Source organism: Pseudomonas sp. UMAB-08 (assembly GCF_900095225.1).
Taxonomy (GTDB): Bacteria; Pseudomonadota; Gammaproteobacteria; order Pseudomonadales; family Pseudomonadaceae; genus Aquipseudomonas.
On sequence record NZ_LT607418.1, the window covers coordinates 254,570 to 369,912 of the forward strand.

At 56.5% G+C, this 115,343-nt stretch carries 88 protein-coding genes and 13 pseudogenes (1 of these 101 cut by a window edge); 44 read left to right on the forward strand and 57 right to left on the reverse strand.

The features are described 5' to 3' along the window. The 4 genes from K0F75_RS11035 to K0F75_RS11050 form a co-directional block, all read left to right on the forward strand. Window positions 1-702: acyl-CoA thioesterase II (locus K0F75_RS11035; RefSeq protein ID WP_257604318.1), on the forward strand; the 702-nt coding region annotated here is incomplete at its 5' end. A 134-nt stretch (window positions 703-836) separates the two neighbouring features. Next, window positions 837-2,141 (forward strand): MFS transporter, encoded by a 1,305-nt coding sequence (locus K0F75_RS11040; protein WP_219061892.1) that lies wholly within the window; start codon window positions 837-839, stop codon window positions 2,139-2,141. Window positions 2,142-2,155: 14 nt separating this feature from the next. Further along, a complete protein-coding gene (gene catC, locus K0F75_RS11045) occupies window positions 2,156-2,434 on the forward strand; it encodes a muconolactone Delta-isomerase (protein WP_219061893.1) in 279 nt (92 codons plus the stop codon). A 100-nt stretch (window positions 2,435-2,534) separates the two neighbouring features. Continuing rightward, window positions 2,535-3,827, forward strand: a complete 1,293-nt coding sequence (locus K0F75_RS11050) for an acetyl-CoA hydrolase/transferase family protein (protein ID WP_219061894.1) — start codon at window positions 2,535-2,537, stop codon at window positions 3,825-3,827. 430 nt (window positions 3,828-4,257) lie between these two features. Here K0F75_RS11050 and K0F75_RS11055 read toward each other — a convergent pair whose 3' ends face one another. The 13 genes from K0F75_RS11055 to K0F75_RS11115 all read right to left on the reverse strand — a co-directional run bounded on the left by K0F75_RS11055 (window position 4,258) and on the right by K0F75_RS11115 (window position 18,776). Next, the gene (locus K0F75_RS11055) at window positions 4,258-5,103 is read right to left on the reverse strand and encodes an alpha/beta fold hydrolase (protein ID WP_219061895.1); all 846 of its coding nucleotides are present in this window, start codon (window positions 5,101-5,103) and stop codon (window positions 4,258-4,260) included. 28 nt (window positions 5,104-5,131) lie between these two features. After that, entirely contained in the window at window positions 5,132-6,160 is a 1,029-nt protein-coding gene (gene dmpG / locus K0F75_RS11060; protein ID WP_219061896.1) for a 4-hydroxy-2-oxovalerate aldolase, read from the reverse strand. Window positions 6,161-6,171: 11 nt separating this feature from the next. After that, window positions 6,172-7,107, reverse strand: a complete 936-nt coding sequence (locus K0F75_RS11065; protein WP_219061897.1) for an acetaldehyde dehydrogenase (acetylating) — start codon at window positions 7,105-7,107, stop codon at window positions 6,172-6,174. Window positions 7,108-7,123: 16 nt separating this feature from the next. Then, window positions 7,124-7,912 carry a 2-oxopent-4-enoate hydratase gene (gene dmpE, locus K0F75_RS11070; RefSeq protein ID WP_257604320.1) on the reverse strand — a complete coding sequence of 263 codons (789 nt, stop codon included), beginning with the start codon at window positions 7,910-7,912 and terminating at the stop codon, window positions 7,124-7,126. A 35-nt stretch (window positions 7,913-7,947) separates the two neighbouring features. Further along, the gene (locus K0F75_RS11075) at window positions 7,948-8,403 is read right to left on the reverse strand and encodes a heme-binding protein (protein WP_219061899.1); all 456 of its coding nucleotides are present in this window, start codon (window positions 8,401-8,403) and stop codon (window positions 7,948-7,950) included. Beyond that, a complete protein-coding gene (locus K0F75_RS11080; RefSeq protein ID WP_219061900.1) occupies window positions 8,400-10,823 on the reverse strand; it encodes an RND family transporter in 2,424 nt (807 codons plus the stop codon). The genes K0F75_RS11075 and K0F75_RS11080 overlap by 4 nt, the downstream gene beginning before the upstream one ends. Before the next feature lie 20 nt (window positions 10,824-10,843). Beyond that, window positions 10,844-11,938: a YCF48-related protein gene (locus K0F75_RS11085; protein WP_257604322.1), complete on the reverse strand. Its 1,095-nt coding sequence runs from the start codon at window positions 11,936-11,938 to the stop codon at window positions 10,844-10,846. Between the two features lie 80 nt (window positions 11,939-12,018). Beyond that, window positions 12,019-13,392 carry a DUF1329 domain-containing protein gene (locus tag K0F75_RS11090; RefSeq protein WP_219061901.1) on the reverse strand — a complete coding sequence of 458 codons (1,374 nt, stop codon included), beginning with the start codon at window positions 13,390-13,392 and terminating at the stop codon, window positions 12,019-12,021. A gap of 10 nt (window positions 13,393-13,402) precedes the next feature. Further along, window positions 13,403-15,073, reverse strand: coding sequence for a DUF1302 domain-containing protein (locus K0F75_RS11095; protein ID WP_219061902.1), 1,671 nt, complete (start codon window positions 15,071-15,073; stop codon window positions 13,403-13,405). 120 nt (window positions 15,074-15,193) lie between these two features. Further along, window positions 15,194-16,402, reverse strand: coding sequence for an acyl-CoA dehydrogenase family protein (locus tag K0F75_RS11100; RefSeq protein ID WP_219061903.1), 1,209 nt, complete (start codon window positions 16,400-16,402; stop codon window positions 15,194-15,196). 37 nt (window positions 16,403-16,439) lie between these two features. Continuing rightward, the gene (locus K0F75_RS11105; protein WP_219061904.1) at window positions 16,440-16,976 is read right to left on the reverse strand and encodes a flavin reductase family protein; all 537 of its coding nucleotides are present in this window, start codon (window positions 16,974-16,976) and stop codon (window positions 16,440-16,442) included. Next, the gene (locus K0F75_RS11110; RefSeq protein WP_219061905.1) at window positions 16,973-17,860 is read right to left on the reverse strand and encodes an alpha/beta fold hydrolase; all 888 of its coding nucleotides are present in this window, start codon (window positions 17,858-17,860) and stop codon (window positions 16,973-16,975) included. The genes K0F75_RS11105 and K0F75_RS11110 overlap by 4 nt, the downstream gene beginning before the upstream one ends. A 25-nt stretch (window positions 17,861-17,885) precedes the next feature. Further along, window positions 17,886-18,776 carry a VOC family protein gene (locus K0F75_RS11115; protein ID WP_219061906.1) on the reverse strand — a complete coding sequence of 297 codons (891 nt, stop codon included), beginning with the start codon at window positions 18,774-18,776 and terminating at the stop codon, window positions 17,886-17,888. Window positions 18,777-19,270: 494 nt separating this feature from the next. Here K0F75_RS11115 and K0F75_RS11120 point away from each other — a divergent pair, with 494 nt between their 5' ends. Then, window positions 19,271-21,112 (forward strand): sigma-54-dependent Fis family transcriptional regulator, encoded by a 1,842-nt coding sequence (locus tag K0F75_RS11120; protein WP_219061907.1) that lies wholly within the window; start codon window positions 19,271-19,273, stop codon window positions 21,110-21,112. Between the two features lie 35 nt (window positions 21,113-21,147). Here the strand turns inward: K0F75_RS11120 and K0F75_RS26240 are convergent. From K0F75_RS26240 to K0F75_RS11140, 5 genes and pseudogenes are all read right to left on the reverse strand, one after another. Then, window positions 21,148-21,666, reverse strand: a pseudogene (locus K0F75_RS26240) (methyl-accepting chemotaxis protein); the annotation flags it as partial. A 339-nt stretch (window positions 21,667-22,005) separates the two neighbouring features. Continuing rightward, window positions 22,006-23,160: pseudogene (locus K0F75_RS26245) on the reverse strand (HAMP domain-containing protein); the annotation flags it as partial. 302 nt (window positions 23,161-23,462) lie between these two features. Continuing rightward, window positions 23,463-24,056, reverse strand: a complete 594-nt coding sequence (locus tag K0F75_RS11130) for a cysteine hydrolase family protein (RefSeq protein ID WP_219061909.1) — start codon at window positions 24,054-24,056, stop codon at window positions 23,463-23,465. A 22-nt stretch (window positions 24,057-24,078) separates the two neighbouring features. After that, window positions 24,079-24,810, reverse strand: coding sequence for an SDR family NAD(P)-dependent oxidoreductase (locus K0F75_RS11135; RefSeq protein ID WP_219061910.1), 732 nt, complete (start codon window positions 24,808-24,810; stop codon window positions 24,079-24,081). Window positions 24,811-24,828: 18 nt separating this feature from the next. Continuing rightward, window positions 24,829-26,112, reverse strand: a complete 1,284-nt coding sequence (locus tag K0F75_RS11140) for an FAD-binding protein (protein WP_219061911.1) — start codon at window positions 26,110-26,112, stop codon at window positions 24,829-24,831. Window positions 26,113-26,132: 20 nt separating this feature from the next. On the opposite strand from K0F75_RS11140, the pseudogene K0F75_RS11145 reads away from it, so the two are divergent. Both K0F75_RS11145 and K0F75_RS11150 read left to right on the forward strand, forming a co-directional pair. Beyond that, window positions 26,133-26,423, forward strand: a pseudogene (locus K0F75_RS11145) (MFS transporter); the annotation flags it as partial. Window positions 26,424-26,978: 555 nt separating this feature from the next. Next, window positions 26,979-27,749, forward strand: coding sequence for a nuclease-related domain-containing protein (locus K0F75_RS11150; protein ID WP_219061912.1), 771 nt, complete (start codon window positions 26,979-26,981; stop codon window positions 27,747-27,749). A gap of 657 nt (window positions 27,750-28,406) precedes the next feature. On the opposite strand, the gene K0F75_RS11155 is transcribed toward K0F75_RS11150, so the two are convergent. Genes K0F75_RS11155 through K0F75_RS11170 form a run of 4 tightly spaced genes read right to left on the reverse strand, consistent with a single transcriptional unit; the run spans window position 28,407 to window position 37,563 of the window. Beyond that, window positions 28,407-29,516: a hypothetical protein gene (locus tag K0F75_RS11155; protein WP_219061913.1), complete on the reverse strand. Its 1,110-nt coding sequence runs from the start codon at window positions 29,514-29,516 to the stop codon at window positions 28,407-28,409. Then, window positions 29,513-35,284, reverse strand: coding sequence for a hypothetical protein (locus tag K0F75_RS11160; RefSeq protein WP_219061914.1), 5,772 nt, complete (start codon window positions 35,282-35,284; stop codon window positions 29,513-29,515). The genes K0F75_RS11155 and K0F75_RS11160 overlap by 4 nt, the downstream gene beginning before the upstream one ends. Next, window positions 35,262-36,110: a hypothetical protein gene (locus K0F75_RS11165; protein WP_219061915.1), complete on the reverse strand. Its 849-nt coding sequence runs from the start codon at window positions 36,108-36,110 to the stop codon at window positions 35,262-35,264. Before K0F75_RS11165 ends, K0F75_RS11160 begins: the two co-directional genes overlap by 23 nt. Beyond that, a complete protein-coding gene (locus tag K0F75_RS11170; RefSeq protein WP_219061916.1) occupies window positions 36,097-37,563 on the reverse strand; it encodes a hypothetical protein in 1,467 nt (488 codons plus the stop codon). The genes K0F75_RS11165 and K0F75_RS11170 overlap by 14 nt, the downstream gene beginning before the upstream one ends. Window positions 37,564-37,876: 313 nt before the next feature. Between K0F75_RS11170 and istA (K0F75_RS11175) the strand changes: the two are divergent. The 3 genes and pseudogenes from istA (K0F75_RS11175) to istA (K0F75_RS11185) all read left to right on the forward strand — a co-directional run. Continuing rightward, window positions 37,877-39,421: pseudogene (gene istA, locus K0F75_RS11175) on the forward strand (IS21 family transposase); the annotation flags it as partial. A 19-nt stretch (window positions 39,422-39,440) separates the two neighbouring features. Continuing rightward, window positions 39,441-40,190, forward strand: a complete 750-nt coding sequence (istB, locus tag K0F75_RS11180; RefSeq protein ID WP_219061918.1) for an IS21-like element helper ATPase IstB — start codon at window positions 39,441-39,443, stop codon at window positions 40,188-40,190. A gap of 234 nt (window positions 40,191-40,424) precedes the next feature. Then, window positions 40,425-41,111, forward strand: a pseudogene (gene istA, locus K0F75_RS11185) (IS21 family transposase); the annotation flags it as partial. A gap of 94 nt (window positions 41,112-41,205) precedes the next feature. Here the strand turns inward: istA (K0F75_RS11185) and K0F75_RS11190 are convergent. From K0F75_RS11190 to K0F75_RS11200, 3 genes are all read right to left on the reverse strand, one after another. Then, on the reverse strand, window positions 41,206-42,957 hold the full coding sequence (locus K0F75_RS11190) for a UvrD-helicase domain-containing protein (protein ID WP_219062043.1): 1,752 nt from the start codon (window positions 42,955-42,957) through the stop codon (window positions 41,206-41,208). Then, a complete protein-coding gene (locus tag K0F75_RS11195; protein WP_219061919.1) occupies window positions 42,957-44,861 on the reverse strand; it encodes an ATP-dependent endonuclease in 1,905 nt (634 codons plus the stop codon). The genes K0F75_RS11190 and K0F75_RS11195 overlap by 1 nt, the downstream gene beginning before the upstream one ends. Window positions 44,862-45,030: 169 nt before the next feature. Next, window positions 45,031-46,014, reverse strand: a complete 984-nt coding sequence (locus K0F75_RS11200; protein ID WP_219062044.1) for a 5'-nucleotidase — start codon at window positions 46,012-46,014, stop codon at window positions 45,031-45,033. Window positions 46,015-46,317: 303 nt separating this feature from the next. Between K0F75_RS11200 and K0F75_RS11205 the strand changes: the two genes are divergently transcribed. Together K0F75_RS11205 and K0F75_RS11210 are read left to right on the forward strand one after the other, a co-directional pair. Further along, window positions 46,318-46,608, forward strand: coding sequence for a type II toxin-antitoxin system ParD family antitoxin (locus tag K0F75_RS11205; protein WP_219061920.1), 291 nt, complete (start codon window positions 46,318-46,320; stop codon window positions 46,606-46,608). Window positions 46,609-46,610: 2 nt separating this feature from the next. Next, window positions 46,611-46,967 (forward strand): type II toxin-antitoxin system RelE/ParE family toxin, encoded by a 357-nt coding sequence (locus K0F75_RS11210; RefSeq protein WP_053191618.1) that lies wholly within the window; start codon window positions 46,611-46,613, stop codon window positions 46,965-46,967. Window positions 46,968-47,207: 240 nt separating this feature from the next. Here K0F75_RS11210 and K0F75_RS11215 read toward each other — a convergent pair. The 13 genes and pseudogenes from K0F75_RS11215 to K0F75_RS11270 form a co-directional block, all read right to left on the reverse strand. Next, window positions 47,208-47,480, reverse strand: a pseudogene (locus K0F75_RS11215) (Arm DNA-binding domain-containing protein); the annotation flags it as partial. 491 nt (window positions 47,481-47,971) lie between these two features. Beyond that, entirely contained in the window at window positions 47,972-48,571 is a 600-nt protein-coding gene (locus K0F75_RS11220) for a histidine phosphatase family protein (protein ID WP_219061922.1), read from the reverse strand. 10 nt (window positions 48,572-48,581) lie between these two features. After that, window positions 48,582-49,043: pseudogene (locus K0F75_RS11225) on the reverse strand (ATP-binding cassette domain-containing protein); the annotation flags it as partial. A gap of 28 nt (window positions 49,044-49,071) precedes the next feature. Beyond that, a pseudogene (locus K0F75_RS11230) lies at window positions 49,072-50,006 on the reverse strand (homocysteine S-methyltransferase family protein). 115 nt (window positions 50,007-50,121) lie between these two features. Continuing rightward, window positions 50,122-50,505 (reverse strand): sulfite exporter TauE/SafE family protein, encoded by a 384-nt coding sequence (locus K0F75_RS11235; RefSeq protein WP_219061923.1) that lies wholly within the window; start codon window positions 50,503-50,505, stop codon window positions 50,122-50,124. 82 nt (window positions 50,506-50,587) lie between these two features. Then, window positions 50,588-51,856, reverse strand: a complete 1,269-nt coding sequence (locus K0F75_RS11240) for an OmpP1/FadL family transporter (protein ID WP_219061924.1) — start codon at window positions 51,854-51,856, stop codon at window positions 50,588-50,590. Between the two features lie 187 nt (window positions 51,857-52,043). After that, a complete protein-coding gene (locus K0F75_RS11245; RefSeq protein WP_219061925.1) occupies window positions 52,044-52,343 on the reverse strand; it encodes a metalloregulator ArsR/SmtB family transcription factor in 300 nt (99 codons plus the stop codon). A 228-nt stretch (window positions 52,344-52,571) separates the two neighbouring features. Then, window positions 52,572-52,682 (reverse strand): annotated as a pseudogene (locus K0F75_RS25740) (IS1595 family transposase); the annotation flags it as partial. A 92-nt stretch (window positions 52,683-52,774) separates the two neighbouring features. Continuing rightward, entirely contained in the window at window positions 52,775-53,518 is a 744-nt protein-coding gene (locus tag K0F75_RS11250) for an ABC transporter permease (protein WP_219062045.1), read from the reverse strand. Between the two features lie 26 nt (window positions 53,519-53,544). Further along, window positions 53,545-54,744, reverse strand: a complete 1,200-nt coding sequence (locus K0F75_RS11255) for an ABC transporter substrate-binding protein (RefSeq protein WP_219061926.1) — start codon at window positions 54,742-54,744, stop codon at window positions 53,545-53,547. Further along, on the reverse strand, window positions 54,731-55,558 hold the full coding sequence (locus tag K0F75_RS11260) for an ABC transporter ATP-binding protein (protein WP_219061927.1): 828 nt from the start codon (window positions 55,556-55,558) through the stop codon (window positions 54,731-54,733). The genes K0F75_RS11255 and K0F75_RS11260 overlap by 14 nt, the downstream gene beginning before the upstream one ends. Next, window positions 55,555-56,631, reverse strand: a complete 1,077-nt coding sequence (locus tag K0F75_RS11265; protein WP_219061928.1) for an acyl-CoA dehydrogenase family protein — start codon at window positions 56,629-56,631, stop codon at window positions 55,555-55,557. Before K0F75_RS11265 ends, K0F75_RS11260 begins: the two co-directional genes overlap by 4 nt. Window positions 56,632-56,710: 79 nt before the next feature. Then, window positions 56,711-57,271: a carboxymuconolactone decarboxylase family protein gene (locus K0F75_RS11270; protein ID WP_219061929.1), complete on the reverse strand. Its 561-nt coding sequence runs from the start codon at window positions 57,269-57,271 to the stop codon at window positions 56,711-56,713. 114 nt (window positions 57,272-57,385) lie between these two features. Between K0F75_RS11270 and K0F75_RS11275 the strand changes: the two genes are divergently transcribed. Continuing rightward, on the forward strand, window positions 57,386-58,297 hold the full coding sequence (locus tag K0F75_RS11275) for an AraC family transcriptional regulator (RefSeq protein ID WP_219061930.1): 912 nt from the start codon (window positions 57,386-57,388) through the stop codon (window positions 58,295-58,297). A gap of 180 nt (window positions 58,298-58,477) precedes the next feature. Then, window positions 58,478-59,422, forward strand: coding sequence for an ABC transporter substrate-binding protein (locus K0F75_RS11280; RefSeq protein ID WP_219061931.1), 945 nt, complete (start codon window positions 58,478-58,480; stop codon window positions 59,420-59,422). A gap of 2 nt (window positions 59,423-59,424) precedes the next feature. Here K0F75_RS11280 and K0F75_RS11285 read toward each other — a convergent pair whose 3' ends face one another. From K0F75_RS11285 to K0F75_RS11325, 9 genes are all read right to left on the reverse strand, one after another. Further along, a complete protein-coding gene (locus K0F75_RS11285; RefSeq protein ID WP_219061932.1) occupies window positions 59,425-59,712 on the reverse strand; it encodes a gamma-butyrobetaine hydroxylase-like domain-containing protein in 288 nt (95 codons plus the stop codon). Next, complete coding sequence (locus K0F75_RS11290) at window positions 59,709-60,680, reverse strand: HEAT repeat domain-containing protein (RefSeq protein WP_374028628.1); 972 nt, start codon at window positions 60,678-60,680, stop codon at window positions 59,709-59,711. The genes K0F75_RS11285 and K0F75_RS11290 overlap by 4 nt, the downstream gene beginning before the upstream one ends. Further along, window positions 60,677-61,525, reverse strand: a complete 849-nt coding sequence (locus K0F75_RS11295; protein ID WP_219061933.1) for an ABC transporter ATP-binding protein — start codon at window positions 61,523-61,525, stop codon at window positions 60,677-60,679. The genes K0F75_RS11290 and K0F75_RS11295 overlap by 4 nt, the downstream gene beginning before the upstream one ends. Continuing rightward, window positions 61,525-62,307 (reverse strand): ABC transporter permease, encoded by a 783-nt coding sequence (locus K0F75_RS11300; RefSeq protein WP_219061934.1) that lies wholly within the window; start codon window positions 62,305-62,307, stop codon window positions 61,525-61,527. Before K0F75_RS11300 ends, K0F75_RS11295 begins: the two co-directional genes overlap by 1 nt. Window positions 62,308-62,409: 102 nt before the next feature. After that, entirely contained in the window at window positions 62,410-63,816 is a 1,407-nt protein-coding gene (locus tag K0F75_RS11305; RefSeq protein ID WP_219061935.1) for an ABC transporter substrate-binding protein, read from the reverse strand. A 131-nt stretch (window positions 63,817-63,947) separates the two neighbouring features. Next, complete coding sequence (locus tag K0F75_RS11310; RefSeq protein WP_003180418.1) at window positions 63,948-64,193, reverse strand: ferredoxin family protein; 246 nt, start codon at window positions 64,191-64,193, stop codon at window positions 63,948-63,950. Between the two features lie 56 nt (window positions 64,194-64,249). Beyond that, the gene (locus K0F75_RS11315) at window positions 64,250-65,980 is read right to left on the reverse strand and encodes a fumarate reductase/succinate dehydrogenase flavoprotein subunit (protein ID WP_219061936.1); all 1,731 of its coding nucleotides are present in this window, start codon (window positions 65,978-65,980) and stop codon (window positions 64,250-64,252) included. After that, window positions 65,977-66,738 carry a GntR family transcriptional regulator gene (locus K0F75_RS11320; protein WP_219061937.1) on the reverse strand — a complete coding sequence of 254 codons (762 nt, stop codon included), beginning with the start codon at window positions 66,736-66,738 and terminating at the stop codon, window positions 65,977-65,979. The genes K0F75_RS11315 and K0F75_RS11320 overlap by 4 nt, the downstream gene beginning before the upstream one ends. Before the next feature lie 253 nt (window positions 66,739-66,991). Beyond that, window positions 66,992-68,038, reverse strand: coding sequence for a LacI family DNA-binding transcriptional regulator (locus K0F75_RS11325; RefSeq protein ID WP_219061938.1), 1,047 nt, complete (start codon window positions 68,036-68,038; stop codon window positions 66,992-66,994). 222 nt (window positions 68,039-68,260) lie between these two features. Here K0F75_RS11325 and K0F75_RS11330 point away from each other — a divergent pair, with 222 nt between their 5' ends. The 4 genes from K0F75_RS11330 to K0F75_RS11345 are packed head-to-tail and all read left to right on the forward strand — an operon-like array spanning window position 68,261 to window position 73,861. Beyond that, window positions 68,261-70,483, forward strand: a complete 2,223-nt coding sequence (locus K0F75_RS11330; protein WP_219061939.1) for a TonB-dependent receptor — start codon at window positions 68,261-68,263, stop codon at window positions 70,481-70,483. Window positions 70,484-70,485: 2 nt separating this feature from the next. Next, a complete protein-coding gene (locus K0F75_RS11335; protein WP_219061940.1) occupies window positions 70,486-71,829 on the forward strand; it encodes an LLM class flavin-dependent oxidoreductase in 1,344 nt (447 codons plus the stop codon). Then, on the forward strand, window positions 71,829-72,866 hold the full coding sequence (gene mgrA / locus K0F75_RS11340) for an L-glyceraldehyde 3-phosphate reductase (RefSeq protein ID WP_219061941.1): 1,038 nt from the start codon (window positions 71,829-71,831) through the stop codon (window positions 72,864-72,866). The genes K0F75_RS11335 and mgrA overlap by 1 nt, the downstream gene beginning before the upstream one ends. A gap of 56 nt (window positions 72,867-72,922) precedes the next feature. Then, entirely contained in the window at window positions 72,923-73,861 is a 939-nt protein-coding gene (locus K0F75_RS11345; protein WP_219061942.1) for a sulfonate ABC transporter substrate-binding protein, read from the forward strand. Between the two features lie 42 nt (window positions 73,862-73,903). On the opposite strand, the gene K0F75_RS11350 is transcribed toward K0F75_RS11345, so the two are convergent. Then, complete coding sequence (locus tag K0F75_RS11350) at window positions 73,904-74,182, reverse strand: alpha/beta fold hydrolase (RefSeq protein ID WP_219061943.1); 279 nt, start codon at window positions 74,180-74,182, stop codon at window positions 73,904-73,906. 15 nt (window positions 74,183-74,197) lie between these two features. Here K0F75_RS11350 and K0F75_RS11355 point away from each other — a divergent pair, with 15 nt between their 5' ends. From K0F75_RS11355 to K0F75_RS11400, 10 genes are all read left to right on the forward strand, one after another. Beyond that, the gene (locus K0F75_RS11355; RefSeq protein ID WP_219061944.1) at window positions 74,198-75,313 is read left to right on the forward strand and encodes an ABC transporter substrate-binding protein; all 1,116 of its coding nucleotides are present in this window, start codon (window positions 74,198-74,200) and stop codon (window positions 75,311-75,313) included. Between the two features lie 365 nt (window positions 75,314-75,678). Further along, complete coding sequence (locus K0F75_RS11360; protein WP_219061945.1) at window positions 75,679-76,488, forward strand: energy transducer TonB; 810 nt, start codon at window positions 75,679-75,681, stop codon at window positions 76,486-76,488. A 113-nt stretch (window positions 76,489-76,601) separates the two neighbouring features. Continuing rightward, window positions 76,602-77,327: a MotA/TolQ/ExbB proton channel family protein gene (locus tag K0F75_RS11365; RefSeq protein WP_219061946.1), complete on the forward strand. Its 726-nt coding sequence runs from the start codon at window positions 76,602-76,604 to the stop codon at window positions 77,325-77,327. A 1-nt stretch (window position 77,328) separates the two neighbouring features. Continuing rightward, window positions 77,329-77,730, forward strand: coding sequence for a biopolymer transporter ExbD (locus K0F75_RS11370; protein ID WP_219061947.1), 402 nt, complete (start codon window positions 77,329-77,331; stop codon window positions 77,728-77,730). 580 nt (window positions 77,731-78,310) lie between these two features. Continuing rightward, window positions 78,311-80,533: a TonB-dependent receptor gene (locus tag K0F75_RS11375; RefSeq protein WP_219061948.1), complete on the forward strand. Its 2,223-nt coding sequence runs from the start codon at window positions 78,311-78,313 to the stop codon at window positions 80,531-80,533. Between the two features lie 54 nt (window positions 80,534-80,587). Next, window positions 80,588-81,670, forward strand: a complete 1,083-nt coding sequence (locus tag K0F75_RS11380) for an ABC transporter substrate-binding protein (RefSeq protein ID WP_219061949.1) — start codon at window positions 80,588-80,590, stop codon at window positions 81,668-81,670. 39 nt (window positions 81,671-81,709) lie between these two features. Beyond that, window positions 81,710-82,378, forward strand: coding sequence for a class II aldolase/adducin family protein (locus K0F75_RS11385; RefSeq protein ID WP_219061950.1), 669 nt, complete (start codon window positions 81,710-81,712; stop codon window positions 82,376-82,378). 48 nt (window positions 82,379-82,426) lie between these two features. Further along, window positions 82,427-82,987 (forward strand): LLM class flavin-dependent oxidoreductase, encoded by a 561-nt coding sequence (locus K0F75_RS11390; protein WP_219061951.1) that lies wholly within the window; start codon window positions 82,427-82,429, stop codon window positions 82,985-82,987. Then, on the forward strand, window positions 82,984-83,457 hold the full coding sequence (locus K0F75_RS11395; protein WP_219061952.1) for an LLM class flavin-dependent oxidoreductase: 474 nt from the start codon (window positions 82,984-82,986) through the stop codon (window positions 83,455-83,457). Before K0F75_RS11390 ends, K0F75_RS11395 begins: the two co-directional genes overlap by 4 nt. Before the next feature lie 61 nt (window positions 83,458-83,518). Then, a complete protein-coding gene (locus K0F75_RS11400; RefSeq protein WP_219061953.1) occupies window positions 83,519-84,649 on the forward strand; it encodes an LLM class flavin-dependent oxidoreductase in 1,131 nt (376 codons plus the stop codon). Between the two features lie 107 nt (window positions 84,650-84,756). Here the strand turns inward: K0F75_RS11400 and K0F75_RS11405 are convergent, their stop codons facing one another. Continuing rightward, entirely contained in the window at window positions 84,757-85,491 is a 735-nt protein-coding gene (locus K0F75_RS11405; protein WP_219061954.1) for a class II aldolase/adducin family protein, read from the reverse strand. A gap of 387 nt (window positions 85,492-85,878) precedes the next feature. Between K0F75_RS11405 and K0F75_RS11410 the strand changes: the two genes are divergently transcribed. The 9 genes from K0F75_RS11410 to K0F75_RS11450 all read left to right on the forward strand — a co-directional run bounded on the left by K0F75_RS11410 (window position 85,879) and on the right by K0F75_RS11450 (window position 96,873). Then, window positions 85,879-87,045, forward strand: a complete 1,167-nt coding sequence (locus K0F75_RS11410; protein WP_219061955.1) for an LLM class flavin-dependent oxidoreductase — start codon at window positions 85,879-85,881, stop codon at window positions 87,043-87,045. Window positions 87,046-87,129: 84 nt separating this feature from the next. Beyond that, window positions 87,130-88,911, forward strand: coding sequence for an ABC transporter ATP-binding protein (locus tag K0F75_RS11415; RefSeq protein ID WP_219061956.1), 1,782 nt, complete (start codon window positions 87,130-87,132; stop codon window positions 88,909-88,911). Then, complete coding sequence (locus K0F75_RS11420; RefSeq protein ID WP_219061957.1) at window positions 88,904-90,757, forward strand: ABC transporter ATP-binding protein; 1,854 nt, start codon at window positions 88,904-88,906, stop codon at window positions 90,755-90,757. The genes K0F75_RS11415 and K0F75_RS11420 overlap by 8 nt, the downstream gene beginning before the upstream one ends. 223 nt (window positions 90,758-90,980) lie before the next feature. Next, window positions 90,981-92,036: an ABC transporter substrate-binding protein gene (locus K0F75_RS11425; RefSeq protein ID WP_219061958.1), complete on the forward strand. Its 1,056-nt coding sequence runs from the start codon at window positions 90,981-90,983 to the stop codon at window positions 92,034-92,036. Between the two features lie 79 nt (window positions 92,037-92,115). Further along, on the forward strand, window positions 92,116-93,171 hold the full coding sequence (locus K0F75_RS11430; protein ID WP_219061959.1) for an ABC transporter substrate-binding protein: 1,056 nt from the start codon (window positions 92,116-92,118) through the stop codon (window positions 93,169-93,171). An 18-nt stretch (window positions 93,172-93,189) separates the two neighbouring features. Beyond that, window positions 93,190-93,960, forward strand: coding sequence for an ABC transporter permease (locus K0F75_RS11435; RefSeq protein WP_219061960.1), 771 nt, complete (start codon window positions 93,190-93,192; stop codon window positions 93,958-93,960). 9 nt (window positions 93,961-93,969) lie between these two features. Then, window positions 93,970-94,740 (forward strand): ABC transporter permease, encoded by a 771-nt coding sequence (locus K0F75_RS11440; protein ID WP_219061961.1) that lies wholly within the window; start codon window positions 93,970-93,972, stop codon window positions 94,738-94,740. A gap of 14 nt (window positions 94,741-94,754) precedes the next feature. Continuing rightward, window positions 94,755-95,552: an ABC transporter ATP-binding protein gene (locus K0F75_RS11445; RefSeq protein ID WP_219061962.1), complete on the forward strand. Its 798-nt coding sequence runs from the start codon at window positions 94,755-94,757 to the stop codon at window positions 95,550-95,552. A gap of 223 nt (window positions 95,553-95,775) precedes the next feature. Continuing rightward, window positions 95,776-96,873 (forward strand): sigma-54-dependent Fis family transcriptional regulator, encoded by a 1,098-nt coding sequence (locus K0F75_RS11450; RefSeq protein WP_219061963.1) that lies wholly within the window; start codon window positions 95,776-95,778, stop codon window positions 96,871-96,873. 289 nt (window positions 96,874-97,162) lie between these two features. Here the strand turns inward: K0F75_RS11450 and K0F75_RS11460 are convergent. Next, a pseudogene (locus tag K0F75_RS11460) lies at window positions 97,163-97,432 on the reverse strand (transposase); the annotation flags it as partial. Between K0F75_RS11460 and K0F75_RS11465 the strand changes: the two are divergent. The 3 genes and pseudogenes from K0F75_RS11465 (at window position 97,349) to K0F75_RS11475 (ending at window position 98,427) form a co-directional block, all read left to right on the forward strand. Next, window positions 97,349-97,558: a hypothetical protein gene (locus tag K0F75_RS11465; protein ID WP_219062049.1), complete on the forward strand. Its 210-nt coding sequence runs from the start codon at window positions 97,349-97,351 to the stop codon at window positions 97,556-97,558. The pseudogene K0F75_RS11460 and the gene K0F75_RS11465 overlap by 84 nt on opposite strands. A 244-nt stretch (window positions 97,559-97,802) precedes the next feature. Continuing rightward, window positions 97,803-98,066 (forward strand): annotated as a pseudogene (locus tag K0F75_RS11470) (type II toxin-antitoxin system ParD family antitoxin); the annotation flags it as partial. Window positions 98,067-98,081: 15 nt separating this feature from the next. Beyond that, a pseudogene (locus K0F75_RS11475) lies at window positions 98,082-98,427 on the forward strand (type II toxin-antitoxin system RelE/ParE family toxin). A 244-nt stretch (window positions 98,428-98,671) separates the two neighbouring features. Here the strand turns inward: K0F75_RS11475 and K0F75_RS11480 are convergent. Together K0F75_RS11480 and K0F75_RS11485 are read right to left on the reverse strand one after the other, a co-directional pair. Then, a complete protein-coding gene (locus tag K0F75_RS11480) occupies window positions 98,672-98,935 on the reverse strand; it encodes an Arm DNA-binding domain-containing protein (protein ID WP_219061964.1) in 264 nt (87 codons plus the stop codon). 531 nt (window positions 98,936-99,466) lie between these two features. Next, complete coding sequence (locus K0F75_RS11485) at window positions 99,467-100,435, reverse strand: hypothetical protein (RefSeq protein WP_219061965.1); 969 nt, start codon at window positions 100,433-100,435, stop codon at window positions 99,467-99,469. Window positions 100,436-100,975: 540 nt separating this feature from the next. Here K0F75_RS11485 and K0F75_RS11490 point away from each other — a divergent pair. Next, on the forward strand, window positions 100,976-103,705 hold the full coding sequence (locus K0F75_RS11490) for an ankyrin repeat domain-containing protein (protein ID WP_219061966.1): 2,730 nt from the start codon (window positions 100,976-100,978) through the stop codon (window positions 103,703-103,705). 753 nt (window positions 103,706-104,458) lie between these two features. On the opposite strand, the gene K0F75_RS11495 is transcribed toward K0F75_RS11490, so the two are convergent. Continuing rightward, window positions 104,459-104,851 carry a helix-turn-helix domain-containing protein gene (locus tag K0F75_RS11495; RefSeq protein ID WP_219061967.1) on the reverse strand — a complete coding sequence of 131 codons (393 nt, stop codon included), beginning with the start codon at window positions 104,849-104,851 and terminating at the stop codon, window positions 104,459-104,461. A 440-nt stretch (window positions 104,852-105,291) separates the two neighbouring features. Between K0F75_RS11495 and K0F75_RS11500 the strand changes: the two are divergent. From K0F75_RS11500 to K0F75_RS11510, 3 genes and pseudogenes are all read left to right on the forward strand, one after another. Next, window positions 105,292-106,033, forward strand: a pseudogene (locus tag K0F75_RS11500) (Mut7-C RNAse domain-containing protein). Window positions 106,034-106,174: 141 nt separating this feature from the next. Next, entirely contained in the window at window positions 106,175-107,548 is a 1,374-nt protein-coding gene (locus K0F75_RS11505) for a transposase (RefSeq protein ID WP_219061968.1), read from the forward strand. A gap of 492 nt (window positions 107,549-108,040) precedes the next feature. Beyond that, a complete protein-coding gene (locus tag K0F75_RS11510; RefSeq protein WP_219061969.1) occupies window positions 108,041-108,745 on the forward strand; it encodes a hypothetical protein in 705 nt (234 codons plus the stop codon). Between the two features lie 388 nt (window positions 108,746-109,133). On the opposite strand, the gene K0F75_RS11515 is transcribed toward K0F75_RS11510, so the two are convergent. From K0F75_RS11515 to K0F75_RS11530, 4 genes are all read right to left on the reverse strand, one after another. Next, window positions 109,134-112,400 carry a metallophosphoesterase gene (locus K0F75_RS11515; protein ID WP_219061970.1) on the reverse strand — a complete coding sequence of 1,089 codons (3,267 nt, stop codon included), beginning with the start codon at window positions 112,398-112,400 and terminating at the stop codon, window positions 109,134-109,136. Window positions 112,401-112,936: 536 nt separating this feature from the next. Continuing rightward, the gene (locus K0F75_RS11520) at window positions 112,937-114,100 is read right to left on the reverse strand and encodes a PD-(D/E)XK nuclease family protein (protein ID WP_219061971.1); all 1,164 of its coding nucleotides are present in this window, start codon (window positions 114,098-114,100) and stop codon (window positions 112,937-112,939) included. Window positions 114,101-114,169: 69 nt separating this feature from the next. Beyond that, window positions 114,170-114,352, reverse strand: a complete 183-nt coding sequence (locus K0F75_RS11525) for a hypothetical protein (RefSeq protein WP_219062050.1) — start codon at window positions 114,350-114,352, stop codon at window positions 114,170-114,172. Between the two features lie 165 nt (window positions 114,353-114,517). Beyond that, window positions 114,518-115,343: the 3' portion of a hypothetical protein gene (locus K0F75_RS11530; protein WP_219061972.1), read on the reverse strand. The gene runs 536 nt beyond the window's last position; the window shows 826 of its 1,362 coding nt (coding positions 537-1,362); the start codon falls outside the window, past its right edge; the stop codon is at window positions 114,518-114,520.

A 115,343-nucleotide genomic window follows, 5' to 3' on the forward strand; every position in this document is an offset into this window, starting at 1 on the left:
AGCCCCAGCATGCTGCAAATGACGTTTTTGCAAGGCGCGCGCCCACAAGACACTATCGAATTCAGCGTTGAGGCGCTCCAGGACGGGCGGCGCCTTTCCTCCCGCCACGTCTACGGTGTCCAGGGTACCGGCCTGGTGCTCAGCGCCAACGCCAGCTTTCAAGTGGCACAGTCCGAACCCGGTGACCCGCACCGACTGCCGCAACAAATGCCTGCACCGGAAGATCTGCCGACCCTCGCTGAATTAGCAGCGCGTTACCCGCTGGACAGCGAGGCCGTGCAACTGCGTTTCAGTGCCCGGCCGGTACTCGATATCCGGCCGATTCACCCACACGATCATTTTGAACGCCCCGCCGACCGACGAGACATCGCTTATTGGGTGCGCTTGAACCAGCCTCTTGCGGCCGAAGGCTGCCTGCACCACGCGGCGCTGGCGTACCTGTCTGACTGTTGGCTGAACGCCAGCCTGGCACCCGGGCAAGGGATGCTTGACCTCTGGCAAAACCATTACGTCAGCAATCTCAACCACACGCTGTGGTTTCACAGTCTGGAGATCGACGTCAATGAGTGGTTGTTGTTCGTCAACGATGCGGTGCGCAGTCTGTCCGGTCGAGGGCTGACCATGACTCACATCTACCAGCGAGACGGCCGACTGGTCGCCAGCATGGCCCAGGATTTATTGATTTCACCGCGCGATGCCTGAGCTTTAGTCTGGTTGGAAGGCTGGGTTTTGCAAAGGCAAATGGGCACCACGCGTTAACTGCTGCACTCTGGATCACGGCCTCATAAGCCCAAGGTCCCTCCAATAAAAAGTCCAATAACAAGAAGGACGGCGATATGTTCGAATGGTACAAAACCGGCTCATCACAAGAACGCAAAACGTTCTGGGCATGCTTTTCAGGCTGGGCGCTGGATACCTACGACGCCCAGATGTTCAGCTTTCTGTTGCCGACCCTCATGGCGGTCTGGCAGATATCCAAGGGCGAGGCCGGGATCCTCGGCACCGCCGCGCTGCTCTCTGCCGCACTGGGCGGTTGGGCCGCGGGTATCCTCAGCGACCGCTACGGTCGGGTGCGCATTCTGATTTTCACCATTTGCTGGTTCACCGTCTTCGGGGTACTGGCAGGTTTTACTCAATCCTTCGAACAAATGCTGGTCGTGCGTACCTTGCAAGGCCTGGGCTTCGGTGGTGAGTGGGCAGTGGGTGCCGCACTGATGGCCGAAGTCATTCGTCCCGAACATCGCGGCAAGGCTTTAGGCTTCGTACAGAGCGGGTTCTCGGTGGGCTGGGCACTGTCTGCGGTGGTGATGACCGCTCTACTCGCTTACTTGCCGCCGGAGATGGCGTGGCGTGTCGCATTTTGGGTGGGGATCATTCCAGCCACGTTCGTGCTGTTCATTCGCCGCAACGTCAAGGACGCCGACATTTTCAAGGAAGCCAAGGCCGCGAGTAATGAGAAGGCCTCGATCCTCTCCGCTTTCCGCCCTTCCGTGATCCGACTGACCCTGTTAGGCGCGCTGTTAGTGACGGGGCTGCAGGCCGCTGCCTACACCATCATGGCGTGGCTGCCAACGCTGATGGTGCAGGTCCGAGGGCTGAAGTCAGGTCCAGTCGTCATCACGATGCTGATCATGTGCGCAGGTGCGTTCGCCGGTTTCGTACTCACCGCGTACCTCTCCGATCGCTTCGGTCGTCGGCCTGCGCTGCTGGTCTTCTGCCTGGGCGCATGGATATTCACCGTGGTTTATATGCTTGTGCCGATGAGCCCCACCGTATTGATGCTGATGAGTTTTCCTGTCGGCGCCTTCGCCACGGGCATCTTCGCCGTCGTCGGTCCCTTCCTCAGCGAGCTGTTCCCTACCCACATACGCACCACTTGCATGGGCTTCTCCTACAACCTGGGTAAATCCCTGGGTGCGCTGTCCATCGCAGGCGTCGGGGTTCTGTCTGAGCGTTTTGGCCTGGCTGAAGCGATAGGCGGCTTTTGCCTGGTCGCCTACGCCTTGGCAATTATCGCCGTGTTGCTGCTACCAGAGACCCGCGGTGTGCGTCTGGAAGATATCGACGCCAATCTGGGTCACAACCTAGACGATCACGATGCCAGGGTTGCCGACCATACCTTGATCAACAACAAAATCTAATTGGAGTAGAACCCATGCTTTATCACGTAAAAATGGACGTAAACATTCCTCGCGATATCCCTGCCGACACAGTGGAGGCGATCAAAATTGCCGAGAAGAAACGCGCCACCGAGCTTCAAGAAGCAGGGAAATGGCCGCATCTGTGGCGAATAGTCGGGCAATATTCGAACATCAGCATCCTCGACGTGGCCAGCAACGACGAACTGCATGAGCTGCTGTCCAGCCTGCCACTGTTCCCGTACATGACCCTCCAGGTCACGCCCTTGGCCAAGCACCCCTCCTCAATCGTCTGAAGACCACGGCGGCCTTCGCGCCGCCGCTTCTCCCTACCTTTTATTGGCGCTTTGGCTACCCAACCAGTAGCTGCGGCTGACTGTTGCCGAGAATTCCCAGATGCCACAGCTCTTGCACCTCGAATCGCTGGACCTGGCCGCACTGATTCAACCTGGTGACACGGTGATGTGGGGCCAGGCCAACGCCGAGCCCCTGCCATTGACCCAGGCATTGATGGCCCAGCGGAAAAAAATTGGCAGGTTCCGGGTGATGTTAGGGATCTCCAACAGCCCGACCTGTACGCCCGAGCACACCGATCACGTGGATTTCATCGCTTATTGCGGCGCGGGAGCCAACCGCGAGCTGGCTAACGCCGGTTTGCTGGAGGTGATGCCCAGCCACTATTCCGACCTACCGTACCTGATCAGCAGCGGCGCTTTGCGTATCGATGTGTTGATGCTGCAACTGGCGCCCGCCAATGCCGAGGGCCGCTACAGCCTGAGCCTGGCCAACGAGTATTTGCTGCCGGCGCTCGACAGCGCTCGCCTGGTGATTGCAGAAATCAATGCTCGGGCCCCCTGGACTTACGGCGACCGGACCTTGGGCGACGATGACTTGGACGCCATCCTGTTCACCGATCGGGCGCCCATGGAAAATCCGGTCAGCCCTGTCCGGGAAGTCGATCAGCGCATCGCCAGGCATATCGCCGGCCTGATCGAGGATGGCGCCACCCTGCAAATGGGCATCGGTGCCATACCCGACGCTGTCTTGAGTGCATTAGGCGAACATATCCATTTGGGCGTGCATTCAGGCAGCCTTGGCGATGGTGTGGCACGCCTGATGCTAAGCGGTGTTATCACCAACCAGCGCAAGACGATCGACCGAGGCATCAGCGTAGGTGGCATTCTCATGGGAAGCCGCCTGCTTCATGACTATGCTCACCACAACCCGGCCATTCAATTACGCTCGACACGCTATACCCACGATGCGCACATCCTTGAGAGCATCGACAAACTGGTTGCGATCAACTCAGCCGTCGAAGTCGACCTGACCGGTCAGGTTAATTCGGAGTTGGCCGCAGGCAACTACGTCGGCGCCATCGGCGGAGCGGTCGACTTTATCCGTGGCGCACGGCGCTCAAAAGGCGGATTGCCCATTATCGCGCTGCCGTCAACCGCGGGCAGCCATAGCAGAATCGTGGCGAGGTTAAACGGACCGGTAACCATTGCACGTAGCGACGCGGTCATTGTCGTCACCGAGTACGGCGTAGCCGATCTGCGCGGCATGACTCTCAATCAGCGAATCACAAAATTGCTGGACATCGCCCATCCTGAACACAGGGCTGCACTTCAGGCGCAACTTGATAATTTCACTGGCGTGGCTCAAAGGGGTCAGTCTTCAGCGAAAACGTGACGGCTCAACGCCACTAAACACTTGGGTATTTGTCGCAAGCCTTGAGCCGTTCTTTCTATTGCGGCCATCCTTTAAACGTAACAGGCAAGCTGCAGGGGACGTTAAGGCCTTGGCATATATATGCCTGCCCTGCGAGCTTTTGCTTAGGTTCGAGACTTCCCAGCCAGAATGGCAACGCCAACAATGCCAACACAAGTAACGTCAGAATTATTTTTTTTATGTTCATCCCTTACCTCGAGCCCCTTGCGTGCGAGCGGAAAGTGCCGCGCAAAGCCCGGCGTTGCCACTGCCCAGCACTATTAGGTCGTAATGGTGCATATCCGTTCCTGGTCTATCTGCTTGTGCTGCAGGAAGGTACGTCATCCTTGCTCGACGCCCCTCTGCACGGAAGCGCACAGGGAGGCTTGAGCGGCACTGTTCAGGCGCGTGCTTAGTGCTTGAGGAAGTCGATGACCAGACGGTTGAACGCAGGGGCATGTTCCCACTGTGCCCAGTGTCCGCATTTACTGAAGACGTGCAGACGCGAATCGGGAATTCCGTTGAGCAGCTTCAGACTCCAGTCGATAGGTACAAAACGGTCGTCGCGGCCCCAGGTGATCAGGGTTTTGGCCTTGATATCGGGCAAGTTGTCGGTGAAGTCACCCATCTGGAACTTGCTCAGATCGATACTCTTCAGGAAGTTTTCCAGGTGATGCGGTTTGTCCAGAATGCTCTTGAGGCGCAGGCCAATCAGTTCTTCGGTGAGAGCGCTCGAATCGTAGACAAAAACATTGAGCATTTTTTTCAGGTTGTGCAGGGTCGGTTCCCGGTAAACATCGAACAGCAGCTTGATGCCCTCCATCGGCAGCGGCGTGAATATACTGGTACGGCCCACGCCGCCCGCTCCCATGAGGATCATTTTGTCCAGACGCTCCGGTGAGGCCACGGCAAAGCCCAGTGCTGTGCCGCCGCCCATGGAGTTGCCAACCAGGTGTGCCTTATCGATATCCAACCCATCCATCAGCGCTTTTACCGCACGGGCATTGATCACAAAACGTGGCTCGGCAGTGACCAAGGGGTCGGATTTACCAAACCCAGGGCAGTCCATGAGAATGACCCGGTAACCGGCATCGACGAAATCATCCACGTTGCGATGGAAGTTGGCCCAACCCGTTGCCCCTGCGCCAGAGCCGTGGATCATGATGACGGCTTCGCCCTCGCCGGCTTCGTTGTAGTGGATGTTCCACTCGGGGGTTTGCACGAACTTGCTGGTGTAGGCTTCAGTAAATGTGCTCATTCTTATTTTCCTATTATTGATGCAGGATTCAGAGGGAAACGTTGTTGCGTAGATCCAGCGCGACGTCGACGATCATGTCTTCCTGGCCACCGACCATCCGGCGTTTACCCAGTTCGACGAGAATGTCCAGAGTCTTCAGGCCGTACTTGGCGGCGGCGACTTCGGCGTGGCGCAGGAAGCTCGAATAGACCCCGGCGTAACCCAGCGCCAAGGTCTCGCGATCAACTCGCACCGGACGGTCCTGCAACGGACGCACGATGTCATCGGCCGCGTCCATCAGCGTGTAAAGGTCGGTGCCGTGGTTCCAGCCCAGGCGTTCGGCGGCCGCAATGAACACTTCCAGCGGCGCATTGCCCGCGCCGGCGCCCATGCCGGCGAGGCTGGCGTCGATGCGGTCGCAACCTTCCTCAACGGCCGTGATCGAGTTGGCAACCCCCAGACTCAGGTTGTGGTGGGCGTGCATACCGGTTTCAGTTTCTGGCTTGAGCACAGCCTTGAACGCACGGAAACGGTCGCGGATATCCTGCATGTTCATCGCCCCACCGGAGTCGGCCATGTACACGCAGGTCGCACCATAGCTTTCCATCAGCTTGGCCTGCGCGGCCAACTGCTCGGCGGGGATCATGTGGCTCATCATCAAAAAGCCGACCGTGTCCATGCCCAGCTCGCGGGCGTATTCGATGTGCTGTTTCGAGACATCCGCTTCGGTGCAATGGGTGGCGATGCGCACTACGCGGGCACCGGCGTTGTAGGCGGCTTTCAGGTCGTGCACCGTGCCGATGCCTGGTAACAGCAGCGTGGTGATTTTGGCGTGACTGATCACATCGGCGGCCGCTTCGATCCACTCCAGGTCGGTGTGGGAAGCAAAACCGTAGTTGAAGCTTGAGCCTTGCAGACCGTCGCCATGGGCGACTTCAATCGAGTCGACCTTGGCCTTGTCCAGGGCGCGGGCAATGTCCTGGACGTTCTGGATCGAGTATTGGTGGCGGATGGCATGGCTGCCGTCGCGCAGGGTGACATCGGAGATGTACAGTTTTTTACCGGGATTAAAACTCATGGCGATTCTCCTTAGGCGTTCAGCATCGACAGCGCCATGCGCTCGGCGGTGGCCAAGGCAGCGGAGGTCATGATGTCGAGGTTGCCGGCATAGGCTGGCAGGTAGTGGGCGGCGCCTTCGACTTCGAGGAAGATCGAGGTCTTCAGCCCGGAGAACGTGCCCAACCCAGGGATCTTCAGCGGTGCCGACTCAGGGATGACGTCGAACTGCACCTTTTGCTTGAGGCGGTAGCCCGGCACGTAGGCTTCTACCGCAGCGGCCATTTCTTCAATAGACGCTTCGATCTCAGCCTGGTCGGCGGCTTCGGACAGCACGAACACCGTGTCACGCATCATCAATGGCGGCTCGGCCGGGTTCATCACGATGATCGCTTTACCCTTGGCTGCGCCGCCAATGACTTCGATGGCCTTGGAGGTGGTCTCAGTGAACTCGTCAATGTTGGCGCGCGTGCCGGGACCGGCAGATTTACTGGCAATCGAGGCGACGATTTCGGCGTAATGCACCTTGGCGATACGCGAGACCGCCGCGACCATCGGAATAGTGGCCTGGCCGCCGCAGGTGACCATGTTGACGTTGAGCTGATCGAGGTTCTGCTCCAGGTTGACCACCGGCACGCAGTATGGGCCGATGGCGGCCGGGGTCAGGTCAATCAGGCGGATGCCCGGTTTGATCGACCGCAGGAACGCGTCGTTCTTCACATGAGCACCGGCCGAGGTGGCATCGAACACGAAGTCGATGTCCTTGAATACGTCCATGCGGGTCAGACCTGCAACGCCTTCATGGGTGATGGCCACGCCCATGCGCTGCGCGCGGGCCAGGCCATCGGAGGCCGGGTCGATGCCGACCATGACCGCCATTTCCAGGTGCTTGGCGTTGCGCAGAATCTTGATCATCAGGTCGGTGCCGATGTTGCCGGAACCGACGATGGCGACTTTGAGTTTATTCATTGTGTTTGCCTCAGGCTTAAACGAAACGCACAGAACAGCCGCCGATTCCGGCGATGCTGACCCGCAAGTTGTCTCCGGCAACGACCGGCACCATGGCCGACAGCGCACCGGATAAAATCACCTCCCCTGCCTTGAGGCTCATGCCCAGCTCACCGAGGGTGTTGGCCAGCCAGGCCACGGCAATGGCTGGCGAGCCCATGGTTGCGGCGCCCGCGCCAGTCCCAACCACCTGGCCGTTCTTCTCCAACACCATCCCCGTGGTGTACAGGTCCAGCTGGCGTGGATCGACCAGCCGGTCTCCGAGCACGAACACACCACAGGAGGCGTTGTCGGCAACCGTGTCCTGGATTTTGATTTGCCAGTTGCGAACCCGTGAGTCGACGATTTCAAAGCAGGCCATCACCCCCTCGGTTGCCCGCAGAACATCGGCCACCGTGACGCCGGGCCCAGCCAGATCGTGCTTGAGGACGAAAGCAATTTCGCCTTCGGCCTTGGGCTGAATCAATGTAGACATGTCCACCGCATCGCCCTGATTGACCACCATACGGTCGGTCAACTGGCCGAAATCAGGCTGACCGACACCGAGCATGTCCATCACTGCCTTGCTGGTGACACCGATTTTTTTGCCGATGATCCGCTCGCCCTGTTCCAGTCTCCGGGCCATCAGGCGTTGCTGAATGGCGTAAGCATGAGCCAGGGTCAAATGCGGGTAGCGCTCGGTCAAAGGGGCAATCGCCTCAACCGATTTCAGTGCATGAAACAGCTCGTCACCCAGTGCATCAATATTGATGAAGGTATCGGTCACAGTCAGGTCCTCCTGCGAGTTAAAAGGAATAGGCGTCATGGGGCTTCAGCCGATCGAATGGCGTCGTATCCGGCAGTGGCGCAGCCGGCGTCTTGTTCTTCACTGGCGCCGGATACTCCAATTGCCCCCAGCAACCTGGAGCCGAGCATTAGCGGAAACGCTCCACCCATAGGCACCATCCTGGGTCGGGAGATCAGGCATTGACGTACGTGCTCGTCGGCGTGCCTCATCAGGTTGGCCAAGGCACACGTGGGCATCGAGAAGGACACAGCGGTCCAGGCCTTGTCCTGTGCGATATCGATCGAATGCAGCGATGCGCCTGGAATGCGTGAGAACCCCAGTAAATGCCCGCCGGCATCAACCACCGCGACACTGACCTGGAGCCCTTTTTCCTGGGCATACAACAGCGCTGCGGCAATGGCCCGGTCGACCATTGGCAGGCTCAGCGGGTCAGCCAGGCAGAAATCATCGACAGTGAGCGACGAGTTCATACAAGCACCTCGCTGGCTTCAACTACGGTGCTCGCTGACTTCGGTTTGAGAAGGAAGCACGCCAGCGCCGGAATCAGCACCAGTGCCACGAGCATGTTGCAGAGGAACATGAAGGTCAGCAGGATGCCCATGTCCGCCTGGAACTTGATGGGCGAGAAAATCCAGGTGACCACGCCCAGGGACAAGGTGATGCCGGTGAACACCACCACGCGACCGGTGAACATCAGCGCTTGATAATAGGCCTGGGACAGACTCGCCCCGCACTTGAGCCAGAACAGCGTTACGCTGAGGATATAAAGCGCATAGTCGACGCCAATGCCGACCCCCAGCGCCACCACCGGCAGCGTGGCAACCTTAAGTCCCATGTCGAGTTTGACCATCAACGCTTCGGCCAGCACCGAGGTCAGAACCAGCGGCACGATGGCGCAGACCACCGCACGCCAGGAGCGGAAGGCAATAAAACACAACAGCGTTACAGCCAGGTAGACCCCCAACAACATCCGCCCATTGGCTTGTTTGACCACGATATTGGTGGCGCTCTCGATCCCGGCATTGCCTGCTGCCAGCAGGAAACTGGCCGCGTTGTCGTTGTGCCGGGCGGCAAACCGCTCAGTCACTTCCACCACCGAGACCAAGGTGTCCGCTTTGTGATCTTTGAGGTAGACATACACCGACAGCAGATCGCAGGTCGCATTGAACAGCTCGCGCGGCGAGCGAACGGCAGCGGAGTTGATCGTCGACTGATTGGGCAACAGCTCATCCCACTTCAGATTGCCCTCATTCATACCGACGTTGACCTTACGCGCCAGCCCGGCAATGGAGTTGGTGCCTTCGACACCCGGCAGTTGCCGCAAGCGCCATTCCAACTCCTCGACCTTGCGCAGGGTGCCGTAGTCGACGCACTGCCCGGCAGGTGTTTCGACCATGACCACGAACACGTCACTGCTGGCCTGGTAATGATTGATGATGAAACCGTTATCCTGGTTGTAACGCGAGTCGGCCCGCAGCTCCGGCGCACCTGGATCAAGGTCGCCGACCTTGAGTTGCTCGCTGGCTTTAAAGGCGAACAGCCCGACAACAACGGCCACAAAAAGCGCCAGAATTGCGGTACGTGGCTGGGTGAATCGAACGAGCAGGCGCATCATCAATGGCGTGCGCCCGCCCACCTGCTCCATGTCACTTTCGTTCTTCAGGCTACGCTGCGCCGCTTTGGTCGACACCCCGGTGAAAGACAGCGTGATCGGCAACAGAGCCAGGTTGGTAAAGACCAGAATGCCGACACCCACACTGGCGATGATCGCGAGTTCCTGAATGACCGGCACGTCGACGATGGTCAGCACGGCAAAACCGACGACGTCCGCCAGCAACGCAGTCATGCCCGCGGCAAACAGTCGACGGAAGGTGTAGCGGGCAGCAATCAAACGATGAGTACCACGCCCGATGTCCTGCATGATGCCGTTCATTTTCTGCGCGCCATGACTGACGCCGATGGCATAGACCAGAAACGGTATCAGGATCGAATACGGGTTCAGCTCATAGCCCAACAACGGCAACATACCGAGTAACCACACCACTCCGACCAGGGTGCACGCCTGCACCATCAGCGTGCTGCGCCAGCAACGCGTGAAGTAGTAAAGAATGCTCGACGTAATCAACACCGCGACGGCAAAGAAACCCAGGACTGCATACAAGCCAGAGATCAGGTCGCCCATGACCTTTGCGAAACCAATGATATGGATGTCAACGCCCTTGGCCGCATAACGACTGCGAATGTCCTCCAGCGCATCGGCGAGCTTCTTGTAATCGAGTGCCTGACCGGTTTTCGGATTGATATCCAGCAAAGGCATCTGAACGATGGTCGAGCGCAGATCTCGAGCGACCAACTGACCGATTTCGCCAGAGCGTTCGACATTGGCACGTAAAATTTCAAGGCTCTTTTTACTGCCATTAAAGCTGTCCTGAACCACCGGACCGCCATCGAAGCCCTCCTCGGTAACGCCCTGCCAGCGGGTCAGGGGCGTCCACAACGAGCGCATGAACGCTCGGTCAACACCGGGCACCAGGTACAGGTCGTCATTGATCTGGCGCAGGGTGTCCATGTATTCGGCGCTATAAATAGTGCCTTCGCCCTGCACCGCGACCGCTACGCGCAGGGTGTTAGCCGAGCCCTTGAGATCATCCGCGTGTTTCAAGTAGTTGAGAATGAACTTATGGTTCGCAGGGATGGTTTTGAGGAAGCTGGCGTTTAGCCGCACCTGAGTCGCCGACAGGCTGAAAAAGGCCGTTAACAGCAAACAGAACACCACGACCGTCAACCGGTGATTGAACAGCAGACGCTCAAGGCGATTGCCCGAGGACGTGTTGAAGTCCTCAAGCCTGGCGATGGTCGGAAAGCCATCTGAAGAAGTGCCGATACCCATTTTATTAACCCCTTACAGGTTTACCGACTCAAGGAAAGAGTGTCTGGCGTGAAGAAAGAAATCCCGTTCATACCCACTGCGACGGCCCCACCCTGAGCCGATGCCTGGAGCGCGAGAAACGGAAACTGCTGGGTCGGCAGCACACGGCCGAAGCTTCGGCCATCATCACGGCTGAGCCAGCCCACTCCAGACTCGTCCACCAGCAGGATCGAGCCATCGACTAACGCAGTCCCCGCTGTCAGGCTCTGGCGGGTGTCCACACGCACTCGCGTCCAGGTCCCGCCGGCATCGGTCGAACGGAACAGGTGGCCGCGCAAGCCGAATGCCAAAAGGCTGTTTTGGGGGCTGACCACCAAGCCGAAGAAGCTCCCCACATAGGGTTCACCCAGCGACTTGAAATCACGCGCATCTTTGCTCAGGCGGTACAAACCACCTTGTTCGCCGGCCAGATAGACCTTGTCACCCAAGGTGCGCGCAACATTGATATGGCGCTGAGCGGAGCCATCGAGGAGCGCCAGGGAGGGCGACCAACTGCGGCCACCGTCTGCGGTGGAGAAACCAAGACCGTAAGCACCTACGACGAGTGCGTGATCCTTGTCGAAACACTGGATATCGAGGAAGGGTTTATCCGCGCCATCTGTCACCAGATTTCGCGCGTTCTGCAGACTTGCTGCATTTTTTTCATCACTGGCCTCAAGGATCGCTTGTGCGGCTTTGATGCCATCCAGTTGCGCGGCCCAGCTCTTGCCAGCGTCGTCACTTTTGAGGATCACGCCTCGATGGCCAACTGCCCAGCCTGTGTTGCGGTCGGCGAAGCACACCCCGGTGAGCGTCACACTGACCGGAACATGAGCCTGCTGCCAGCTCTGCCCCTGGTCATCCGAATAAAGGATATGCCCACGCACGCCGACTGCTATCAAGCGGTCGCCGGCCTGAGTGATGGCACTGAGCATGGAGCGCTGCGCAAGCGCTGAAACCGGTGAACGTTGTTGGAGCGTATCCTGCACATTTTTGAGTACAGGGGCGCTGGCTACCAGCTCATCAGCACACGCCAGACCGCCCCCACCCAGCAGGCACATCAAGAACAACCAACGGGTAAACCTTATTATTTTCACGGTGCAACCTCCGTTCCCACAAACAACCCGACACTCTGCCTGCCCTGACAGTAAGGGCAGGCAGCAACCGCCATCAGCGCTTAACGAGCACTTTGGTTGGTCAGTGATTCCGGCGAGAAGAAGCTTTCACGACGACGCTCGGCAGTGCTGTATTGATCATTGCCAGCATCACCCAAGGCGCAGTTGTAAACCCAGGCTTTGGTTCGATGGTCATGGAAAAAGCTGGTGCAGTAGTTGACGGTGGCCGGGATGTCCGGTGCAGCAAACGGGGTGGTCATCGAGGTACGCCACAGCGTGCCTTCGGCGTCCCAGCCATCCATAATCGCCGAGCCCCAGTTATCTTCGTCGTAGTAATAGACACGCTTGGGTACGGCGTGACGCTTGCCCGGCTTGAGCGTCGATTCAACCACCCAGACCCGGTGCAACTCCCAGCGCATCATGTCCGGTTTGGCGTGCCGTGGCCCCATCACGTCCTGATCGCTGTGGGCCAGCAACTTGTTGTCGTTGTAGGGAATGTACATTTCTTTCTTGCCCAGCAACTTCCAGTCATAACGCTCGGGAGAGCCCACGCCACCGAAGTTCTCATCGATGAAATTCACCCCCGAGGCAACAACGTTAGGCGTATCGAAGTTGATGCTTGGCGCGCGTCGAACACGACGTTGGCCAGCCAGGTATTGCCAGAGTGTGCGGCCTTTGACGTAGTCAAAACCGCTGTGCAGCATCAGTGCCTCACCGGCGCGAAAGGCAGGGGCGTTGGTCACCTGAATGGCCAGCATGTATTCAGGATCGGGCACGGTCGCTGCCGAGCCTTCTTTGTAGTAATAGGGGTACTGCGCCTCATCGACTGCCGAGGTGGCCAGCACTTGCTTACCATCGGCAGTGGTGGTCCATACCTTGTATTTGCTGTGAGTCGACTCCCCGCGCCACAGTGACAGATGGTTCCAATGCACCTCTAGTCCCGACTGCGGGACCGGGAACGGCACGCCGCCATAAGCGCCCTTGACGATCAAACCGTCGCCCTCAAGCTTGGCCTCGGTCGCGTTTTTAAAGGTGTTGTCATAGATCCATTGCGGCGCGGCCGCAGTACGGCGGGTCGGATAGACATCGATACGGAACGTCTGCGGATTGTCCTTGAACAGTTGCTTGACGCCGTCGGCCAACTTATCGGCGTACTGCGGCATGTTGCTCGCAGTAATACTGAACAACGGTTTGTCGGCCGCAAACGGATCGACATTGCGATGCCCGTTCTGAAACCCTGCCGGGATTTGAGTAAAACCACCGGTCCAGGCCGGAATGCTGCCGTCGGCATTGGCTGCACGCTCGGCGCCCATGGGCGTGAGTTTGCCTTTCAGCGCATCAGCCTCCTGCGGGCTGACTGCGGCGTGGGCCACATCGAGGCACAGAGCCAAAAGCGAGAAGCAGGCCAGCCGATTTATTGTTTTATTCGTGTACATGTTCAACCCCTTAAAAGGTTTGCGATACGCTGAATGCAACGAAGTCGCGGTCGGCATTGGTCTGCTTATAGGTTTTGATACCGTTGATATTTATCGGCGCCGAAGAACCGTAGAAACCGTTGTAGGTGAGCGAAACCGTCAGCGACTTCAAATACTCGGCAGAGAGACCAATGTTGTAATCGCCACCCTTGGCCTGGCTGAAACCACCTACGGCAGAAGAACGTCCATCGATGCCATAGCTGAAGCCCATGGGCACGGACAAGTCGGTGCCATCGAACACCTGGAAGTAGGTCGGCGTGAACGCCCAGCGCATCGCCAAGGCATCACGGGTACTGTTCGGGTCGAGAGCATCAGGATTGCTTGTAATGCTCAGGGTCCGGTTCCAGGCCAGCTCGCCAAGCAAGGTCGCGGTATCCCAGAACGTATCGGTGGGCAGGACATTGATCACGTTGATCTGCGCATGAGCGGTATTACCCACCGCATACAGCCGGTTGTGATCGTTATCGCCATTGCCCGTCAGGTCGACCAGGGTCAGGCTGACCAAAGGTGCATTGCGGCGAATGGACGCTTCGAAGCCAAAGTTGGCGTTGCCGATACCACGGTTGGCGCTGAAGCCGTAAGCCTTGATGTCCTCCGGGTAAACCAGCATGTATTCGCCAATTTTGTCTGCGGGCTCGCCTGCTCCGACACCGACGCCAGGACGAACCTGAACCTGAAAGTTCTTGTCGTGGTAGCGAATCGCATAGAAGCCAAAATCGGTGTCCAGCTCCTCGGAGCGGTAACGCAGTTGCAGGCCACCTTGGCCGGAATCACGCGCCTTGACATCCCGGCCCCTGTAGAAGGAAGCCACGGGGCCTAGGCCCGGCTGGGTCGCCACAACAATCCGCTCGCCGCCTTCATCCACCAGATCAGCCGGGCTGAAGTAACTGCCAGCGGCTGGAATACGGTTGGCCTCCCATCGAAACTGGTAATAACCGCCCACGGAGACAGTGGGTGTCAGTTGCAACTGGGTGGAGAATTGCTGAACCGGCCGACCGAGTTCCTTGAACTGGGTGTTCGGCACCGAAAGCGCCTTCACTGCATCAATCGGTTGCTGCCCGACAGCAATACCGTTGTTGCCAAAAAACAGGCTTTCGCCATACACCAACGCGTGCTTACCAAGTCGGGCAACCCCCCACATCTCGTCGCCCATGGTGAAGTCGCTGTAGACAAAGGCATCAAGCAGTTCAGCCTTGCGCCCATGCAAGTCACGGGTATCGTGCGTGAAGTGGTTGTGATCAACGCTGACCGAGTTCGCGGTATCCGGAGAGTTATTATCGTTTTGCTTGTTATAAACGTCGTCATACCAAGCCGCGCCGCTTAAACGAACACCCGCACCATTACGCGAGATATCCAGCTCCGAAAGCCAGTCCACCCGATCAGAGATCAGGCCCTTATCGAAATTTCGGTCGCCATCATCAAGAGTAGGGTCGGCGGTCAACTTGTCCGATTGCCCCTTAACCCGCCAGGCATTGCTGTACTTGAGGGTGTTGTCCCAGCGGACCTGCACATCGCTTCCGGTATCCAGCTGGAATGCTGATGCTGAAAGTGATGCACACGTGGCTATCGCGGTGGATATCGCAGAAAGAGCAAAGCGGTGACGAGATAAAAAGGGTAGGCGCGTTTGGAGAGCTGCATTCATATGCATAACCACTGCCTCTTTGTGACGGACTGGCCGTCGCTTTCTTATTGTTTTTAATTGCACTGCGCCAGGCGTCTACCCAGCGACAGTGCTGACTGTTGTAGGCACTACATGTATCGGTCAGACGGCATCTCTTTCGAAAACCATCGGGGGTAGTTTCTGCCCCAGGAGATAACCGCCCAGCAGCCCGGCGGTGTCATCGGCGTTCTGTGTGATGTGATTGGCCGCCGCGATGATGTCGCGCAGAATCCGCTGCAAGGCGTTGTCCAGGTAGATGCCGCGAGCCGAAGTCGCCTTGAACAGCAACATCACCGCCTCTTCGCAATCGCGACCGACGCGCGCGATATCCAGCATGTGATGCACACGATCATGGGTCGGTACCAACTGCCGTTGCTCCACTTGTTCGGTGGTCTCGGTCATCATCTGCAACAAGCGGGCACGCGCCGACCGAACACGAACCACGGCATTGCCCAATCGATCCTTGACGTAAGGGCTCATGGCCGCAGGTATACCGCCAGTGGTGTCGGTGCGTACTTTCATTTGCTCGATATATTCGTCAATGCCGCCTTGAGCGATCCCCACCAACACCGCAGAAACAGCGCCAAAAAACACCTGATTGAACGGGTACAGGTAATGCGCAGGCCGATCAGACATTTGATAGTCGATCAAGCTGTGTGCACGGTGAGCCGGGACGAATGCATCCTTGATCACTAGACTTTTACTGCCGGTCCCCGCCAGACCGAAGACATGCCAGTCATCGACAATTTCATACTCCGAACGAGGTACCAACATCGCCATGCGATCAGTCATGCGGCCCTCAGCGTCCTTGCGCATGGCACCGATAAACGCCCAGTGGGAATGATCGCAGCCGCTAGAGGTCTTCCAGGTACCGCTGAGTCGATAGCCCCCATCGACCTCCACGAGCTTACCGAACGGAGGGTAGGACGAGGCGACGATCAGACCATCGTCTTCGCCCCAGACGTCCTGTCCGGCACGCGGGTCCATGCTGCCAAATTCCCATTGATGGATGCCCAGGATCATCATGTTCCAGCCGCTGCTACCACAGCCGCGTCCCAGCTCCATGAGTACTTTGTAAAACACCGCAGGGTTCATTTCCCAGCCGCCATGGCGTGCCGGTTGTAGAATTTTGAAGAAGCCAGCCGCCTTGAAGGTCGCGATAGTTTCTGCCGAAACCATGCGATTGCGCTCCACCGAGGCCGCTTTCTCACGCAGCATCGGAATCATGTCGCGCGCACGCTGCACCAGCTCTGCTTGTGTGGGAATCGCCTGGCCAAATACCGGCGTGGCCTGTTTGAGTAATCCGTTCATCGTCTTTCCTCGTCTTATTGTTATCGGCGCAGGCGGCTTAGCGCAGCGCAGTGAAGCGGCTGTTGAAATACAGCAGCGGGTCGACATCCTCACCACAACCACCAACGCTGATCACTTCACAAAGGAACATGTCGTGGGTGCTGGCGGGCAATGTCTCGACGACCCGGCATTCAAAACTGGCGAGGGCATCGTCCAGAATGGGGACGCCGCCTTTTCCGTAAACCCAATGGCCTTCATCGAAACGCGCCTCAGCCACCACGCCCTCAACCATGCCGGCAAAACGCCGGGCGATGGATTCCTGATCGCGATTCAATACGTTGATGCTCAGCGCCTGGTGCGCCTGGATCACCGCATGTGCACGCACGTTCCGATTGACGCAAACCAACAGACGCGGCGGGTTGGCGGTCACCGAGCACACCGCCGTTGCGGTCAACCCGGCACGCTCATGCTTGTCACCGCTGGCAATGACCACACAACTGGCGGCCAGATAACGCATGCCCTTACAAAAATCAGCCACTTCCACCGGCGGTGGTGCGGGCCTCTGCGAAGGGGTGTTCAGCGCGGCGCTCATCATGCGGGTACCCTCCCGGTCGAGAGGAACTCGACCATGACGTGGTTGAATTCTTTGGCGTCTTCGTATTGGGGCCAGTGACCCGCGTCGGTGTGCATGACATAGAGCTGACCTTTGGGCAGCCGGGGCAATGCCGATTCGGCGGCAGCTACGTCATGAATCGGGTTGTGGCGTGTCCACAACAGCAAGGTTTCGCACTCGACTTTTTCCAACTCGATCATGTCTGGCTGTGCTTCACCCGAGGTCACTTTGCGCAGCCGTGTATAAATCAGCGGCGCCACTTTCTGAAAACCTTCAGAGGCATAAATCGCCAGACGAGCGCCAATCAGCTCGGCGCTGAGCAGATGCCAGTTGCCCTCATACATCAGCCACTGCATGCGGGCTCTAACGCTCTCGAACGTCGGAACTTGCCCAATACTGCGAGCGGACAGCGCAGCCAGATTCGCCAAGTCTTGACGGCCCTTTTCAGTGACGACAGGAATACCGCCAGTGGTGTTCAGGACGGCACGCAAGACTCGTTTCGGATAGCGTACGGCGAACGTTCCGGCCACCACGCCACCTAGCGACTCGCCGGAAAGGTGCGCCCTGTCGATGTCCAGTGCGTCCATCAATTCACGCAACTGCTCAACATAGTCGGCAATGGAGTAGTCAATATCGGTCTTCTTCTCGGATAGACCATGACCAACGAAGTCAAACGCAATAACGTGAAAGTACTCCGCCAGTGCCACGACATTCTTGGCATAAGCTTCGAGGTGTCCGCCGATGCCGTGCATCAACAGCAGCGCCTGCGGCTTGCCACGGCCTGCCTCGGCAATGCGGGTTACACCATAGGTAGGCAGATCGATATAGCGGATCTGCGCGCCCATAAAATCCAGCCAGATACTCATGATGCCTCTCCCGTTAGCCGCCCGTTCATACGACCGGATTACGCTTGTGTCCCCAGTCGCTCAACTGGCTATAACTGCGAACTTCCCAATGTGCATCGTCGATCACCACCCCGCCCCAACCGAACTCGAAGTTGAAACCCGAGGGTGTCTGCGCATAGAAGGAAAAGGTCCGGTCGTTCGGGTGATGCCCCAACTCCATAACGATCGGGATACCAGCCGCGATACAACGGTCGTAGGCCTGGCCTACGTCATCGATGTCCTCAGACTGCACCATGAAATGGTTGAGGATTTTTGGAGCTGGCGCCTGAGCGGTAGCAATGGAGTGATGGCGCCCGGTTTTGGTATGGAAGAAGGTCGCGTCGACCGTCACCCCTGGCATGATTTCTTCGCGGATGTAATCACTGACCTTGAGTTTCAGGACATCACGATAGAAGCGGACGGTCTCCGGGCCATTCTTGGCAAAGGGCAGCAGGTGGCCGATGCCCAACTCACCCGTGACGAAACGCCCCTTAAGCACCGTCGAGCGAAACGGATCCTGCAGCAGCGCAATACTGTGACCAAAAAAGAACTCATGATTGAAACCGTTCGGGTCGGAACAGCTGTAAGCTTTTTCAACCATCCGCCGCTTCAGCGTTTCGGCAGGCAGCAGCGACACTTCGACACCCTTTTCGCGCAGCTCAGCGACGAACTCCTCAAGCTCATCCTCGCAGTCCAACTGCCAACCTGCGACCAGCAAATCGTCGCAACTATTTTCTTCAAGGAAGAAACGTTGCTTATATTCATCCATGCGCAAGCTCAAGCCACCGGCATCACGCTGGCTCACCTGCATGCCTAATATGTCTGTCGCAAACCATTGCCATTTATCGAGATCGCTAACACCAAATCCCGCATAGGCCAGACTGGTAATTTCAGCCACTTGAGAAGCTCCTCTGTCATTGTTGTTATTTTCAGGGAGGGGCATTTTCAATCCCCCTTCCCCGCCGTGCGAAGGCAATCACGGGGCGTTGACAGAGCAATTGCAACGGCTATGCCATAACCGAATGGGGTGCTTAAAAACGTGACAAGAAATATATTTTTCTCTTATATTTCATAAAGATAGAAAATATAGCGATGCGCATTCGTCACCCATTTCGATGTCTAAAATGGGCCAGGCAAACGCGAGGTCCTTTCACCTTTTTATGAATCTTCATCAAATTCATAACGAATTATGTGAGATCCACTTACGCGCCCGGAGACTCACACCCGCCGATAAACAGCCCGGTTAAAAAACAAATGCTCAAGGGCCATCCAAAAGGCTGAAAATATGGTTTGATAACCCGCGACTGTTGGCTGAGTGAATGGACTTCAAAGACAAGAAACGTTGTCACCGCGATCTTGCAATCAGCCCAATAATAAAAAAGGTAGGGGTTTATGAGTTCGTCGAAAAGCCGAGATTCCATTTCCAAAAAAACGTCGCGTCCAAACCCACGCAATGTGATTACAGACTTACGCTTTCCTGATATGCGCGACTTGGCCGAGCATCTTTATTTCAATGCTCAAGAGGGCATTATCTGGCTGGGCGATCAGCGAATGATGTTGATGCAGGCACAAGCGTTCGGTGCCTTGCGTCAAGAGCTGGTGGAGAGCATGGGTATTGAGTACACCCGTGGGGTTTTTACCCGCCTTGGTTATCTGAGCGGGACCCGCAGTGCTGATTTGGCGATCCGTACTCGCACCAATGGCACACAACTGGACATCCTCGCGGCCGGAGCCCAGTTGCGCTCGTTGACCGGCATGATCGAGGTGACTCCGGTCTGCATTGAAGTCGACCAGGCAAAGGGCTACCTGTATGGCGAGTTTCTATGGAAGCACTCCATCGAAAGTGACATGCACATCATGACCGAAGGTGTCAGTTCCGACCCTATTTGCTGGATGGAGGTTGGCTACAGCTCAGGCTTTCTGACTCGGCTGATGGGCAAGCGGGTGCTGGTCAGGGAAACCGAATGCAGCGCCATGGGTGACGATGTCTGCCGCGCCATCGCCAAGCCTGTAGAGGAATGGGAGGACCCTGAAGAGGATCTCAAGTATTTTCAACCTCGCGCCGCCGATCACCGACGCTCACCGCCCCCCAGCAAAGTGGCGCAGGCAGCCACTCTGTCGCCCTCGCCTTTCGGCCTCGGCGAGAGCAACATCAGCGCCCTTGTGCTTGACCGCCCAGTGGGCAACTCGGCGTCCTATCACGCTGTGCTGCACAAAATCCTGAGGGTTGCGGGAACCAACGCTACCGTACTGATGCTTGGCGAAAGCGGGGTCGGCAAGACCATGTTCGCTCATGAGTTGCACGCCAATAGCCAGCGGGCGGATTGCCCCTTCATTGAGATCAACTGCGCCGCCATCCCGGAACAATTGATCGAGTCCGAGCTGTTCGGGGTCCAGCGCGGTGCCTATTCAGGCGCGACCGAAGCCCGCCCGGGGCGCTTTGAAATCGCCGACGGGGGGACCATCTTCCTGGATGAGATCGGCACCCTCAGCATGACCGCACAAAGCAAGCTGTTGCGGGTGCTGCAAAGCGGTGAGTTCGAGCGGCTGGGGAGCAACAAAACGGTCAAGGTCAACGTACGGGTGATTGCCGCGACCAACGAACAGTTGGTCGATGCCGTGAAGGAAGGCCGCTTTCGCAGCGACCTGTTCTATCGGCTTAACGTTTTCCCGATCACCATTGATCCTTTGCGCAAGCGCAAGGATGACCTCCCCGTGCTGCTCGAAGCCTGCCTGGGCAAATTGACAAAATTGCATGGCCGCCACCTCACGGGCATTACCCCGAGGGCGTTGCAGGTGCTGCTTGACCACCAGTGGCCAGGCAACATTCGCGAGTTCGAGAACGTCATCGAGCGCGCAGTGATCCTCGCCGACGACGGAGAGGCCCTGGACCTGCGACACCTGGCAGGCATCGAACAGCAGCACAAACACGAACGGGTCGGTACAGTCGGATGGGAGGATGGGTGCTTTATCGGTATCCGCCTGCCCGAAGAGTCGGTGGCTTCGGTTGGCCTCGGTCAACAGGAAAAGGTCAGTCACGATCAATTGCTCGCGGTGGCCCGACAAGCCTTGCAGCGTGGCCCGATCGATCTTGGCCAGATTGAGGATGTGTATATCGAGGTTGCCATGGAGCTGGCTGCTAATAATATTTCCCGAGCGGCAGTCATGCTGGGGCTGACCCGCGCTCAGCTCGACTACCGCCTGAAGAAGATGCAACTGCCTCAACTGTCCTGACCAACACAGAGGGTTGTGTCGTCCTTCGCTTCGATTTAGATGCGGAATGCACCAATCACTTTTTGCAGAGTACTGACCAGTCCGCGCAGATCGTGGCTGGCCTGCTCTGATCTGATCGCGCCGCTGGCGGTTCGCTCCCCCACTCGACTGATGTCGACCAGACTTCTGTCAATGTCCAGTGAGACTTGCGTCTGTTGTTCAGCGGCTACCGCGATCTGCTGACTCTGTTCGACGATCAGGCCGATGGCCACGACAATATTCTCTAATGTCCGCTCCACCTCATCCGCCTGACTTACCGTCACGTTCGCAGTCTGATGGCTATTGCTCATGGCCTTGACAGTGGCCGCCACCCGGCTATGCAAGCCGCCAATCATCTGCTCGATTTCATGGGTCGATTGCTGCGTCCGGCGCGCCAGCGTACGAACCTCATCGGCGACCACGGCGAACCCCCTACCCTGTTCACCCGCACGCGCCGCTTCTATGGCCGCATTGAGCGCCAGCAAATTGGTTTGCTCGGCGATACTTCTGATCACTTCGAGCACCTGACCGATGGACTGGCTATCGGTTGCCAATTGATGGATCAACTGCATGGAGTCGTCGATTTCACCGGCCAATCGCTGAATGGCTTCAACTTGCTCGCGCACCCTGAATCGACCCCGCTCGGTTTCCCTGTTCACATCCTGAGCGCTGCTGACGGCGGTTGAAGCGTTACGAGCCACCTGCTGAGCAGTGGCCGAGAGCTGGTTCATGGCCGAGGCAACACGTTCCAGTTGCTCACGCTGGTCGGTGACTTCCCTGGAGCTGGTGGTGGCGACCGACTGCACCAGATCGGTCTGCTGCCCTACTTGCACCACCACGCCGTCGACCTGACGGATCAAGTCCTGGATCTGTCCGACCGTGCCATTGAAAACCTGTCCGAGGGCTGCCAGTTCATCCTGCCCGACAACCTCGAAATTCGCCGTCATGTCCCCCCTCGCCACTTTGCCCATCACTCGACTCAGATCTTCGATGACACCGCGAGTGGCAAGATAGAACGCGCCATACAGATAGGTGATCAACAACAGGATTAGCAGAGATGCAGCAGACAGCAGGATCATCTGCCCGCGCGCTTCATCCAGACGTTGGTGCAACGCCTGGGAAAGCAGTACCAGTGCGGCGTCGTTCAAGGCGTAGACGTTGTTGCTCAAGACGGTCATCTGATCGAAATAAAAGGGCCATGGTTGACCCAAATCCGTAGCGTTGAGTATCTGCTCGTCGAGAGCGCGCCTGCCGGTTTCAAAACTCTGCAAGCTGGCCTGCAGCGCCGGCGTCAACGACGTTGCTTCTTGTGCATTGAACACCTCGAATTTCTGCGCACTCTCGACGCTCGCATGCTCCATGCCGACCACGACTTGCTCCAGGGAAACAGTGTCACTGGAACTCAAATAGCCCTGCCCCAGCGTGATCGACCCCAAGGCTCTGGCGCTGTTCAGAAGAGCCGTCAGACGAGGGGTTTGAACACTGACCAACGTGCTCAGCTGACGCACCAGTTGCTCGTTGTCCTGGCTTAATCCCTGCTGTTCGATGACAGCGTCAAGGAACAGCGCACAATGGGTCGCCAATTGGCTGGCCAGCTCCATCTTGGGTGCAGCACCGTCTGTGTTGCGCAACGTTTTCAGGTCCTGGGCCAGCGCATCGAGCTTGGGCTCAATGACGGCAGTCTTCATGTCTGTCTGGTCAAGTTCAGTGATCAACGTTGCGGCGCTTTCTTCCGCCAACAGGATCCGCTGGCGAATATCACTCTTCTGCTCGACCTGACCAACTCGCTGCCGAACCAATGTCAGGTCCTTGAGCAGATCAAGCTGCTGCTGCAATTGCAGGGTTCGTTGCACAGCGCTCAGACTGCCCAACAAGGTGTCGCTGACGCGCCATTCATGGTAAGCATCGCGTACCAGATAGAGGTTGGCAGACAATAATGGAACGAAGAACAAGACGCTGATCAGGCTGAACTTCATGGCGAACCCCAGACGGTTCATCAGCCAGATACCCGGGTGAAACAAAGCCTTCATGACGCACTCCTGTGTTTATTATTGTTATGGGCAAAACATTGCAAGATGCGCCTGTCACCGAACCAGGCTGTCACCGATGAAATGTGAAACCTCGGGTGGGCCGTCTCCGCAATGCAACGCCCTGACGCGCTCCAGGTAGCAATCGGGGTGGTTCAGCTCACGGTAGATACGCCAGAAGAAGGCGCGTGTGGGTCGATCCGGTAGGCGATTTGCACGGCCACCGACCCAGGCCCATCCCGCAGGTTGAGCCCAGGAAAACTGGAAGCAGGCACGTCACGATGCTCCAGTCGATGCCGACTAATCTATTGCGCGGCCTGGTTGATCCCGAACGCCGTGGCGCTATCCATCACGCGACAGAAACGACCAATGCTCGCGACAGAGTTGGCATGTTCTTCTGCAGAGTGCGCAGCGCAGCAATCTTCCAGCAGCACCACATCGAAATCGCGGTCATGAGCCTCGCGCACGGTCGCCTGGACCACGGCCTGCGTGCTCACCCCACTGCAATAGATACGCTCGATACCTTCACGGCGAAGCAGCAGTTCCAGGCGCGTGGCGTAGAACGGCGAAACCCGATGCTTGATAATTTCCCAATCCTGCACGTTCGGTGCCAGTGCCTCATGCACCGCACCGCCCCACTGCGACAGCTTGAGGATGCCGTTTTTCGCGATAGGCCCAAACACCTGTGAGGCCGGATTGGCTTCACGATGGTCATCAGAGAACGCAACCCGAACGAACGCCACCGGAATCCCGTTAGCCCGTGCCGTAGCAATAGCTGCGGCAGTGCGAGCGATGATTTCACGCGATTGCACCTGCTCGGCCATGGGCGATTTGCCGCTCGCGCCTTCTGGGTGAATCAGATCGTTTTGCATATCCAATACCAGATAAATACTTTTCATAGTGCTCTCTCCCGGGGTTGATTCAGTCGCACCACAGTGCGCCGTTGACATCTATAATTTCACCGCAAATAAAACTCGCCTGCTCGCTGAGGAGAAAGGCCACCACGCTCGCCACTTCTTCCGGTCTTCCCATGCGACCTTGAGGGATCAGTGCTCGCAAGTTCTCCGGGAATGCATCGGTCATTGCCGTTCCGATAGGCCCAGGCGCTACGCCATTGACCCGCACGCCAAAACTCGCCAGCTCTTTGGCCAGGAAAAAAGTCAGCGTATGCACCGCAGACTTGGACATGCCATAGGCCACCCCACCGGCGACTTCAATTTCGCTGCGATCAAGCCATGCGCGAGCATTGCCACCGTTTTTCCCGACAACCGAACCAATATTGACGATGGCGCCACGCCCTTGATCAGCCATTATTTGCCCCACCACTTGGCAGGGAATCAGCGTGCCCAGCACGTTGATGCGCATGACTCGATCGAACTCCATATTGCTCAGGCTCAGCACACTTCCTTTTGAAACCACTCCAGCGACATTGACCAGCGACGTCACTGCTCCGAAGCGATCCTGTGCCTCCTCCACTGCCCTTCGGACCTCGCTGCGCGAGGTGACGTCGCAAGACAGCATCAGGCCCTCTACACCCTTGAGTTGCGGCGCCATGACATCTAGCGCCACCACCCGCTCGCCCTTTGCGCTGAGCAGGCGACACACCGCCGAACCGATAGCGCCATTGGCGCCTGTAACAATTGCCACACCCATCTCGATGTCTCCGATCAGTTAGACGGCGCCAGCCGCGTGATAGCCGGCAAGACGCCCGAACACCAACCCCTTGAGTACCGATGTGCCTCCCGCGTAGTTGCCAAAATAAAGGCCCACGGTTTCGCCGGCGGCGTAAAGATTGTCGATAGGCTGGCCATCGCCGTTGACCACCCGGGCCTGCTCGTCGACTTTCAGCCCGCCGAAGGTAAATACATTGGCAGAGATGATCGGATAGGCCAGGTAGGGGCCTTGATCGACAGGCAGCGCCCAGTTGCTTTTAGGGGGTTGCAGGCCTTCGGTGGACAGGCCATCGACTTTCAACGGGTGATATTCACCTTCGCGACACGCCCCGTTGTATCCAGCCAGCGTGGCCTCCAGGGTTGCAGCAGGAACGCCGATTTTCTGCGCCAGTTCGGCCAGCGTCGGCGCTTCAATGGCCGGCTGATCGGTGCGAATGCCGAGCCGATAGTTAGGAATGTTCTTGACACGCTGATCCAGAATCACCCATGCGATGCCCTCGGGCTGGGCATAAATCTGCCGCGTCACCCGCTCATACCAGGCGTCCACAGTGCCGGGCGCCTCATCGGTAAAGCGTTCACCAAAGCGGTTGACCAACACGCCATAGGGAAAGATGAAGATCGAGGGCTCGGAGACGCCCGAGCGTGGGTCCACCGGCTCGGCGTGATAGCTGCCAAACTCGCCAGCCGGAGCGGCACCAATGTTCAGCGCCATCTCGATACCTTCGCCACGGTTGTAATAGCCGCCCTTGCACACTGGACGAAGAAATACCGAGCGCGGCCCCAGGTAGCGAGCAAGCATTTCGGCATTGCCCTCGAACCCGCCGCACGCCAGTACTACGGCGCCCAGAAAAGAGTGCTCACCGTGTTCACGCGACCAGGCCCGCAACCCGCTCACCGTGTTGCATCCCGCAGTAATCAGGCTACGCCCGGTGGTTTCGTAGAAAAATTCGGCGCCCAGTTTTTCAGCCTGGGTTGCCAACGCTTCGACGATCGCCTCACCGCCACCAACCGGCAAAAGCCGAGGTTGAGTGCTGGTCAGAAACTGGGTTGGCAGAAAGTCGAACTTCACACCATTGCCTTTGAGCCAACTGATGGTGTCTTGTACCTGCCCGGAGAAAGCACTGATTACCCCGGCATCGATCGACGCCAGAGCCCGGGTCTGAGCCGAAAAACACTCACGTTCGCGCAGTCCCTCGGCGACGAAATCCGGGTCCTGGTAATACCCTGAGTGTTCGGCGAGAAACGAGTCAAAGTCGTCGGTCACTTCATCGTGATTTTTCATCCGCAGATAGGCTTCGGTAAAACATCCTGTGGATGTTGGTGGTGTTCGGCTTTTTGTACGGCATTCCTTACGGTGTGAACGCCACCTACATGACTGAAAGCTTCGAGGCCAAATTCCGCGGATCCGCCGTAGGCGGCGCCTACAACATCGGGCGCCTGGGCGCAGCGATTGCTCCGGCAGCCATCGGCTTCCTCGCCTCTCATGGCTCGATAGGCGTGGGTTTTCTAGTCATGGGCGCGGCCTACTTCATCTGTGGTGTGATTCCGGCGCTGTTTATCAAGGACAAACAGTTCGACCCACAGAAGCAATAGAACCAGCAAAGCAACGATGCTGCAGTCGTCTGTCGGTACCCTCCCTTGTCCGACAGACCTCTGCCGTTGGTCAAATTGGCAAAACAGCAACGCGACGAACACAGATTGGGTTTTTAGGGCACCACGCGACCCTTATTCGGTAAACAGCGTGGTAATCACTCTTGGTCGATGGCTGCGTAAATATCCTGCATGCCAACCGGACCGCTCGTCCGTGCTTTGATAACGTCTCAATCGTGGCCTCACCCAAGCCGAGCTTGCGGGCAACAAGTCGCTATTTGCCGCCCACCTGGGCCTTCTGGAGTTCGCCCAAAACGACGACATCGAACAACCCAAGGAGCGCATCCGCAGGCTGCTGTAAGCCGTGGAACAGGTGCTAACTCTTCACCGAGAGCACTGCGAGCAAGCCCCGCGCGTTGTCTAGGCGATTCGCAGCAGCGCAGCACCCTACCTGTAAACGTTCGAGTAATCGTGCTGGTGGTTGTTAACCCATCGATGAACCGAATAGGTTCATAATTCGGCTCATCCGTTCAGTACCGAATAAAAGGAAACAGAGAAATGGACTTCACCCCCATCATCGCGCAGGTTTGGGGCACGCTGGGCTGGTTTATCCCGCTGATGCTGCTGATCGGCCTTCTCAAGTCGCCTTGGGCCAAGGGCCACACCGGCGAACTCCTGGTGCGCTTGTTTGCTCATTGGCAGCTGGATAAGCAAGCCTACCGCCGACTGCACAACGTCACCCTGAGCACACCTGACGGCACCACGCAGATCGACCACGTATTCCTCTCGCCTTATGGCGTCTTCGTGCTGGAAACGAAGAACATGAACGGCTGGATATTCGGCAGCGAAAAGCAGCCACAGTGGACGCAGAAGCTCTATAAATGCACGTTCAAGTTCCAGAACCCGCTGCGCCAAAACTACAAGCACCTCAAGGCACTGGAGGCCACCCTTGGCGTAAACCCGGAGCACCTGCACTCGGTTATTACCTTCATCGGCGGCAGTACCTTCAAAACTGAGGTGCCGGACAACGTCACCCAGGGCATCGGTTTTATCCGCTACATCAAGTCATTCCAGCAGCCGGTATTCAGCGAGACTGAAGTCGATGCCCTCATGCACGCCCTGCAAACAGGCCGCCGAGCCCCGACGCTCGCAACCCACCGCGAGCACGTGCAAAACCTCAAACGCCGTAGCGACCCAACAGCCGAACGACAATGCCCGAAATGTGGCAGCGCACTGGTTATTCGCATCCGTAAAACGGGTGCCAATGCCGGCCAACAATTCTGGGGCTGCTCAACCTTCCCCAAATGCAAAACCACGCAGAGCCTTTAACACACGCCAACGCCATCAACCCTGCGCCTGGAGCAAGGATGGTTTCGAAAAATGAGGCCAGGAAAGTTATCCGCATGCGGCCGAACACTGAGCACTTTGCCTATAGCGATGGCCGCCTCTGTCGCTACAACTGCGCTGGCGGGTTCTGTAGTCTCGGCCAGCCAACAGCGGAACTCGACCAACCGACTGAACACCACTTCGACGTTATACCCGCTGTTTACGGTGCGTCTCTGAATACTGGAGAGCACTGGACTGAAGTGTTTTTCGGCACAACGAAAAAAGCGACCCTAAGGTCGCTTTTTTCTACAACTAATGAACTTCAATGAAGCTCACAAGCCAAATTTTGGAGCGGGAAACGAGACTCGCATCTAGCGTCCGACCCATTGAAATCTAAGGGTTTTCTTTTCTTGCCGAAGCAGGAAAAGACTCAATTCTGGACTTGTTTCTGGGGTGTTTCAAGAGCGGAAAAAGGGGTAATTCTAAGCAAGGCTATTGGATTCTACCCATAGCCAATCGGACGAACGATCATCAAGCCGGCGGTGTCAGGATCAACAGGGGATGGGTCCCCACCGAAAAGACAGATCCAGGTTCACTAGACATGGATTCTGCTTGAGATCACTCTTGAGCTTCGACTTTCACTGCTTCATTCTCGACCACTTAGCATGGAAATTGGTGTTCGGATTCGCCATGGGCGGCAATTTCTTGCAGCGAGAGACACTCCTGATCCAAGCCGCATTTGGCGCACAGTTCCGCAAGTTGCCGGATCTCTGGCAGGTCCGCAAACTCATCGGCGCTTAAAGGAGCCTGTCCCTCCTTACCAGTGATCTGATGATACTCATGTCCTTTGCCTGCCTGAAGGAGGGAGTGCAGTGGCCCGTAAAGAGGACTAAGAACAAGCTGCGGAATGCGCTTAAGCAGACTCCGGTATATCCGAAACGCTTCCAGGTCGAAATCGCCCCAGAACTCGATCCTAGGATGAGTGAGCAACTCACTCATCTCTGCTACTTCGGAATTTCTCCGCAATTGGATCAGGGCTGACCAATTTCCTGTAAGCAGGTTCTGCAACTGCTTGCCATAGGCATCACCGCTCTTGGACAGCCCATAGCCAAAAGTGGCAATCAATGCGTGACGCCTCGCCAGGCCCGCCTCAATGGCGCGCTCAAATGCCCAAGGATTCTCAATCAGCACGACTCGCTCTGGCATCGCGGGACCAGCAGTCACCACATATGGAATGCGATCCGGTTGGGCGAACAACGAGGGACAGAACTGTCGCAACGTAGCTGCCGGAAGTTTGCCGATGACTTTTGATGACCCAAGTAGGTGCTTCGAGCTAATGACAAACATCGACTCTGTTGAGGGTTGGTTAAGCTCGTTTCGCAAGTGGCCAAGTCCAGCCGCCAAACGTTCCAACATCTCTGGAGACAATCCATCAGTCACCAAATGTATTGTCTCGAGCAGAGCCTTGGCCCCCTCATCCAAGGCACAGCGCTGTAACGCCGAGCGCCAAGCTAATAGCGATGCTGGTTCAGCTTCCGCTGGCTTCGGAGTCAGGATACTGACCTGGCCGAGCGGAATTCCGTTGGATGCCACGTTTCCCAACCACCCCTGCTCCTTGAGACGAATAAATCCACGCCGGACGTCGTCGGGGTGAATTCCCAGGTCTTTACCAAGCTTTTCCAGTAACCCAGTTGGCCTCAGAAAAGAACCTTTCCCAAGTCGTTTCCAGATTGCATCTTGTAGCTCCGGCAACCGGTCATCAATGCTCACCGACTATCCTCCGTTGAGGCTGGTCGTAACACCCGTATGGCTTGGAAGGTAGCAAGGCTGTTCTGACCTAAAGCATCTGTTTCTCCTATTTCATTCAGGTGAGACCAGGCGCGCATGTAATGCCCCTGCATCTCTCTCGCTACAACCAGGGCCGGGAACCGGTTGAAGTCATTCTGGTAGGCCGGATCGTGGACAGTGACAATCAGTTGGAAGCGGCCCGTCGTATCCTCGATCCCCTTCAAGGTTTCGGCGATCAAGTTTTTCGAAGACAGGTGCGAGAAGGCACCGTCCAGAATGGTGAAGCCTGTGGACCTATCGCGCATCCGCTTACGTTGTGCACGCCCAACGGTTTGTCGACGGATTTCTCGCTCACTGATGAACTCAGAAAGCCGCAAGATCCACAGGAAGGTGATTGCGATGCCCTGGCCGGAGCTTGCCATGTTGCGTTCCATCTCGAGAGTTACCGCACTCATCGCGGGCAGAACGAGATAGATGCGCGGGCTGACGATGACTTTCCGATAGAAGTTCTCGCGGATATTGTCTCTCAACGAGCGCTTCAGGGTATCCCTTACGAAGGACTCCTTAGCCTGATCATTTGCCTCGTAATCCTCTACATCCTGGATGATCGATTCGATCAACGCCTGGATTCCCTCTGAATCGATAACCTTTGCCTCGATGATGAACCCAGCCCGAAGGACAGTCTTGGAGACTGGGTCCACCTTGGGGGAGAAGATACTTCGCAATGTCTTAAGGTTGTCGGGCAGGCGTAGCGTGAAGTTTGTAAGCCAGCTGCTGAGTCCAGCACGCTCCTCAGTAAGGTGATTATCAGCAATCGTGTTGACCTTCAGGTTCTCAGTGTAAGACACCTGGGTCGCTTGTAGCATCGCAGTGACTAACGATGGATTTTGTCGCGCTTGCCGTAGCTGCGTGCGTGCCACCTCAGGCAACTTGAGGTAAGAGTCGCCCAGCGCCTTGTCGATAAGCTTAATGAAATTCTCCGTATGACGCTGGAGATTCTGGTCAGCATCTTTGTAGCGTTGCTGCAACTGCTCAGCCTCCTCCGACGTTAGTCTTTCACAGGCTTGATCCATGCTGCGCGCGAGGTCCATGAGCAAGAAATCGCCCTTAGGATGAAACGCCTGATAAAGCTCGTGGCTGCGGAGCTGTTCGGGGCTCAGAGCGATGGCGTCAGGTATCACTTTCTTGCGCTCTAGGTAGCTACGTCGCACTCGTATAATTGACTCGTCAATGATCTGAGCAGCTCTTCGAAGCGGATCCTGGGCCTGCCGTAGTTGTTCATGCGTTGTCAGATTGGTCTTAAGCACCTCGGCAATGTCTAGCCGGCGCTTTTCTCCCTGCCCCAATTCCGTCTGAATTGACGTCAGGCGAGCGCTTCCTCCGCTTTCCACAAACTGCGTCACGCCCTGAAAATCGAACGCAGCTCTGTGCTGAGCATGGTCTCGCGCACGCTCAAGGTGGACGCTTGTATCGTCAGCCCTACTCATGAAGTCGGGCCCATATTCCGTGTGATCTGCGAAGGCTTGGAGACCTCTGAGGTCATCAATCTGGTGGTACTGTGAATAAGCTTGGAGAAGTCTTTCCCGGCATTTTTTGCCCAGTTGTTCCAGCTCCTGGAGCAATGTCTGGTTGGTAGCGAGATCGTCAGAGAGGTCGCCTTGCTTGGTATCCGCCGCTTCAATCGCAAGACTCAACTCATCAATCGATCTGCCCTGCAGCTCCTGCTCTACAGCACACATGGCTCGAATGGACGTAAGTGCATCGAACGAAGCTCGCGCCTCAAGCAGAGGCATCCTTTGGCCAAGATCAATGTTCAGCGACACCAATGCGGCATGTCGCTCAGGAACTCCGCTTTCGATGGCCGCGGCTGCCTCGCGTGCGAAGGACTCAATCGATGAAGACTGGTTCAACTCCTCGATCGATTGGAAAATTTCCTGGAGCTTTGCCTCCTGGACGGCCTGCTCTTCCTCAACCTTGGACCGTGCTTCCAAAACGATCTGCCAGGAGGCGTGAGAAGCAAGTCCAAGCAAGTCCTGAAGGCTTGCCATGGCGCGAATAGAAGACCTAGCTTCATCCGACACCCTATCTTCAAAACCGGGCAATGCAGAGCGAAGACGGGCAATGGATCCGCACAGCTGTTCTGCCTGAGACGGTTTGCCTTCACCAATGGCTTTCGCAGCGATGGCCGCATTAGCTTCCTGGTCCACATCTCGCTCAAGCTCGGCAAGAATAGTTTGCGCCTCACTGATACAGGATTGAAGCTCCTGGATACGGCTATCCAATTCAGCCATGGAGTGCAGAATGGAATCCCAGCTAGCGCCGGACTCCAGGCCTAATACTTCGGTGACAACAATCCGAGACTCAATCGTTCGCTGAGCATCATCAGAGGCACGAATCGCAAGTGCTGGGAGGGCCTCGTCGATCCGCTGGATCTGGGCTTTGAGCTCACTTCCGCGATCAGGGATCCCGCGCTCAATCGCGTCCTGGGCCCGCGCAGCAATACGAGCAAATGGCTCCTGCGCCACGAACCGCTCGTAGCTTGTCTTCAGGTCGCCAATATGGCTCAGCAGCTCACTGAGCAAAGAATTAAGCCGAGCGCGCTCTTGCAGAAGAAGATTAGGGTCTAGCAGACAAGCTACCGGCCAGGTCTTCACTCCTACTAGCCAGCTATCAGCCACTCCATCTCGATAAGAAATTGATCCGCTGCGACAAAACTCGGCCAGCGGACCGGCAACCAATACGGGCACGTCAATATCGGCTGCAGCCAATCGCACAGCGACCTCGGCAGCAGCTTCAACGTTGGACAGCACGGGAGCAAATATCAGAGCAGAGAACAGCGATAGAACCACTTCCCTGCGAGCTTCATTGAGCTCTAGAGACTCGATAAAAGCGTAAAGTGGTTGAGCCGCAGTCCCCGCTATTTCCGTCGCCGCACGTGCCGTTGCATTCGGTACTACAGGCTCTTTATCGAGGATTCGGCGCCGCTCAGCGACGCGCTCATATTCTCCGCGCTTCTCGGCCAGAGCATGCTCAACGTCAGAACGAGATGCACGCCATTGTTCAAGCCAGAGACCGGGCTCCACCTCAGCAACCTCGGTCCTAAACGCATCGACAGCATCAAGCTCTGCCTGGATGTGAGTCAGGGCTTTGGCAAAATCAATTCGCCGCTGTCTTGCTGACTCCAACTGTGCTACGACCTTGCCCGCTAGGCCGTACGGATCCTCATTCAAGAACCAAGTGTCATATCCTTCAGCTTGAGCCCTCTGCTCCAAAACGACCTGGTGCTGAGCAAGTGACGATTCCAATCGCGGCCTGTTTGCAGAAATCTGCTCGGCCGCATGAGCCGACTTCTGGTCTCGGTCTGCCAGCCACTCACTAGGATGCATGTTGGGGAAGCGATGCTGAAACTGCTCAATCGCCGCCAAGTCAGGCTGAATGGAGCGCAGGGCAGACTCATCTTGGTCGAGCGACGCTTGCGCTCTTTGGAGCTCGTTCAGAACGTTCGCTTCCAACCCGTCAGTCGAGGATCCCGAGAAGCGCAGCTCAAATGGAATGGCTGTCTGCCAATGCTTGTCGGCGCGCTGCAGCAACTCCTGCGAACGTCCCAATGCCATGCGAGTGGCTGCATTTTGGTTTATCAATTCCTTTCGCGCATCTTCTCGCGCACGGAGCCACTGAGCCGGGTCACTGTTTGGATACGCTTGATTGAATACATTGAGCGCTTTGACTGCTCCAAAGAGTGCTCCCATATCTTCAGAGCAACGCTTGTGCTTCGCTTTGGCATCATCTAGCTGGCTGCGAACTAGTTGCTCCAACCCGTCCGAAGGTTCACCCGCAAACATCTCCTTGAACTTGTAGGTGCCAGGGAGATGGTGGAGCACCTTGGAATGACTTTGGCGAAGTTGCTCTACGGTGGATCTAGCCTGTTCGTGTTCCCGAGACAATCCCGAGACCAAGTCCTTCTGGGTAGCATGGCGGCCTTCCGCGTCTTTCGACTGTTGCTCTGCCACGGTCTTCTCTTGCTCCAGGTCTTCCGCCAGCGCTCCTGGAGAGGTGCCGTCACCGTATTCGGCCTGGAATGCTTGCCACTGCAAAAAAACTAATCGACGTTCGGACGTGATCTTGTTGTGGTCATCGACCCCCTGGTTGGCGCTCGCGGCTTCAGACGCGACAGCTGCTGCAGTGTTTGTTGGGTCAGCTAGCTCTTGTTCACTGAAGTAGCCACTTTTCTGAAGCGCCTCCCAAGCCATGCCGCCGCTCTTAAGGCCTTCTTCCTCTTGCCTCAGTTCGGAAGCTTTTTCATCAAGCGATGCGCTCTCCGTTTCCAAAACGCGGCTCTGCGCCGCGATAGCAGCTAGTTGAAGATTAGCCTTTCGGATCTCGCGACGAGCCGGATTGGTATCTGCCTGATCCTTCGCCCAAGCAAAAGCCGCTTTCAACTGCGAAACAACGGCTTCGCTGTCCTCTCCCGACCAATTTTTCATCGCGTCGAAGCAGACAGTCAGAGCATCCTGCAGATTGTAAAGCTTGGCTGAATGCCCCCCGCGATCAGGCGTTCGACGAGCAAGGTCACAATATAAATCAATGACTTGCGATTTCTGGACGCTAGTGATGTCGGTGCGTGCAACCAAGGCCCTCATTGCTCGCTGATTAATAGTTTTCACAGACTCATTCAGCAGGAATGCGAGCCCCTGATCGGTGATCCACCATTCGCTACGCTGGAGAAGCATGTAGAGATACAGATCGGGATCATCTGCAGAAGGAACCCTGGGTGAACCTGCGATCGGATTCGTGACGACGGCGTCCTCAAGAACGCAAAGCTCCTCAATCAATGGCTGCCGTGTGGCATGTAGATCGGCTTGTGCCGCTTCAATCTGCTGCACTTCAGCGTCGAGTTCACTCAAGCACTCAAGAACACGATTAGCCTCTCCCAGCTCGCGCGCTGTCTCCCGAGTTCGCTTGCGCGCCCGCACCACGCTACTGGCCTTTTCATGGATAGTGTCTTCGATGCCACGTTCATCTTCCTCGCTGTAACTCCCCATCACATCTGCGAGTAGCTCAGGGGCGAGGTGCTTGTAGAACAGTTCAGCGCTGTAGTTGCCGGTCTTGGAGGCGACATCAAAGTACGTGCTTGCCCCCTCTGCAGCATTCGCCAACTGATATGCGTATTGCTGCTGAATTGCCGCCGAATCGAAGTGCTCCGCGATGAAGCGCCGCCACTCTTCGTCCTGCCGCTCCTTCTGGTTGGATGGAAACAGACCTGGGCGCTTCCTCAGACAATCTAAAAATTCCTCACGAGAGAACAGGTCGATGACCGGCCCTACCTGCACTCCCAGAGGGCAGTCATCTAGCGTCCCTCGATAGGCGTAGAAGTCGAATGCCCGGTTTTCCCTCGCGTTGCCATAGATACCGAACACCATTCTTTCGCCATCGCTGGGTCCAACAAGCCCCAGCAGCAGGTCTTCGTGGTCCGGATTGCGGTGAGTGATCTCGACGCGCAGATGCGTGAATGAACCTGTAAACTCCGGCGCGCCGTGTGTTCGCATAAGTTGATTCAGTTTTTTTGTTTTCCCCGCCAGCATCGCCAGGAGCATCAACATCATCGTGCTTTTGCCGCGCCCGTTCGGAATGTTGAGCGCCGCATGGAAGCCACCCAGCAGAAAGCGATTGCAGGGCCAGTCGGGCATCCAAGGAGATTTTCGTCGATGATTCAGGAAGTTTGAGACCTCAAATGCGTGAATCAGGGGCATCTTCCTCTCCTATAGAAAACTCTTCGTAGCCGTTGATGAGCGATTGGGAGCGAAGCAAAAGCGCTTGATCGGTCGCGGGCATCAAGTAGCGCAACGAGCGGTCAGCGATACCAGACATATCCACGGCAGCCACCAGTGTCTGACGCCAGATTCCTTCCTGGTCAGTCGGCTCGATCATTCGGTACTGCTTCATGAGCTTGAAGAACCGGCGAGCGATCTGAGGGATGCTCTCTCGCTTTTGCCAATAGTCGTCCCAAAGAAGCCCAGCCTCGCCTTCAGGGCGACCTGCGTTTCCCATCGTCTCTACATCGGTCTTCAGTTGAGTGATGAAGTCTATCTCCTTCACCATGGCGTTGCGCCAGTTGTAGAGGTTGCCTACCGGCCGATCAATTCGATCGTAAAAGAAGTACTGGAGGGTCAACCAAAGCCTCGCAATCCAAAACACCGAGGATGTTTTGTTCAACTCCACCGCTTCGTCATCAGCGCTGCGCTCTCGACGCCGGTCGCGGAAATCCGAAAAGAATGCCCGGACGTCCACGTAGGAGGGAGCCTCCTCACCGAACCGACGGCACAGGATGTAGTAGACAATCGGGCGCCCACTCTGGTCCGGAATAGCGAGGTCTGCGATGCCATCAAGAATCCGCAACCCAAGACCTTGCCCGGAGAGAAATTCATCGAAGTCATCAAGTACCGTCTGCCCACAGTCGTACAAGATTCGAGCTGTTCGTATTTCTTCGGGAAACGCCGAGCGCCCTATTGGACGGGTGGAGAGTTCCCGGTGTTTAAGTAGCATCGAGAAAACGAAGCCTTGCTCAGCTGGGGACATCAGCTACTTCCTCCAGGGACAGAATCGGATTATTGGTAACCAGCACGGAGTTTTCTGATGAAACCTCAATAAGGTCGTCCTGATGCACCACTCGGATGCTCTGGTTACCCACCTCGAAGACCTCAGGGTAGGAGTAAATACCTGTGAAGTCGGCTAGCCCCTCCCCCCCTTCGTAGACCAACCCGTCAAGACTCATCAGCTCTTCGAGTAGCTTGGGGCCAACCTTCAACGAATCAATTATCAGCTCAGCATTGCGCAGCAGGAATTCATGCACCTGTTCAACACGATCATCCACCTGATCGGTCTGGCGGAACGAGAGCTTGGGCGGAGCAGGTAGACTTTGGGCATGGAGCCTCGATAGGCTGATCTCGCCAGCGATGAGATCGGGGCTAAAGAAGGCCAGGTCGGGGGACCAGGGGACAAAATCGGTCGTTGCAGATTCAAGTTGCTCAAGGAACCCATCTGGTCGCGAATGAAGCGAGTGGACCAGCTCCAAAAAACCTACCGATGGGCTTCGAACTGTTTGCGCCTTCTGCGCATCGGTCAGAAAGCGCACGAATTTCCTGGAAAGACTCTCCGTCACCTGAAGAACGTTTTCCATCTCCGCCTGGAGATTGCTCAGCTCATACGAAATGTTGTTCGAGACTTTCCATAGATCGAAGGCGCTTACTACAGGTGGCGAGAAGAGGTGTTGCATCGCCTTATGCACTAGGTCTGCAGCATCCCGAAGTGCACTGCTGATGGTGACGCCCTCGCGAATCAAGCCATCGCGTAGATCGGTATAAGCTGGTCGCTCCGAAACATCCGAAATTTGACGGGCTTTGGCCGCAAGATCTCGGAGCATCTCCCGGCAGAAGCGCGGGATATCCCCAAACTGCCGCCGCTCGAGAGCGGCTAGCAGACGCTGCGCATCTAGATCGCTGTACAACCAGCTGTCCTTTAGCTCAGCCACACGGATGAACAGTCTCGCGTTATCGGTAAGACCAACCTGTCTCAAGCTGCTATCAAAGATCAGAAGCGGCGTCGTATCGCTGGTGCGAGCGTAGGCAATGCCCTCTGTGGTCTGGACGCCGTAACGAATTTCTCGTGGACGGGAAAGCGACAGGATGCAGTGTTCCAACGCTGCCTCATCGAAGGCTTGCACGTCTTCGCTAAGGATCTGCTGTAGGAGTTTGATCGAGACCAGAGTCTGACCTTGCTCCAGCTCCCAGCGACCAAGCGCAGCGATCAACGAGATTGCGAGATGAAGGTTGCCTGCTGCGGACTCAGGAACCTCAGGGATCGAAATACTCCCACCACTACTGCGGGTTTGGTGGAAATCGATAAGCCGAGAAACGGCCGCAACCAGTCTCACCTCTGCTGGCAGTTCAGATGACACCTCGGGCGACGAGCCAAGTTGGCTCAAAGAGAGATTTTGTGCCATCACCGGCACGTCGTCCTGAAACAGATCCATTGTTTACACCCTCCGATGCCTCTACCCAGAAGGGTCCGGCCAGGTTCGCCCTCCGCTACCTCATATGCATCCATCGCGCTGAAATGTCAAAGATAAACTGCTTGCTGCGTATTTCGGCCCACCGTGACCGCCCGTTTCGGTACATCGTGACCGCTCATTTCGCTAACAACGTGACCGATTTTCCGCCTGTTCCGAAACAGCCGGTCACGCCCTTACCGAAATGACCGGTCACGTTGTTAGCGAAATACCCTCCACTGCGTTGCGCATGACCTGACCCGCCGCCACCCTCCGTCCCATTTCGGGGAATCGAAGGATGGCGGCGCAGCGAGTAGCCATGCGTAATATCAAAGAATGCCTGCGCCTCAAGTTCGAGGCCGACCTGTCCCACGAGAAAATCGCCCGCGCCTTGCAACTGTCCAAGGGCGTCGTCAGCAAGTACATCAAGGCGGCGCGCGACACCGGTATCGAGTGGGCCACGCTGGCTCTACTGGATGAGGTAGCGCTCGGCGCCGCCCTAGTGCCCGCCGCCAAGACCCTGCACACACGCGGCGACCGCGTGTTGCCCGACGTGATCACCCTGCACCGCGAACTACGTCGCAAAGGCGTGACGCTACAACTGCTGCGGGAGGAGTACACCGCCGCTCATCCCGACCGGCTGACCTACCGCTACACCCAGTTTGTCGAGCATTACCGCAGCTACGCCCGTACCCTCAAGCGTTCGATGCGCCAGCAGCACCGCGCGGGCGAGAAGCTGTTCATCGACTACGCCGGGCCGACGTTGCCGGTGATCGACGCCGCCACCGGCGAGATCCGCCAGGCGCACATCTTCGTCGCGGCCCTCGGCGCCTCGAACTACACCTACGCATGCGCCACGCCGGGCGAGACCCAAGTGGACTGGCTGACGGCGTTGAGCCAGGCCCTCAGCTACTTCGGTGGCGTCCCCGAAATGATCGTCCCGGACAACCCGCGCGCCCTGGTTGCCCGGCCCGACCGTTACGAGCCGGGTCTGAACCGCGCCACGCTGGAGTGTGCCCAGCATTACGGCGCCATCATGCTCCCGGCGCGACCGCGCAAGCCTCAGGACAAAGCCAAGGCAGAGGTCGCGGTGCAGGTGGTCGAGCGATGGATCATGGCGCGGTTGCGGCATCAGCAGTTTTTTAGCCTGCACGCCCTCAATCAGGCCATAGCCACCTTGCTGGAGGACTTGAACCGACGCCCGTTCAAAAAGCTCGACGGATGCCGACGGGACTGGTTCGAGCAACTCGACCAGCCGGTGCTGAAACCGTTGCCGGCGCATCCGTATGAGGTCGTGACCTTCAAGCGTTGCAAGGTCAACATCGACTACCACATCGAGGTGAATGGCGGCTTTTACAGCGTGCCCTCGGCTTTGGCCAGGCAAAGCGTCGACGCCCGAGTGGGCGCCCATGCCGTCGAAATTCTGCATGGCAACCGCCGGGTCGCCAGCCACCTGTTGCTCGCGCGGCGCGGCGCCTACAGCACCCAGAGCGAACACATGCCGGCCTCGCACAAGGCCCATCGCGACTGGACACCTCAGCGCCTGCTCGACTGGGGCGAGCGTATCGGCCCGCACGTCCGGCAGATCGTCGAACATCAACTGACCCACAAACCCCATCCGGAGATGGACTACCGATCCTGCCTGGGGCTGCTCTCGCTGGCTCGCCAGTACAGCAACGAGCGCCTTGAAGCGGCGGCCCATCGCGCCGTCCAACTGCGCGCGCTCAACAGCCGCACCGTACGCAACCTGCTCAAACAAGGGCTCGACCAGCAACCGCTGCCCAAGACCACAACCCCCGCATACCCGAGCCGCCACGAGAACGTACGCGGTGCCGACTATTACACCCAAAAGGAGCTGTTCAATGATGACCCAACACACCCTTAACCAACTGCATCAACTGCGCCTCAGCGGCATGGCCAAGGCGCTGGAAGAGCAATGGACACTGCCGGCCTGCCACAGCTTGAGCTTCGATGAGCGACTCGGTCTGCTGCTTGACCGCGAGCTGGCCTGGCGCGACAACAAACGTCTGGAGCGACTGCGTAAACAAGCCAAACTCAAATACGCCGGCGCCTGCCTGGAAGACCTCGACCGCCGCCAAGGCAGAAGCCTGGACGAACGCCAGCTCGCAACCCTGGCCAGCGGTGACTGGATCCGCCAACAGCACAACCTGTTGCTGACAGGCCCAACCGGCGTCGGCAAAACCTGGCTCGCCTGCGCCTTGGGTAACCAGGCCTGCCGCCAAGGCTACAGCACGCTGTACCTGCGCACGCCACGCCTGCTGGAACAACTGCGCATCGCCCACGGCGACGGCAGCTTCGGCCGCACGCTGCAACAACTGGCCAAAGTCGACGTCCTGATTTTGGACGACTGGGGTCTGGCACCGCTGGAAGAAAACGCCCGGCACGACCTGCTGGAAGTGATCGTCGACCGCGCCGGCTCGCGGTCGACGGTACTGACCAGCCAACTGCCGGTCGATCACTGGCACGGCTGGATCAACGATCCGACAGTGGCCGACGCTTTACTTGATCGATTGGTGCACAGCGCGTATCGAATCGTGATGAAAGGTGAGTCGCTGCGACGTAAAAAGACGGAAGAAGAAGCGGCATCGTGACCGATGCGGTTAGAATTTAGACCCCGCGCAATCGGGTGGAGAAACCGGTCACGTTGTTAGCGAAATGACCGGTCACGATGAGCGAAATACGCAACTCGAACGAAAACATGCACTAGGCGTGTTGCCGCTGACCGAAAAATGACCCAGTAGAGGCTGTTCTGCCGACTGAAAACTGACCCAGGCGTTCAACTGCTTCTGCTCACTTTTCGAGCAGGAGAACCTAGGGTGATCAGCATGGAAATGTTGGGAAAAATCCGGCGGATGTACTTCCGCGACAAGCTCTCGCTGCATCAGATAGCCAAGCGTACCGGGCTGTCGAGAAACACCATCCGAAAGTGGGTCAGAGCGCACGAAGCCACTCAACCGGCGTACCAGCGGTGCGCAATCTTCAACAAACTCAGCCCATTCCACGACATGCTAGAACAGGCGCTGAAAGCCGATTCGTTCCGGGCAAAGCACAACCGCAGAAGCGCCAAAGCACTTTTCGAACAGATCAAGGCCGAGGGTTATGACGGCGGCTACAGCCAGCTCAGCGCGTTTGTACGCTCTTGGCAAGGCGAGCAAGGCAAGTCTTTACGCGCTTTTGTACCGCTGACTTTTGCCTTGGGTGAGGCCTTTCAATTTGATTGGAGCGAAGAAGGTCTGCTGATCGGCGGCCTGTTTCGACGCATCCAGGTCTCCCGCATGAAGCTGTGCGCCAGTCGTGCGTTCTGGTTCGCTGCGTATCCCAGCCAAGGCCACGAGATGTTGTTCGATGCCCATACCCGCTCTTTTGGCGCGCTAGGCGGAGTGCCGCGTCGCGGCATTTACGACAACATGAAAACGGCTGTCAACAAAGTCAACAAAGGCAAAGGTCGCGCGGTAAATGCCCGGTTTGCTGTCATGTGTGCCAACTACTTGTTCGATCCGGACTTCTGCAACACCATCAGAATATCTGCAGCTATAAATGAAACCTTGGACCAGCGTCTTAGAGCGCTTGCCAAACTGCCAGCGCTCTATTTTTCCCGAGTATTGTTTAGGCGAATTCAAAGCCTAGCGCAGTGAGAACTTCCGCCTGCGCAGGTTTGAGCTTTTTCACTGCCCAGATGAGCAAGTGGCGCGGCCGTGAACTCGCCACATACGCAAACCTGGCCGCCTCAGAGGTTGGATCTTTCAGCCAGTCTTGCCAATGTGATTGGTGCGCACCACCCTGACGCGAGGAAACCACCACTGTTGCATCATGAGTTTCGCCTTTGACTTGGTGAATGGTCTCGTAGCGCAATTGATCAACTGAGCTCTGCTGAGCCACACCTCGAGCAAGCCGAATCGAAAGCAGTTGCTTCCCCTGGCGTGCGGGAGCTTTCAAGCTCAGGATTCTGAGTGCACCCAGCTCGGCTTCGATCTCAGGTAACGCGAATGGTTGATCGGGAATCTGTTGTATGGCCTGTTTTGCCACAGACGCCCACTGTGTCCAGGTCAAATCGACATTGGCCACGCCGCCGGCAATCAGAAACTTCAGACACTCATGCACAAATCTACGCCAGGCTAGCTTGGATTCGACCGCGAGCGGGCAGTAAGGGCCCGCTCGGGTCACCTGCAGCTTGAGTTTATCTGCGAGCCATTGCGCAAAAAGGTTCAGTGAAATCTTGAGCTCCTTCAAGCTTCCACTGCCGGCCGCAACACATGCCAGTGCAAGCGTTTCAGTACCGCTAAACGTTTCCCCTTTGCGAAAGCGCTGAAGAGTGGTGTGCCCGCGAGCAACCACGACGATTCTTTCGTATCCCCGGGTGAGTTCAATGATCCTTGGTAACAGTTCGGACGGACAGTTCGTGTATTCCAGAAGCCTTGGCCTGAGAGAGGCAATTTCCGGATTACCCGTTACCCGTTCGATACCCAGTAAATTGCTGCAGAGATCCACAATGGCCTGTCCGCTTCGCCAATTGGTCGTAAGTGCATGCTCTGTGAACCCGAGCTCGTCAAGCAAGGCCCTGACCCTGTCAGGGTTCGATTTCCTGAACCCGTAAATCGACTGATCCAGGTCGCCCACAAAATGAAATTTAACCCCTAGAGCACTGAGTTTTTTGATGATGCGCAATTGTTCGACTGAAAGGTCTTGGCACTCGTCTACCACTACAAGAGGGAACCTGCGCGCAAGGCGTGCGAAATACGCCTGCAGCTGCGGCTTCTTGAGCGCAGACAAAGCCAACATATCGACGTCGCCGTATGTGGCAAAGCCTCCTTTCCAGAACCGCTTCTTTGTTTCGATCAAGTCGCTTCGCACATTGTCACTGATGTGGGCAGCATTGAGCTGTACATCCAGGGTTCGCTCCCCAGTCGAAAAAATGAAGCTCGCTGAATCCAAGTCATAATCGTACTTACAAGCTGAAATCCAACGGCCACAGATGCTGTTGCGGGTACGAAAAATGTCCGCCTTGTTTTCCAGGATTCTTATCCGGAAGTCACCGTTTTTGCCTGGGTACTCGGTCACTTTGCTGGCGATGTTGGCCACGAGGCGCGACAGCACAAAACTGTCGAAAGTCGACACCGCGTGAGGGAATGCAAGAGGCTCTCCCAGGTAGGTTCTCAGTCTGGTCTTGAGCTCATCCGTTGCGCTATTGGAGAAAGTGAGTACAGCGATTCCCGATGGAAATCGTGTCCACTCCTGGACGACCTTGGACACCATGGCGGCCACCACCTCAGTCTTGCCACTACCCGGACAAGCTCTCAGATACACATGTTGATCAAGCGGCGCGTTGATGTAATTCCTCTGTTCGTCGGTCAGTGAAATCATCGAACTTGCCCGTCCTCTATCCCGCACGCCCATAGAATGGCGGCACGGATATAGTCGGGCACGACAAAATCATCCTCCAGCTCTAACAGAGCATCAGCGAAGGCCTGAGCGTACAAACCTTTCCCAATTTCTTTAGAGTCGATGCGTTCGAGCAAGTCGGCTGCGTACCCTGCTCTGCGTTCGCTTGTCATAGCCACGAAATTATGCTCCGCGTCAGCTCTCAAGGTTGGGACGACTGTGCCGTCCTGAACTGGCCAAAGATCGGCTGCGACGGCAAGCATCGTCTTGAGATTGGCGCCCTCTAGAGCCAAATCGTACTCAAACGTTTTGTATTTGCCGGCGAACAGTCGGGCGAACTGGGAGTCAGCAATCTTGGGAATCAGCGCCAGTGCGTGATTGCTTCCTACCTGGAAATCGCCAGCATGCGGAAGGTAACGGACTGTCGCCCTTCCACCCTCACCATCCTCGACGATTACAGTTTTCGGTGGATCATTGTCGGTCAATCCAGCACACCGCACCGGCACATTCTGACCAGTGCTCTCGTCGCTCACGTCGCAGAACAGTTGCATGAAATGCTTGAAGTAAATTCCGCCGAGGTTAATGACCGAGACACCGTAATCATCCAACGTGTCTCTACCCTCTCCATATTGGCGCAAAACGATGCGTGCCAGCTCTGGTATGACGATCGCCTCGGCGATGCCCTCCACCAAAATTGCACCTTTGGAAAACAGCAGATTTGACTTCGTCACATCCAGCCAGCGATCTACAAATCGTCGACTCTGGTCATTGAGTCCGCATGTCCTCAGTGGTACAGCCACAGGTGCGCCGACGTTGGAGATATGGATGATCTGGTCGACTGACACCGCCGACGAGATGACCGTCGAATGCGTCGTGATGATGACCTGTATACCCTGCTCTTCGGCTACTGCGCTAAGGTGCCTTAGCAGGCGTATCTGAAGCTGCGGGTGCAGATGGGCCTCCGGCTCCTCGATCAACAAGAGACGCAAGTAGGTCTCCTCACCTCGCTCTACCTCAACTTCCAGAGTTAACTCTGCCAAGATCGAGGCGATGTACAGAAGGTTGTTGTATCCGAGACTATTCTCTTCCAACGATCGGTACTGAGACGATTCGGCTTCGGCGAGGTTCGGAAAGTAAAGCAGCCGCAGGCCCTCAACGATGCGCGAAAAGCTAACCTCGGAGAATTGGATCAGTGTGCTCTGGGAAAGATGCATGCCCAGCGCGGATTTCAGGCTTTCCCCTATTCGCTGGTTGGCCGCTTTGATTGCGTAGTCGTCGCTCTCGGACAACTCTTGATTGAACTCGCCCACTCGTTTTTCCAGAGGGTGAGGCACCTCCTCCTTTCGGGCTGTCTCCAACTCCTTGCGGCAGAGCGCTTTCAACAACCTCGCTAATCGCGACTGACGACCATCACGCAGCTTGTTTTCTGCATCACGCAACGGGGGGAGATAGATACAATGGATGAGATCAAGCGTCTCGGTATCCAGCGCTGTGGTGTATTCGTGGCCGCCATAGGTATGGTGTTTGAACCGACCACGAGACTCCACATTGAGCGCCGTAAAAGTGAGCTTCGCGTCGTTGTGGTCCCCACACCAATCCTCAAACGCAACAACGTCATTTTCGTCCAGGCCAGAAAACGACGCTTGAATATCAATTTTTTGCGCCGCTAAAGCCCCTGGCTCAAAACCTCGATGAAAGTCCCGCTCATTGATCACACGCTTACCGGATTCAGAGTCGTTGAATAGCTGCCGTAATGCAGCAATAACGCCCGTCTTGCCTGCTCCATTCTCACCGACCAAGACGTTGAGGCCGTCCTGGAATTCGATGGTGAAAGCATCACCGAAACACTTGAAACCACTGATATCCAATGTTCGTAGGTACATGAGAGTCCTTTCTTCCTCTATCTGGCGTATTCGTTACTAGAGAGTGACGCCAAGCCAAAAATGCCATATAGCCTGCATGCCTGGCCTTCAAAAAGGCCGTGCTATAGGCTTTTTTGCAGCACAGAACCGATGCGAATTCCTGTGGCACTTACGCGCGCAAGCCACCGTATTACACCACCTGTTGAACCTGATCAGCTTCAAGCTCTAGCGCAACCTCTGTCGCCACATGGTTGGTGATGCCGAAAGGAATGTGCACGGATGGAGCAACCGCGCTAGTCGATTTAAGGTGCCCTGATTGGTCATCGAAGAAAATGTGCGGTTTCAACACGCCCAAAATTTTCCCTTTCTCGATGCCACCCAGAAAGAAGGCGTCATTGGCCATGACACCCCAACTCTTGAGTGTATTCATCGCGCGCTCATGAGACGGAGCATTGCGGGCCGTGACGATCGAAACGCGTATGCGGTTTTCGTATTTAGGATTGAGCTTTTTGTGCTGTTCCTCGACCGACTGGATCTTGGATATCCGCACCATGAACTCCTTCAGCGGCCCAGGGTTATGGGGTTGCATGACGTTCTTCACTTCGCGCGCATGGAACTCGGACAATCCCGAGGCCTGCATGATTGTTTCAGACTCATCGCCGGCGAGTACGCCGTCAAAGTCGAATGCGATGCGCAGGGTTTTATCAGATTCGTCGTCTTCGAATTTTGAATCGAGCACCTGGCCTGCCGGGTACCCGGCCTTGATAGCCGCTTCCACGTCTTTTTTGTCACCCGACAAAAATAAAGCGATATTCAGTGCCGGTATGTATTCGTACGGGGACTTTCCCTGCATGAAAATCGCCCTTGTCATCCCAAGCCCATAGTGCTCGATAGTCTTCAGAACGCGCAGCCCAGTGTCGGGATCATTTCGCGAAAGAAGTATTACCTCGACAAGCGGATCCGTAGGATCGACGCTCAGGTCATTCACTGACAGTAAACGCTTGATGAACGGAAACGCGATCCCCTTAGGAAGCGGGACGTGGAGATTTTCCTGCTGGAACTTGCGGTATTCCTCTTCCCCTTGACTCTGAAACACTGCGTCCGATGCCAGCAGATCAAACACAGCGCTGGAAGCCACGCCGATCACCAGGCGATTTTCTAACTCGTAGGGCATTGGAACCTCTCTTGATGCCTCTAAACGCAAATATTGATGGGCACCGAACATGCCGATCGATTTCAGGGCGGATCGAGAAGCACACATCGCGCGCCTCCTCCCGCGCACAGTCAGGCATATCAATCTTCAAATCAATCTGCAGGTTGCTTTATTAATGGGTGGATCACTTTGACCCTTGCTGATTGGCCCCGAGTCAGCCATCACCTGATCGCCGAATGTCGGCCCCAAGCTATGCTCTTGAGCGAAAATGGCATAATATGCCAATAATCGAAAGTACCTGTTTGCATAGAACTGGAGCTAGTTATGGCAACGCGAAACGTTGTGCTCACCCCTCACCAGGAACAGGTTATCCATGACCTGGTGCAGTCCGGCCGTTATCAGAATGCCAGCGAAGTGATGCGAGAAGGTTTGCGTCTATTGGAACAGCGCGTCGCCGAAGACACCGCCAAAGTTGAGGCCCTGCGTCAGGCGACCTCGATCGGCATCATGGATCTTGAGCACGGGCGCTTTACTCAGTTGAACGAAGGGGATCTGGAGCACTACCTCGAGGGCTTGAGCCTGGAGGCGAGCATCCCCGCGCGCGCGAAACACTGAGCATGCCGCCGTATCGGATTTCCAACGCGGCGCGCGCCGACATTGTCGACATCCTCAGGCTCTCCCAGACGCAGTTCGGCGATCAAGCACGCCAGCGCTACCAGGCACTGATCCTCGCGGCGCTGCAAGCGATTGCCGACACGCCTTATCGCATTGGCAGCCACGACCGCGATGAGCTTGCACCGGGCCTTCGCAGCTATCACCTCATCTATTCACGCCAGCAGGCCAAACAAACCCATGGAACGGTCAAAAGCCCACGGCATATCGTGTTCTATCGTGTGGCAAACGACGACGTGATCGAGGTCGTCCGACTTCTTCATGACGCCATGGAAGTGCAACTGCACCTGCCCAACGACTGATCACCGACCTGGCCTAAAGACTTAACCGGCCATGAACAGCGAAGGTAAGGCGCCCCCTCTACATCTCAATCTGAACGCCCTCGCTGCCAGCCGACTCGGCGGCCAATTGAAGCGGGAGGTTCTGGGTCCGACCGGGCTATCGAGACCCACGACCAGAAACACGATGTTCAACTTTGCGTACCACTTTCAATGCTGAACAACCGATTCTCAGGCGTTTTCCGTGGCCAGGCGCCTAGCATTACGCTCCAACTGCCGATGGACACGCGGATCGATGCCCCTAGCGACCAGTGCCCTCGCAACATCACGCAAAGCGCGTGCGTCCGGCAAACCAATTTCAGGATAGGTACCGAGAGAAATACGGGGTCGCTTATCCGCCAAGGAAAAGCGGAAGTGCCAGCACTTGGCGCCTTTCGTATTCACGAAAAGAGCGAGGCCGTTGTAATCAGGGAGGGTGTAGTCCTTGGCACGAGGTTTGGCGTGTCGCACCGCGGATCGGTGAGGGCCATCGTACAATCTCCGTCTCGTTTGGATGGAGGAGATTTGTACGGCTTCCAGAGAGGCGAGTCCCACGAAAAAGTGATCTACCAAGCGCCGGATTAATGTACTAAAAAATCGTGGCTAGTTGTGGTTTCGAGTGGAACTTACTGGAACGAAAAAAGAGGCCGAAGCCTCTTTTTTCAATTTCTACAGACTTCAATAGAAGCCTGTAGAACAATATTTGGAGCGGGAAACGAGACTCGCATCTAGCATCCGACCCATTGAAATTTAAGGATTTTCTTTTATTCCTGAAGCAGGAACAGACTCAATTCTGGACTTGTTTTTGTGGTGTATCAAGCGCAAGAACGGGGATGGTTCCAAGCCTCGCTATCGAGTTCTACCTGAAGCAAGTAAACAGAGCAGCCAACCACCGCGCAACGGGACGCGGCCCCTCCTCGTACGCCAGCCTGCCAACGCAGCGGGAGCGTGAAATTGCAGAATTACCACACTGATGGCAGATGCTGGAATCACGAAACCGGAAGCTCGTTTTTTAAAGAATAAGTAGTGCATGACGGCACTTCGAAATTTTCCAGGACCAGCACGTTTCCATTTGGAAGTTGCCAATCGTAAAAATCCGAAAAGTCCTGTCTGGCCAAGGCGCGAATTGTCTTGGCAATAAAGCCGTGCGCTACAAGTACAACAATTTTTGACGGGAGCGTTTCCGCCAATCCAAGCAACCCTCCGCGTACACGCATAACAACGTCAGCAATCGACTCACCGCCCGTTAGCCCGATATCCCACTGACGAATGATGCTCTGCGACCAAAGGTGGGGATGCAGATCCTTTGCTTCCGCTTGAGTTAACCCTTCAAAAACCCCGACGTCCCGTTCTTGAAAGTAGTCCATGGTCTGTAATTGAAGGTGTAGACCTCTGTTGAGAATATCGGCAGCTTGCTGTGCCCTCAGACGGGGGGATACGATAATTGCGTCTATATGGCTGGGCAATTGAGCTTCAAGCGCTTGAGCTTGCTGCTTTCCCCGCTCGGTAAGCCCTGGATCAAGCGAGCCAAGGTAGCGGTGCTCTACATTGGCCCACGTTTCCCCATGTTGGACGATGTATAAATGCATGAAATCCATCTCAGCCAATAAGGGGTAAATCGGACAGCGGCGACCAGTTCTCTCCGAGCCCCAACAGCCCCATGATCTGCCGTCTCAGGTCCACCAGATAGGAATCGTCACGATGACACGGATAAGGCCGCTCAATCGTCAGTTGCGCCTTGATCATTGCCGGTCGGTCGCTGAAAACGATCACTCGATTGGCCAGCAGCAAGGCTGCTTCTACGTCGTGAGTGACCAGCAGCGCGGTGTAGCCCTGGCGTTGCCATAAGTCGATCAGCTCTTTCTGCATGGTGACGCGGGTCAACGAATCCAACTTACCCAATGGCTCGTCAAGGATCAGCAAACGCGGTTCGTTGACCAGCGCTCGAGCCAACGCCACACGCTGAGCCATGCCACCCGACAATTGGCGTGGGTAAGCTCGGGCGAACTGACTGAGGCCGACTTTTGCCAGTGCATCATCCACCTTGCCGGAATGCGTTTTTCAGCGGCAAGCACCAAAAGAGGCTTGCTCAATATGGCCCCTGCTCGGCTACCTCCACTGACTGCAGCAAGTGATACTGCAATTCAGCGATATGCTCAGGGCCGATACCGCAACAGCCCCCAATGATGGTGGCGCCCTGCTCCACCCATGAGCGCGCCCAGTCCAAGTAAGATGACGGGCCAGGTCTTTGCGGATGCCGAGTAATGTGCTGTTGGCTTCAGCTTCTGCGCTCATTGCGGGGAACGCGTTGGCATATACGCCCAACTCAATGCTCAGGCCAAGTGGATCAAGAACACTTCGTGCCTCTGCCAATGCAGCGGTCATGACTTCAGTCTGACTGCAATTGAACAGCACTGCGGTCGCGCCCAACTCAACGGCCACGCGCACCGCTTCTTCGACCGTTTCCCCCGAGCGTAAACGTGACCGTGCTTGCGAGTCGTGGTCATCAAGCAGCGTGAAGGACAACCACAGCAGTAGGTCATCATTACCTATTGCTTCGCGTACCGCCCTGACTTCAGCAATGGAGCTTTGGGTTTCAGCCAGCCATACATCCACATGCGACCTCAGACCTTCAATCAGTTGCTGATGAACAGCAACAGAACGCTGATGGTCGAACAAGTCCGGTCGGTAAGAACCCAATACAGGTGGCAGTGAGCCGGCCACAATGACCGGTTCAACGCTATGTTGGGCAGCCTCGCACGCCAGGCGCCCTGCCAGCGTAGCCAGCGCCAGCCCATGCTCCGTAAAGCGCTCTTCGCCAAGATGAAAAGGCACCAACGCGTAACTGTTGCTAGTGGCGATTCTTGCTCCAGCGTCGATGAAGGCACGGTGCGCCTGAAGCACAAACGCAGGCGCTTCGATCAAGGCCAGCGCTGACCACTCCGGCTGGCGGAAAGGCGCACCGATGCGTTTCAACTCATGGCCCATGCCGCCATCGAGCAACCGTACGGCAACCTGACTCATTGAATAGCTCCGAGTTTTGGGGTGTCGTCGCTCAGCCATTTATCGACCGTTGACCGATTGGCATCTACCCATGCCTTGACCGCGACGTCAGCAGGCTGCTTTTCTTTCTCTATTTTCAGAATGGGCTGAGTTTGTTGAAGGGCGGCTTAAGGCTCGCTTCGTTGGGCTTTTTCAGAAAAAAAGGTATCCCAGCGACCAATAGAAGTGAACCTAGCAGCCGGTCAAACCAAAGCATAGGCAGAGTCAGGTGGCCCCCAAGCAGTGCCATGGGCACCGCCGCAAATGCAAAAGGCCAAAGCAATTTCCAATTCAAGCGGCCTACATGCATAAAGCGCCACGTAACAAGCAGAGAAACCAATGTGTTCAGAACTAACGCCGTTGGTTTAATGCTTTCAGGCGCAAACCCCAGCAATGCCATCACAGCTATATAACCTGACGCCCCCACTTGGCCGACACTGGCATATAGCAAAGCGATCAAGAGAAAGGATGCATAGACCATGGAGGGATATGATTAACCCTTAATACATTTTATTGGTGGATCGATGAGGCAGATCGAAGGCAAGGTCGAGCGCGATCGAGATTCAGTACTTCCAGGCGTAAGCTACACCGAGAATGTCCTGACTCATCTTCAGGTTAGACTCACCGCCGCCAAAGGCTTGCGGAATCGAGCTATTGCCGTTGACCGTTTTTGCGAAGCCATGGGTATAGGCCACGCTCAGTTCGTTGTTCGACCGAACGCTCCAGGTCAGGCCGAGGCTGGCATGATCCTGAATGACTCCGGGGGCAAGAATATTGAGAAAGGTCTGACTGCTCGGTATCGGCTGCTCGGCGTGGCTATAGCCGCCGCGAACCGTCAGCTCGGGTGTCAGTGCATAGCTGGCTGCGAACTTGTAGATGGTGATATCGCGCCAGCCGAATCCAGGGCCATTCGTTGAGCCGAAGCTGTTTCCGCCGAACAGTGACGGGGCATCAAAATCGTTGCCTACAGAGCGAACGTGCCCATACTTGATCTCCTGCACATCGACACCAAGGGTCAGCTGTGGGGTCAGTTTATAGGACACACCTGCGCCATAGTTCTCCGGCACATCGAAGCTGCCGCCGTTGGCGAACAATCCTGCGTAACGATCAAACTTGCTGGCCTTAATCTTTGAGGCCCAGGTTAGGCCTAACGTGAGGTCATCGGTCAATTGACCTTGCCAGCCCAAGCGCAAGCCTATGCCGGTAGCGCTGTCATGGCCGCGGTCATTCATATTTGTGCTGTCGCTGGAAAACTTAGGATTGGCGAACGCGCTCAGGCCCTTGGCGGCGAAGCGCTGATAGACGAGGTTCAGGCCAATGCCGAAGGATTGCCGCTCAGTGAATTTGTAGGCCACAGAAGGCGTGAAGAACACCTGAGTAAAATCCACACCCACGCTGCCGCGGCTGCCAAATGCGGCGTAGGGATTACTCCGGTAGTCGGTGTTCATGCCTCCGTTACCATAAATAGCAAGGCCCACGCCAAGACGATCTGACAGCTGTTTGCTTAGACCGATCTCCGGGAGCAAAAAGACATTCTTCGCATTACCGTTGTAGTGGCCATTAGCGCCGGCACCATTGCCTTCTATTTCCGCAGAGCGGTCCGGTGCGAAGAGGGTCGCGCCAACATCAAGGCGATCGCCGATCCAGGCCGTGCCAGCCGGGTTGTTGGCTGCGGCCATTGCATCCTGCGGCTGAGCAATGCTCACGCCAGCCTGCCCTTGAGCCTTGACCCCGTTGCCGTGCAAGAAATAACCGTTGGTAGCGAATGCGCCAGGGCTGGTGATACTACCTAGCGCCACCAGTGTGGCAAGAAGGCGTGGTTTGAATTTCATGGGTGACACTCTCCGTGGTCTTTGTAGGCGATTAGCCATCTTGAGAGGGTCAATTTAATACAATACATATAATCTAACTATAATATTAAATGATATTTATATTCCCTTTAGTTCTATTGGAGAAAGTAGTCTTAGTGCTCGCGGTTACGGAGCTGCCTGTGCGGCGAGTTTCATGCGGCTTGTGGCTTTAGGGGTGTGGGCAATAGAGCAGATAGAGCGTGCTCAGAAGGTGCAGTATCTTGGGGTCCGATACCGAGTAGAAAATACGCTTCCCATCGCGGCGGGTATCTACCAGACGTTCGGAGCGTAGCACTCCTAGTTGCTGCGAAAGGTTGGGCTGCTGGATGCCCAAAAGCTGTTCCAGCTCCCCGACAGAGCTCTCTCCCTGACTGAGCTGGCAAAGCAGCATCAGACGGTCCGGATGGCTCAACGAACGCAGTACGGTGGCAGCCGTGGTGGCAGCTAGGCGCATCTGCAGGATATCCATGAAGTTCTCTTTAGCTAGATGAAGAGCGGAGTATAGAGAAACCATATTCTTTCTGAAAACATTCAGTACGTGAGCTCACATTAGCGAGCATCGCGGCGCGTTTGCTATGGCTTGTGATGCCCGGAGACCACTCTCAATGGCAAAAAAATCATACTACAGGTCGCTTTTTCTACTAATAATATTCAAATATACATATCGTTATCCGCCTATCACGAATAAAAATAGGTGCAACCAGGCTTTCAGGCGGCTGTGATAGGCATTGACGTTCTGAATATGAAAAGCACCCGCCGTACGACGCTTTTGACGTAAGTTCAGGCAGTGATTAGTGATCCCTTCGGCCCCAGACGTGGGCACTCTCCACGCATAGCCAATGCCTCATCACTTAACGCAGACATAGCCAATTCATTCGCGGTTTTTTAGTTTCCCTCCATTCATCCATGCGCCCAATGCCGATGTAGGCTACGAGCAAACGCATCCAGCGCGAAACCCAGGACACCAATCAACACCACCATCGCCATGAGCTCCGAGTACGCCAGCCGGTCGCGCGTGTCCAGGATGTAATAGCCAAGGCCGGCACTGACGCCGAGCATTTCGCACGGCACCAGGACAATCCACAGAATGCCGATGGACAAGCGGACCCCGGTCAAGATATGGCCAAGCACCCCCGGAAAAATCACTTGGCGCAGCGTTTCCCAACGGGTGGCGCTGAGGCTGCGGCTCAGTTGTAGCCAGCGCGGGTCCAATTGCCGAACTCCTGCCACAGTGCTCAGCAGGATCGGCCACACGGCGGCGAAGGCCAGTAGAAAATAAATAGGCTGATCGCCAACGCCCATCAGCATCACCACCACCGGCATCCACGACAGGGGCGAAATCATCCGCAGCAATTGAAATGCCGGAGTGGTCGCTGCTTCCAGATTGCGTGAACTGCCAATCAATAAGCCCAAGGGCACGCCGACCAGCAGAGCCAACAATAAGCCAATCAGAATGCGCTTGAGGCTGACCAGTACATTTTCGTACAGCTCGGCGCGCCCAAGTAACTCGATCAGGCTGGTCAATGTTGCCTGGGGGGAAAACCGTGCTGACAACCCGTCCGGCTCGCCAAACACGCCAACGCCCAGCCACCACAGCGCCAGCAAGAGCAGCAGCCCCGCGATACCCAGCGCCCATTGCAGCATGGGTGAGGCGTGCTTATGCTGGCCAATCAAATGCTGAACTCCTCGGTGCGCTCAAAGCTGTCCGACAGGCCAAACGCTTTCAGACCACCGACTGCCGTGATGCTGTTTTTGACGAAGCGGTCATCCACCAGATCGCGGGCGATGTGTTGCGGGTCAAGGCTGGCGAGGAAACCTTTGTCGCCTTCGATCAACGTGTCTTTCAAGCGGCGTACCAGTTCTTCGGTGTAGCTGGGGAATGGATACGGCTGGAAATCGATGCGCTGCTCGTCCCACGTCGGGTGCTGAATCGCCCCACTCGTCACGTAGCCTTCCCGATCGCCGACACTCGGAGACAACACCCTACTCAGGACCTGTTGAGTGTGAGGCGTGTAGCGGTTTTCGCCGTCCCGGGACAGCAATTTGGCGGCTTCGGCACGGTTATCACGGGTCCAAAGCTGGGCTTTGACGATGGCATTGACCACTTTTTGCGACCACTCCGGCCGGTCGTTCAAATCATGCTCGTGCATGAACACCACACAGCAGGCGTGGTTACGCCAGATATCACCGGTAAAGCGTTGCACCCGACCGACCTTAAGATCTTCAGCCAACGCGTTGAACGGTTCGGCGACGATGTACCCGGCAATGCGTTTGCTGGCCAGCGCCGGTGGCATGTCCGAAGGTGGCAGCACCAGCAAATTGACTTCGTTGGCGGCCAATGGGCTGTTGGCCGACTTGGTCACCGGTTGCAAGCCGTGGTCGCGAAGCAACTGCTGCACCACCACGTTATGGATGGAGTACCAGAACGGAATCGCCACCGATTGGCCGCCGAGCTGTTTCACATCGGTAATACCCGGCGCTACCGTCAGGCCGGAGCCGCCGACATGGTTCCAGGCCACGACTTTGGCCGGAACCTTGCTGCCGTAACGCGCCCAAACCGTCATTGGCGACAGCAGATGGATCACGTTGACTTGCCCTGAGATGAACGCCTCGATCACTTGCGCCCAACTGCGCAGCAATACCGGGCGCTCGGCCTTGATACCTTCGGCTTCGAACAAGCCGTTGTTATGCGCCACCAATAAGGGAGTGGCATCGGTGATAGGCAAGTAACCGATTCTTACCGGTGCATCCGGTTCGGCGGCGGCGCGCGCTTGCAGGCTATTGAGCAGCGGTAACGCGCCCGCAGCGGTCAGCAGCGCGCTGAGTTTTAGAAAATCACGACGTGTGTGAGTGAAGTCATCCAGGCACATGTACAGCCTCCAGCGGGTCGGGCAGCGATTCGGAAAAAGTGTTGGAGTCGCGGCTCGCCCGCCGAAGGGTTTTGAGGATGTCGATGCGCAATGCGCCCAGTTCTTCGACCAACTCGACGCGTGGCTGAGGCAGGTCGATGCGCCATTCACCGAGGGTCCGCGCCGGGCTGTTACCCAGTAGCAGAATACGCTCGGAAAGCAGCAGGGCTTCGTCGATGTCATGGGTGATCAATACCGCAGCGGTATTGTGTTCAGCGATGACCTTGAGCAGCAGGTGTTGCATGTCGGCACGGGTCACTTCATCCAGGGCGCCGAAGGGTTCATCCAGCAGCAACACTTGCGGCTGCCGCGCCAGGCAACGGGCCAATGCCGTGCGCTGGGCCATGCCGCCGGACAACTGCGCGGGGTAATGTTCCCGTGCATGTTGCAAGCCTACCTCGGCAATCGCCTGATCAATCCGGGCCTTGCGCTCCACGCTACTCAGCGATGGCTGACTAACGAAGTCCAGGCCGAATACTACGTTCTTTTCCAGGCTCAGCCATGGCAGCAGGCTGGGGTCCTGAAAGGCGACCGCCACTCGCGGATGGGGGCCCTTCAACGGTTCGCCGAGCAGGCTGACCGAGCCGCTGTGAGCCGTTTGCAAACCGGCCAACACCCGCAACAGACTGGACTTGCCGACCCCGCTGGGGCCAAGAATCGAGACCACCTCCCCAGGTACCAATTGCAAGTCGAAGTCTTCCAGTACCGATTGCCAGCCGTGATCACGGGGATACCCCAGGCTAATCTTGCGCGCTTCGAGCAAGAGCACGCTCATGCTGCGGTGACCGAGGCTTGAGCCTGACGTTGCAGCTCGCCGCGCAATTGCACCAGACTCGGCGTGATGATCGGCACAAAAGCCGACTCGCGCCAGCGTCGGGCAAACGCGCTGCCGTGGGCAGACAGGAACGCTTTGCCACCGCTGGCTTGCAATTCCAGCTGTACGGCACTGGCAGCGGACTCGGCGAGGGCGATTCGCAGGCGGAACAACGCGGCGGGCTGAGTGAGGAAGCGCTGGTCCAACAGGCCTTGCTTCAACTGGTCGACGGCCGCTTCGAGCTGCTGGCGTTGTTCGACTAACTCACCGCGCAGTACCGAGCGGGAGTCCTCCAGGTGGGTGTTCACCTCTGCGAGCGAACGCCGGGCCAGACCAATCGCCAACCCGCATTGCAGACCGAGAAATGCCGGGCGTACCGTTGGCAGAAACGTGCGAGCGTCATCATGCAGCAGCCAGTCACGACTTAACGCCACGTTCTCCAGACTCAGCGCGGCGGTGTTGCTCGATTGCAAGCCCATCAGGTCCAAATCGTCGGAGCGCTGCAAGCCAGCCACTGCATCCGAAATGGCCAGAATGAAGGGGGCGCCACCTTCTTCTTGCTCGATGGCAGCGGCCACCACATAGCCGCTTTTACGCAGGTTGGTCACCCAAGGCAGACGGCCGTTGAGTGTCCAACCCTGATCCTGCGACCGGGCTCGGATCTGTAAGGCTTCGATGCCGGACAAAAACTTCATTGCGTTGGACAGCCCCGTCGCTCCGGCCAACCGGCCACTTAACAAATCCGGCAACAGATGTTCACGCAACGCTACGTTCGGGCTGTGCAGCAGATACTCGATAAATGCTCGCTGCCCCCAAAAAACGAACGCTGCGGCCAATGAATGACTGGCCACCTGGGACACAATTTCCACGGCATCAGCAAGATTGCCACCGCCACCGCCCAGTTCCTCGCTGATGCCGACCCGCAGCACATCAGCACCGGCCAATTGCGGCAGAACCAGCTCCGCATCGCATGTGCCCAGGTCCAGGGCGTTTGCCTGTGCGTCCAGCCATTGCTTCAATTCAGGGTCGAGCATATGTTTCTCCTTTAGGCGGTGTATCTGGCACACCGCGTCAAGCCATTCGCGAATAAATTCGCCCCACAGCCTGCACAGCTCAAACCGCAGTCTTATCCCAGCGATATTTCGCCAGTTCGGGATTGAGCGGTGTACGCGCAAAGACATTGGCGAAGTTACACAGGGTCGCCAGGCTGACGCCCAGAATCACCTCCAGCGCATGGCCCTCGGCGTAGCCGGCGGCTTGAAAGGCGCTGAAGCCTTCGTCGCTGACATCGCCACGCGTGGCGATCACTTCCCGAGTAAACGCTGCCAACGCTTCGAGCTTTTCTTGAGGCAGTTGTGTACGCGCACGCAGTGCGGTGACCACCTCATCCGGCAATTTCGCCTTATTTGTTGCGACGGCGGTATGCCCTGCGATGCAAAAATCGCAACCATGTGTGGTGGCAGCAACCAATTGCACCACTTCCCTTTCGGCCAGACTTAGCTCAGCCTTGGCGTTGATTCCCGATACAGTCACATAGGTTTCCAGCGCGGCTGGGGCATTCGCCAACACTCCCAGCAGGTTGGGAATGAAACCGGAGTTCTTCAGCGCGGTTTCGAGGAATGGGCGAGCTGCTTCGGATGCGCTTTCCAACGTGTGCAAGGTAACGCGAGACATGAAGTGACTCCTGATGTTGGGCCCGGTGTGGGGATGCCTCCAATTCTGTTGGTTATAAGAATTTCATTCCATATTCTAAAGTCGCTATTACTTGCTTCTGAGTCTTTCCATTAGATGATTTCGTCCAGCCCCCTTATTGATTGGTTATTAGAAAGCCTTGAACTTGACGCCAGCCTCTTCCACGTGGGTCGCTATTGCGGTGGCTGGCATGCCAGTACCCAAGGACTGGCGCGTGCCAGCTTTCATCTGGTGGTACAGGGGCATTGCTGGCTGCACATCGACGGCCAGGCTCAGGCACAACAACTGAACAGTGGCGATGCCGTTTTTTTGCTGCGTGATGTGGGTTACCGCCTGTCCAGCGCTGAATCCGTTGAGGACGCCCAACGTCAGCCGCAGAGGACGATGCAAGCGCTGGATAGAGACGCGGGTGATGGCGTTGGACTGGTGTGTGGTTTCTTTCATTTTCAGTCCGGGCTGTCGTCGTTGATCATCGAAGCGCTGCCCGACTGGATCATTCTGAAGGCGGGTGATCCATCCTCAAGCGCTGCACGCAGCCTGTTCGAGCTGATCCTGGAGGAGTGCAACCGGAAACCGGCCCCTTCCTCGGTGCTGCTGGAACGCCTGAGCCATTTGCTATTTCTGTATGTAATGCGCCAACAGGTCACGAGCAACCCCAACCTTGGCGGACTCGTGGCACTGGCACGTCACCCGACCTTTGCCCCGCTGCTGGGACAACTGATCGAACACCCGGAACAGCCATGGCCCCTGGAAAACATGGCCGCCAGCATCGGCCTGTCGCGTTCGGCGTTCTTCAAACGCTTCAATGAACTGTCCGGGCAATCGCCCGGACAGGTGCTGCTGGCCTTGCGCATTCGTCACGCCTGTCAATTGTTCAAAACTAACAAGACCGTGGAACACGTCTGCGCGGCGGTGGGTTATCAATCGATTGCCGCCTTCACTCGGGCGTTCACCAAGGCAGTCGGTGTGCAACCGGGGGCCTATCGCAAGCAGCAAGAAGGACGGTAAGTGTTGCCAGTCGAACACTGAGTCAACACTGTGCGCCACAGGATACATCCCCGCCCGAAGAACAGCCTCTAAATCAGCCTTTCTCGTCCGTTTTCAGCTGGCATGCACCGTGCACTTGATCTTCTCAAACCTGTTGCCGACGGCATTGAAGCCAGACCGGACAGACCTTGAGAGACTGTAATGAATTTATTTCGTTTTATCCGCCACGGCCTGGCAACCCTTGCCCTCGCAACCCCTTTGAGCCAGGCCGCAGAGCCAATCACGTTGGTGATTGGCGACCAGAACTACTACAACGTTCAGGCCTCAGTGGAGGCGTCAGGCGTGCTGGAAGGCGCACCTTACAAAGTCGACTGGAAGCACTTTCAATCCGCCGCTCCGGTCGCTGAAGGCTTGGAAGCCGGGGCACTGGACCTAGGTTTTCTCGGCGATTCCGGGTTTATCTTCCTCGCCGCCAAAGGCGCGTCGGTCAAGTTGATCGGCGTATCCCGACAGAACCCCGACACCATTGCGTTATTGGTACCCAAGGATTCCCCGGCCAAGACCATTCAGGACCTGAAAGGCAAGAAAGTCGCCTATTGGCCGGGCGCCTGGAGCCAGCAACTGACCTTGCGTGCCTTGGAGAAAGCGGGTCTGCCCAAGGACTATGTGGAGTTCGTCAAGTTGATGCCCATCGATGCCGCCGCCGCATTGCCACAAGGCAGCATCGACGCCTTTCCGGTGTGGGAACCCTATATCTCCCAGCAGCAAGTATTCTCCGGCGCTCGCACGATCCTGACCGCTCGCGGCCTGATGCCCGGACTGTCCAGCATCGCGGCCAACGCCAACTCTATCGAATCCAAGCGCGCCGCTATCGCCGATTTCCTCGGACGCTTGCAAAAAGCGCGGGCCTGGGTTCAAACGCACAAGGATGCTTATGCCGACACCTGGGCTGCAAAATCCGGTCTGGATCAGGCGGTTTCGCGGCACTGGATTGGTCAGGCCGACATGACCGTGGGCCCGGTGGATGCGAGCGCTGCGGATGACTACCAAGGCACGGCGGACTTCCTGCTGACGACCGGCGCGCTGCAAAAAGCCTTTGATACCAAGGCCGTGATCGACAACTCATTCAGCAAAGCCTTCAACTGAATTTACGCCTCGCCGAGGCCTGCCAGATAGGCCCACGGGTAGATTCCCCGCTCGTGGCCGTCACTGAACACCAACTGCAGGCCATACCCCTGGGGATTCACTTCCAACAGCCGAATGCCGGGCGACACTACCGGCTTCAACCCCTGCAGTCGAAACGCGCGGCATTGCGAGCAGGGGCACTGACGGCGTAACTGAGCGTGACCGATCAACTGCACGCTGCCGTCGGCCCAGTCCAGCCGCAACTGCTGTTTGCCCCGCGAATTACCGATGGCCTGCGGTGCCTGACTCATTGCAGTTGGCTCAGTGCAATTCGCACGGCTTTGCGCACCTCCGGGTCGCCATCGTTCTGCGCAGTTTGCAAGGCAGCCAATGCCGCTTTGTCGCCAAGTTCACCCAGTGCCAAAGCGGCTTCCTTGCGCAGATTACTGATGCTGTGACCAAGGGTCTCGATCAGGCCCGGCAGTGCCTGCACATAACGCAAGCGGCCGAGGCTGCGGGTTGCACGCAATCGCACCTGCCAGTAATCGTCCCCCAGGGCCGCGATCAGCGCCGGGCCGGCATCGTCGTGGCCGACTTTACCTAAAGTGGTCGCGGCTTCTTCGCGAACCTGCCAGGCTGCATCCTGCAAAGCCAGGCGCAAGGCAGGTAAAACCCGCGCATCAATGGCCAACCCCAAAGCCCCAGTGGCTGCGCGGCGCACATCGGTATCCGGGTCTTCGCTGGCGAGTCTGGCCAAGGCATCCAGAGCCTCGGTTTGCTTCAGCCAGCCGAGCACGCCGACGGCCTCACGGCGAACACTGGCATCCTCATCGTTAAGTGCGATCACCGCCGCTGGCGCCGCGGCGGGCAAGCGTAATTCACGCAATGCCCGGAACGCTGCGATGCGCACAGTGGCGTTTGCGTGCGCAGCCCACGGCAGAATCACCTCACCTGCTTCTTGTGTCTTGAGCACGCTCAAGCTTTGGGCCGCAGCGTCTTTAACGGCGTGGGCGGGATCGGTCAATGCCTCGCACAGCACCTGGACGACCTTGACCTCTTCCCAGGCTTCAAGCAGGCGCGCCGCCTCCGTACGCACCTCAATCGAAGGGTCCGCGCGCAACCGGTCGACCAACCAAAGCAACCCGTCGGGCTCCTCAAGGTCAGCGAGTTCGATCAAGGCAATGCGCCGCACGCCAGGGTCTTCATCTTCAAGGCGTGGACGCAGGGCAAGAATGTCGGGATTGTCGATGTCATTCAGGGTGTCGGTCATATCAGTCATATGGCGAATCGCGGTCGATTATTTTCAATGGGAAGCCCGAGGGGATTCAGGCGAGGTAATTGCCTACCGTCTTCATGACGCAGCAATTCGAGGCAATGACGCTTCAAACGTGAAAATTCAGGGCTGGTGACCAGCTCAGTCAAACGTGGGCGAGGAAAATCAAGGCGCAAGTCTTCGATGATACGACCGGGGCGCGAACTCATCACCAGCAGGCGATCGGCCAAAAACAAGGCTTCGTCGATGTCGTGGGTGACAAACACCACCGTGGTGCGGATGCGGGTCCAGATATCCAACAACAACTCCTGCATTTTCAAACGGGTCAAGGCATCGAGGGCACCGAACGGCTCGTCCATCAACAACAGGCGTGGTCGGTTGATCAACACACGAGCGATTTCCACCCGTTGCTGCATGCCCCCGGAGAGCTGATTCGGCCAGCGATCAGCGAAGCCATTCAGGCCCACCAGCGAGAGCATTTCATCGGCGGCGGCTTGCCGTTCGGACTTGCCAACACCGCTCATCTTCAAGCCGAAGGCAACGTTGTCGCGAACCGAGCGCCATGGGAACAACGTGTGTTGCTGGAACACCATGCCGCATTGCGGCGACGGGCCTTGCACCGGCACGCCATCGACCTCCAGCCGACCCTGGCGCGGTTGCAGATGGCCGGCCAGGGCGCCAAGCAAGGTCGATTTGCCGCAGCCTGACGGCCCGAGGATACAAACGAATTCACCGGGCTCTATCTGGCACTCCAGCGCCTGCACCGCCTCGAACGCGTCTTTCTGTTCGCCAAGGGTGATGGACAGGTCATGGATGTCGATGCGCCCTGCAGGGATTTGTGCAATGTTCATCAGGCTTTGCCTCGCGGTCGATACCAAGGGGTAAACAGCCCACCCAACCGTTTGATCAGTAGACTGCTGCCCATGCCGAGCACGCCAATCAGCAACATGCCGACGACGATGTCGGCGTAGTTCTGGATGGTGTACGACTCCCAGGTGTAATAACCAATGCCAAACTGGCCGGAGATCATTTCCGCCGTCACCAGACAGAACCATGAAGTGCCCATACCAATCGCCAGGCCGGTGATGATGCTCGGTGCCGAGCCCGGCAAAATCACCTCCGACAGAATCGACAGACGCCCTGCCCCGAGGCTTTTTGCCGAGGCTATGAGGCGTGGATCGACACCTTCGACACCGTGCACGGTGTTGAGCAGGATCGGAAACAGCGCACCGGTGAAGGTGATGAAAATCATCGACAGCTCCGATGACGGGAACATCAAAATCGCCAGAGGAATCCAGGCTACGGCCGGGATCGGGCGCAAAACTTCCAATGGCGGCAGCAAGACATCTTCGGCCCATTTTGAACGGCCGATGGCCACACCCAGCCCGATGCCGATCACAGCGGCTACTACATAGCCGGCAAACACCCGGCTCAGGCTGGCGCTCAAATGCTGGCCGAGTTTGCCCGAGTCCATCAGACTCGCTGCCGCCTGCGCCACTGCCAGAGGGGTAGGCACATTGGCGAAGGTCACCACGCCCAAATTCCAGTGATGGCCGGCGGCGAGTTGCCAGAACAACAGGCACATCAGTAAAGATGCCGTACGCGGGATCCAGTGAATAAATGATGCGGACATAAATATTTTCCGGGAAATTCTGTGCTGCAGCCTTCGCGAATGAATTCGCTCGCGCAGAGATTGCATGCTTTCTGCAGGAGCGGATTTATTGGCGAATGGGCCTCAACGACTGGCGATGGACTTGGCACTGGCATCGGTGAAATCGAGCACCTTGCCGCCCTTGGCCTTGGCGTACTGCTGCGCCTGTCCCTTGAGCAGAAAAGCGCTGAGCCGCCCCTTGGCATCAGTGGCGAACCAGGCCTGATCGGCCAGCAGCTTGATCCCGCTGTCACTGGCCTGGGCATAGATCGCGCGGATGCTTTTGCCTTCTTTCTTTAAGCTGTCCAGCGCACTGAAGGCCGATTCCGCCGAAGCGTAATGGCGCACTTTCGGCTCACCCTTGACCCATATTTCAGCCACCCGAGTGAAGTCGGTGATGGGTTTACCGCTGATTGCATCATTGGCGTTGAGCGGCAACTGGACGTAGTTGGCTAATTGCTCGGTGTAATCCAGTCCCGAGGCTTTAAACGCAGCGCGGATGTACTGATCGTCGATGAAACTGTTCAGATCCAGCCCCCTGTCGGCCTTCTTCAGCAGCTTGAGGGTATCAATGGCGGTGCCTACGGCCTGACGGTATTCGGGCTTCCAGGTCATCTCGCGGGTCTGCACGCCCAACGGACCGTGGAACAGATAATTGACCTCGGCTTCGATACCCGTGACTTTCTCAATCAGCTCGCTGTATTTTTCCGGTTCGGCGGCCAGCAATTGATTGGCTTCGATCCCCGCACGCAGATAGGCGACCACCACTTCCGTGTATTGCCTGGCGTAGGTTTCGTCAACCAGCGCGCCATGGAAGGTCGGGCTGTTGGACTGGGAACCGTCGTAAATCTTGCGAGCGAAACCACGATTGGGGAACAACTCGGCATAGGGCACGAAGTCGGCGTGGGCATCGATTTTGTTCGCCTGCAAGGCCGAGCCCGCGATTTCAGGAGCTTGGGCGATGATATTCACATCCTTGAGCGGGTCCCAACCTTCGACGGCGACGGCGCGCAACAACATGCCATGGGCGGTCGAAGCGAACGGGACAGAGATACTCTTGCCCTTGAGCTCGGACAACGACTGCACAGTAGAGCTGCTGGGCACCACGATACCGTTGCCGCTGCCTTTGATACTGCCGGACAATACGCTGATGAACAGGCTGTGTTTGCCTGCGGTTTCGAACGCCACACCGTTGAAGGCGCCGGGGAAGTCAGCCATGGCACCGAAGTCCAGCTTGCCGGCGACCATTTCATTGGTCAGCGGCGCACCGCTGGTGAAGTTCTTCCATTCGACGTCGTACGTCGCGTCCTTGTATTTACCATCGTGGGGCAAGTATTTATCCAACAGGCCCAGCTCACGAATCAACAAACCGCCAGCGGCGCAGTTAATGGTGGCGTCTTGGGTACCGATGGCGATGCGGATGGTTTCTGCCTGGACAGGCAAGGTCAATGAGGCCAGGACAAAGCCGGCCAGGGCTGCACGCAATAACATGGGTTTATCCCCTCGTAATTTATAAGAGTCGTCTCCGCCACGATCAGGCGCGGTGGGAAACGAGGGGTAGTGCTCTCAGGCGTCCGGTAGTTGCCGGATGGCTTTGCTCGGTCAGCAGACCAGCGATGGGTTCAACGCAGCAAGTAAGGGATTTCCACTTTCACCGCGCCGGTCGGGCAGTCTTTTTCGCACGGCATGCAGTACCAGCACTCGTCGAACGCCATGTAAGCTTTTTGCGTGGCTGGATTGATCGCCAACAGGTCCATCGGGCAAACATCGACGCAAACGGTGCAGCCTTTATGGGCGATACATTTGTCCTCGTCGACGGTGACGGGGGCGTTGGAGCGAAAGAAGATTTCCTGGGGCTGGTAGGCCATTTCACGGTGTCCTCGGAGCCTTCAGCTCTCTTGGGTAACGGGTTATTTCGCGCCAGTCAAGCTGCATTGGCACCGACTCGCAGCCGGTCATAAGCCTGCATTTCGTTGGCGTCGAGAGGAATCACATAGGGTTCGACAGCTTTTTTGAAGCTGATCATGTTGCCGTCCTCGCCCTTTTTTAGGTGACAATGGCAAAACCAGTCGGCGTCATTGCGGTGCGGGTGATCGACTCGATAGTGGTACAACCCCCAACGGCTCTCGGCGCGGTACAACGAAGCACGTGCAGCCATTTCTGCGCAGTCGCGGATCATGCTCACTTCCATGGCGCGCATCAGTTCGTGGGCATTGCTGACCTTCATCTGATCAAGGTCGTGCTCGATATCACTGAAGCGTTGCAAACCGATCTGCATTTTTTTCGTCACTTTCGGCGGTTGCAGGTAGTCGTTGACGAAGCGCCGCAGCTTGTATTCGACTTGAGCCGGAGGCAGGCCGTGTTCGCGATCAAGTGGTGCGTAAACCCGCGCCTGTTCGCGCTCGATCTGCTGCGTATCCAGTGTCGTAAAATCACGATCAGCCACAAAGTCTGCGGCGTTGCTGCCAGCGAACCAGCCATAAGTGAACGCGCCGAGCATGTAGTTATGCGGAACCGCCGCCATATCCCCGGCCGAATACAGGCCTTTGACCGACGTCTCGGCCCGCTCGTTGACCCACACGCCCGAGGCCGAATGCCCGCTGCAAAAGCCGATCTCGGAGATATGCATTTCGACCATGTCGCTGCGGTAATCAGTACCACGATTGGCATGAAACTGACCCCGACTCGGGCGTTCGTTGCTGTGCAGGATCTGCTCGATGTTCTGGATGGTTTCTTCGGCCAGGTGATCGAGTTTGAGGAACACCGGACCGTTGCCGCTTTCGAGTTCCTGGTGGAACTCCCACATCATCTGCCCGCTCCAGTAGTCACACTCGATGAAGCGCTCGCCCTTGTTGTTAGCGGTGTAGCCGCCCAAGGGACCGGTGACGTAGGCACAGGCCGGGCCGTTGTAGTCCTTGATCAGCGGGTTGATCTGGAAACACTCCAGGTTCGCCAGTTCGGCACCCGCGTGATAGGCCATGGCGTAACCGTCGCCAGCATTGGTCGGGTTTTCATAAGTACCCATCAGGTAACCCGAAGACGGCAACCCTAATCGCCCGGCCGCGCCGCAGCAGAGGATCACCGCCTTGGCCTTGATCACATGAAAGTCCGCCGTGCGGCAGTCAAAACCCATCACCCCGTTCACCGCGCCGTCGGCATCGGTCAATAAACGGGTACAGACCAAGCGATTAGTGATGCTCACCCGTGCCCGCTTCAACTGGCGGTACAGGACTTTTTTGATGTCATGCCCTTCCGGCATAGGCAGCACATAGGCACCCATGTGGTGAACCTTTTTCACCGCGTAGTCGCCGGTCTCGTCCTTTTCGAACTTCACGCCCCAGCGGTCCAGTTGCTCAATGGTTTCGAAACTGTGGGTGGCGTAGGCATATACCGCCGCTTGATTGACGATGCCGTCATTGGCGATGGTGATTTCCTTGGTGTACTGCTCCGGCGTCGAATGGCCGGGAATAATTGCGTTATTGAGGCCGTCCATGCCCATGCTGATGGCGCCGCTGCGTTTGACGTTGGCCTTGTCGATCAAGAGCACGCGCAGGTTGCGATTGCGTTCCTTGGCCTTGATTGCCGCCATGGGCCCGGCAGTACCGCCGCCGATCACGACGATGTCGTATTCCTGTTCAAGTACGGCTCGAGTCATGCCTGAGGGCCTCGGTTACGGTCGATACGCAGACGGTACTGGAACGCATCGCCACGATAATAAAGATGCTCGAAGTCCAGGGGCTGGCCATCGGCAGAATGGGTCAGACGCTCAATGCGCATGATCGGCGAGCCAGCTTCGACGTTCAGCGCCTGGGTCAGATCGCTGTCAGCCAAAACGGCATCAATGGCCAGATCGGCATGGCCCAGCGACAGCCCGCAGTCGTTTTCCAGAATCAGAAAAATGTCCCGGGTCACCAGATCGGCACTCTCCAGCCGCTCGCCAAGGGCTTGCGGCAGGTAGGTCACTTCCAGGGAAATCGGTTCACGGTTGATCAGTCGTACACGCTTGATCTGCGCCACGGTCTCGCCTTCTAGCAGTCGCAGACGCTCGGCGACCAGCTTGTCGGCGGGGATGAATTTGAAACTGCGCAGGCGATTGATCACCTCGTAGCCACGGCCGGTCATCGACTCGGCGAGCCCCTGTAAGGTACTGACGTTCTGGAAGGTCTTGGGTTTGGCGACAAAGGTGCCTTTACCGTGGATCTTGAAGATCAGCCCTTCTTTCTGCAAATCGCCCAAGGCCTGGCGCACGGTGATGCGACTGACCTTGAACAGACTGCACAACTCGCTTTCCGAGGGCATCTGGCTGTCTTGGGCGTATTCGCCATCAAGGATCCTGCTGCGCAATAAATCACGCAGTTGGGTGTGCAACGGTACGCTGGACAGCGGCAGTAAAACCTTGGCTGTGTCGTTCATTAAGATAACTTGTCATAACGAGTAATGACGTGATCATAAAGAGCTAACTGCAGAGATAACAAATATCGTTTAGGTATAAGGTTAGAGCCAAGCACGAACGGCTCATCCCTAAAAACTCACTGCTCGAACGACCGCGTAGTACGACACTCAGCCGACCATCGTCAGGATCGGATTTCGGCCCAAAGCTTAGCCCCAGCCGAATAATAAATGCCTGACGCAGATTTTTTCGTCTGCGTGTATTCAGCCAAAGCACTCAGGCACTTTCGCGCTCGATCAATCGACACTCCAGGAGATTCAAACGCTGCAGCTCTCCCTCTAGCCCCACTACCCCAAGGCTCTGCAACACCCGTGTCGCCGCTAGCACACCTATTTCCAGTGCCGGCGGCTTGATCGTGCTCAGACTGGGCAACAACATCTCGGCAAATGGATAGTCGCCAAAACCCAACACCGCGCAGTCCTCGGGTATCCGCAAGCCGGCACGCTGCCCCGCTAACAGCCCTCCAGCCGCGATGTTATCGTTAGCGAATATAAGCGCATCGGGCCTATTTTGAGCCGCCATCAACACCTCCATCGCTTGCTTGCCCGCCTCAAAAGGTGCGCAGTCAGGGCTGGGAGCAAACACGATAGGGACCAGCCCCAATGAGGACATGGTCGTCGCATAGCCATCCCGTCGCTCCAGGGCACTGAGATCTCCAGCTGCACTGTTCTCCACGAAAGCGATGCGCCGATAACCTTTACCGTGAAGGTAGCGAGCGGCCATGACGCCAACTTGATAGTGCGAAAAGCCGATCTGGATAGGCCCACGCTCGGGTTGATAATCCCAGGTCTCAACCACCGGGATGTCGGCTTCGGCGAGCATTTTTTCCGTGGCCTGGCTGTGGAAGTGACTGGTCACCACCAACGCTGCTGGCGACCAACCGAGGAACGCCCGGACCGCATTCTCTTCCTGCTCGGCAGAAAAATAACTTGAGGCCAACAGCAACTGATAACCATGACGGCTGAGCGTATCGCTGAAACCTTGAATGGTGTTGGCGAAGATAGGCCCGGAGATATTCGGAATGACCATGCCAATGATCCGCCCACGCGTCGAGGCAAGTCCGCCGGCGACCAGATTGGGCACATAGCCTAATTCGTTTACGGCCAGAGCAATCCGCTCGCGGTGCTCCAGGGATACTTGTTCCGGCTGGTTGAAATAGCGCGAAACCGTCATTGATGAGACGCCCGCCCGTTCAGCCACAGTACTGAGGGTGATGCGCCCGGCGCCACGGCGTTTGCGCGGCGGATTTTTGTGATCGCTCAAAGCGTTCGTCCTTATCCAACCAAAAAAGAATATAAAAGTAATTTTTCAGTATTTGACGATCTATATATCTCTTGAAGATACTGGCGATGTTAGCGCTAACGAAGTGCTTTGTCTGCTACTCGCTCGAGCGAATGCCCCTACAAGTCACCCCGTTTCAAATCATCAGGCGCAGTGGTCGCAGAACCACGGTGACCAAAGCATTTTTATCGAGCGAATATCAATATGCACCACACTTTTGGGGAACCCGTAAGACCTTCGCGACTGGCCCAAGCCATTGCCGCCACTTTGGCATTGAGCACGCTACCCGCCATCCAGGTATTCGCGGCAGATGAAGCGACGGATACTGCGACCCTACAAGCGGTAACTGTCACTGCCACCCGCCGCGAGGAATCGCTGCAGAAGGTACCGGTGGCGATATCGGTGATCGACGGTGAGCAATTAGAGCGTGACAACCGCAACAGCGTGGCCAGCATCGTCCAGCAAGTACCGTCTTTAAACTTCCGTACGGGTGCCTCGAACAAGGACACTTCATTATTTATCCGTGGGGTTGGCACTATCTCCACTTCGCCCGGTGTCGAACCCACCGTGGCTACGGTTATCGACGGGGTTGTTTATGGCCGCCCGGGGCAGGCCACTCTGGATCTGCTTGACCTGGACCGCATTGAGGTACTGCGTGGCCCACAAGGCACGCTATTCGGAAAGAACGCGTCTGCTGGCGTACTGAACATCATCACCAAAGCACCAACCGCCGAGACCCATGGTTACATTGATCAGTCTTGGTTCAGCGGCAACGAAAGCCGCACCCGCTTCGGTATCGGCGGGAGCCTGATCCCCGAGACCCTCAAAGGCTCTCTGACCACCCTGTTCGGTAGCTATGACGGCAACGTGCATAACAAGGCCAACGGTCAAGAGGTTAACGGTTACAACCGCAAGGGTGTTCGTGGAAAGCTGGAGTTTACCCCCAGTGACGATATCAAGCTGACGGTTGCTGCCGACTACATACAGTCCCATGACGACACTCCTAATGGCGTAATCAGTAAGGCCCTTACCCCTTCTTTCGCCGCCGCACTGGCGCCTGTACACGCCAATAACGACAACCGCAACATCGAAAGCGACTACCGTAGCCATGTCGACGACACCAACAAAGGCTTGTCCGCTCAGCTCGACTGGAACCTCGGCGATTACACACTGACCTCCATTACCGCCTGGCGCGGCTGGGACAATACCCAATGGCAGGACGGCGACCGCTTGAGCACGATCACTGCGACCTTCCCCGGCACCGAGGACAAAGGAGACCTGAATTACAACCAATACTCTCAAGAGCTGCGTCTGGCCTCACCAAAAGGGCAGTTCATAGAATACGTTGGCGGGCTGTTCTACATGCACGGCAAAGACGAAGAGACTTATCGCCGCACATTGATAACACCAGCCTCGACCAACCGTGGCGTAGCCGACTACAGCACCACCAGTGACAGCTATTCGGCATTTGGCGAGACCACGCTCAACTTTACCTCTACCTTTCGCGGCATCGCTGGCCTGCGCTGGACCCATGATGAACTGGAATACGATCACCGTCGGGTATCCACATCGGCCACTACCGTCAGCGGTATCCAGCCAAGCACCAGCAGCACCGGCTCGGTGGATGAAGACGGCTGGTCGGGACGGCTGGGCGTGCAATACGACCTGACCGACAGCATCATGACCTACCTGACCTACTCCCGTGGCTATAAGGGTCCGGCCTATAACGTATTCTTCAACATGCAGCCGCGCGACACCGATGCACTCAAGCCCGAGACCTCCAACACGTGGGAGCTGGGGGTCAAGGCGACCAGTTGGAATAATCGCCTGACCACCAACGTGGCGGTGTTCCATAGCGACTACGACAACTACCAGGCGAACTTCTATGACACCGTTGCCGGGCAGGTCGTGACGCGGCTGATCAACGCCGGCAGCGTCAGCACCGAAGGCGTCGAAGCTGACTATGCATTGCAGGCGACGCAGAACCTGAAACTCTCCGGGGCGCTGGCTTATACCAGAGCACGCATCGACCAGTTTTCCTGCCCGGCGGGTGCTGCGGCGTCATGCAATGTGAATGGCAAACCCCTGCCCTTCAGTCCTGACTGGAAAAGTTACGTACGCGCCGACTACACCATCCCACTGGCTAACGGACTGGATGTCGAACTGGGCACCGACTACAACTGGCAAAGCGAAGTGCAGTACGACATCAGTCAGAACCCCGAAACCAAACAAGGCGCCTATGGCATCTGGAACGCCAGCGTGGCATTGGCCGACTACACCAATGGATGGCGTGTCGCACTGCTGGGCAAGAACCTCGCCGATAAGTCCTATTCTCCGCTGCTGGCAAGCGGCGCCGGTTATATCTACCGGGCAGTGCCACGGGATGATGAGCGTTACTTCGGCATTCAACTGCGCAAGGATTTCTAAGCATGAGCCATGCTCCAAGACAACTGAAACTGGGTGCGTTTCTCATGGCGACAGGTCACCACGTCGCAGCCTGGCGCCATCCTGAAGTGCCCGCCAATGCCGGGTTGGACTTCTCCCACTACAAGCACCTGGCCCAGGTCGCCGAAGCAGCAAAATTCGACACCCTGTTTATCGCCGACAGCGTGGCAGCGGCCACCGGCGACATTGCTAGCCGCATGGCCCGCTCCGATCACTTCGAGCCCATGACCCTACTCTCGGCACTGAGCGCAGTGACCGAGCGCATTGGCCTGATCAGTACAGTCACCACCAGCTACAACGAGCCTTACCATGTGGCGCGCAAGTTCGCTTCGCTCGATCATCTGTCTTATGGCCGCGCTGGCTGGAATCTGGTGACTTCCGATGCCGCCGCCGAAGCGCAGAACTTCGGTCGGGACGAACATATTGGTCACGCCGAGCGTTATAGCCGTGCCCGGGAGTTTTATGAGGTCGTGACCGGTTTGTGGGACAGCTGGGCGGATGACGCTTTCAGTCGCGACAAGGCCAGCGGCGAATACTATGACCCGGCCAAGCTTCATGTACTCAATCATCAAGGCGAGCACTTCAGGGTCAAAGGACCGCTGAATGTGGCGCGCTCGCCGCAAGGGCGGCCGGTGATTGTCCAGGCGGGTTCCTCCGAAGCGGGCCGCGAGCTGGCAGCGCAAACGGCCGAAGTGGTGTTCACCGCACAACCCTCGCTGGCCAGTGCCCAAGCGTTCTATGCCGACCTCAAAGGCCGACTGGGCAAATTCGGACGCAGTGCAGATTCGCTAAAAATTATGCCGGGGGTGTTCGTGGTGGTCGGCGAAACCGAGGCGTTGGCACGGGAGAAATTCGAGTCGTTTCAGGCGCTGGTCGAGCCTGAGGTGGGCGTTGCCCTGTTGGGGCGCATGCTAGGTAACTTCGACCTGTCAGGTTATCCGTTGAATGGGCCATTGCCCAAGTTGCCGCTGACCGACAGCGGCCAGCGGAGTCGCCAGCAGTTGCTGACTGAACTGGCTGACAGAGAGAACCTCACACTGGGGCAACTTGGTCGCCGTATCGCTGGAGGCCGTGGGCACTACAGCCTGATAGGAACCGCTACGCAAATTGCTGACCAGCTGCAGATTTGGTTCGAACAGGGCGCTGCCGACGGTTTCAATGTGTTAGTGCCGCACCTGCCGGGTGGTCTAGTGGACTTTGCTCACCACGTGGTGCCCGAATTACAGCGGCGTGGGTTGTTTCGCACCGAGTATGAGGGCAAAACCCTGCGTGAGAATCTGGGTTTGAAACGCCCAGCCAACCCATTCTTTGAACACGAGAGGGATTAATGACTTATATCGCTGCCGAAAACCGCTATGAATCCATTCCGTACCGCCGCGTCGGCCGTAGCGGCCTGGTTTTGCCGGCCTTGTCCCTCGGGCTATGGCACAACTTCGGCGACAGCACGCCGATGGACACTCAGCGTTCACTGCTGCGCACCGCGTTCGATCTGGGCATCAACCACTTCGATCTGGCCAACAACTATGGCCCGCCCTATGGCAGCGCCGAGATCAACTTCGGTCGTCTGCTGCGCGAAGACTTCAAGCATTACCGAGATGAGCTGATCATCTCCAGCAAAGCCGGTTGGGACATGTGGCCGGGGCCTTATGGTCAGGGCGGCGGCTCGCGCAAATACGTGCTGGCCAGCCTCGATCAGAGCTTGCAGCGCATGGGCCTCGATTACGTCGATATCTTTTATTCGCACCGCTTCGACCCGCTGACCCCGCTGGAAGAAACCGCCAGCGCGCTGGCAACCGCCGTGCAGCAAGGCAAGGCCCTGTACATTGGCATCTCGTCTTATTCCGGGGCGAAAACCCGCGAAATGGCGGCGTTGCTCAAAGAATGGAAAGTGCCGCTGTTGATTCATCAACCGGCTTACAACCTGCTCAACCGCTGGGTCGAAAAGGACCTGCTGGACGCCACCGAAGAACTCGGCGCGGGCGTGATCGCCTTTACGGCGCTGGCGCAAGGTTTGTTGACCGATAAATACCTGAATGGCGTGCCGAAGGATTCGCGGGTCAATCGCCCGGGCGGTGGGTCATTGCAGGCGTCTCACCTGTCCGAGAGCAACATCGCTCACGTGCGTGCCCTCAATGAAATCGCCCAACGTCGTGGTCAGAGTCTGGCGCAAATGGCGCTGGCCTGGACCCTGCGTGATCCACGTGTGACCTCGACGCTGATCGGCGCCAGTCACCCGGAGCAAATCATCGAAAACGTCGGGGCCTTGAAAAACCTGACGTTCAGCAGCGAAGAGCTGGCTGAAATCGACCGCTTCGCTGTTGAAGGCGGGATCAACCTTTGGGAAAAGCCATCGACTGCCGAATAAGCCCTTCCTCACCCGGGGTGAGCATTCACGCTCCGGCTTAGCAAAGCGAGACAGCAATGAAACCTTTAGCCCTTATTTGCGTAGGCCTTGCCCTAGTCGGGCAAGCGAATAGCGCCATAGCGGCAGACCCAGCGACCCTGAGGGTCGGCTACCAAAAAAGTTCTATCGCCTTAGTGCTGGCCAAGGAACATGGCCTTCTGGAGAAACGCTTTGCCCAGACCACGGTGCAATGGATTGAGTTTCCAGCCGGACCACAGATGCTTGAGGCTTTAAACGTTGGCGCGCTGGACGTCGGATCCACCGGCGACATTCCACCGTTGTTCGCTCAAGCGGCCGGTGCCGATCTGGTCTACATAGGTGCCGAACCGGCCAAGCCAGAGGCTGAAACCATTCTGGTGCGCGATGACAGCGATCTACATAATGTCGCTGAATTGAAAGGCAAGAAAGTCGCCTTCCAGAAAGGCTCCAGTTCGCACAACTTGATCCTCCGCGCGCTGAACAAGGCGGGCCTGAACTACAAGGACATAAAGCCGATCTTCCTGACGCCTGCCGACGCCCGAGCCGCATTCGAGCAAGGCAGCGTCGACGCCTGGGCAATTTGGGACCCTTACTCTTCGCTGGCACTGAGCGAAGGCCATAGCCGTTTACTCGCCAGCGGTGAAGGGCTTGGTCTATCTGGGCCTGTCTACACGGCCAGGCGTGATTATGCCGAAAGAAATGGGCCCTTCCTCCACTCACTGCTCAATGAACTCACTACGGCCGAAGCGTTGACGCGTAGCCAGCAGGAAGAGAGCGTGCAGGTGCTGGCGAAATCTATGGGATTGCCGACAGCGGTAGTCACCCGCTATGTCGACAATCGGCCACCTTCACCGGTGTTGCCAATCAATGAAAAAATTATTGAGGCGCAACAGATGACGGCAGACCTATTTTATGAAAATAAATTATTACCCAAGCGGGTGGAGGTTAAGGACGCCGTCTGGAAGGAACTGGACTAGAGACTGGCCTGGACACGAAGAGTTAGAACACTGCCAAACCGCTCAAACAGGCGTGTCCAACAATCGCGTGAGTGCCCGACGCACTTGCTCCGGCTTTTCCAGCATCAATTGATGACCGCACTGACTCAATAGTTCGAAGCTGGCGTTCGCAAGATGCTCGGCCAATGCCTGACCGCCACTGGCGGGCGTCAGTCCATGGCTGTCGCCAGCCATGACGCAGACTGGAACCTTGATGCTGTCCAGTTCGGCCAGGGTCGGCCAACTGGCTTGAGTCATCAGCGACTTGAACACATGCAGCCGATTGCGTCCACGTGCCATCATCCAAGGAGCCTCAACATGCCGTTCAATACACCTGCCACACCGCCGACGTTCAATCAGCTGTGGTTCACCCGTTGCCCGGTGCCGACCGCCACTGGCGTTGCCTATCAGTTGGGGTGGCTAACCGAAGAGTTCGCCGCCGATGGCATCAGCGTCGACACCTTGCAGGACAATCGGGAGCTTGGCCGCCATCACTACGATCATCAATTGCCGTCACTGATTCGCGAGGGCGGAAATATCCTTGCTCTGGCTGCTCGCGCCCAAGGCGCACAGACCCGTCTGATCGGTTTGACCTGGATCGATGAATGGCAAACCATTCTGGTTCGCCCCGACTCCGGTATCAGCCAGCCAGCCGATCTCAAGGGCAAGCGCCTGGCACTGCCCGACTGGATCGAACATGAAATCCCCAGCCATGCCCGGGGCAGCAGCATCGCTCGAGGCATGTCCTTGCAGGGTTACCGGGGCGCGCTGGCCTATGCAGGGCTGGGCTTTGACGATGTCGAGCTGGTTGAAGTGCCCGCCAACCGGGACGAGCGCGGCACTATCCGGCAGGGCCTGGGAAACCTCTGGTCAGGTCTGGATTATCTGGCCAATGGTCGGGTCGATGCGGTGTACGTCAAGGGCGCTTCGGCGGTCGATGCCGCACGCGCCGTGGGTGCGGTCGTCGGCATCGACCTGGATGCCATGCCAGACCGCAAGTGGCGAGTCAACAACGGAACCCCGAGGCCGATTACCGTTCACCAGGACTTCATCGACAACCACTTCGATGTGCTGGTGCGCTTCCTGGACCAAACTCTGCGCGCGGCGGATTGGGCAGCGCAAAACTTCAGCGGCGTGCATGACATCCTGAAAAGCGAAACCCTTGGCAGCCTCGATGGCGTCGCCGCAGCCTATCGCAACGACTTCCATCGCTCGCTGCATCCAGACCTATCGGCCGAGCGCCTGCATTTACTGCAATCGCAGAAGAAGTCGCTGTGGTTGCACGGTTTCCTGGAACACGACTTCGACTTGCACGACTGGGTTGACCCGCGCCCTCTACAAGCCGCGCTGGCGCTGGGTGAAGAGCGCCGCAAATCTGCGCTTTTGCCACACGGATCAAACAGCAAGAGTATTGGGCACCATCCGGATAGATAGATATCGTGGATGAAACAATACAACCTGCTAGTTGATGCGTGATGCTGCTACAGCAGCAACGAAGCAGCAATCAGTGCTGCCTCAATAGCAGCCCTGATTTTTCAGCGCAGATTAAAGCAGTCCCCAGCCCTGAAAACAGGCACTTATCATCGGCCAACAGTGAAGGCACAGTTATTGCTGTAGTGCCAACGAAGCTTTTTAAAGTTCATTAACAAAGTCATGCCGGGAAGATTCAACCGCAGAAATTGATTGCCTATTGATTCGCAGGTCAGTGGTGTTGTTTTTCTAATTTTTACGCCGGGCTGCTGTTGTTTTGATCGTTTAAATCCAATTGCATGAAATGCGAAGTTCGCAGGAGTTAATCAATGGGCAATGTCCAGACCGCAGCCGACGCACCTGAAGCGCTGTGGCGCCAGGCACCCATCGGCGAGTTGGTCGATCTGGGCCGGACGTTTCGCGGACCGTTGGCGCTTTCGCGTCTGCACACCACGCCCAAGGGCGTATTGAGCCGACGCGAAGGGATTTTGCTGGGGGTTTTCGCGCTGGTGTTGCATGGCGCAGTGATCTATTGGGTCAACCAAAATCCACCGCCAGCGCTGCCGATCGTGCCACCGGAAATCCCGCCGATGACCATCGAGTTTTCCCAGCCTGCGCCGCCTGTAGTGGCTACGCCGCCGGAGCCAATCCCGCAGCCTGTGGTCGAGCCACCGCCGCCGGTCGAAGATGAATTGGCTGTAAAACCGCCGCCGCCTAAACCGGTCCCCAAGCCAAAGCCCGTGGTCAAACCAGTACCCAAACTCGTGGCTAAGCCAGTCGCGCAACCGCCTGCACCACCTGCACCTGCACAACCGGTCGCAGCGCCGGCCCCTCCAGCCCCTCCTGCGCCCAAGCCGGTAACCCCTGCTTCGGCCAACGCCGGCTACCTGCATAACCCTGCACCGGAATACCCGTCATTGGCCATGCGCCGTGGCTGGGAAGGCACCGTGTTGTTGCGGGTGCATGTACTGGCCAGCGGTAAACCGGGTGAAATCCAGATTCAGAAAACCAGCGGGCGTGAGCAACTCGACGATGCCGCACTCGCTGCCGTCAAGCGCTGGAGTTTTGTTCCGGCCAAGCAAGGTGATGTCGCCCAGGACGGCTGGGTCAGCGTCCCCATCGATTTCAAGATCAAGTAACCGTTTAACCCAGATCAAACCGTCATCACAGCAGTGCATTCCAGCCGCGGGCCACCTGACAAAAGGAGCATCGCCACAGCAGACCTCAACACACTAGCAAGAGTACACACGCCATGAACTTACTCTCTTCGCCCTTCGAATCCATTGAACATGCGGTCATCTGGCTGTTGGTCATTTTTTCCGTCGCCACCTGGGGGTTGGCCTTGCTCAAGGGGGTGCAGTTCACCCGCCTCAAGGCGCAGGACCGCAAGTTCCACAAGCAATTCTGGGCCACTTCGAGCCTCGAATCCGCTGCGGAGCTGGCCACTCGCCAACCTGGCGCGGCGGCGCGTGTTGCTCAGGCCGGTTATGCCGCAATCCAGGTTGGCGATGCCCCTCATGCCGCAGACCTGAGTCAGGCGATCAACCATCAGGATCGCCTCGAACGCGCCTTGCGTCAGCAGATCGTGCGTGAGCGTCGTTCTCTGGAAACAGGCTTGGCGATCCTTGCCAGTATTGGCAGCACCTCGCCCTTTATCGGCCTGTTCGGTACGGTCTGGGGGATTATGTCGGCCTTGAAAGGGATCAGTGCAGCGGGTTCCGCGAGCCTGGAAACCGTGGCCGGTCCGATTGGTGCAGCCTTGGTTGCCACCGGTGTGGGGATTGCGGTCGCGGTTCCGGCGGTGCTGGTTTACAACTACTTTTTACGGCGTTTGAAACTGACTGCCGCCGACCTGGACGATTTCGCCCATGACTTCTACAGCCTGGCGCAGAAGAGTTCATTTCGGGTACTGATCCATCCGGCCGCGAACAAGGCCTCGGCCAACACCGCCGCGCAGAAAGTGAAGGAGGCATCCTGATATGGCTTTTTCGACCCAAGACAGCGATGAAGTACTCAGCGAGATCAACGTCACACCGCTGGTCGACGTGATGCTGGTGCTGCTGGTGGTGTTTATCGTCACCGCGCCGCTGCTGACCAATGCCATCCCGATCAGCTTGCCCAAGACCGAGTCAGTCGCCCCGGTGGAGCAGAAAGATCCGTTGGTGGTGAGTATCGATGGCCAAGGCAAGGTGTTCATCAACAAGGACGAGATTCAACCGAACTTGCTGGAGATCAACCTGGCAGGCGCCAAAGCCAAGAATCCAGATATACGCGTGCAGCTTCAGGCGGACGACGGTGTCAATTACGGCGAAGTCGCCCGCGCCATGGCGTCCATCGAGCGCGCGGGGATTACCAAGTTGTCGGTGATTACTGCCAAGTGATTACGACTCAACGACTAAACGATTAGTAAAGACAAGCTGCCTCTCTCTGGATCGACAAAAGGGGGCCGGGCGATCCCATCGCCCGCCCTGCCTGCCTGCCTGCCTGCCTGCAAAGCATAAGCTGAATGCCTCGTTTCCCCTCCTCCCTCACGCCACAGTACTTTGTGTACCCGACACAAACTCAAATTTAGCTTTAACTTCGTCAGCTGATCGATAGCAACCTGCCGGGTGCAATCGGCTATTGCACTGACTTGATCGCCTTCAAAGCCAGCGGCGCCTGAGCACCGAGTGCTGTTCGGCGAAAATCCTTGAGCGATAAAAGAGCTGCTGCTGTAGCAGCACCCTCCCAGCACCTGCTTCTGTATCAGCACCCCAATAACGACCCGCCTTTCAGAGTCGCTCTAACCTGCTAAAAATATCCTTTATTTTCAATGAGATATATTTTATTCGCAGCGCACCACTTTCCGGTACGGTTGTTGCGATAGCCCCTTGCGGCAGGCACTTATATCGACCTGCATTCAGCCAACTGACAGCATCGAGAGCATTCAAACCTCTCGTTTAAGCAGTAACGGGGAGCACTATGTTTATCCGCAGCAAACTACCCATCGCAATCGCCGTCAGCCTCGGCACTGCCTATATGGCAAGCAGCTTCGCCGCCGACGCCGTCGACCAGGATGCACAGACCAGTTCGTCGACAACACTTGAAAAAGTCACGGTGACCGCCCAGAAGCGCGAAGAAACCGTGCAGGAAGTGGCCGCACCGATCTCCGTGCTCAGTGGCGATAAAATTCGCCAGGCATCGCTGAACTCAGCCAATGAAATCACCCGCTATGTCCCGAACGCTTCGGCGGGTACCGTCGATGGGCACGGCCGGCCGCGCTGGTGGATACGCGGGCTGGGCACAGGCGATCAAGGCGCCAATACCGTCAGCCCGGTTGGCATCTATATGGACGATGTGTACATCTCCAACATCAGCGCCACGGGTTTCCCGCTGTTTGACCTGGACCGGGTAGAGGTCTTGCGTGGGCCGCAGGGCACGCTATGGGGCAAGAACACCACAGGCGGCGCGATCAACTTTATCTCCAAGAAGCCATCGTTCAATGAGGACGGTTACTTCAAGGTCGACATGGGCAATTACGCCAGTCGTACCGTCGAGGGCGCCGAGGGGGGCTCGTTGATCGACGACAAGCTCGCCGCCCGGGTTTCGGTCCGCCATCAGGGCAATGAGGGCTATAACGAGAACAAGGCCAACGGCAACGACCGAGGGGCACTGGAAGATGATGCTGTTCGCCTGCAATTTCTGGCGGAGCTATCAGATAACCTGGAAGCCAATCTGAATTTCCACAGCCGTCGCTACCACGACACCGGCAGTACCGCCAGCGTCAACTACGGCCTGGGCGCCAACGGCAACAACCAGTTCGGCTATCACGTAGATCCCAAACAAGGGGATGTCTACTACAACGCCAAGAACACCGCCAGTATCGAACAGAACGGCGCCAACCTGAACCTGATTTGGCAATTGGGCGGCCTGGAGCTGACCTCCATCACGGCGGTCGAATCCTTCAAGCGCGATGCGCTCAGTGACAGCGACAATACGCCCCTGGAACTGCAACGCAGCTATGCCTATGCCGACAGCAAGCAGTTCTCTCAAGAGTTTCGCCTCGCCTCGCCGCGTACTGACCGCCTGAACTGGGTAGCCGGGCTTCACTATTTCAACGAAGACCTGGACGCCAAAGGCGCCAACGGAACCCTGGACAATACTTACGTCAACCGCAGTTACAACCTGATCGCCTACAACCAGAAAACCGAAAGCTATGCGCTATTTGGCAGCCTGACCTACAACTTCACCGACGCCTTCAGCCTCACGGGCGGGCTGCGCTGGACCCGGGAACACAAGTCGATTGATCTCTCCCGAATCGCCAGCGTCGGTGCGGCCACTTTTGGTAATGGTGACTGGTGGAAATCGAGCAACGTGACTTCACCACTGGCGACCACTGCCACTCAGGACGAGAGCAATACCTGGAGCGACTGGACCTATGACGTGACCCCCGAGTACAAGCTGTCAGACCATGCACGGGTGTACTTCCGCTACTCCAAGGGCTTTCGCTCCGGGGGTTACAACACAGGCGTCACCACCCAGAGCACCGTGGCCACGGTCGACCCGGAATTTCTTACAGCTTATGAACTGGGGTTCAAGTCCGAGTGGTTCGATGGCCGCCTGAATGCCAACGCCAGCGTGTTCTATTACGACTACAAGGACATCCAGCTGAACATCGTGAGTGCCGTCAATAACCAGACCGTTTCGCGGCTGGCCAACGGTGCTCAAGGTGAAGCCTACGGCGGCGAGTTCGAACTCGAAGCCATCCCCCTGGAAAACTTACACGTCAATTTTGGCCTCGGGCTGCTGCACACCGAGTTCACTGACTACACCTCCGGCAGCAACGATTACTCGGGAAACAACTTCGTTCGTGCGCCGAACGTCTCGGCGGTGCTGGGTGCCGATTACCGTATCCCGCTTAACATCGGCGGAGCCGTGGTGCTGGGTACCGATTGGGACACGCGCAGCCGCCAATACTTTTTCACCAATGACCAGACGCAAAACATGCGCAGCGGCGGCTACACCCTTGGCAACGCGCGAGTCACCTACGAGCTGCAAGGCAACAAGACCGAAGTCACTACCTATGTGCACAACCTCACCAACAAGGAGTATCGCGCTCATACGTTGCCGGGCGGCTTCCAGAGTGCCGGGGTGATGTACGGTGACCCACTGACCTTTGGTGTATCGGTGACCACCAAATTCTGATCAATCCAGCCATGGCCACCAATGGCTGGCCATGGCCCGACAGGGCCAATAACAATGATTTCCCTCCGCCTCTTTTCACCGCGATTGTTTGCACCTGTCTTGCTGCTGCTGGCCTTGTTCGCGAGCCTGGGCAGCTTCGCAGCAGAGCCGCTCAAGCTCAAGACTGTGCGAATTGCTACCGTGGTTTTCTCCAATGCCGGAAAGGTGACCTTCAATGGCCCGACCTATCTGATGGACAAAGACCCCTGGCTTAAACAGGAATTGGCCAAGCGTGGCGTGGAGCTTGAGTGGGTTCCCGCCGCCACGTCCTCGGTGGGCACGTTCATCAACGAAGAGTTCGCCAACAAGCGCATCGACTTCGCGTTCTATGGCGACCTGCCCACTATCATTCTCAATTCTTCCGGGGTGTCGACCAAACTGCTCGCCGCCGGGGGCATTGGCAACAATGTTTATCTGGTGGTGCCGCCCGATTCCACCGCCAAGTCCATCGACGACCTCAAGGGTAAACGCATCGCCCTGCATCGTGGTCGCCCCTGGGAATTGTCGTTCGCCAAGCTGCTGGACTCAAGGCATCTGGGTTTCGACGACTTCCGCATTTTCAATCTCAACCCGCAAGCCGGTGCTGCTGCGCTGAGCGCCGGACGGGTGGATGGTTTCTTTACCTTGAGCGACGCCTTCCTGCTGAAGGACAAAAAGGTCGGCAAGATCATCTGGTCCAGTAAACAGGCACCCGCCGACTGGAGAATGCGCGCCGAACTGTTCGGTGCCAGTGACTTCGTTGCCCAGCAGCCGCAAGTCACCCAACTGATCGTCACCGCTTACTTGAAGGCACTGAAGTGGGCCAGCGAAGAACAGAACAAGGCCGAGTACATCAAGCTGCAAGCGCAATCGGGCCAGCCGGAAAGTATTTTGCTGCGCGAGGTCGAAGGCGAGTCCTGGAAGGATCATTTCAGCCCGTTGATCGACGGGAATCTGCGCCAGCATTATCAGGACGGGATCGCCTACAGCCTCAAGGCCAAGCTGATTCGCAACGACATCAAAGTCGATGACCTGCTCGATGCACGGTTTGTCGAACAAGGGCTCAAGGATCTCAACCTGAGCGATGAATGGAAGGCCCATTCCTCCACCAACCCCTGACAGGGCGCACCGGCGCCCAGAGCCAAACGGAGATTATTCATGAGCCAACTTCTTGATGCCGCCAGCCTGACGGCGACCATAGAACACGCGCGGGCCGATGCCGTCCATGCGTTCCAGACGCTGCGCGAAAACGGTACGTTGTCGGCCAGCCTGACCTTCCATATCAGCCATCGAATCCCCGGTACAGACCATTTGCTCGGGTTGCGTTTTCCGGGTGGGCTGGCACGCGATCAGACACCGAAACTAAGCCTGACCTCCTTCGCGCAAACTCCCGACTCGCTGCTGCAAGAAGCGCGTCTGCAAGCTGACACCCTGATCCATGTCCACACCGCCTGGTTATCGGCCTGGTCGTTGGCACACCGGGACTTTCCGATCTTGTATGTCGCAGCCGCGCGTCATCTTCTGGCCCGGGTGATCCCCAACCATCTGGAGCGTACCCGCAGCGCCCGGGAGGTCATCGGCCAACGGCTCGATGAGCACCCGGAACTGGCGCCGCCTCCGGCGTTGCTTGAGTCCAACGGGGGCGCCAACTTCTGGGGCCAGGGGATCATCAAGACCGCGGAAACCATTCTGTTCGTCGAGGAAGCCGCACGCTTCCAGGCCATCGCCGAGCAGATCGGAGGCGCTCAAGCCTACACCCCCGGCGCACTGGAGTTGCAGTGGAAACGCACCGGGCTGCTGGAGCAAGCCCTTCGTTATCAGGGCTGACCAACGCGAGTCGATTTCAAACTGTTGTAAACCTATAGGGAGCCTGTAATGGCCGAGTTCATCTGGCAATTGCCAAACAACCGCGACACACGCTATGGCGACGCCACACCGCGCAAACGGGGAGAACGCCTGGACGGCGATTCTGCGCCTTTTCGCCCGGGCGTCAGCGACCCGCGTGGCAATGCGTTCAACTACCTCGATTACCTGCATCAGATCGCCAGGGCAGCAGAGCTATCCGGCTTCGACGGCATCAGGATCAGCAACGATCTGGACGGCGATGAACCCTGGATCATTGCTGGCTACCTGGCCCGCAGTACCCGCCGCCTGCGCTTGCTGACCGAGTTCACCGCCGATAGAGGCTCGGCAGTCTACGCCGCGAAAAACGCGGTGAGTTATCAGCGCTTCAGTGAGGGTCGGTTCGCTTGGCAGATCAGCCGCGTGGACGATCCATTGCGGCGCCGGCAACAGGGCGACACCGTTGCCCAGGCGGACCAGCTACCGCGTATCGATGAATTTCTCAGCGTGGCCAGGGGTGTTATTGAACAGAACCCGTTCAGTTTTAAAGGCCGTTTCTTCGAGGTGCTCGATGGTGGCTCGAAGGCCCATTGAGCGCTCAGCCGGTGCCGCGTATCTACTTGTCTGGCAACAGCCCTGAAGCCTTGCAGTTGTCGGCGCGTCAGGCTGACGTGCACATCTTCGAACCAGCGCCAATCGACCAACTCCACTCATTGATCGAACAACTCGGCCGGCTCGCCAATGCTCAAGAACGCGTGGTGACCTTCGGCTTGCCGATTACCCTGCTGGCCCGGGAAAGCGCGGAAGAAGCGCAGTTCGATGCCCAGCGACTGGTCGAACAACAGCAACGCCTGGGCAGCGTGCCGTCACCTGCGCAAACGTCACTGGTCGGCAGTTATCAGCAGGTCGCCCAACAGGTGCAAGCGTACCGAGAGGCGGGCATCGATACCTTCCTGTTCAGCGCCGGACCGCACCTGGAAGAAGCCTATCGAATCGGTGAAAACTTGCTGCCGCTGTTGCGCGGTGTCCCTGTCGCAATCGCAAATACCCACTTCGCCAACTGACCCCACCCGATCAGCGGCCCTATTGATTAATAGCTGCCCTATTAATTAAAGAGTATCAACCATGGCGATTGACTTTTACTGGCGCCTGCCAACCCACGGCGAACCCAGCAGCCACCGCAACCGGGAGCCCTTTCGAGGCGACTGGTTCTTCGGCAACGGCCAGCCCCGCAGCAAGGGCCTGAGCACCCGCGACGACCACTACAGCTACATCGACTATCTGGCTGAAATTGCCCGCGCCGCGGAGATCTCCGGGTTCCAGGGTGGCCTGATTCCTTCATTCCCAATGACCGACGAACCTTGGGCGGTCTCCTCGTTCCTGGCCCGGGAAACGCGCACCTTTCGCTTCATGATCGCGTTCCAGCCGGGCTTTCTCAACCCGGTGACCGCTGCGCGCATGACCGCAAGCCTACAGCGCGCAACCGGCGGCCGAGCGCTGTTCAATATCATCACTGGAGGCGGTGGCCCGGCGCAACTATGGTGGGGCGATTCGGTAGCCCATGATGATCGTTACCAGCGCACCCAGGAGTTCCTCGATGTGCTGCGCGGCGTATGGCAAGGCGGACCTTTCAACTACCAAGGCAAGTTCTATCAGGTCAGCGATGCCGGGCTGGCAGAACCCTTGAACCACGAGAGCTTTCCAGAGATCTATTTTTCCGGTTCCTCCGATGCAGCCCTGGCTTCGGCGTCACAGCATGCCGATTACTATTTGTCATGGCTGGAGCCATTCGCCCAACTCAAGGAGAAATTCGATCGCGTCAAACAACGTACCCAGACGCTGGGTCGCAAGATCAAATGCGCGGTGCGGGTCGATATCATCGCCCGACCGACCGAGGAAGAAGCCTGGGCCGAGGTGCGCAAGGGCTTTGAACGGCTCGATCCGCACGAAGTGGCACGCCTCAGGCAAGGCCAGGCGGGCGACTCGGTCGGCGTCAGCCGCCAGCAATTGGGGCAACCAAGCAACATCTCCAGCTATCGCGACCTGATCATCGAACCCAATATCTGGTCCGGCTTCAACCTGCTACGCGGGGGTCAGGCAAACGGGATTGTCGGCAGCTATCAACAGGTCGCTGAACGCCTGGACCAACTCGTCCAGCTGGGTGCCGACGCATTTATCCTGGCCAGTACCCCGCACCTGGAAGAAGCCTACCGCGTCGGTGAGGAAGTGCTGCCGCTGGTCAGGGGCCACCATTGACGGCCTTTGATCCGGCAAGCTGGTGAAGGGATACCACTCGTTTTATGAAAATCCTGTGTGACGCTTGGGTCACACAGGCAGTCCTCAACGGCAAAAACAGTCGACGGTCAGGCCACACTGCTCAGCAGTTTCTGACCCTGAGCCCAAAGCCCGGTCATTTTCCATTGCTGCTCCAGCACCCCAGGCCCGAACTCTTTGGAGCCACCTTGAGATTCGGCCAGGCCCTGGAAGTAGGCGCCCTCCTCGATCAGCAGGATCAGTTTGGCAACCTGAATGATCCCCACACCCCAGAACGTCGAACCGCCATTGGCTTCGAGAATGGCCGGGGTATGCGGATTTTCCTCGATCTTTTCAACGATAAAGTCCGCTTCCTCCTGACGGCGGTCGATGTAGATCGGTAATTCCCGGGCCAGTGTCACGCGCTGCGAAGCCGCGTAGCGCAGAGGCAGGGTCCGGTGAGCGCTGGCCCAGCCGCCCAGGTAGGGCGAATGGACGTGCGTGACAACGTTCACTTCCGCGCGTTTGGCGAACACCGCCGCGTAGCGCTTGCCGTTACCGCCCGCCTTGCTGCCGCTAAGCAGGCCGGAACCTTCGAGGCTTTCATCCAGGTACAGGTGGCCCGAATAGTCAGCGACTATCGCGCGAATTTCTTCGTCATCCGCCCAAGGGCTGGGCGCGTGCAAGGCCACCACCAAATCGCTGTCCGGAACCCGCAGGTAGGACTGGTACGTATTGGTGGCGGTCAGTGTGCGACTGTCCTTGAGTACCCGGTAAGCTTTGGCGAAATCACGCTTGGCCTGTTCGACATAGGCAGACTGTTGAGGATTGAGTTGCTGGGTCATGGGAAGAGTCTCTGTAGATGGAGGATTAAACACGACGCACCTCGCCTCACCCGTAACGGAAGATTGGCCGAGGAAACTGCTAACTACTCAGCAGTTCCTGTGCCAGTCACTTAAAATAATCTCAACCTATTGTTTTTGCTCATTTATTTTTTAACATTGCGGTTATTTTCAACGCATGAACCGCGTTCCCGCCACCACCTTGCTGAACGACCAGCAGCCCTGCTGATCAACTGCTGCAAGATCAGCAGTCAACTCCCCCATGCCCACCCCCTTCTCACTCCGGCTCAGCAAAACCGGGCACTGCAGAGCAGTCAACGGCTTGGCACACGCGTTGCACCTGTCTTTTGTTGTACCGATTTTCTTTTTTTTCGACCTTGGGAGTGACTCATGAGTACCGAATTCTTCTGGCGCTTACCGCTTGGCAGTGACGGCCCGCAACTGGCCTCCGACAAGAACAACCGTGGCAGCGCCCAATACCGCCCCGGCAATATCGCCCCTGGCCGTTTGCCCAATGGCGAACCTGACGGTTTCACCTATATCGACTATATCGCCCAGGTGGCCAAGGCGGCGGAAATTGCCGGTTTCGAAGGCGCCCTGTTGCCCACTGGACCCGAGCCGTGGATCGCCGCCGCAGCGCTGGCTCGCGAGACGCGACGGATCAAGTTTCTGGTCGCTTTCCAGGCCACTTGGACCCTGCCCGCCTACGTTGCCCAACAGGCAGCGATCCTGCAAAACCTCAGCCGTGGTCGTCTGGACTGGAATATCATCACCGGCGGCAACCCCGCAGCCCAGCGCGCCAACGGCGACTTCCTTGAACATGACCTGCGCTACAAGCGCACGGGAGAATTCCTCGACATCATCAAGGGGCTCTGGGAAAACGAAACTTTCTCCTACAACGGCGAAATCTACCAACTGGAAAACGGCGCGCTGCCCCGTGGCCTGACTCAGGAGCGCAAACCGAGCGTTTATTTCTCCGGTTTTTCCGATCCGGCCCTGGACGTCGCCGCACGCCATGCCGATGTTTACCTGAACTGGGCCGAGCCGGTCGATAAGCTCAAGCCACACATTGAGCGGGTCCGCGAACTGGCCGATAAACAAGGCCGGGAAATACGCTTCGGCATCCGCATTGATGTGCTCGCCCGGGAAACCGAGGAAGCGGCCTGGAGCGAACTGCGTCGCCAATATGAACTGATCGATGCCAAGACCAGCGCCTTCATCAAAAACTTCGCCAGCGGTTCGGATTCCATCGGCGCGGCGCGCCAGACCGCCTACCACCAGAACTCCCAGCGCTTCGACGACCTGATCATCGGCCCAAACCTCTGGGCCGGTTTTGGCAAGGCCAAACCAGGCCCTACCATCGGTCTGGTCGGTAGCCATCAAAACGTTGCTGAGCGTCTGGCCGAATACCGCGATGCCGGCTTCTCGACATTCATCCTGGCGAGCAACCCTCATCTGGAAGAAGCCCTGCGCATCGGTCAGGAAGTACTGCCGCTGGTGCACGATCGCCCCGTTGCCAGCGCTACGCCGCACAGCGTGTTCAAAGTCGCCGGTTGAGTTTCCCGCCCGGATCCAAAGCCCCGTTCGCGGGGCTTTTCTCGGTCTGCGGACCTCTCTCGACACCCCGCCAATGAGACACCCATGATCAAGCACTACCCCTTGCTGCGCAGCCTGCTGATATACCGCGAGATGCCCTGGCGCTTTCTGCTGACCAGCCTGTTGTTTATTGCCGTGAGCATGGGGCTGGCCGCCCAACAGTGGCTGGTCGGCCATGCTCTGGACGACGTTAACAATGGCCGCGCGGTCGTGCGGCTCGGCGATGGCAGCCTGGACGCCAGCCTCGCCTGGCACTGGTTTACAGTGTTATTGGCCGTCGCGGTCGGCCGTGGGCTGTTGCAGTATGCCGCTGGTGTGCTCTCGCTGATTCTCAGCCAGGAGCTGCTGACACGCTTGCGGGCTCGCATTCTGGATCAGGTCCAGGGCTTGCAACTGAGCTATCACTGGCAGCACGGCATGGGGGAGATGATCACCCGCACCACCCGCGACGCCGACAAGCTGCGCGATGCGCTGATCAACTTCTGGCGACAACTGGTTGAAACGCCACTGATCGTACTGGCGACCGTCAGCCTGTTGGCCTGGTACAACCCTTTACTGGGGTTGGTGCCGTTGTTGTTTACCGGCCTGGCGTTATGGATTTTCGTCACGCAGACCGAACGGCTGCTGGTTCTGGATCGCGAAGTCGGCGCGGCCTACGACCGGGTGAACCAGGACCTGAGCGAGGGTATCGGCGGCGTCCGGGTCATCAAGTCCTTTGCCCTGGAAGCCGGACGAATCGAACGCTTCCGCCAGCAGGTCGGCTTCTTTGCCGAACAGGCGCGTGTGGCACTGGCCTACGCCAGCTCGCGAATACCCTTGCCGCAGGTAGTTGTCGCCCTGAGCCATGTGTGGATTTTCCTCTACGGCGCGCTGCTGGTGCGTGACGGCAAACTGGGGCTGGGCGAGCTGGTCACTTCACTGTTGATTGCCACCACGCTGGTGTTCCGGGTCGAAGGTATTGGTCGGGTGATGCAGGTCTTCGCCGATGCGCGCTCCTCGGCCGAACGGATCTGGCAACTGCTGGACACCTCACGGGAAATCCGCGATGGCGATCAAGAGCCGCCAGCCGGGCCACTGGGTTTGCAACTGGAAGACGTAAGCGTGACCTCGCCAACAGGTGGGCGCAGCCTCTTGCAGGGCTGTTCGATGCAGATAGAACCCGGCGAAGTCGTCGCCCTGGTGGGTGCCACAGGCTCCGGCAAAAGTCTGCTGGCCAGTCTATTGCCGCGCCTGACCCAGGCACAGGTTGGCAGCGTGCGCATTGGTTCATCTGCTCGGGGTTGGCACGACCTGCGTGACCTACGTCTGGCAAGTCTGCGCAAACGTGTGCATGTGGTGCCGCAAGAAAGCTTTCTGTTCTCCGACACGCTGGCCGCCAACTTGCGCCTGGCGGCACCGGAGGCGAGCACCGCAGACCTGCTCTGGGCGTTACGCATGGCCGCCGCTGAAGACATTCTGGAGCGCTTGCCCCAAGGGCTGGACACGGCCTTGGGCGATCGCGGCGTGACGTTGTCCGGCGGCCAGCGGCAACGGATCAATCTGGCTCGGGCGCTGTTGGCGCAGCCGGATATTCTCTGTCTGGACGATGCCACCAGCGCGCTGGACTCGATCAGCGAGCGGACCCTGCTGAATAATATCCGCAGCCTGCGTCAGACCCTGAACAAGACCACCACGGTCCTGCTGATTTCCAGCCGGCTATCGACCATTGAGCTGGCTGATCGGGTGCTGCTGCTCGAAGACGGGCATATCGTCGACAGCGGCAGCCACGCAAGCCTGACCCGGCGCAACGCCCATTACCGTGATCTGTTGGGGGTCGAACATGTCTAACGTCCTGCCCGGCAAAGCGCTCAGCGATATCGAAATCGAGGAACTGCTCGCCAAAAAAGCTCTCGACCGCAGCATGTTTCGGCGCCTGCTGCCGCTACTGGGGCCGGTACGCGGACGGATCTTCGCGGTTATCGGCCTGGAATTGGTCCTGGTGGTTGCGGTGTTCCTGCGACCCTGGTTCGTACGCCAGTTACTCGACTACAGTCTGGTCCGACACAACGGCACCTGGGTGCTGGACATTACCTGGGTGGCAGTACTGGGTGGCGGGCTGGGGCTGACCTGGGTCGCGCGCTTTTTGCTCGCCGGGTTTTCCCAATATCTGGCGGGCAGCGCAGCGATCCAGGTACTCAATCAACTGCGTATTCGGGTCTTCAGCCACGTCCAGGCCCTGAGCATCGGCTACTTCGACCGGACCAAAGCCGGCCGGATCATCTCCCGGGCCGACCGTGATGTCGACAGCCTAGAACCCCTGTTGATCCAGGGCCCGCCTGAGCTGCTGGGCGCACTGCTGCGCTGCATCGTTGCCTCGATCATGCTCTGGCTGATTTCGCCGCTGCTGTTCCTCGGGCTGGCGAGCAGCGTGCCCCTGTTGTTCTTCGCCACCTGGGCCTTCAAGCGTGTTTCCCAGCGCACCTGGGCCAGGGTCGCGGAAAACCGCAGCCGTTTCACTGCGCATCTGGTCGAGACCGTGGCGGGTGCGCGAATGATTCAGCAATGCGTACAAGAAGCCCCCAACCGCTTGCGTTACCGGCGCCTGCTGGATGATTTCAATAACGCGCTGATCCAGGGCAACCTGCGTTCGGGCTGGTTTGCGCCTTTTACCGGAATCCTCACCGCCACGGGCATCGCCTTATTGCTGCTGCTCGGAGGCTATGGATTGGCCGAAGGCCGGATGAGCGTGGGCCAGGTCGCAGAAAGCTTGTTCTACGTGATGCTGTTTCTCGGCCCGTTGCAGGAGCTGTCGGAGCTGTTCGAGCGCTACGCGACCGGCTCGGCTTCGGCCCAGCGGATTTTCCTGTTGCTAGACACCCATGCGCAGATCGTCGACGACCCTTCGCCCCTGAGCCTTGAGCAGGTACGCGGCGATGTGCATTTCGACCATGTCAGCTTCTCCTACGTGCCCAAAGGCAGCCCGGTTATCGACGGCTTCGACTTGCATATCCCGGCAGGCGAAGTGTTGGCCATCGTCGGGCCCTCCGGTCACGGTAAAAGTACCCTGGTGCAATTGTTGACGCGGTTCTACGAAGTCGACAGCGGTGCGATACGGCTCGACGGCATTGACATCAGGCAACTGACCCAACAGCAATTGCGCCGTAATGTCGGGGTGGTCCTTCAAGAAAACGTGTTGTTCAGCGGCACTATTCTCGACAACCTGCGTCTGGCGGCCCCCCAGGCCAGCGACGAGCAATTGATCGCCGCAGCCCGAGAGCTGGGCGCCGACGAGGTACTGGAACGTCTGCCCCATGCCTACCAGACTGAAGTCGGCGCGCTGGGCGCCCACCTCAGTCATGGCCAGCGACAACTGGTCTGCCTGGTCCGGGCCTACCTGGCTGATCCGGCGGTACTGGTGCTGGACGAAGCCACCTCGGCGGTCGATGTGCATACCGAACGACGTATCCAGCGCGCGCTCCGACGGCTCTGCGAAGGCCGGACGGCGATCATCATCGCGCACCGTCTGGCGACCATCCGTGATGCTGACCGGATTGCCGTGGTCCGCAATGGTCGGCTGCTTGAGCTGGGCGATCATACCGACCTGATCCGCTTGCAAGGCGTCTACGCTGGGCTGTATCGCGCTCATGAACAGACCACAGCGCCTGTCGCCCCTAACGACAAAGTGATTGCGTGACGCAGTGCCAACCCCAACGGCACTGCTGCTGATCACCCACCCTGGCTGCTGATCGATTGCTGCTGGAGCAGCAGTCGGCATCTGCAAGGTTTTCGGGCTAAGCCCCGGAACGCAGTGCAGCCGGGCCTTCAGGGGATTTAAAAGCAGCATGGCATGGGCGTTGCAATTACCCGTACTTGGACCACAACCACCGCTTCACCCTTCACTCATCCGGAGAACATTCATGAGTCAACCCCTCGATACCCTCTGGTATACCCGCTGTCCGGTTCCGACCGGCCTTGGTATTGCCGTGCAAAAAGGCTGGCTGGAAGAGACCTTGAGCGGTCAGGGCACGCGCATCGAATCACTGCGCGAATCCAGCGAGCAGGCCGTGCGTGAATCGCATTTCGACCACACCTTGAAAAACTCCGTGCGCCACGGCGGCAATATCCCGGCCATCTGGGCCCGCGCCAGCGGTCGGGCAACCCGGGTCATCGGTTTGTCCTGGGCCGACGAAGTGCAACTGATCCTGACCACCCCCGACACTGGCATCAAGAGCGCCAAAGACCTCAAAGGCCGCCGCTTCGGCTTGCCGCATTGGGCCAGCGCGCAGATCGACTTCACCCGCGCCCAAGCCCTGCGTAGCCTGGAAAATGCCTTGAAGCTCGATGGCCTGGAGGTCAAGGACGTCGAACTCGTTGACTTCATCCATGGTGGTACGTTCAGCGACGAGGCGCCGGAGGTGATCAATGGGGTGAGCAACTTCAGCGGCTCACGGCGGCGTGGCCAGAATGCCGAACTGGTCGGACTGTTGCGCGGCGAGGTCGATGCGATCTTCCTCAAGGGCGCCCACGCGGTGCAACTGGCTTATCAATTCGGTTTGCAGACGGTGATCGACACCGGCTCGCACCCCGAACCCCTGATCCGCTCGAACAACGGTACCCCGCGCACCCTCAGCGTTGACCAGAACCTGCTCGATGAGCACTTCGATGTCGCGCTGAATATCCTCACCTCGGTGGTACGTGCCGAAGAATGGGCATGGGCACACCCCGAGGATACCCGACGCTTTCTGGCCCGCGAAACCAACAGCAGCGAGTTCTGGGTCACCGCCGCTTATGGCACGGACGCGCACCAGCGCCTTCGGACCAATCTCGACGAACGCTCTGTGGTTGCGGTGCAAGATTTCACTGACTTCCTCGCTCGCTGGAACTTTATCCCGCAGAGCTTTTCGGTACGTGACTGGATTGACCCGCGCCCACTTGAAGCGCTGCGCAGTTCCGTAGCTACCCTGGCCGGATAACCTGCTTACCGCCGGGCGGTAGCGCTGCTGCCCGGTTATTGGCCCCTAAAGCTTGAATGAATGTTTGGATCGTGAACGAATGAGTAACCCTCTCGATACGCTTTGGTATACCCATAGCCCAGTCCCCACAGGTCTGGGCATCGCCGTTGAGTCTGGACGACTGGCCGAAGCCTTTCGCCCTTACGGCACCAATATCCAGGGGCTGCGAGAGTCTTCGGATCGCGAAGTTCGCGAAGCCCACTTCGACCATCACCTGCATAACTCGGTACGTCACGGCGGCAATATCCCGTCCATCTGGGCCCGCGCCAGCGGCAAGGCCACCCGAGTGCTGGGCTTGTCCTGGAGCGATGAGGTGCAACTGATCGTGACCACCCCGGAAAGCGGGGTGAAAACCGTACGGGATTTGCGTGACCGGCGTTTCGGCGTGCCCAAGTGGGCCAATGTGCAGATTGATTTCGGTCGTGCCCAGGCGTTGCGTAGCCTGGAAAATGCATTGAGCCTGGAAGGCCTGCAAGTCAGCGATGTTGAGTTGGTCGATTACCCCTATGGCGGCACTCATAGCGACGAGCCTTTGCGGCACATCTTCGGCGCGCAGGTAGCCCTCAATCGCAGCAGCCAGCGACGACGCAATAACGAACTGATCGGCCTGCTCAGGGGCGATATCGACGCTATTTTCGTCAAAGGTGCATACGCGGTGCAGATGGCTGACGAATTCGGCCTGCACGTCGTGATTGATACCGGCTCGCACCCCGATCCGATTATCCGCAGCAACATCGGTACACCCCGGACCCTGACCGTCGACCAGCACCTGCTCGACGAACATTTCGATGCGGCAGTACTGATTGTCGAGACGGTACTGCGTGCCGAGCAATGGGCATGGACCCATCCCGACGAAACCCGGCGCTTTCTCGCCAGGGAATTGAACACCAGCGAGTATTGGGTGGCGGCGGCCTATGGCGAAGATGCCCATCAGCGTCTGGTTACCCGACTGGAAGAACGATCACTCGATGCGCTGCAGAACCTCACTGACTTTCTGCAACGGCACCGTTTCATCGAACACAGTTTCAATGTGCGCGATTGGGTGGATGATCGCCCGCTCGAAGCGGTCCTCGGCAAACATAAGCTGGCGATCTAGCCCATTAAAGGACCGCTCATGTCACATGCACGCACCTTGCTCAACCTGAACCGGCTTAGTTGGCTTATCTCGCCCCTGCTGGTGTTGCTCGCCTGGATCTGGGTGGCCCGTTCCGGTGCCTATTCGGCGCAACTGCTGATACCGCCCGGCGATGTGCTGACCAGCCTGAGCGACCTCTGGGACAGCGGCGAATTGCAGATAAACCTGGGTTTCAGTCTGAGCCGTCTGGGCATCGGTTTCGCCTTCGGGGCCAGCGCCGGACTGCTGTTCGGTGTCGTCCTGGCGCTGTCGAAAACCGTCGAGGCCTATTGCTCGCCACTGTTTCATACCCTGCGTCAGATCCCTTCGATTGCGTTGATTCCGATGTTTATCCTGGTGTTCGGTGTCGAAGAAACATTCAAGATTCTGATCGTCTGCAAAGCGGTGTTCTTTCCCGTGGCGCTGGCCACCAGCGAAGGCATCAAGGCCATCCCGCGCAGTTACTTCGAGGTCGCCAGTGTCTACCGACTGCCGTTGCCCTCGTTGATCATGGATGTTGCTTTCCCGGCCGCCGCACCGACCATCCTGACCGGCTTGCGCGTTGCGTTGAGTCGGGCCTGGATGGTGCTGGTGGCCGCCGAACTGCTGGCGGCCGACAGTGGCCTGGGGCAGATGATCGAGATGAGTCGGCAGATGATGCGCATCGACATCGTGATGGTCGGCGTGGTGGTCATCGGTCTGGTCGGTTTCATACTCGACTACGGTCTGCGCCTGCTGGAAATCCGTTTGTTTCGCTGGAAGACCCGCTAGGAGCCCCCCATGAAAAACACTGCACAGTTACTGCGCCCCCTGCGCGGTCTTCTGCTGCCAGCCCTGCTGGTCGCACTCTGGGAGTACCTGTCACGCCAGGGCGCCTCGCAAGCCTACGCCTTTGTTCCGCTGGCAACGATCTACAGTGGGCTGTGCGAGTTGCTCGCCAACGGTGACTTGCAGGTCAGCGTCCTTGCCAGTCTGCAACGCACTTGTACCGGGCTGGCCATTGGCGCCAGCCTCGGCGTGGTGGTCGGCGCGCTGACGGCCTTGTCGCGGGTGGCCGACAGGTTGCTGGGGCCGCTGTTCCATATCATGCGTCAAGTGCCGATTCTGGGCCTAATTCCGTTGATTGCACTGTGGTTCGGCAGTGGCGAATTCGCCAAGGTCTTGATCGTCAGCCTCGCCGCCTTCTACCCCATGACCCTTAATACCCATGAAGGCTTCAGCCATGTCGAAAAGCGCTACAGGGAAGTCGGGTGGGTTTTCGAGTTCGGTCGCATCCAGCAGTTCACCCAAGTCCTGTTGCCCAGCGCCCTGCCCAGCATCGCCACCGGGCTGCTGCACGCACTCGCATTCGCGTGGGTCAGCTCGATAGGCAGCGAACTGTTTCTTTCCACTGGAACCGGGTTGGGCAACCTGATGATGAACGCCGAAGCCGGTTCGCGCATGGAGGTGGTATTGATCGGCGTGCTGTGCATCGGCCTGTTGGGCTATGCGATGAATCAGTTGTTCACCCGCCTGAGCCGGCATCTGCTGCGCTGGCGGGATCTTCGTTAAGGGTTGGATAGATCATGAATGCATCACTCAAGCAAAACCTGCTAGGCACCGCGCTTGACGTGCCGGGCGCCCTGGAAATTCGCGGGCTGGGCAAACAGTATCTGATCGATGGCGAACCCTTGACGGTATTGCAGGACATCAACCTGCAAGTCCACCCAGGCGAGTTTGTCAGCATTGTCGGGGCCAGTGGCTGCGGCAAGTCCTCCCTGCTACGCCTGATCGTCGGCCTGGAGGCGCAGTACAGCGGCGACATTCTGCTCGATGGCAAGCGGATCGAATCCACCAGCCTGGAACGCGGCATGGTCTTTCAGGATCACCGCTTGTTCCCGTGGAAAACCGTCGAACAGAACATCGCCATGGCGCTGAAAAACCACAAGCTGTCGAAGGCCGAGAAAGACCGGCTGGTGGCGGAACACATCGAACTGGTTAACCTCGAGGGCTTTGAAAACGCCTATCCACACCAACTGTCCGGTGGCATGGCGCAACGCGCCGCGATTGCCAGGGCACTGATCAATAAACCGAAAATCCTGTTGCTCGATGAGCCCTTCGGCGCCCTCGATGCGCTGACCCGCATCCATCTACAGCACGAACTGCAACGCATCTGGGTCCAGCAACGCAGCACCATGATCATGGTGACCCACGACGTCGAGGAGGCGCTCTATCTGGGTGACCGGGTAATCGTCATGGAGGCCAGGCCAGGCCGCATAAAACATGAAGTGAAAGTCGATATACCCCATCCACGGGAAAGAAACTCGCCACTGCTGCAACAACTCAAGAACCAATTACTTGAAGAACTGGTGGGCGACAACTAGCGCAACACCCGCAAGCGCGAAACAACCTCTTTGCACAGGCTTGCCCGACCATTTTCAGGCCCTTGGTTATGGGCCTTCCGGTGCTTCTCAAGAAGCAGAGAGGGCGCTTGGCGGGCACGCTTTTATATTCGATAAAAGAATATATGCATAATAATTAAGAATTTTTTTATCTATGCGATTTTAGTGCATCATTCTCCAGCGCACTCTGCTTCAGGAATGTCTCATGCCACTGATTACCCATCCACATGCTCGTGAACTGACCAAGTCGGTGCGAGCTACCGTGCTGATTTTCAAGGACCCTCGCTCGCAGGAACTGCTCAATCGTATCGAGCGTCTGGCGCCCAGCGAAGCCAATGCTCTGATCATGGGTGAAACCGGCACAGGCAAGGAATTGGTCGCGCGGCATATCCACAATCTAAGCCGCCGCAGCAAGGAGCCCTTCGTCGCGGTCAATTGCGGCTCATTCCCCGAATCGCTGGTGGAAAGCGAATTGTTCGGCCACGAAAAAGGGGCGTTCACCGGAGCCACCAGCACCAAGGCCGGCTGGTTCGAAGCGGCACGCGGCGGCACCCTGTTCCTGGATGAAATAGGCGACCTGCCGCTGAACATGCAAGTCAAACTGCTCAGGGTTCTACAGGAGCGCGAAGTGGTTCGGCTTGGCTCACGCACGCCCATCCCGATCAACGTGCGTCTGGTGGCGGCCACCAACGTCAACCTGGCTGACGCAGTGGTCGCCGGTAACTTTCGTGAAGATCTGTTCTACCGCCTGCATGTCGCGACCATCCGCCTGCCGCCGTTGCGCGAGCGCCCCGGCGATACCCTTCCGCTGGCCGAGTTCTTCCTTGAGGAACATAGCCAACGGCTTGGCTACAACCGCGCCACCCTGAGCCCGGCGGCTGAGAGCAAACTGCTGGCGCACGGTTGGCCGGGCAATATACGCGAACTGGAAAACGCCATTCATCACGCGCTGCTGGTCTGCCGCAATCAACTGGTACAACCCGAAGACCTGCACCTGGTCGACATGCGTTGCACCACAGGACGCCAACAGCACAACGCGATAGCAGTAGCAGACCCGAACCCGCAGCAGCCGGATCTGGAAAGTGTATTGACCACACTGTTCGAACAGAACATTCCCGATCTGTACGAACACATAGAGGAAACCATCTTCCGCACCGCCTACCGTTTCTGCCATGGCAACCAGTTGCAAACCGGGCGAATACTGGGGATAAGCAGAAACATCGTGCGGGCGCGGCTCGAGAAGATGGGTGAGCTGTCACCGGCGCCTTCAAGAATGCTGATTCAAAATCCCCCTCTCAAATAAGAGACCTACAGAACGTCTGACAGCGCTGGAAAACTCGTATGCAGCCCTAGGCACTCCAGCTCCCACTCCTCCGCAATTGTGACGCGTCGGGGCTCGACGCCTTGATGTGGTGACGATCAAGATAGAAACATTCGCTCTAATCCGTTGCCTTGATCATGTACTCAATCACTTTCTTAGCATCGCCGAGCACCATCATGGTTTTGTCCAGCTAGAACAGTGGTCTTGCCCCTGAGATACGTCCCTCATAACCAGCGTCATGGGTTGCTTTGCTGAAGCTGCATAACCTGCCATATTTTTCCAACAGTCGACGGAAGTTGAGGATCGCGGTTTCATCCGGAATCCGATACAAATGCATCCCGACAAACTGGCGCAGAATCGTGGTTTCGTAGAGGGACTCTTCCATCGCCGGGTCGCTGTAGCCGAACCAGTTTTGCATCAGATGAACCCGCGGCATGGCCATCAACGGATACGCCGGATGACCGCCTTAACCCTTAGGGTAATGCGGTTCGATCAACGCAATCAGACCTTTCCAGAGCACGACCTGATCCATCTCAATCAGAAAACGCTCGCGACGGAGCTGCTTGCGTTTACCAGCGTATTCGGGATTAGCGAATGGGTATTTGCTTCCCGGCCCTACGTCCCTCCAAAACTGACTGGCGGCCTCTCGGACATTGAAATTCTGTAGAACTCTCGACCATCGAAAGAAAGGAATTCATTGATCGCAATTCGGTATGAATTTTTGGCTGTGGCCTGAGATTTGGTCGTAGATTTTTGCACGAAAATCCGTCGGACTGGCATAGGGTTGATGATTGCCTGATGCTCAGATACGAACCCCAAACTATATTTTCGCAGGTGAAATGGCATAATATGCCGGCAGTCGAAAATACATGTTTGCCCTGAACTGGAGCCCACTCATGGCGACTTGAAACATTGTGCTCACCCCTCACCAGGAACAGGTCATCCATGACCTGGTTCAGTCCGGTCGTTATCAGAATGCCAGCGAAGTGATGCAAGCAGGCTTGCGGCTATTGGAGCAGTGCGTTGCCGAAGACGCCGCCAAGATTGAGGCGCTGCGTCAGACGACCTCGATTGGCCTCATGGATCTTGAGCTCGGGCGCGTCGCTCAACTGAACGAAGGTGATCTGGAGCACTCCCTCGAGGGGTTGAGCCTGGAAGCCCACCCTCCCCGCGAGGGAGAAACACTGAGCATGCCGCAGTATTGGATCCAACGCGGCGCGCGCCGACATTGTCAGGCTCTCCCAGACGCAGTTCGGCGATCAAGCACGACAGCGCTACCAGACGCTGATCCTCACCGCGCTGCAAGCTATCGCCGGCATGCCCTATCGCATTGGCAGCCACGACCGCGATGAGCTTGCGCTGGGCCTTCGCAGCTATCACCTCATCTACTCACGCAAGCAGGCCAAAAAACCCCATGGAACGGTCAAAAGCTCACGCCATATCGTGTTCTATCGTGTGGCAAACGACGACGTGATCGAGGTTGCCCGACTCCTTCATGACGCCATGGAAGTGCAGTTGCACTTGCCTAATGACTGATCACCGACCTGGCCTAAAGGTTTAACTAGCCATGAACAGCGAAGGTCAGGCGCCCCCCTCTACATCTCAACCTGAGCACCCTCGCTGTCAGCCGACTCGGCGGCCAATTGAAGCGTGAGGTTCTGGGTCCGACCGGACTATCGAGACCCACGACCAGGAACACGATGTTCAACTTTGCGTACCACTTTCAATGCTGAACAACCGCTTCTTAGGCGTTTTCCGTGGCCAGGCGCCTGGCATTACGCTATAGCCGCCGATGGGTGCGCGGATCGATACACCTGGAGATCAGAGCCCTGGCAACATCACGCAAAGCTCGTGCATCCCGCAAACCAATTTCAGGATAGGTACCGAGAAAAATACGGGGTTGCTTATCCGCCCAGGAAAAGCGGAAGTACCAGCGCTTGGCACCTTTCGTATCAACGAAAAGAGCAAGGCCGTCGTAGCCAGGAAGGGTGTAGTCCTTGGCACGAGGTTTGGCGTGTCGGAGCGCAGTATCGGTGAGGGCCATCGTACAATCTCCATCTCGTTTGGATGGAGGAAATTTGTACGGTTTTCGGCAGGGATCATAAACAGCACTGCAGATATAGAAAAACCCTCGAAGCAGTACGCGCGCTGGCATAGCGGACGCATCATGATTGCTTGCTCCTGATGGATATCGGGAGCACTGCATCGGGCATCAACTGGCAGCTCTGAATATGGGGATCATGGATCTATTACCCTACAGATAGCCTCTGCGGAGAGATAGGCCTTGGCTCTGAGTTAGTGCTCATGCGTATCGGATTCTGCCCCCTCTCTTTTCAACGTCATTTCTATCGCGTTTGATGTCGCAGATAATTGAGCGTCTACGTCAGATTGACGCGATATCGCAATTTCTCTGTGCAGGAACGCGATTTTCGTTCCTATTTTGATTGTCAAACTTGCTCTAAAGCGTTTTCACACAGCCTGGGTCGAATGCAGCTGCTCATGGTCGTAAAACCGACAACGTGGCTGAAACAGACCATACCGTTGCCAGCGATTCCAGTGGAGTCACTTCGGATATTCACTGATAGTCGCTCCGCTTTAGCTGTTTCACCTGCGGCTTTTTCATTGTATCTGAGGACTGGATCGTGCAACCCACCGTCTCATAGGTATAACCAAGCTTGGCAGGAGTCGCTATCACCGCACGGTTCTCGCTGACAAGCGCCGTCCAGATATCACGCGAGTCCCGGGGAATGCCGCAGTCTCGGGGATGCAGGTGGAATGAGGAGAAGACCAAGGTTTCTTGAAGAACCTCTTCGGCATGGCCGAGGACGTAATCCCACGCGTTCATCGTAATCACCACGGTAAAGTAAGCACCTGTGTACAAAGCAAATTGCGTGCTTGAGCGCCGTCGATGAGTCAGGTCAGGCTTGTATCGCTTCCAGCTCTCGGTTTTCAACCTGTCTCCTTTGATGACACCTATAAAGGTCGGGGACACAGCAGTGATGACAACGAAGGTGATCCCCACGCCTAAACTGATCAGGGTCGAGGCGATGTAGGCCCATAGCGTGATCAGGATGAGGGCAGATAGAGCTTTCTGCGCGAGAGGGAATTGGCTAGCATCAATGCGGGTCCAGTTCACGATAAATGAGTCGGCATAGGCACTTGCAACGAGGCTGAGCACGAGAGTGGCCAACGCGGTGAGAATGGTCATCCACCACGCATGAGCTTTTAATTTTTCGACAAGCCTGAAATGCTTTATGGACAGTACTGATGAGCTCAGGCAGATGACGCCGAAAATGATACGAGCAACATTGGTACTCTTTTCTCCCCCCATTCCCCACCAAAAAAAAATCAACAAAAGCGCTGCTATCGAAGCCAGGATAATTGCCGCGCAATACTCTTGCGCTCCCCACCACCTGACGCTGTAGTTGAGCTTCCACGGAAAATGCTTTGAGTGCGTTCTGATGAACAACGGTCGATCCGTGAAGCGGTCGACGATTGCGAGGATGACGGCAAACAGGATGTAGGTGGCGATGTACGGGAGCATTGATCTTGAGCTTCCTTTCACAAAATTCGGGCGCCGTTATCTCATGGGTGCTCCGTATTTTCGAGTGAATTGGCCGCTTGTCTAACTTGCCACCTCTTCCGAACTCATCGTTCGAAACACCTCCAAGGAGTGAAGAACCTGCGGAGGGTCCGTCCAGCATCTTCATAATTTGCTCACGCCGGCCTGTTCAAAAGGCAGGGGGGGCCGCTATCGAGCAGACCGAATAGCCTAATCTCGGTGTCACGGCTGATTCGTGGGTGATCCGTACGTAGCTTGCGTTACCTATTGATAAAACCGCCATGGCGCAACGTTGCTCCAGAGGATAGGTTGCGTTCAGAGCTGGCGGCAAACAGCTATTACGAAATGTACACCGCTCAACATGGGACATACGGAAAAACCCAGCCCCTAGATGCCTCAGCCCCCCTCTCCCTCACCGGCCTACGAGGGGGGGTACGAGGGGGGGTACGGGACTTTTCAGTGGCAAGGTCGCTAGGGTTTGTAAGGATTACCGCAACTTCAACAACACCAAGGACAGCCACAATGAGCACCCTACCACTGACCGAAGCCATCCTGCTGGAGATTCACCAGAGTCTCGGCTGCCAGGGGTATCCGACCACCAAGAAGAACAAATTCGCGACTGGACAGGACAGTCTTGCAGCGCACAAGTCCATGGGCGAGGAAATCCTAAATGCCATTTTCAATGCCCTAGACATGGATCCACGGGCGCGTGCGGATGCCATCAACAACCTCATAGAGTTCGGGAATGCATACAAATCACTCGAACTGAGCACCTGGACCTTCGCCGCCGACCAGCGTCAGATCCTCTGGATGCTGCTGGGTTACTTCTACATTCCTGGCCTGGCACGTCGAACAGCCTTCTGGAGCGTCGCCAGCCCTCTGGACAAGGGCATGCCGGGTGGGCGCTTCTGGTATCTGCCAGAGCCTCGCGAGGTGGATGGAAAATCTAGCCTGCATCTGCCGGTAGCACAGGTGGTGAACTGGCTACTGGACCTATTGGGGATGCCGCTTGAGGAGTTTGTCGATCAGCGAAGCCAGTCTGTTGGTGACTTGGATGACAAGTCCTCAGAAACCCTGATGCGCTCGCTGTACAACTGGCGTAAGGAAACCACGCCCGATCCAGGCTCCTTCAAAAAATATTTCCCAAACGAACTGCAGGTAGAGTTCAAGGGCGCTTTCTCACTGGACAGCAGTCACTCGCCTGCTGCGCAGTATGCCGAAGCATTGGACTTCGTGACGCGCAAGAAGCTGACTGCCGACAGACTGCGCCTGGAAATCCCGATGACCCAAGCAGGACGTCTGGAGGCGATTCTGAATGGCAGAGCAGATGAGGATGAACATGCCACCTTCATCGCATGCCTGACGGAGCGTTACGCTGCCCCTTCCCCGGCGACCATCCGCCAGCGCCTGCTGTTCGCGCGCATGGTGCAGGATGGCTATGGTCGATTGCTCGACTTCCTCTGTCCTGGAGTGGATCGACTGTGTGCAGATGCCCAGCAAAACAAGCTGCTGCAACTGTTCGCAATCTACAAGCTCACCTACAACCTGACCATCGGTGCTTGGCGCAACTGCCGAGATCAGGGCGAGCTAGCAGAGAACGCCTGGTTCGAGGAGCACCTACCTTCTCTTGATAAACATGGATTGTTTCTCTCCGTCCTGCCTTCACGCAGGGAAAGCGCCACTCTCGAGCTGGCCCACTTGCTGACCCGCTACTTCTGCGATGTGTCGGCAGGTGCGGGGCTTGAGGATCACATGGGGCTCGATGCGCAATCAGCGATGCCAATCATAAAGCGGAATGCAGAGTGGGCATCAACCATCGCCGAAGAGTTGAACGCTGAACTGCATCTGGTCGCGCGCATGAAGAGCTCTTCCTCCTGGCGAGCCCTGCAAAGTGAAAACCGTTATTGGGTGATCAGCCAGGTAGCTCAACATGCAGACCTCAGCCCTCGCACCAAAGAAGCAACCATCCAACGCTTGCACGAGCTGGCAGCAACACCGGGTCAAACTGTCCAGCCGATTCTCTTCGAACTCGATGGTTATCTGAACGGTGAGCGCAAGCAACAGCCGAAAGACACACGGGCTCGGGTCCAGGGATTGCTCGACGTGGCCGAGGCCAGCGAGGGATACGGACTATGGAAGGCCGCCATCCTGCAATATAAGGCCAAGCATCTGCTGGCCTGCAACGACTTCAAGGGTGCAGGAAAACTCTTCAGAGAAGCTCTGGAGGCTGGACTTGAGCGCAACTGCGGGCCACTGCGCGGAGAAATCGCACGGGATTGTCTCGCTGTGGAGGTGGCCAACCAGAAGCTGATCGAAAACAACCACGAGAAGTACTACCGGGAGATGTTGGCCGGCGGGATGGCCGAGGGCAGCGATACTTCCAGCATCGAGGATACGGCACGCTGGGCAGCCGATTACTTCTGGAACACTCTGTACAAGCCTTATCCGGGAACAGAGCGTGTAGCACCGTTGGCGCGTGAAAAGGTCGAGGAGTCACTAAAGCTTCTGATCGCCAGCGACCACGAAGGGCTGCTTTGCTGGATGGAGCTCAATCGCAACAAGCTCAACTCCCAGTTGCCTCTTGTGACAGGCGACTCACTGCTGATGCACTGGATCAAGGGGCACAACCATTTCCTGCAAAAACTTCCCCTGATCCGGCAGATGGCACCTACCGAACTGCAAGGCGAGCTGCACCGCTTCGAAATCATGCTGGAGCATTGGCACCAGGCTATCGGTCTGCTGGCGCAGAAGGCGCCGAAACAGCTGAACATCGCCGACTTCAAGGACCAGACACCACTGATGCTGATGGCCGAGGCCGGGGATACCGAGTTGATCAGGATCATGCTGAAGGCCGGCGCCGATCCGGAAATGCGTGACTGGCAGGGAATGACCGCCCTGCACTCCGCAATCAAATCACGCATGGATAGCTGCGTGGACGCCTTGCTCGACCATCCATGCCGCCTAAACAACCTTACCAACGACGGGCAGTCCCCACTACACACTGCGAGCTGGACTGCCAATTTACATGCCGTCAGGCGCCTGCTGCAGTTGGCTCCCAAGCTTGCCTGGCAGCGCAACTCGCAAAGGATGACTCCTTTAGAGCGGGTTGAATACTTGATCGGAAACCCGGAAGCCTTGCAGGAGCTGGCCGAGCAAATCGCTCAGAACGGCAGACGCTGCGCTTCAAAGCAAGAACTGATGAACATCGCTCATATGCTTGAACAAGCAACGCCTGCCCCCACGACGCATTGACGTGCTGCTTGTGCCTTCCAGGACGAACTCTGGCCTTGATATCAGCTGAAGATTCCACCCAGATGTGAGTTAGCAGCGGTTTTGGCACCAACTGGGCCACGGTAAAAGGTTTGAGATCAGACCGCTTGAGCCAAGGCTGGTGGGCCTTTCCTGGGACCAGGTCAAGCAAGAAGGTGCCAACTACCTGCAAAATGGTTTGTCACCAAAACAGCAGTAAGTCGGGTGAGTTTGCGGTCTTTTGGCACTGCGGTTTGGGCCCAAAAACGTCGGATTTGGAGGTGTCAGTCAGGCTCTCGGACGCGATGGTTTGATTCCAAATCGGCCTCTGGGCCTTGTGATCAAAGGGTCTTCAGAAAGCCCACAGCCCGTCAGCAATCAATTCGAATACACACCATATTCCGGGTGAAAAATCATCAGCTTTTTTGTGCTTATGCAAACGGTAAACCGTGGCCTGTAGCGGAGGTTTTGCGCACAACCTCTCCCCCTCCTCCGGCGTCCTGCCGACCGAACATAATCCCTATAAAGGTTATTGTAAGCGCATGACCCAGCTCCGAAGCGCCGGAAATATGATGCCCACGCCCGATATGCTGTACGGGGCATCTGGATTCGTGTCGCCAACGCTTAAAGCCATCAATGAGCCCCATCGCTGACCTTGAAGTCAGTTCTGAGGATTTCTAAAGGAAATTGGCCAAAGCCCACAGCAAAGCCAGGAACGACCCAGCCAACAACACCAGGAACATGTGAAACTTAAAATCAGTCATGACTCTTACTTCGCAAGGTCACGGCTAATCTATTTATAATATGTTCTACGGCGTGTTTATCGGAAAATTCCGCAGCCCGTAAAAACTTAATAAGTGCATATTCGTTAACAGAACGTTTAGCAACGGTACACGGCGTTCGCTTACCCGTCACGACGAACAGCACATCGATAGCCGTAGCAGACAATCGGCTCAGGTAGTCAGCCCTCGGACACCTCATTCCGCTTTCATAGAGTAATTGCGTATTGGGTTGTATGCCACCAATTGCAGCGACGGCGCCCTGGGTCAGGCCACACGCTTCACGCTCGAGTTTTAATCGCATGCCCAGGTTCATCAACGCCATTTCCTTGGATATAACAGTGACGTCATTATACTGGCGCGGCGACATTACCGATCAATATCCATTTGGATTGAATTCAGAGAAAAAATATCCATTTGGACTAAATAATTACTACACATATCAGATCAGTTGAGCAGCCAAGAAATGGAGCACCTATAACGGTAATAGGGTTCGTAGTGAGATGCTGCATGGGTATCTAGGCCGCTCCCTGAGCGCCGCGCCTAATCCACAAAATAAACATCAGCTCAATCCCCTCATCACGCCAGGTGTGGATCGGTATCCGGTCGCCTTCCCAATATTACGACCTTGATGAACACCCAGCCTGCTGGGTAGCAAATGACGCGGATAACAATTTCAAGCAGTACATCCAGCATCGAAGCTCCATGGCATAGTCAATTTCAACATGATTACGATCGTAGTTTGGGGCCTGCCGGAGAAGATGTCCGGACTAGACTCGCTCATCCTGCAGCCCTGCCATACTGTTCAGCATGACCAGTGCAACCATCCGCTTCTACGAGGAGCTCAACGATTTCCTGCCGGCCGAACGGCGGCGGCAGTCCTTCACCTGCGAGTGTGCGCGAGGGGCGACGGTCAAGCACATGATCGAGGCGCTCGGGATACCGCACACCAAGGTCGAGCTGGTGCTGCTCAACGACGAGTCGGTGGGCTTCGAGCGGGTGATCTTCGACAGTGACCGGCTGGCGGTGTATCCCAAGTTCGAAGCGCTGGACATCAGCCCGCTGCTCAAGGTTCGTGCGCAACCTTTACGGGTGCTGCGCTTCGTCGCTGATGCGCACCTTGGCGGGCTGGCCAGCCTGATGCGCATGAGCGGCTTCGACACCCTCTACGACAATGGCTTCGAGGATGGCGAGATCGCCGAGATCGCTGCGCAGCAAGGACGCATCGTGCTAACCCGCGACCGCGAACTGCTCAAGCGGCGGATCATCAGCCACGGCTGTTACGTGCATGCCCTGAAACCGTCGCTGCAGCTGCGCGAATTGTACGAGCGCCTCGACCTGGCGCGTAGCGCGCGGCCATTCAGCCTGTGCCTTCATTGCAACCTGCCGCTGCACGAGATCAGCCCGGAACTGGCCCGGCCGCAGGTGCCGCCACGCGTTGGCGCCCTCTATTCGCACTTCCTACGCTGCGACGCCTGCCAACGGGTTACTTTGGGAGGGTTCGCACTGGCGCGGCATGTGTGCGCTGCTGGCACCTCTGCTGGACCGATAGCCGAGCGCATCAGGCCGGCTGCGTTGTCAGGGATAACTGGCTTTTGCATCAGGTAGATAACGGCCGATTCTGTTGAAAAAGTAGATCTCCTGCCTGGCCTGCGGCAAAATAAGGTCATCGGCCAGCGGGAGGATTCGCAGCATGATGGGACAATTGTCGAGTGGACAGGAGCGGCTGTTTTACTCGTTCAACCTTGAAGATCACATCCCAGCAAATCACCTCCTGCGCAATATTGATCGATGCCTCGATCTGAGCGATCTACGCCACTACCTCGCCGACTTTTACAGCCCGATAGGGCGTCCCTCGATTGATCCTGAACTGATGATTCGCCTGCTGATCGTGGGCTACTGCTACGGTATTCGCTCCGAGCGCAGGTTGTGCGAAGAGGCTCATTTGAACCTGGCATATCGCTGGTTTTGCCGCTTGAGCCTCGAAGACGAAGTCCCAAATCACTCTACGTCTTCCAAGAATAGGCACGGTCGTTTCCGCGATAGCTCTCTGTTTCGCTGGCTGTTCAACGAGGTGCTGCGTCGCTGCATGGACGCAGGTCTGGTCAAGGGTGAAGGCTTTGCCGTGGACGCCAGCGTCATCAAGGCGGATGCCAGTCGGCAGCGTGGCGTACCAGGCGATGAAGAGGTCAACTGGAGTGACCCGTTGCTCAGCACTCGTGCCGTACGTGAGTATCTTGAAGCGCTCGATGAAGAGGCGCTTGCAGAAACACTACCCAAGCGCCTATCGCTGACCGATCCACTATCTCGTTGGACAGCAGCTCCAGGAGGCCCGGCGTTCTTCGCGTACTCGACGAACTACCTGATTGATGTCGAGCATGGTGTGATCATGGATGTGGAGCCAACACCGGCTCATCGAACAGCCGAGGTCGAAAGCACCAAGATCATGATTGAGCGGGTCGAGGAACAGTTCGATATCAAGCCGGATCGCCTCATCGGCGATACCGCTTATGGAATCGCACCGATGTTGGCCTGGATGGTGGACGAAAAAGATATCGAGCCACATGTGCCGGTTTGGGATAAAACCGAGCGCAAGAACGGCAGCCTCTCAAGTAGCGATTTTCAATGGAATGAAGAAACACAGGAGTATCGCTGCCCCACCGGACACGCCCTGCGTAGCGAGTGGCGAGCCTTCAAGAACCAGCGCTCACATGTCACGAAAGCCGACACCATCATCTTTCGATCACGACAAACCGACTGCGCGAAATGCTCGATGAAAGAGCGCTGCTGCCCGAACACTCCGGTTCGGAAAATCGCCCGTAGCATCCATGAAGCCGCGCGTGATGTTGCTCGGCGGATCGCCGCGACGCCCCAATACGTTTGTTCTCGCCATGAGCGCAAGAAAGTCGAAATGTTGTTCGCTCACCTCAAGCGAATCCTTAGACTGGATCGATTGCGGCTACGCGGCATGAGCGGTGCGAACGATGAATTTACATTGGCAGCAGCGGTACAGAATCTGCGGAGACTGGCCAAACTTACCTCTCAAGGGCCGCCAACCACGGGATAGGTGCGCCCGGAGTAAGTAAAAAACCTCAAATTAACCCACTAACGAAGCTGCAACGATCAACGCAGAACCGAAAAGCCACTCAACGTGGTGAATAGGTTCTGAAGTGACGGCCAACCTCGACTTCTTCCAGCCTGAAATTCCGACTTTTTCAACAGAATCGGCCAAAAGCAGACGGATGTCATGTCCTGCTTTTTACCAAAATTCAAGTGATCAGATTGTCGCTCCTGTCGCATGCACCGCCGCTGCTATGCTTAGGTTTCTCATAAGGACTCGAAGTCATGCGAAGCCAATTCCGTCATCTGAAGTGCTCGGACGGATTCGTCCATAACAAGTGTTGGCCGGGCAACGGCGGAATAAAGCTAGCTCTGTGAATTAGGCCCGGTATCAGACCACTTGTTGCGTGACGACTGCTTTCAATCGGCTTGTCAAGGAAACCGCCATGCCTCTAGCTGACTTCATACTCCCAAGCAGCACGTACTCGAAGAGGCATACATGACAGATGAGCGATTGAAAATCTGGCTATCATTTGCAAAGTTTCTTTTAGGAACCTTCGCAATTGGGGTTGTCACAACCCTAATAAACGCTAAATTCCAAGCGCGAGAAATAACCCTTAAAGAACAGGAGCATCTATCAAAATTTGTGGATACGGCTCTTGGAAAAGACTTGGGCCCAAGACTTTTGATGGCCAGATATTTCGCTAATGTTACACAGTCCGAAGCTCTAAAATCCGGCTGGAACAATTATCTCGCATCTCTCGAAGCTGAATTTAAAAACAAAACCGAATCTGTCGTATCAGCACGCAAGCGGTTAGGAGAGCTCGAGTCCGAGATAGAAAATGCTGGTGGAGCCGTGAAACTTGCAAAGCTGCAGGAGCTTCGGACAGTCCGAGAAACTCTAATTGAAGCGGAAGGTGAGCTTGATCCCCGAGGCCGCCTCATTCCGAGCGCAGCATTAGATATTGTAACGCAGTCAAACTCCCAAATGCGGCAGATGAAATCTTACTGTGGGAAGGGTATGACAATTACAATAACCCTGGACAGCGACGGCATCCCTGAAAAAATCGTTTCATATCCTAAAATCCTCTCCTCGAACGCAACAGCTGATCAGACAGCCACCTATAAAGAGTATGTAAACTGCACCATGCAAACGCTCAAAGCCTCGGATGTAAATTTTCATACGTTTGATTTTTATCCATAAGTGCTTAAAGAAACATAAATACAAGTGCCAACCCTGATTATTGCCGCATCTTTTGAGGTTTGCTGGATGCGAGTGACTAAAGCGTGCCTGTAAGAACTCAATAGCTAGCTGAGATCCGCGAAAGGCAGTTTCGGGTCGGTTTCAGCCGGTCATGGAAGGCAGAAACCGACCCAAGGCGGCCATTCGTCGAGGACAGTTCTCAATCCACCTGACGAAGCAAAGATGGATTGAAAACCGGAAGCGATTAACCTCGACTGATGACCGCCTTAGATTCTATAGAAACTCCCCCCATGGATCCGTGGGGGGAGCACATTGTATGATCAGATTCAGGCGGCTATATCAACTTTACATTATTGATTAAAGCAATTTTGGCGGCCACTGAAAAAGATTATAGAAGGAGACCAAGGCGAGCATAAAAATAAGCGACCGACATGTCAGACTTACCTTTGGTAAGGGGGGATTTTTTTATTTCAGCATTTAGGAGTCGAAGAGAAGACATTTCTCTATCTTCCTTGCCGCGCAACCTCCAAGATAATGAGCTATATCGATAAAGCTGCAAGAGATTATGGATCTCTTTATCGGCAGAAAAGATGTGCCACAGAACGTCATGGCATTTATTGAATTGCGTATAAAAGCCTTCGTTATAAAGGTAGTGATAGATTTTAATTAATTCATTTTTGTCTTGAAGGGTCAAGAGTATTTGCCCTTTTGTTGCAAGCGCTCCCACCGAAATCATTCCGCGCATCACATTGTAGTGGTCATTATTCTGCTTGGCCTCCCTAACTAGCTTATAGAGAGTTTCGGCTTTTTGGTCGGGATCAGAAATTGACTTTATTCTTGAGAATCCAATATTAAATGCGACGGTTAGAGCGTTTTGCTTTCTCGCCTTTGCCTCCAATTTATCGAGCTTGGAATTTATATCGACCACTTCTTCAGAGTTTTCGAGAATGATTTGATTGGCGGTTAATGCACTAGATCCACGGGGCTCCAGGGAGATAATTTTTTTCGCATATTCTATGGCCTCCAATCCTTGGTCTAAATAATTGAAGCAATGAGCCAGGTTTAGATAAATGCTTATTTTTGTGGTTTTGTCAGATATACCGGGCAATACCGCGAGCAGCATCTCCTTAGCTTTTTCAGAGGCGCTCTTACCATCTATCATGCGCAGGGCTTTTGCATGCAGATAGACCGCAAATTCATATGAATTCGAGGTGACTTTTCCTTCTAGCATTGGAAGTATATAGTCGAATAACTCGATTGCACTTTTGAAATAGTCTCCTCTTAATAGCGCAGCACCATGCGCAGATACCAGCTGCATGGCGGCCTGAAGCTTGCGACTATTATCCGCGGTTTCAGTTACTATCTGCATGATGATTGTTCTTGCGTTGTGCATCTCTGCAACAGCTTTATTAGGCTGGTCGAATCGATAAGCAGTTGGGGGCTTGCTTTGACCACTTGCCCAGTCTGATCCGAAATAAAGCTTGGCCGCAGCATCATTCAGACGCTTTAACTCAGCAGAATCTAAATTGGCATTTAGCCACTCTCTCGCAGCGCGAGTAATTATTAGTCGCTTCGGCCTATCAGTGCTGCCACCTCTGTCGAACTGTTCTATTTCTTCGGCGTACAACAACCCGCGCTGCTGAAGTATCTGTGCGTGAGCATAGAATACAGGCTTAGTCTTGTCGAAGTGTTTAATTCGACTCAGTTCCTCGCCGTGTGAGAAAACAGAAAGTGTTTTTAGGAGGACGTAAGAGCGCTTGAGTGTCTCGTCCTTTGATTTAGATAATTCAAGAATTCCCCTTTGCAATAGCCCGGCAGGCAAAGCTGAAACCCCAGAAGGCGAAGTTGTAATTTCACTCACTGACGCTACACTGAGACTTCTTAGGTCCGTTTCTATTAAATTTGGCAAGCCATCTGTATGATTGTAAATCCTCAAGATATCTTCTGGACTTAGAGCTTGCGCTGACCCCAAGTGGTGGTTTTCAATAAAGAACCTAGTGTCTGCTTTATCCAGAGCAGTAATTTCGACAAAATCAAGATCGCTTGCGGCCGGCTTGAGCCGGCTACGCAATATAACTTTTAATGTTGGGCAGTATGATAGTACAATGCCCGCCAGCTCTTCTAGGTCGTATTGTAGCTTTAAGGACTCATCGATATCGTCGGAGAACGGAATGTCATCCAGAAGTAGATATGCATCTTGCTGTGTGGAAAGCGCTCCACATAATGACTCAAAGCTAAATCCGTATTTTATTCTGATGTCTTGATAGAATTCGCTTCGATTAACGTAGTCACACATATCTATTTTATAGACTTGGCATTTGGCCGCTGATATTCTTTTCTGAGTGGACCAAATAAATCCCTTTTCGCCCATTCCCCAGTCGGCGGCTAGCCAAAGCCGCCTCGAATTAGTCAGAATCTTACGAGCCTGCTCTTGTTGTATGAGCCGTACGCCCATTGCCTCAGGAGCGGCTGGGAGTATAGCAGTCAGATTGTCTATATTGGCTTTCAGCTCACCGCTTGTGATTTCATTTGAAATAATCGTATCTGAAAACTTGTTCTCTAACTGCGACTGACTAATAGGCTCTTGTCGTCGATTAAGGTCAAAAGAGTGTGCGATATAATTATCATTGTTAATTGGAAGCGTCATGTCTGGGCCCATGACCCGCTCCCCGGTACCGTGTATCACACGAGACGCACGTGGCCATATTTCCAAATTAGCAATAGAGCCATCTATAATTTTTATCGAGTTGAAGGAGTATCCATGTGCTCTCTGAGTGTTATCTCCAAATGTCTCTAAGCCGAATAGAGATGCACTTTGCATGGATCTTTTTGGAAGAGCACCTAAGTGAGTTTTTTGAATAACAGCCGGCTCATGCATGTGTCCATAAAGGTGTGCATCAAATCTGCCGCCGATATCTATGTCCTGATTGAAAAGACTCAAGCTGTCTGCATGCAACCAGTCAAGTGGGTGATGCGTGACTAAAAAATTTAGTACATTTTGTTTTGCCCAATCTGACGGCTTATTGTCGGTGATTTCAAGAAGCTGTCGTGGATCTATATGTAAACGTCCTTTGAAATCACCGGCTGCTACTTGTAACCATGTCGAGTTGAGCCCAATAAATCCTACTCGAAAATCGTCTTTTTCATATACCGCAGACACATCGCCAGGAAATGCGCCGGAAACTCCAGATAGCAAGGGGATTCCAATTTTCTCCAACCCATCCAGCCAATTCGTGTAGTTTGAAAAATAGTCGCCTACAGTTTTTCGATAAATATCACCCTTGACACCCCAAAAATCCGCTCTTAGTTCTCTTAGGTCCCACCATCTTGTTAACGCAAGACACGTTGGATCAATGCTTCCTGGACGAGCTAAGTCATGATTTCCAGGCACACAAAATAATTTTGGCGCGAAGCCGTTTTCATTAAATATTTGCCATAGTTCTTTGATAATCTCATTGAGAACTTCGTATTCTTCAGGTGTCCCCTTCTGAGTTAGATCACCTGAAAAAACAACAACGTCCCAACTTTGGTGTTTTTTTATCAAGTATCTAAGGTCATCATGGATTTTGTCCCTCAACGATGGCCACATCCAAGATTGATTTTTCATTCCTGCATGAAGATCGCTGAGATGAAGCCAGGAAAATGAGGATGTCAAGTGATAGTCCTTATCGAATTGATAAATTTGTGAAAAGTGCCCGTGCGTTGTTATCCCGGTCACAAGTGGGTGCTCAGTCAAGTACAAAACTCGTATTGCCCTGAGTGGGTGTACTGGAGCTTGCGAGAAAACGAGCTGACTGAAGCGGTCAACAGCATTTCACTGGGGTGGCAATCTAATATCAGGAACCTACGTGCAGATGCAATAGCACCGTAGTCGAGAGAAGTTACCAAGGGGGAGGTCTGCTGGGTGGTGAAGTCTTTATCTCCGCGTTGGAAATCTGCAACGCGATTGCGAGAGTTGGCCTTTAGCAGCGTATACGTTGCTTTCATCCGTTTTGGGTCGAGAGTGTTCGGGGTCGGACGTCCCCTTTTGGCCGATTTTCGCCCATCATGACCGTCAGAGGTCGGCCAACTTAAGACTTCCTAGAGCGGCTGCTAACGATCCGAAAATCAACCGGTAAAGCTCATCAATTGACGAAGGCATCTTCTCTCACTAGGCAGTGGCGGATATGTAGGAGGCACTTCACGACTAATTTATCCCGCAGTCGAACAAGTAACCGAGGCGAAATGCTGGTGAGCCCGCTGCCACAGCTCGCACACATCCTCGATCAGGCAGACGGCAATCGACTCCCTCATATCCTGATCTCGGAGGAGCGCCAGATCCTCATTGGAAGGGGCATGTAGGTTCACATTGAACTTCGAGAACTTCCAGAACAGGTTGCCCGAGTTGCGAGTGTTGGGTGCGATCTCTCGACTCAGCGCCAAAAGCCGCTCCCGGTCTTCCGGGAACTGCTCACCGTCACAATAGTAGCCAACGTAAAGACGGTGGTTAAGTTCGATGTATACGCCACCATTCATCAACGTGAAGGGGAAAGTCAGGCCGATGTATTTGCTGTTTTTGGCCTTCTTATAATAGGCGGAAACCGCCTCCTTCGTGGCCGAAATTTCGGGCTTGCCCAGTTGCGGATATTGGCTCGCTTGGCAAGCCGTTATGCGCTCCCAAATATCGAACTGTAGGTCGGCCAATACAGACTTGAATGCATGATTGATGTCGGCGATCACGAAGAGATTCTCACCCAGCAGGATCTGTTCTTTTAACTTGCTCATGTAGATCTCGCCCTGGTCACTGGATGTCAGCTTTTGGAGTAGTTCGATGTACTGGAAAACGCTTTCCCGTACCCCAGGCTCGCGGGCGATCAATGGGACACAGTCCTTCAGCCAAGAGATGATCTCAGCTTCGTAGCTCAGAAGAACTACAGGAAGGGACTTGCGACTCTGTTCACTGGGTTCGGAACCATCAAGAGTAAGGTACGTGGTCCAAATCTCGCCATAGCCTTCCGCCAGCATTCGCTGGTGGTAGGTCCAGAGCTGCTCATCCTGATCGCGGGCGTAGATCTTGTTCTCGATGATCACTGCCTGCTTGGATTGGTTGCGGACCAGAATGTCAATATTCCGGTACTCGACCTCGACAATCGTACTTTTTGAATCGAAGTTCTGGATGCCCAGCCGCTTCAATAGAAGATTAAGCAGCGCTGTTCCCTGATTGTGGGTGGCCTTAGGGTCGAGCAGGAAGGCGAGAAAGCGCGAGTGAAGCCGAACCTCATCACTTGAGCTTCGGAGTACGGAGAAGAGGTTGAAGCTTGCCGGGCGCTGATACCTCGCGCGGAGCAGAGCCACGGTTTGCAAAAAATCGTCCATGAGAGAAGGTCACTGATTAGGTCGGGTTACGGCGCGCAGTATCAGGCAAGTCACGCTCATTTGTAATGGCTATTTGGCGCTACCGGCAGAATGGAAGCCTTGTTTAGAGCTGTGTCGACCATTCAGACCTTGCAAATGAAGCGTTTGGGGAAGTGGCATCGCACTGAGTAATTCGGAATCGCTGTAATAAACGGTATCGCCGATGAGTCGATTCGGTTTGATTTCAAACTGCGCTTCGAACCGGTCGATCATTATTTGGTACTTTCGACCTCGGCCGTTCGATGAGCAGCGTGAGTTCCACAGAGTAAAAGCTTCTTGATCGGCACATCCTTGTATTCGAGTCGTCACCGGCTGCTCTTGGCCGAGAGCTGCCGCCCGCTAATGAGAGCACCGAAATTGTCTGAGCAGACCGAAGCCTTAGTATGGTGGCATGTCGCAGAAAGCTTTTTCAGTATCCGCCCCTGAATATTTAAGAAAGGCTAGAGCACCACTGATAAGAGTAATTCTGGAAAAGTGCTCCGCCATACCTCTTAGCTCTTCAAATGAGGCCATCCTATCAACCTTATTACCATGTAGGATTTCAGACCTACCGTTTTCGTATATTCTGGCTATAGCCTTGTAAAGAGAAAGGCTTTCGCCGGTATTTACAGCGTTGTCGTCTATAGGGATCTCCGTGAGATTCGAAACCATATTCGCTATTGCCGCAGTTTTTCCACCGCCACTGCTTAACACATCTAAGCAAGTTCCAAATTTCGCAATCGCTATTTGGTCACTAACCTCTCGACACGCCTCTCCATGCCAATCAAGCGCTGTCGACCATCGCTGACAGATGCTAGGATATTCCTGACCTATATTGAACATACCATTCAATATTTTTGCCACTGCATTCAAAAAATTTAGTTGCGTACTACTAAGATGTTCAGGGTTAAGTAGTGCTGGTTGTATTTCATCAGACAGCTTGACGCCAGGGCTCCAAAGAAACCCTATTGTTTCAATTATGCTATGTGCTAAGATTGGTGGTCTTCTTTCAGTATAAAGCAAAAGGCTTCTGAACGTTTTATGACTCCCGCTAATTAGTGATATGGAATCAAGTGTGGTCCGTGCCGCAATCGTTGAAAGCTTCTGAGCGAGGGAGCGTCCATATCCAGATGTGGTCACTCGGATCATGCTCTTTGATTTAGTAAGCACATCATAAAGCGGAGCGTTTAAAGGTTTTAGCTCTACATCTTTATCAATCAGCGCT

Bases quoted from the DNA above. Each gene is read 5' to 3' on its own strand.
- K0F75_RS11410 (WP_219061955.1), top strand. From the start codon at position 85,879: ATGAGTACCGAATTCTTCTGGCGCTTACCGCTTGGCAGTGACGGCCCG.
- K0F75_RS11525 (WP_219062050.1), bottom strand. From the start codon at position 114,352: ATGATCGACCGGTTCGAAGCGCAGTTTGAAATCAAACCGAATCGACTC.
- K0F75_RS11305 (WP_219061935.1), bottom strand. From the start codon at position 63,816: ATGTTATTGCGTGCAGCCCTGGCCGGCTTTGTCCTGGCCTCATTGACC.
- K0F75_RS11290 (WP_374028628.1), bottom strand. From the start codon at position 60,680: ATGACTGATATGACCGACACCCTGAATGACATCGACAATCCCGACATT.
- K0F75_RS11220 (WP_219061922.1), bottom strand. From the start codon at position 48,571: ATGCATTTATACATCGTCCAACATGGGGAAACGTGGGCCAATGTAGAG.
- istB (WP_219061918.1), top strand. From the start codon at position 39,441: ATGATGACCCAACACACCCTTAACCAACTGCATCAACTGCGCCTCAGC.
- K0F75_RS11310 (WP_003180418.1), bottom strand. From the start codon at position 64,193: ATGGCCTACCAGCCCCAGGAAATCTTCTTTCGCTCCAACGCCCCCGTC.
- K0F75_RS11365 (WP_219061946.1), top strand. From the start codon at position 76,602: ATGAACTTACTCTCTTCGCCCTTCGAATCCATTGAACATGCGGTCATC.
- K0F75_RS11450 (WP_219061963.1), top strand. From the start codon at position 95,776: ATGCCACTGATTACCCATCCACATGCTCGTGAACTGACCAAGTCGGTG.
- K0F75_RS11370 (WP_219061947.1), top strand. From the start codon at position 77,329: ATGGCTTTTTCGACCCAAGACAGCGATGAAGTACTCAGCGAGATCAAC.
- K0F75_RS11390 (WP_219061951.1), top strand. From the start codon at position 82,427: ATGGCCGAGTTCATCTGGCAATTGCCAAACAACCGCGACACACGCTAT.
- K0F75_RS11385 (WP_219061950.1), top strand. From the start codon at position 81,710: ATGAGCCAACTTCTTGATGCCGCCAGCCTGACGGCGACCATAGAACAC.
- K0F75_RS11135 (WP_219061910.1), bottom strand. From the start codon at position 24,810: ATGGGTGTGGCAATTGTTACAGGCGCCAATGGCGCTATCGGTTCGGCG.
- K0F75_RS11435 (WP_219061960.1), top strand. From the start codon at position 93,190: ATGTCACATGCACGCACCTTGCTCAACCTGAACCGGCTTAGTTGGCTT.
- K0F75_RS11275 (WP_219061930.1), top strand. From the start codon at position 57,386: ATGATTTCGTCCAGCCCCCTTATTGATTGGTTATTAGAAAGCCTTGAA.
- dmpG (WP_219061896.1), bottom strand. From the start codon at position 6,160: ATGAGTTTTAATCCCGGTAAAAAACTGTACATCTCCGATGTCACCCTG.
- K0F75_RS11480 (WP_219061964.1), bottom strand. From the start codon at position 98,935: ATGGCCCTCACCGATACTGCGCTCCGACACGCCAAACCTCGTGCCAAG.
- K0F75_RS11160 (WP_219061914.1), bottom strand. From the start codon at position 35,284: ATGCCCCTGATTCACGCATTTGAGGTCTCAAACTTCCTGAATCATCGA.
- K0F75_RS11350 (WP_219061943.1), bottom strand. From the start codon at position 74,182: ATGATGGCACGTGGACGCAATCGGCTGCATGTGTTCAAGTCGCTGATG.
- K0F75_RS11235 (WP_219061923.1), bottom strand. From the start codon at position 50,505: ATGGTCTATGCATCCTTTCTCTTGATCGCTTTGCTATATGCCAGTGTC.
- K0F75_RS11065 (WP_219061897.1), bottom strand. From the start codon at position 7,107: ATGAATAAACTCAAAGTCGCCATCGTCGGTTCCGGCAACATCGGCACC.
- K0F75_RS11205 (WP_219061920.1), top strand. From the start codon at position 46,318: ATGGCAACGCGAAACGTTGTGCTCACCCCTCACCAGGAACAGGTTATC.
- K0F75_RS11120 (WP_219061907.1), top strand. From the start codon at position 19,271: ATGAGTTCGTCGAAAAGCCGAGATTCCATTTCCAAAAAAACGTCGCGT.
- K0F75_RS11445 (WP_219061962.1), top strand. From the start codon at position 94,755: ATGAATGCATCACTCAAGCAAAACCTGCTAGGCACCGCGCTTGACGTG.
- K0F75_RS11420 (WP_219061957.1), top strand. From the start codon at position 88,904: ATGTCTAACGTCCTGCCCGGCAAAGCGCTCAGCGATATCGAAATCGAG.
- K0F75_RS11260 (WP_219061927.1), bottom strand. From the start codon at position 55,558: ATGAGCGTGCTCTTGCTCGAAGCGCGCAAGATTAGCCTGGGGTATCCC.
- K0F75_RS11100 (WP_219061903.1), bottom strand. From the start codon at position 16,402: ATGAACGGATTACTCAAACAGGCCACGCCGGTATTTGGCCAGGCGATT.
- K0F75_RS11345 (WP_219061942.1), top strand. From the start codon at position 72,923: ATGAAACCTTTAGCCCTTATTTGCGTAGGCCTTGCCCTAGTCGGGCAA.
- K0F75_RS11330 (WP_219061939.1), top strand. From the start codon at position 68,261: ATGCACCACACTTTTGGGGAACCCGTAAGACCTTCGCGACTGGCCCAA.
- K0F75_RS11240 (WP_219061924.1), bottom strand. From the start codon at position 51,856: ATGAAATTCAAACCACGCCTTCTTGCCACACTGGTGGCGCTAGGTAGT.
- K0F75_RS11150 (WP_219061912.1), top strand. From the start codon at position 26,979: ATGGACTTCACCCCCATCATCGCGCAGGTTTGGGGCACGCTGGGCTGG.
- K0F75_RS11265 (WP_219061928.1), bottom strand. From the start codon at position 56,631: ATGCTCGACCCTGAATTGAAGCAATGGCTGGACGCACAGGCAAACGCC.
- K0F75_RS11355 (WP_219061944.1), top strand. From the start codon at position 74,198: ATGCCGTTCAATACACCTGCCACACCGCCGACGTTCAATCAGCTGTGG.
- K0F75_RS11360 (WP_219061945.1), top strand. From the start codon at position 75,679: ATGGGCAATGTCCAGACCGCAGCCGACGCACCTGAAGCGCTGTGGCGC.
- K0F75_RS11210 (WP_053191618.1), top strand. From the start codon at position 46,611: ATGCCGCCGTATCGGATTTCCAACGCGGCGCGCGCCGACATTGTCGAC.
- K0F75_RS11300 (WP_219061934.1), bottom strand. From the start codon at position 62,307: ATGTCCGCATCATTTATTCACTGGATCCCGCGTACGGCATCTTTACTG.
- K0F75_RS11430 (WP_219061959.1), top strand. From the start codon at position 92,116: ATGAGTAACCCTCTCGATACGCTTTGGTATACCCATAGCCCAGTCCCC.
- K0F75_RS11285 (WP_219061932.1), bottom strand. From the start codon at position 59,712: ATGAGTCAGGCACCGCAGGCCATCGGTAATTCGCGGGGCAAACAGCAG.
- mgrA (WP_219061941.1), top strand. From the start codon at position 71,829: ATGACTTATATCGCTGCCGAAAACCGCTATGAATCCATTCCGTACCGC.
- K0F75_RS11090 (WP_219061901.1), bottom strand. From the start codon at position 13,392: ATGTACACGAATAAAACAATAAATCGGCTGGCCTGCTTCTCGCTTTTG.
- K0F75_RS11255 (WP_219061926.1), bottom strand. From the start codon at position 54,744: ATGTGCCTGGATGACTTCACTCACACACGTCGTGATTTTCTAAAACTC.
- K0F75_RS11055 (WP_219061895.1), bottom strand. From the start codon at position 5,103: ATGAGCACATTTACTGAAGCCTACACCAGCAAGTTCGTGCAAACCCCC.
- K0F75_RS11315 (WP_219061936.1), bottom strand. From the start codon at position 65,980: ATGACTCGAGCCGTACTTGAACAGGAATACGACATCGTCGTGATCGGC.
- K0F75_RS11170 (WP_219061916.1), bottom strand. From the start codon at position 37,563: ATGGATCTGTTTCAGGACGACGTGCCGGTGATGGCACAAAATCTCTCT.
- K0F75_RS11165 (WP_219061915.1), bottom strand. From the start codon at position 36,110: ATGTCCCCAGCTGAGCAAGGCTTCGTTTTCTCGATGCTACTTAAACAC.
- K0F75_RS11105 (WP_219061904.1), bottom strand. From the start codon at position 16,976: ATGATGAGCGCCGCGCTGAACACCCCTTCGCAGAGGCCCGCACCACCG.
- K0F75_RS11040 (WP_219061892.1), top strand. From the start codon at position 837: ATGTTCGAATGGTACAAAACCGGCTCATCACAAGAACGCAAAACGTTC.
- K0F75_RS11245 (WP_219061925.1), bottom strand. From the start codon at position 52,343: ATGGATATCCTGCAGATGCGCCTAGCTGCCACCACGGCTGCCACCGTA.
- K0F75_RS11505 (WP_219061968.1), top strand. From the start codon at position 106,175: ATGATGGGACAATTGTCGAGTGGACAGGAGCGGCTGTTTTACTCGTTC.
- K0F75_RS11335 (WP_219061940.1), top strand. From the start codon at position 70,486: ATGAGCCATGCTCCAAGACAACTGAAACTGGGTGCGTTTCTCATGGCG.
- K0F75_RS11280 (WP_219061931.1), top strand. From the start codon at position 58,478: ATGAATTTATTTCGTTTTATCCGCCACGGCCTGGCAACCCTTGCCCTC.
- K0F75_RS11140 (WP_219061911.1), bottom strand. From the start codon at position 26,112: ATGAAAAATCACGATGAAGTGACCGACGACTTTGACTCGTTTCTCGCC.
- K0F75_RS11405 (WP_219061954.1), bottom strand. From the start codon at position 85,491: ATGACCCAGCAACTCAATCCTCAACAGTCTGCCTATGTCGAACAGGCC.
- K0F75_RS11380 (WP_219061949.1), top strand. From the start codon at position 80,588: ATGATTTCCCTCCGCCTCTTTTCACCGCGATTGTTTGCACCTGTCTTG.
- K0F75_RS11465 (WP_219062049.1), top strand. From the start codon at position 97,349: ATGACCGCCTTAACCCTTAGGGTAATGCGGTTCGATCAACGCAATCAG.
- K0F75_RS11050 (WP_219061894.1), top strand. From the start codon at position 2,535: ATGCCACAGCTCTTGCACCTCGAATCGCTGGACCTGGCCGCACTGATT.
- K0F75_RS11075 (WP_219061899.1), bottom strand. From the start codon at position 8,403: ATGAACTCGTCGCTCACTGTCGATGATTTCTGCCTGGCTGACCCGCTG.
- K0F75_RS11130 (WP_219061909.1), bottom strand. From the start codon at position 24,056: ATGAAAAGTATTTATCTGGTATTGGATATGCAAAACGATCTGATTCAC.
- K0F75_RS11485 (WP_219061965.1), bottom strand. From the start codon at position 100,435: ATGCTCCCGTACATCGCCACCTACATCCTGTTTGCCGTCATCCTCGCA.
- K0F75_RS11080 (WP_219061900.1), bottom strand. From the start codon at position 10,823: ATGGGTATCGGCACTTCTTCAGATGGCTTTCCGACCATCGCCAGGCTT.
- catC (WP_219061893.1), top strand. From the start codon at position 2,156: ATGCTTTATCACGTAAAAATGGACGTAAACATTCCTCGCGATATCCCT.
- K0F75_RS11110 (WP_219061905.1), bottom strand. From the start codon at position 17,860: ATGAGTATCTGGCTGGATTTTATGGGCGCGCAGATCCGCTATATCGAT.
- K0F75_RS11425 (WP_219061958.1), top strand. From the start codon at position 90,981: ATGAGTCAACCCCTCGATACCCTCTGGTATACCCGCTGTCCGGTTCCG.
- K0F75_RS11520 (WP_219061971.1), bottom strand. From the start codon at position 114,100: ATGGACGATTTTTTGCAAACCGTGGCTCTGCTCCGCGCGAGGTATCAG.
- K0F75_RS11440 (WP_219061961.1), top strand. From the start codon at position 93,970: ATGAAAAACACTGCACAGTTACTGCGCCCCCTGCGCGGTCTTCTGCTG.
- K0F75_RS11415 (WP_219061956.1), top strand. From the start codon at position 87,130: ATGATCAAGCACTACCCCTTGCTGCGCAGCCTGCTGATATACCGCGAG.
- K0F75_RS11200 (WP_219062044.1), bottom strand. From the start codon at position 46,014: ATGCCCTACGAGTTAGAAAATCGCCTGGTGATCGGCGTGGCTTCCAGC.
- K0F75_RS11510 (WP_219061969.1), top strand. From the start codon at position 108,041: ATGACAGATGAGCGATTGAAAATCTGGCTATCATTTGCAAAGTTTCTT.
- K0F75_RS11250 (WP_219062045.1), bottom strand. From the start codon at position 53,518: ATGCTGCAATGGGCGCTGGGTATCGCGGGGCTGCTGCTCTTGCTGGCG.
- K0F75_RS11270 (WP_219061929.1), bottom strand. From the start codon at position 57,271: ATGTCTCGCGTTACCTTGCACACGTTGGAAAGCGCATCCGAAGCAGCT.
- K0F75_RS11320 (WP_219061937.1), bottom strand. From the start codon at position 66,738: ATGAACGACACAGCCAAGGTTTTACTGCCGCTGTCCAGCGTACCGTTG.
- K0F75_RS11195 (WP_219061919.1), bottom strand. From the start codon at position 44,861: ATGTACCTACGAACATTGGATATCAGTGGTTTCAAGTGTTTCGGTGAT.
- K0F75_RS11295 (WP_219061933.1), bottom strand. From the start codon at position 61,525: ATGAACATTGCACAAATCCCTGCAGGGCGCATCGACATCCATGACCTG.
- K0F75_RS11495 (WP_219061967.1), bottom strand. From the start codon at position 104,851: ATGTCGCCGCGCCAGTATAATGACGTCACTGTTATATCCAAGGAAATG.
- K0F75_RS11490 (WP_219061966.1), top strand. From the start codon at position 100,976: ATGAGCACCCTACCACTGACCGAAGCCATCCTGCTGGAGATTCACCAG.
- K0F75_RS11095 (WP_219061902.1), bottom strand. From the start codon at position 15,073: ATGAATGCAGCTCTCCAAACGCGCCTACCCTTTTTATCTCGTCACCGC.
- K0F75_RS11375 (WP_219061948.1), top strand. From the start codon at position 78,311: ATGTTTATCCGCAGCAAACTACCCATCGCAATCGCCGTCAGCCTCGGC.
- K0F75_RS11400 (WP_219061953.1), top strand. From the start codon at position 83,519: ATGGCGATTGACTTTTACTGGCGCCTGCCAACCCACGGCGAACCCAGC.